We start from the raw sequence: 109869 nt of genomic DNA, 5'->3' as shown, positions 1-109869 counted from the left end.
CGCTATCTATTGCATGTTCAGCTAGTTTTTCTGATTCATAACATTGCATATTTATTTTAGTTTTGCAACACCCTCATATTGTAAGTTATGATAGATATATTCAAAAAATCGTTGATATAATTTCCTATACTATTAGCATTTTGGAGGAGCATCTTTTTATGTATTTTTAAACATTATAACGTTATATTTACTTCTCCCTTTTTTTGTGTTACGCTAAACGTGTGAAAGAGATATAAAATGAAACTTTAATGTAAGCGTATTCTTATGGCTTCTTATAGAAAAGGGTGGAAATACAATGACAGAACGATTCGTACTACGTAATGTGAAACGTGTGAACGGGGAAGAGATTGACATTGTAATTGAAAATAACAAAATCGCACAGGTGACGAAAGCTGGTGCTGGCGAGGGTGGAAAGGTTCTTGATTACTCTGGTACTTACGTATCGAGTGGCTGGATTGATTTGCATGTTCACGCTTTTCCAGAGTTTGATCCGTATGGCGATGAGGTAGATGAAATTGGCGTTAAGCAAGGGGTAACGACAATTGTTGATGCGGGTAGTTGCGGTGCTGATCGCATTGCAGATTTAGTAAAAAGTAGAGAGCAGGCAAAGACAAATTTATTTGCCTTTTTAAATATTTCTCGCATCGGTTTGAAACGAATTGATGAATTATCCAATATGGAATGGATAGATAAAGAGAAAGCGATAGAAGCAGTAGAAAAGTATAAAGATGTAATCGTTGGGTTAAAGGCGAGAATGAGTAAAAGTGTCGTTTGTGATAGTGGAATTGAACCGCTGCATGTAGCGCGCGCTTTATCTCGAGAAACATCATTACCGATTATGGTACATATCGGTTCAGCGCCTCCACGTATAGAGGAAGTTGTACCTCTTTTAGAAAAAGATGATGTGATTACACATTATTTAAACGGGAAAGAAAATAATTTATTTGATGAAGAAGGGAAACCGCTACCTGTGTTGTTAGATGCGGTGAATCGCGGCGTGCATTTAGATGTTGGTCACGGTAATGCTAGCTTTTCTTTTAAAGTAGCAGAAGCGGCGAAGTGTCACGATATTGCCTTTAATACAATTAGTACGGATATTTACCGGAAGAATCGTATACATGGTCCAGTGTATAGTATGGCTCACGTTCTTTCGAAATTCCTTTACTTAGGTTATCCGCTAGAAGAAGTGATTGATGCGGTTACGAAAAATGCGGCAGAGTGGCTTAAGAAACCAGAGCTTGGCCGTATTCAAGAAGGCGATATTGCAAACTTAACTTTATTTACGGTTAAAGATGAGAAGGTTACGTTAATTGATTCAGAAGGGGATCAGCGCATTGCTGAAAGAAGGATTGATACGAAAGGGGTTGTAATTAATGGGTCATTCATTGAATGCTAAGTACGGATTAAAAAGAGTAATTAATGCGAGCGGTAGAATGAGTATTTTAGGTGTATCTGCTCCTACAGATACAGTAATGGATGCGATGAAACATGGTGGACAAAATTATGTGGAAATTGCTGATTTAGTAGATAAAGCAGGAGACCATATTGCGAGAATTCTAGATTCAGAGGCAGCGGTCGTTGTGAATTCAGCATCGAGCGGAATTGCGCTTTCTATCGCTGGTATCGTTACAGAAGGAAATCGCCGTAAAAGTGAAAGACTTCATCAAGAAGTAATCGCGAAAAACGAAGTGATTATGTTAAAAGGTCATAACGTTCAATACGGTGCTCCTGTTGAAACGATGATTTACTTAGGCGGCGGTAAACTTGTAGAAGTTGGCTATGCAAATGAAGGGAAAGCAGAGCATATTGAAGATGCAATTGGTGAAAATACAGCAGCGATTCTGTATGTGAAATCACATCATGCAGTGCAAAAAAATATGATTTCTGTTGAAGAAGCATGGGAAGTTGCGCAGCGAAATAACGTACCGCTTATCGTGGATGCAGCAGCTGAAGAAGACATTCAAAAATATGTGAAGTATTCAGATCTTGCTATTTATAGCGGTTCAAAGGCGATTGAAGGACCTACTTCTGGTATTGTTGGCGGGAAACGAAAATATATTGAGTGGCTGAAAGTGCAATTACATTGCATTGGAAGAAGTATGAAGGTTGGGAAAGAAACAACATTTGGCTTACTTCAAGCGCTTGATGAGTACGGAGTAAAAGAAGATAAGAGCGAGCAAGAAAAAGAATTGCTACAAGTACTTATGCCGCTAAAAGAATTAAATGGTGTAAATGTAACGATCGTTCAAGATGAAGCTGGAAGAGCAATCTTTAGAGCACGTATTCATATTAACGAAAAAGAGTTAAATAAATCGGCAAAAGACGTTGTGGCTGCATTACGCGACGGGGAAATTGCAATTTACACACGTGATTACGGAGTAAGACAAGGGTTCTTTGATATCGATCCACGTCCACTTCAAGGTGATGACATACATGTAATTGAAGAAAAAATGAGAGAAATTGTAGGGGGAAACTAAAATGACAAACATTCAAAAACGTTTTTATAAAGGCCGCGTAGCATTAAATGTATTGGCAAACAATATAGAAAATGCGAAAGATATTTTTGAAGCAGCAGAAGGTTATGTAGTAGTGGGAGTGTTATCAAAAGACTATCCAACAGTAGAAGAAGCTGTTACAGCTATGAAAGCATATGGAAAAGAAATTGATGACGCTGTATCAATCGGACTAGGCGCAGGAGATAATCGCCAAGCGGCAGTTGTGGCTGAAATTGCGAAGCATTATCCTGGTAGCCATATTAACCAAGTGTTTCCTTCAGTTGGAGCGACACGTGCAAATCTTGGCGAAAAAGATAGCTGGATTAATAGTTTAGTATCGCCAACAGGAAAAGTAGGTTACGTAAATATTTCTACTGGCCCAATTAGTGCGGCTGGAGAAGAAAAAGCAATCGTTCCAATTAAAACAGCGATTGCACTTGTACGTGATATGGGCGGAAATTCATTGAAGTACTTCCCGATGAAAGGGCTAGCCCATGAAGAAGAATATCGCGCAGTTGCGAAAGCTTGTGCGGAAGAAGGATTCGCATTAGAGCCAACAGGCGGAATTGATAAAGAAAACTTCGAAACAATTGTACGTATTGCGCTTGAGGCAAATGTAGAGCAAGTTATCCCGCACGTGTACTCTTCTATTATTGATAAAGAAACTGGTAACACGAAAGTAGAAGATGTGCGTGAATTATTAGCAGTCGTGAAAAAGCTAGTTGATCAATATGCGTAAGAAAATTGCAGCGTTCGGCGAAGTAATGATGCGCCTGCAAGTACCTGGATATGAATTGTTGTCGCAAGCTAACACGTTAAATTACTCATTTTCAGGTACAGGTGTGAACGTTGTAGCGGCACTTTCTCACTTAGGGCATGAAGGGCTTCTTATTTCAACTTTACCGGAAAATTCGGTTGGAGATGCGGCTGTATCTTACATTCAAAAGTTAGGGATTCAAACTTCTCTTGTTTCAGGAGGCGGTAAATATGTAGGTATGTATTTTTTAGAAAATGGATTCGGTGCACGTGCAAGCCGCGTTACATATTCGAATCGATTAGAAAGTAGCTTCAATACGGCATCTGAAGAGATGTACCAATTTGAAGAAATTGCTAAGGAGATTGATATCGTTCATTTTTGCGGTATTACACTTGCGATGAATGATACTGTACGCCATCATATGAAGTCTTTAGCGAGAGCAGTTAAAGAAAACGGAGGAACCGTCGTTTTTGATTGCAATTATCGTCCATCACTTTGGGGAGAAGACGGATATGAACAGGCAAAACCGCATTATGAAGAAATGCTGGGGCTTGCTGATATCGTTATGATGAACGAAAAAGATGCGATGTTCGTTCTTGGAATGAAAACAGAAGAGACGGAGCGAGAAGCGCAGCTGCTGGATCTTATTCCAAAGGTAGCTGAAACGTATCATATCGCTACAATCGCTGGTACTCATCGCTCTATTAACAGTGATAATACACATTCGCTTCGCGGGTTTATATGTAAAGATGGTTCGTTAACTTTTGCAAAAACACTTACGTTTTCTGTATATGATAGAATAGGTGCTGGAGATGCTTATACGAGCGGAATTATTCATGGCGAGATAAAAGAGCTTGCACCAGAGAAAGCTGTTTCATTTGCGTCAGCAGCTGGAATGCTAGCACATACAATCGTCGGTGATACGCCAATGTCATCAGAGAAAGATATACTTCGGGCGATGACGGCATCAGTAGGTGATGTAGAAAGGTAGTGGGTGTAACAGTGAACGTAACGAGGAAAAAAGGACCATTATATTTACAAATAAAAAATATTATTCGTGATCGAATATTGCATGGCGTATATGCGATTCATACGAATATTCCTTCAGAACCGCAATTAGAAGAAGAGTTCAAAGTTAGTAAGATTACAGTGCGTAATGCGATTAAAGAACTCGCTCAAGAAGGATATTTGGAAAAGAAGAGCGGCAAAGGAACGAAAGTGATTCGTAATACTTCTGCGACAAAACTGTCAAAGGGTAAGAAATTTACAGAAGTGTTAGTGGAAGAAGGATATAAAGTACAAAAGAAATTATTAAAAGCAGAAATCGTTCATAATGAGGAAGGAACAGTGCCGTTTCGATTATTCGGTAAAGAGAGTTTTCGTATCGAGCGCCTATATATGTTAAATGATACGCCGTATATTCATTATACGCACTATTTCTCAGCTCGAATGGCGAGTACAGATTTATCGGACTTTGATTTACAATCGCTTTACGATTTAGTTGAGGACCGAGGTATACATTTAGAAAACTTCAGAGATGAATTCGCGGTTGGGCTTGCACCTAATTTCGTTGCAGAAGCGCTAGGTGAAAAAGAGGGAACAGCGTTATTAAAACGTATGCGCTATTCTTATGATGAAGTTGGCGAAGTAATTGAATATAGCGAAGGCTACTACAATACAGAAATGCAGCATTATGTAGTGAATTATGACGTATAAAAAAGAGGGGATGTCCCCTCTTTTTTTATAAAGTAAAACTTTAATTAGTGGAGGAGGGCATCACCCACTAATTATTAGCCCACACCAATCGGGATAAAAGTAAGGAGAATGAGAGATGGATATATACTTATTAATCGTCACGTTACTTGCGATCACAATTGTTATTTTAGGGGTATCATGGTGGAAATGGCATGCATTTATTAGTTTAACAGTTGCGAGTTTGTTTTTAGCTATTATGTCTGGACTGAACTTAACGAAAATAGTGGCTGCCTATGAAACTGGTGTTGGTAGTGTACTAGGTCATTTAGTTGGTATTTTGGCACTTGGAACTATACTCGGGAAAATGATGTCTGATTCAGGAGCAGGCATGCAAGTTGCAGATTTCTTTATTCGATTTTTCGGCGTAAAAAAATTACCTTGGGCTATGTTATTTGCAGGTTTTGTTATAGGGATTCCCGTCTTTTTTGAAGTAGGGATTGTTATTTTATTACCACTTGTAATTTCAATTCGAAAAACAACGAAGCAAAACATATTATTAATTGCTTTACCTGTTATTGCGGGATTATCTATCGTACATGGGCTAGTACCTCCGCATCCAGGTGCCATGACTGCAATCGGTATTTATAACGCGAACTTAGGAAAGGTACTTTTATATTCATTAATTATCGCGTTACCGACGGCTATTATAGCAGGCCCAATATTTGCAAAGTGGGTACATAAGAGGGTTATACCTGAAAATGAACCGGAGCTTGTTCGAGTTACGACAGTATCAACTGATTTGCCAAGTCGTAAAGTTTCATTCTTTATTATTTTATTACCAGTTGTATTGATGATTTTATCAGTAGTTGCACCATATATTTCATTACCGAAAAAATTAACTGAATTTTTCGTGTTTATAGGAAGTCCAGTAATCGCCTTACTTATTTCATGTTTCGCAGCATTTTATTTACTTGGTATCAAACAAGGTATTAATAAAAAGATGATTAAAAAATTAACAGATGAAAGTTTATTGCCTGTCGGTTCTATTATTTTAATAATTGGTGCAGGCGGTGGATTTAAACAAATATTAATTGAAAGCGGCGTTGGAACAGCTATTGCACAAATGGCAGAACATATTTCGTTATCACCAATCGTATTAGCTTTCATGGTAGCTGGTTTAATTCGAATTGCAACAGGTTCAGCTACAGTAGCATTAACGACAGCAGCAGGGATTGTTTCACCAGTTATTCAGCACATGTCTGGTGTGAATTTAGAGCTTCTCGTTATTGCAACCGGTGCAGGTTCATTAATGTTTTCTCACGTAAATGATGCAGGGTTCTGGCTTGTAAAAGAGTATTTAGGTTTGACGGTGAAGGAAACGTTTAAAACGTGGACGGTACTCGAGACATTGTTATCATTTATTGCATTCGGTTTTGCCCTTTTGTTGAATATGTTTCTTTAGGAGAGGAGGTCAGATTTAAACGAATAAACCCTACAGAGAAATTACATTTCCTCTGTAGGGTTTATTCGTTTTTTGTGCTTTCTATTACTTAATGGAACGGACATACTGATCTTCTCCATCGTCTTTGACAAAGACTCCTAGCTCATTCAAATCTTTGCGTAAATGCTTCTTTTTTTTCGAGTTTCCTTCTCGAAGGGCATTTCGTCTTTCATACAAAATAGTATTTATGCTTTTATTAAATCGCTCATCCTCTAATTTCCATAAGCTATACTCATGTTTATAAGGATCTTGTTCCACCCAGGGGAAGCCGTGCATTAAGAAAGTATCTTTAATTTTGCTTGGGTTAATGTCAGATGTTTCACGTAACCATTCTCGCTCTTCTTGATCAATGATAACCACTTGACGCTTATCTACAAAAACGGCTTTTACATTTGATCTGGTGATTTGTTTCTTTTGATCGTCCTTATTCACGTGAATGCTTTCCGAAGTAATGTTCATCTTTAAAGCGTCACTATAAATAATTAAAGAAAATAAAATTCCTGCAAAAACACCAATTAGCATGAGGATAATAGGAAGCCAGAAGGGGTTAATAAAATTTAAAAGTTCTATAATTTTTGAATCAGAAAAGAGAGGAATCCTTTTTATAATCTCTATTAATTTAGGTGAAAAATATCCAATAATGCCTAAAAGGATTGGGCTTACTATAGCAAGTAATTTTTCTAAAAAACCTAATCCAATGACAGATGCCTTTTTCATGTGTAGTTCATCCTTTCATATATATTTTTTTAATCAAGGCATATTTAAACAGTGAGTTTCTTCACCATTTTTATGAGCTCATCTGAGTAATTTTCTATGGATATAGATGAATTTGCCTTCAGCATTCTTTCTTCGATTGCTCCTAAAATAAATGAAGCTAATGTGTCGGTTTGGAAAGAATCGGAAAACACGCCATTTTGTTGACCAGTCTTCAAAATATCTAATAACATCGTTCTAAGAGCATCCTCCTCTTCGTCGTCTTCGATTCTGTAATAAGGAACGTTCTCTTCATTTCTTGCATTAAAGACAATCTCAATTAAGGCAATATTATTTTTGTAATGAGTTTCTTGATAAGCCAAGTGTGCTTCAATAAAAGCCTCTAGTTTATTTATTTCAGATTGAGCTAATAGTACTCGATTACTAATAAATTCATGTTGTTTGGCAACTAAAAATTGTAATGTGCGATTCATAAGGTAAAGCTTATCGTTAAAATGATAAGAAATAAGTCCGGTGCTAATCTTAGCTTTTTTTGCTACCTTCGTTAAGCTTAAGTTGTTATATCCAACCTCTTCTAATGTATCAATACATGCAAGAATAATTTGTTCACGCCTAGCCTCTGCAATAAAAGAATCAGTCACGCTATCCAACTCCTAATTTATATGATTTAAATGTATAATCAAAAAATTGATTGATCGTTCAATTAAATATTAGTAAGAAATTAAGAGTATGTCAAATGTTTTATGCTTACATCTGGATAAGGCTCATTCGCTTTTTAATAAAGCCCAATTCCTAAAACAAGCCCGTTTTTAGGTAAGCCAAGCTTCCTATTCGCCCTGAAAACATAATATAAATGGAATCCCCTCATTTAGAGCAAGGTGAACTTGTTATGAATGATACTAAAGGAGGAATAGGGTAATGAGCGAAAAGTGTGAACACAGACATGATGATTGTAACCGCAGACATGGTTGCGGAGGCGGTTTTGCGCTTCTAATCGTATTGTTTATTTTATTAATTATCATCGGTGCTAGCTGCTTCGGCGGAGGCGGCGGTTGTGGCTATGGTGGTTATGGCGGTTATGCTGGCGGCTACGGCGGATATTGCTGCTAATTATTAAAAACTATTGAAAATAGCCTTGTGCATATTGCACAAGGCTATTTTATTCATATTTTTATATGCTGTGATAATTTATTAATGTACAGAGAACGGATTAAGAAGAAGAAAATGATCTCGATAATCCCGAAAAAGGTGAGTACGATACATGTCTCTTTTAATAAGGAGAAAGAAAACATGCTTTGTAAAAACTTAACCGCAAATAATGTGTGAACACCAGCAACGATGTAAGGAACGAAAAATAAAATTCCTAATTGAATCGTTGCAGAGCGAAACATTTCTGATTCAGTTAAGCCAAGCTTTGTAATCGTAATATACTTTTGTCTTTCAGTTGTTAAGTCATTATACATACGGAAATATAAAACACTAGCTGCTCCGATAAAGAAAATAAAGCCGAGAAATGCCCAAATAAAGAATTGAGCGACTGCATTTCCTTTACTATGAACGAGTTCATCCGTAGCTGTATAAATATAAAATGGTTTAATGAAATTTTCTTCATTTTTATGTGCTTCATACAAAATTTCTGCATCATGATCTAAGCTTTTTAATATATTTTTTGTTGGGACAATTGCATTTTCCCAATTTTCCACGAAGTAGTTATAGACTGTAATTGTTTCAATATGAGGAATCATATTTTCAATTACTTCATCTTGCATCACAATTAAGTGAGGTAATGCAAAGGGAGGCTCAATTCCTCTATTAATAAAACCTTTAATTTGAAATTCCTTTTTATTAGAGCCAAGTGTAATTGTGTTCTGCTTCGCAAATGGGTTAGACACTAGATTTAATAACGCTGGTGAATAGCGAGAAATATTATAAACTTGTGAAGAATCGAGAGTGATTTTTGGTCTGTTTAATTGCTGTGCTATTGCGTTATAATCACTCATTTTCATAATGGCAATTGATTCTTTTGAAGCTGTATCTTTTAAAACGGTAAACTTATATTTGTCATATTGAAAATTAGCATTTGTAAGTTCAGTTTCAATCGTAGTAATATGCTTTTGTTCAAATGCATTAACACCTTCTGATGTATAGGTGAATGGTATTGGATATCGTTCTAGTATGGGTGCTTTCGTATTATTGTTTGCAGCAAATAACCCGATAATAATTGTAAATGCAAGTGCAGATAGCATAGAAACAATAAAGAGTACATTAATATTACTGCGTGTACGAGAAACTAAATCTGAAATCCATAACATATTTATTTGTTTTAAGTAAAACTTTCTTCGTTTCTTTAAAATATAGATAAAGAGAAGAAATGTTTGTGAAAAAAATAAATACGTCCCAATCACTACAAGCGGTAAAATAGATAGCATAATTAAGAATACAGATCCATTTTGTGCATTTTTTTCCGTTATGTAGCCTTGCGGATAACCGGCAATATAATAACATAGTCCTAAACAAGTTAAAGCAAATAGTGAAATGAGTATAGATGGTTTTTTTTCGCTCTTCTCTTTGTTAACACCCTTAATAAGCTTCGTTGTTTTTCGAGTACGAATAAACATTGGTGTAAATGTAGAAACGATTAAAAATAAAATGATAAACGTTACGGTTGTAACGATAATCGCTTCTGTTGGCCAATATAAATAGAGACCTTTCGCGTTTGTTAATTTCGAAGTGACTAATAAGAAAAAGTTAGAAAATACAAGTCCACCTTGAATGCCGATAAAGATGGATAATATCCCAATTATCATGTTTTCGGTAAATAACAATCTTTTTAATTGTCTCTGTGAGATGCCAAGAATAGTGAGTATCCCGAATTGCTGCTTCCGCACATTTAAAAATGTTCCAATTGAATATAAGAGAAAGAAGAACGAGAACATAACAATCACAAGCTGTGCTGTACTAGCTAAATTCATTAGAGGATCACGTTCTTGAAAGCTTTGTACACTCTGTAAGCGTGGATGATACGCGTATACAGTAAATGAAAAGAAAACCATGATAGAAAACGCACTACTTACAAAGTAGGCGAAATATGCTTTTGAATTACGTGAGACATTTTTAAATGCGAATTGCCAAAACGTCATCCACGTCTTCCTCCTAATAAGGCTAGAACATCTAATATTTCTTGATAAAACTTCTCGCGATATAATCCGCGGTGCAGTTCATTGTAAAGCTCTCCATCTTTAATGAAAATAACACGGTTACAATAACTTGCTGCAAACGGATCGTGCGTAACCATTAAAATCGTTGCATCTTCTTCTTTGTTTAATTTCGTAAATAACTCCATTACATCAATAGCGGCTTTTGAATCCAGGTTCCCTGTCGGTTCATCGGCTAGTAAGAGAGAAGGGTGATGAATAACAGCACGTGCTACTGCAGTACGCTGTGCTTGTCCTCCAGAAACTTCAAAAATACGTTTGTCCAAAATATGATCAATTCCAAGCTTTTTTGAAATGTTATCAAGCTTTTCATCCATTTCTTTTAATGGAACATTATCTAATGTTAAAGGTAGTACGATATTTTCACCGATTGTTAGTGTATCTAGTAGGTTAAAGTTTTGGAAAACAAATCCTAACTCTTGGCGGCGGAAAATAGCTAACTTCTCTCTACGAAATGTGTGTGGTTTTTTTCCGTTAATAACGACGTCACCAGAAGTAGGAGAATCAATTGTAGAAATAACGTTTAAAAATGTAGATTTCCCGCTACCAGATGGACCCATAATGGCAACGAATTCCCCTTTATCTACGTGTAAATTTATATTTTTTAAAGCAGTATGAGGGACTTTTCCCTCATATACTTTTGAGACGTTTTTTATGTGTAATACTTCTTCCATAGTAATCACCTTTCTACTTTTAAAACTTAATATGTTGTGATAATTTTTGCATATAAAAGGAACGAATTAAAAGGAAAAATAAAATTTCAACTGTTCCAAAAATCAACAGTACGACTGTAATCTCAGCGAAGAACGAGAGATGTAAAACTTCTTGTAGCATCTTTGTCGCAAACATCGTATGGATTGACGCCATGATGTAAGGCACGAAGAAAAGAATCGCAAGCTGAATTGTCGCTGAACGTTTCATTTCAGTTTCAGTTAAGCCAATTTTCGTAATCGTTATATATTTTTCTTGCTCATTTGTTAAATCTGTATACATTCGGAAGTAAAGAACACTACCAGCACCGATAAAGAAGATAACACCTAAGAAAGTACCAATTAAGAAGAACGAAGCGACATTTAGTTTTGTCTTATATAGGGAATCGCTCGCTTCACTTGCATGGAAAGGTGGATGCTCTGCTTGAATTGCTGCATTATCGTTATCAATTTTTGTTATAAACGATGAACCGATATTATGTGCTTTTTCCCAATCTGTAACTTTGAAGTTATATACACTCATTTGTTTGGAAACTGTGGATAAGGATTCTACATTTTCATCAGATAGTATGAGTAATTGGTATATTAAGCTGTTTGGGAATGGGCTATAACTTTTATATTCTTTCACTTGTAGTTGTAAATTGTTTTGAGTAAGTGTAAGAGTATTTTTCTTTTCTTCATTGTGAAGTGTTCCAATAACTTGATCATCTAAGTCTTTCATAAGAATATAAGATTCATTCTTATTTACCGTGAGTTTTTCCCAATTTAATGCTTTAGCAAGTACATTATAGTCACTTTGTTTAATTGCGTAATAGAGCTGCGTGTTATCTTCAGCTGAAGATACCTCATATATATCCGTTTTAAATTTTGTATAAGTAAAGTGCTCTTCATTAAATTTCTGCTCTAACCAGTTTAAATGTTCATCAGCTAATGTATTTTCAGTATGCGATAAATACGTAAACGGGAAAGGGTTCTGTCTAATTGCATCAAACTTTGTAAATTTCCCAAAACCGTATAAGAATGTAATCATTGTAAAAGCGAGTGTTGATAGCATCGCTACAATAAAGAGCATGTTAATGTTTGTCCGAATGCGCGCTGCTAAATCCGAAATCCAAAGCATATTAATTCGTTTCATATAAAACGTTCTTCGCGTTTTTAAAATACGAATAAGTAAAAAACTAATTTGTGAAAAGAAAAAGTATGTTCCAGCTGCAATAAGCGATGGGATGACAAATATACTAGAGACGGCATATAAAAGCCCAATGATGTCACCTAGCGACATAAAATACAACGGATTTGCGGCTAACGCATATCCACATATTAAACACGTCGCACCAAATAGAGAGATGAGCACGGATGCTTTTCTTTCTTTTTGTTGTGTTCCTTCTTTTAAAAGACGTACGGCTTTTCTCGTACGAATGAGCATCGGTGTAAAAGATGATACGAGAATGAAGAGCCCAAGAAAGATGATGATAGTTAAAACGATAGCACTTGTAGGCGGATATAAATATAAACCAGGTACGTGTGTAATTTTGGCGGTAACTAATAAAAAGAACTGTGAAAAGACAACTCTAAGTTGAATGCCAAAAAATATAGAAAGAGCACCAATTAACATATTTTCTATAAATATGAGTCGCTTTAATTGTTTTTGAGATATGCCAAGTACTGTTAAAATCCCGAACTGTTTTTTTCGTACTTTTAAAAAGGTCCCGATTGAATACAGTAAAAAGAAAAATGAAAAGAACACAATGACAACTTCTGAAATTGTCATTAATATGTTCAGAGAATAATTCACGTCTGTCATATGCAATTTAGGATGAAATAAATAAACTGCAAATGAGAAAAAGATTGCAATGGAGAACGCACTGCTTACAAAATAGGCGAAATAAGCTCTGGCGTTCCGCGTCACGTTTTTAAATGCAAACTGCCAAAATGTCATTCACCTGAACCTCCTGATAGGGTGAAGATGAGAAGAGCATAAGAAATACTCTTTTCATCAAGTTTGTTTTAAATATTTTGTCCACTCGTGTATTGTGATAATTTTTGCATATAAAGTGAACGAATGAATATGAAAAATACAATTTCAACGAATCCAAAAATAATAAGAACGGCTGAAACCTCTTTGAACAGAGATAAACCAATTACATCTTGTAGCATTTTTGTTGCGAACATTGTATGAATGGATGCCATAATGTACGGAATGAAAAATAAAATACTAAGTTGAATGGTTGCAGATCGTTTCATCTCTGTATCTGTTACACCGATTTTAGAAATCGTTATATATTTCTCTTGTTCGTTCGTCAAATCCGTATACATTCTAAAGTAAAGAACGCTACCAGCTCCAATGAAGAAAATAACTCCTAAAAATGTCCCAATTAGGAAAAATGCAGCACTGCCTGATGTTATTTTGTATAACGATCCTGCTGATTCAAAGGAACGAATAAGAGGTCCTTCATACTGGGATTTATTTCGATCTTTTTGCACTTTTTCTATAAAATTATCAGCAATTTCATATGTCTGTTCCCAGTTTTGAATTTTGTAATTGTATGCTGATATATGCTTTACGGTGCTAGGTAAGTTATTTACGATAACATCAGGCAAAACTATCGTTTGATATGAAAAGCCAGATGGAATTGCATTCACATGCTCATAGCCTTTCACTCGTAATTTCGTATTTGTACTAGAGAGTGTAATGTAATCTCTTTTGTAGCTTTGCTCAAATTCGTTGAATATGGTGTTATAAGATGTCCCTGTTAGCACATATGCTTCGTTATCATCCATAAATAGTTGTTTCATTCGTAAAGAATCTGCAAGTTTGTTATAGTCACTTTGCTTAATTGCGTATACGTCATTATAAATAGCTATATCTTTATCTTCTTTTAGTGGTGTTTCATATATATCAGCTTTTATTTTTTGATAGGGGAAATGCTCTTTTTGTAATTGTTGCTCAAGCCAATTTAAATGCTCTGTAACAAAAGGGTTCGCATCATAAGAAAAATAAGAAATTGGAAAAGGAGAAGTTCTATTCACCTCTAGCTTAATAAATTTCCCGAATCCATATAGAAACGTAATCATTGTGAAAGCAATTGTAGATAGCATCGCTACAATAAACAGCATATTAATATTCGTTCGAATACGGCTTGCTAAATCCGAAATCCAAAGCATATTAATCCGTTTCATATAAAACTTCCTTCTTTTCTTTAAAATATAAATAAGTAAGAAACTAATTTGTGAAAAGAAGAAATATGTTCCAATTGTAACAAGCGTTGGGATAACGAAAATACTTGAAACCATATATATAACACCGATTTGCGGGCTTACTGATACGAAATATTTAGGATTTCCAGCGAACGCATAACCACCAAATAAACAAATCGCACCAAATAATGAAACAAGTATGGATGGTTTTCTTTCTTTTTGTTTTCCACCATTTGTTTTTAAAAGGTGTACTGCTTTTTTTGTACGAATAAGCATTGGTGTGAATGCAGATACAATGATAAAAAGACTAAGGAAAACAATGGTTGTTAAAATAAACGCGTTAGTAGGCCCGTATAAATATATTCCTGGAACATGCGTAAGTTTGGCTGTTACTAATAAGAAAAATTGAGAAAAAACAACTCCAAACTGCATGCCGAAAAAGATAGATAAAATCCCGATTAACATATTCTCCATAAAAATAAGACGATGTAATTGTTTTCTCGATATTCCTAAAATGGTCAAAATACCAAATTGTTTTTTTCTAACTTTTAAAAAAGTACCAATGGAATATAGTAAAAAGAAGAAAGAGAAAAATACAATTACTACTTCTGAAAATATCATTAATGCTGAAATTTCATAGGTCATGTCAAAGTTTTGTAATTTCGGATGGAATAAGTAAACAGCAAACGAAAAGAACACAGCAATGGAAAAGGAGCTACTTACAAAGTAAGCAAAATAAGCTCTTGAGTTGCGCGTGACGTTTTTAAATGCAAATTGCCAAAATGTCATAGATTATACCTCCGGCTAGAAGATATAGAAGTAATTGTATTGCAAAAAATGTATGAGAGTGAGTTCTCATACATTTTGCTTGCATATGTTACGATCATGCTTCGGTCACCTTCTCCGTATGTTCTGCTTGATTATTTGCAGCGTTGTGGAAGATGATTTTAATCGTCGTTCCTTTACCAACTTCAGAATCTAGTTTGACAGAGTGACCTAAATAATCACAAATTTTACTTACAATATAAAGTCCCATACCAGTAGATTCTCCGAATGCGCGACCGTTTTTCCCAGTGTAAAATGGTTCAAATACTCTTCGAATATCTTCTTGCGGAATACCAACACCTTCATCGCGAACTTCTAAAATAATATCTTTTCCGTTTCGGTAAGCAGATAAGAATACTTTCTTTCCGCGTTCCCCAGAGTAACGAACAGCATTTGTCATTAACTGATAGATGATAAATTTTAGCCATTTCGCATCAGAAGCAACTTTTAAATCAGAATGGACTTCTAAAACAGGGAAGACACCATTACGAATGAATAGTTCTTTTAATCCGTTAATATTTTTTGTTACCGTATCTTTTAATGAAATCGTCTCGACATGGAAATCTTCATGGAAGTTATTTAACCTAGCCATGTATAAAGCCATATCAAGTCCTTGGTTTAGACGCTCTAATTCTTTTTTAAACTTTGGAATTAAATGCTCGTCTTCCATTTCTAGCACCATAAGCTGCATAACAGAAACAGGTGTCTTCATTTGATGTACCCAATGGTTAATGAATAATTGATGTTCTTGTTGTTTTACTTCATACGATTGTAGTTCTTTTTGGAAGAGGCGGTACTGCGTACGCACGAGTTCATTGACACCGTGAGGCATCGGAGCAGTCGCTCTTTCAATAAACGCATCTTCCATTTTTTCTGGTTGCTCACTTAATCTATGGTACATTCTACGATTGCGAACGTAACGGTAAGCGAGGAAACAAATAAATAAATATAAACTTAAAACGACGAAGTAAAATTTATTGTTTTGAAATCCATCTACTGCATCATAAAGAACGAAAATGATACCGAAGTTTAAAACGTACAGTAGGAAAAATGCAAAATGATCACGTAAAAATAGCTTCATGCTTATTCACTCCAAGTTGCGTTAAAGCGATATCCAAGTCCACGTACTGTTTCAATAGAGTTCTCAATGCCAAGCTCATTAAACTTTTTACGAAGACGCGTAATGTTTACGTTTAATGTATTTTCTTCAACGAAGCTCTCGTCATCCCAAAGCGCAGCTAATAAATCTTCACGGCTCGCTGTACGAGGGAATTTAGATAATAACATTTCAGCTAAAATAGCTTCTTTCTTCGTTAAAAGAACTTGTTCAGATCCGAAGTGAATTTCAGGACGTTCTGGGAATAGTTTTAAACCTTCTACTTCAACGATACGTTCAGAAATATTTGGTGCATAATCACCGTAAATACGACGTAATTGTCCTTTAATTTTCGCCATTACAACATCGTAGTGGAACGGTTTTGTAATGTAATCATCCGCACCGCTTTCAATTGCCATAATTTGTTCCATCTCACCAGCACGAGCTGAAATGAAAATAATTGGACAAGTAGATTCATGACGAATTTGACGGCACCAGTAGAAACCATCGAATTTCGGTAAGTTTACATCAAGTAAAACAAGATGTGGTTTCACAGCGTTAAACGATTCCATAATATCATCGAAATTCTCCGCTACCACAGCCTCATAACCGTACTTCTGAATGTGAGATTGCAGTAATGATGAAATATTTGGATCGTCTTCAACGATTAAAATTTTATACATATGTATATTCCTCCTCAAAAAAACAATTGTAGCTATAGTGTATCATGTGTTTCAAGTCTTTTCATTATGTTGAAAGATAAGCTAGTAAACAGTATAGGTTAAAAGTGAGAAAAGTAAAAAGGGCGCTGGATACAATTGACAAATAACGGTAATCATTTTAACATTTAGATAAATATCTAAATGTCTAATTATCGAAAGGAAGAAAGACATTGAATCAAGCATTCAAAGCATTAGCAGATCCAACAAGGCGAAAAATTTTAGACTTATTAAAAGAAGGTGATCTAACCGCTGGTGAGATTGCTGAACATTTTAATATGACAAAACCCAGTATTTCACACCACTTAAGCGCACTTAAAAATGCTGAACTTATTCAAGATGAAAAGAAAGGGCAATTCGTTGTGTACTCTTTAAATACAACGGTCTTTCAAGATTTATTGACTTGGGTGTTTACATTTACGAATAAGGGGGAAGAGGGGAAATGAAAAAGCATCTTTTTGCAATCTTATTAATTGTTATAACTTGTTTAGCTTGGGCGTTTGCTTGGCCACATTTACCGGATACAATTGCAACGCATTGGAGCGGCGGTAAAGTAGATGGATATTCTTCTAAATCGTATGGAATGCTTTCTATGGTTGGAATTATGATTGTTTTATATATTTTTCTAAACGTGTTACCAAAGATTGATCCAAAGAAAGCGAACTACGAGAAGTTTTCTAAAGCTTTTATGATGATGAATAACGGGATACTACTGCTACTATTTGTAGGGAATATAGATATTATTACAAGTGGATTAGGATACAATTTATTCATTAATCGCGTGCCGGAATTATTAGTGGGTATTTTATTTATAGTCATCGGAAACTATTTACCACAATGTAAACCAAACTACTTTGTAGGTATAAAAACACCGTGGACATTAAGTAACGAAGAAGTGTGGAGAAAAACGCACCGTTTTAGCGGAAAGGTGTTTGTTGCATTGGGGATCATTATGATTTTAAGTGTTTTTGCACCAGTGGCGTGGAAATCTTTCGTAATGGTTGGAATTATTATTGGTGCAGTAGGATTAACGATGGGATATTCTTATGTTGCTTATAAAAAAGAAATAGGGGCCTAATAAAAAATTATGGGGGAGAGAGGATGAAAAGACACGTATTACCATGGAGTTTAATTATTGGCATTGCAATTGGATGGTATATTGTATGGCCATATTTACCAGAACAAATTCCACGCCATTATAATGCAGCAGGAGTAGTAGATGGATATTTTTCTAAAATAGAAGCAAGTTCATTCTCGATAGGTAGTATGGTAGTGCTCTATATGATATGGCTAGTTTTTGGATTCATAAAAGATAAGTCTACACAGCAATCCAAAGTTCTTTCAGCGATTAATTATGCCATTCTCTTTATCGGATTTGGATGTAACATATTTGCACTATTAGCAGCGTCTAATTATATTGCATCGGGCTCAATTGCATTTAATTTTGGACTTGGAACATTGTTTCTTGTACTAGGTAATTACATGCAACAAACGAAGCCGAACGGGTTAGTAGGCATTCGAATGGACTGGACATTAGAAAATCCTGTAGTTTGGAGAAAAACACATAGATTTGCTTCGAGGGTATTTGTAATAGGTTCACTTTGTATATATGCCGGGGCTTTGCTTCCAGATCCATTTAATATTTTTATGGGGATTGGAATCATATTAATATGTATTATCGTATCAACAATAAAGTCATATAGTATTTATAAAGAAGAGTTGAAAATGTAAATAAAGCTGCTTTTCCTTTTAGGGAAGAGCAGCTTTGTTTTTTTATCACTTCTTCAAAACCGGTATCCAAATTTCACTTTTAAAGTTTGGAGAAGATATGTCTTTCTGTTCATTCCACAATACTTCCGGTCCTTCCGCTAGTTCATAGTTCGAAGAAGGGAACCATTCAGAATAAATGCGCCCCCATACATTTTGTAGTGCATCAGGAAATGGACCGACAGCTTCGAATATAGCCCATGTTGAAGCTGCGACTTCAAGTTGCGCGAATTGCTCTGGATAATCCTTTGTTGTGGCTACTCCAATATAGTGATCAAGTTCTCCTTTTTCCTCCATTCTTCCTTCAGAAAAATTAGTAGAAGCACTAATAATTCCATTAGGTTCAATGTTTGAAAGGGACTTTAATGTTTGAATAGACTCTGGGTTTAAACTTTTCCACATAGAAGCAATTTCTTCATTTACACCGTTAAAAACGATTGGTACTCGTTTTGTAATACCTATAATTCGAAAGGGCTCTTTTTCTTCAATTCGATAGTTCATTTCATTTCCTCCTAGAATGGATAATTGGAAGGTCATTGGTGAATAAGCCTTCAAAGAATGGCTACTATTTCGGGCCTCTGAAGGTGTTATACCGTGCAAGTTTTGAAATGCACGAGCGAATGAATCTGGTGAGTTGTATCCATATTTTATAGCGATATCAATGACTTTTACATTGTTGTTTTTTAGTTCAAAGGCAGCGAGAGTAAGACGTCTACAGCGAATATATTCTGATAGTGATATGCCAGCTAAAAAAGAAAACATTCTCTTGAAATGATATTCGGAGCAGTAAGCTATTTTTGCGACTTCTTTAAAATCAATTTCATGTGTAAGGTTGTTTTCGATATACTGCATTGCAGCATTCATATTTTTAAGTGAATCCATATTATGACCTCCTCTGTACATAGAATAGCAGGAACGAAATAGCTCCATCCGACATTTCGTGCACAACTTTGTAGGTGCATTTTTTACCTTACAAAATTGTAATGTTCCTGTAAGGAGAATGAATGGATGGTATGATATCCCAATGTTATAGTAACAAAGTACTTTAATTCATTACGTTAACTTTTTGATTTCTTTACTTATGTGCCTTACATAACTGTCATGTTTGTGTAAGAAACATCGATAGTGGCAAGAGTAGAGAGTGTATATAGTTGAAAATAGAGAATAGATGAAATGAGGGATGTCGAGATGAAAACAGTGCTAGAAGCAAAAAATATTGAAAAAGTATATGACACGGGTGGTAATAAATTTGCAGCGTTAAAAGGTATTAACTTACAAGTAAAAGAAGGTGAGTTCGTTGGAATTATGGGACCTTCTGGTTCTGGTAAGACGACTCTACTAAACGTTCTTTCTACAATTGATAATGCGACGAACGGTGAAATTTTAATTGATGGAAAAGATATCGTAAAAATGAATGACGATAAGTTAGCGTTATTCCGCCGCGATCATTTAGGTTTCATTTTCCAAGATTATAACTTATTAGATACGTTAACGGTGAAAGAGAATATCGCTTTACCACTTGCGTTATCAAAGGTGAAAGCGAGTGAGATTGATCGCCGCGTTCTTGAAATCTCAAAGAAATTCGGTATTGATCATATTTTAAGTCAGTTCCCATATCAAGTATCTGGTGGACAGAAGCAGCGCTGCGCAGCATCACGTGCGATTGTTACGAATCCAAGTATGATTTTCGGAGACGAGCCAACTGGAGCGCTTGATTCTAAATCTGCAACAGATTTACTTGAAAGTATGAAGTCGTTAAACGAATATGATAACTCAACAATTTTAATGGTAACGCATGATGCATTTGCAGCAAGTTATTGTAAACGAGTTATTTTCATTAAAGATGGTGAACTATATAAAGAATTGCACCGCGGTGAATCGACGCGTAAACAGTTCTTCCAAAAAATTGTTGACGTAATGTCTTCTATTTCTGGAGGTATGGCTGATGACCTTATCTAGCATTGCCCTCCGCAACATACAGCGGAACTTTAAAGACTACTTTGTATATTTCGCATCTATGATTTTTAGTATCGTTATTTATTTTACATTTAAAGCACTGCAATATAATTCACAAATGGAAAAAGCAGCAGAAGCTTCAAAAAAAATTAGCGGAGCGTTCCAAGTTTCCAGTGTGATGCTTATCATTTTCGTAGCAGTGTTTATTATATATTCGAACGGATTTTTTACACGTAAACGTAAAAAAGAAGTTGGCTTATATTCGTTATTAGGTATCCGTAAAAGACAAATTGGTAAAATGCTCTTTTATGAAAATATGTTAATGGGATTAATGTCTTTAATTATCGGTATTGCGATTGGTAGTGTTCTTTCAAAATTATTCCTTGAACTGCTAGTAAGCATGATGGGATTAAATTTAAACGTTCATTTTGAAGTGCCGATGGCTGCCATTATTGATACAGCACTTATTTTCTTTGTGATCATTTTATATACATCACTTCAAGGATATCGTTTAATTTATCGCTTTAAGCTAATTGAACTTTTCCGCGCAGAACGTGAAGGAGAAGCAATGCCAAAAGGATCTGTCATTATGGCATTAATTTCAGTTGTCTTAATCGGTTCAGGTTATTTCTTAGCATTAATGTTCATGAAGGCAGTTAAATATGCAGACTTTATGGCAGTTGCACTTTATATTTTACTGGCAACAGTATTAGGTACGTACTTACTATTTATGTTCTTTACAGTATTTGTATTGAAACGTGCAAGAACGAATAAATCATCGTTTTATAACGGTATGAATATGGTAACGACGTCACAGCTACTATATCGTATTAAAGGAAATGCAAAGTCACTTGCTACAATTTCTATTTTAAGCGCGGTAACATTAACAGCGGTTGGTACGTCAGCTACGATGTATTACAACACATTTACGCAATCAAAAGCAGTAGCACCATATAGCTATTCTTATGAGAAGAAAGATGCAGAATTAGATAAGAAAGTAAATGCGATTTTTGCAGAAGAGAAGAAAAATCACCCGATCCAAGAGCAATTTGAAATTGAGACAGTTCCTGTAAAAGGGAAGTTTGAAGGAGATAAAGTTGATTTCATCTTTAATATGAACTACAGTATCTCAGAGAAATATCAATTTATGTCTCAATCTGAATTTAATAAGCTTGCTAAGAAAATCGACGCAGAAACAGTGAATGTAGCTGCTGATGAAGCATTTATATATGATAGTTCGTATATTGAAGGACATGAGTTTAGTCCACAATATAAAGGAAACAAAGCAGTATTCCAAATTGGGAACGAAACGAAGCAGTTAAAAATCCAAGGTGCAAATGACGTTGCGATTACAAATTTAGGTGAATTAGTTGTTGTCGTTTCAGATGAAATGTATGAACAAGCGAAACAAGCATTTGGAACACGTATTGTAAAAAATATTGATGTGAAAGATGAGAAAAACAGTAAAGTGTTAACGGAAAAATTAACAAAAGTGATGCCAGCTGGTGAATCAGAAATGGTGTTATCATTTAGAGATTTCTATACTGGTTTCCATATGGGGCTTGAAGGAACAGGATTAATGATGTTTATTGGAATGTTCTTAGGGCTTGTATTCTTACTAGCAACAGGTTCTATCATTTACTTTAAACAATTAACAGAAGCAAATGCTGATCGTGAGCGTTATGTTGTACTTCACAAAATAGGGGTCACAAAACAAGAAATGAAAAAAGCTATTGCAAAACAAGTAAGCTTTATCTTTGCGATTCCGTTAGTAATCGGAATCCTGCACAGCTTGTTTGCATTAAAAGGTTTAGGGAACATACTACCATTTGAAATTATGATTCCGCTTCTCATTAGTATTGGAGTATACGGCGCGATTTATATTGGATATTACTTCTTAACGGTTCGTTCTTATTATAAGATCGTGAGTGCGAAGTAATAAGGGGCAGCTATCGCTACACGCGATAGCTGTTTTTTTTATTCTTCATAAAATCTTAAGAAACTTCCTCAATTTTTATTAAGAAACGATAGTTATACTTAGACACAAGTTAAAAACTATCGAACGAATGAGGAGAGGTTTACATGCAGCTCATTACATTTTTACATGAATTTATAAAGCATCCAAAACATACTGGTGCAATTGCGCCAAGTTCAAAAATATTAGCAAAGAAAATGGTCGATGTAATTGATTTTATTTAATAAAGCGAAATGTATTGTAGAGTTAGGGCCTGGCACAGGGGTTTTTACGAAAGAGATTATGAAGAGAAAAAAGAAGGAAACAATATTTCTTCTTATTGAAATTAATGAAGTATTTTTCAAAGAATTAAAAAGAAAGTTTAAAGATGAGCAGAATGTCATTGTTGTACACGGTTCAGCTGAAAATATAAAGAAGTATATGGAGGAGCTCAATATAGAATGCATTGATTACGTTTTATCAGGGTTGCCTTTCACTTCTTTACCAGAAGAAGTTTCAAAGCGCATTTTAAATAATGCGATGGAAGCGATACATGAGAATGGTGAATTCATTACATTTCAATATTCACTTGTGAAAAAAGGGTTTATACAGCATTTCTTCCCTGAAATTACACTAGAAAAAGTATGGCTCAATTTCCCGCCAGCCTACGTCTTTAGTTGCAAAAAAGAACTAAGGAGAGCGTATGCATAATGGAATTACATGAATTATTATCCTATATCGAGCAATACGGTTATTGGGCATTATTTTTCTGTTTATGGTTAGGTATTATCGGTATGCCAATTCCAGATGAAATGATTGTTATGAGTGGTGGTTTCGTATCTTCAGTAGGTATATTAAGTGTTGTTCCTTCATTTGTATTAACATATTTAGGTGTTGTATCAGGGCTTTCTTTAGGATATATATTAGGGAAGGTATTTGGCACGAAGGTACTCCATAAATTGATGAAAAAGAAAAAAGCGAAGTATTTAATAAAATCACAAGAAATGGTTGATAAATACGGACAGTACGCGTTAGTTACAAGCTATTTCATACCAGTTGTAAGACATATCGTGCCGTATTTAGTTGGAATGAATAACATGTCATTTAAGACGTATGCTTTGTATTCTTATACGACAGGATTTGTTTGGACACTCGTTTACTTTGTGCTAGGTTCTTTATTTGGACAACATATTGAAAGAATTGTAGCAGTTGCGATAGAGTATGGTTTGTATTTTGGCGGAAGTATTGTATTGATTGTGAGTGTGTTTTATTTATATAGACAAAAAAGAAATACAGTGATGAGTAAATAAAGGAGGCGAAAGCCTCCTTTTATTATTAATATGGATTCATTTATTGAAGTTCGGATGCAAAGCCCTGTTACATTAAGAAAAAGTTAAGAAACCGTACGAGTTTTTATTAAGAAATACGCCCTATACTTAGAAATGTCATAAATAAAAACATAATGAAAGGCGGAATATAGATGAAAAGATTTATTTTGGGAGCAATGATTGTTATCGTCGCAGGAGCGGCATATTTATTAAGTGGGAGTAAGCTATTAGATCAGATGAACCCATTCCTTGATATAGAGAATCATTACGCAATTATTGATAATGATGGAAAAGAGTTAGGCGGAAATAAAGGCCGTGAATATAAGGTGAAAGCTTACGATAAGGATGGGAAAGAAAAAGAAGTAACGATTGATGGAGTAGGTGAATTACAAAAAGGTTCGTACTGGCATGTGCTTACAAGAGGAAAGTTTTTACATGATAAAGTGCAAGTAACGATAGATAAAATTCCTGACGGTGCGAAGGGAAAATTAGGATTGTAAGTATAAACCCGATTCTTGATGAGAGAATCGGGTTTGTTATTTTATGGTAAAATAGAGAGGGAGGAGTGAGAGTGATGCTACTCATTGTTAGTCTCATATTAATTGGGATTATGTGTAGTATGAGGATAGTATCTTTACATATGATAGAACGCCAAAAAATAGAAGAACGATATGTATATTGTCCAAAATGTGATACGAAAATTAGAAAAGGGAATTCTGCTCCTTTTTGTTCGAAATGTAATTTAATATTTTAACTATATTAAATCCAAAATCAATTCTTATGATTTTGGATTTTTCTTTTTAAGAAAATATTAAGAAACCCCATCACTATTTGTTAAGAAAATGTATCTATACTGAATTCTGTTGCTTAAAGAGAACAGCAAGAATCATAACAGGAGGTACAAATAGGTGAAAACAATGTTAGAGGCGAAAGGAATTTCGAAAATATATGATACAGGTGGGAATACGTTTGAAGCGTTGAAAGATATTCATTTGCAGGTGAAAGAAGGAGAGTTTGTCGGTATTATGGGACCATCTGGTTCTGGTAAGACGACACTTTTGAATGTACTTTCTACCATTGATACAGCTTCGAAGGGTGAGATCTTAATTGATGGAAAAGATATTGTGAAGATGAATGATGATGAATTGGCGTTATTCCGACGTAATCATTTAGGGTTTATTTTTCAAGATTATAACTTATTAGATACGTTAACAGTACGAGAAAATATCGCTTTGCCGCTGGCCTTATCCAAAGTGAAGGCGAAAGAAGTAGAAGCTCGCGTTGAGGAAATTGCGAAGAAGTTTGGAATAAATCATATTTTAAATCAATATCCGTATGAAGCGTCAGGTGGGCAAAAACAACGATGTGCAGCATCAAGAGCGATTGTAACAAATCCAAGTATGATTTTTGGAGATGAGCCAACGGGTGCGCTTGATTCGAAGTCAGCGACAGATTTATTAGAAAGTATGAAGACATTAAATGAAAAAGATCGTGTAACGATTTTAATGGTAACGCATGATGCATTTGCAGCAAGTTATTGTAAACGCGTTGTATTTATTAAAGACGGAAAGTTGTATAAAGAATTACATCGTAAAGAGATGACACGTAAACAGTTCTTCCAACAAATTATTGATATGATGTCTTCAATTTCTGGAGGTGCTACAAATGAGCTTGTCTAGCATCGCGCTTCGGAATATAAAACGGAATTTTAAAGATTATTTTATATACTTTGCTTCCATGATTTTTAGCATCGTCATTTATTTTACGTTTAAGGCGCTGCAATACAATTCACAAATAAGCGAAGCTGGAGATAATATTGGACGAGGATTCCAGCTTGCGAGTGTAATGCTCATTATTTTCGTTGCGATATTTATTATATATTCGAATGGTTTCTTTACACGAAAGCGTAAGAAAGAAATAGGTCTTTATTCTTTACTTGGTATTCGAAAAAAAGAAATAGGTAAAATGCTTTTTTATGAAAATATGTTAATGGGTTTATCATCGTTAGTAATCGGAATTGTAATTGGTAGTTTACTTTCAAAAGGATTCCTAAAGCTACTTTTAAATATGTTAGAGCTACATGTAAATGTTCATTTTGAAGTGCCAATTGGAGCGATTATAGATACAGCAGTTATTTTTTGTTTCATTATTTTATATACATCATTTAAAGGATACCGTGTTATTTATCAATTTAAGTTAATCGAGCTATTCCGTGCAGATAACGAAGGCGAAGTCATGCCAAAAGGTTCAAAAATAATGGCTATCATTTCTTTATTATTAATTGGTTCGGGTTATTTCTTGTCAGTAACGGCTATTAAAAATGTGAGCAGCGATAAATTTATGCCACTTGCACTTTATATTTTATTGGCCACGGTACTTGGAACGTATTTATTATTTAAATTCTTTACTGTTTTTGTATTAAAAAGAGTGCGAAATAAAAAATCTTCATTTTATAACGGAATGAAAATTGTAACGACATCTCAGTTACTATACCGCATTAAAGGAAATGCAAAATCGTTAGCAACAATTGCAGTATTAAGCGCAGTAACGTTAACGGCAGTTGGCACTTCTGTAACAATGTATTACAACACATATATGCAAGCAAAAAAATATAAGCCAGTTAGTTATTCATATGAAAAGGCAGATATGGAATTGGATCGTAAAGTGAGTGAGATTTTAAAAGAAGGAAAGAATGAAGTCATTCATCAATATGAGTTAGAGACGGTAAAAGTGATAGGTGAATACGGGGATGATATTTCAAATAAAGATGGTTTACATTCAAGAACAACTGAAATTATCGCACAGTCATCATTTAATAAAATTGCAAAATATTTAAATGAAGAAACCGTTTCTTTAAAAAACAACGAATTGTATGCATTTGATGGTATGTACAGTGAAGGTAAGAGGGATAGCGGCGTATATAAAAATCGAAAAGCTATATTTCAAATTGGAGAAGTAGCACCAGTACAAGTGAAAGATGTACAAGCAAAAAACATTACAAACTTATATGAACTTCTAGTTGTCGTTCCGGATGAAGTGTATGAGCAAGCGAAGAAGACAATTGGAGCTCATACTGTGAAAAATATTGATGTGAAAGATGAAAGAAATAGTAAAGTATTAACAGAAAAACTAAAGAAATTAATACCGGAAGAAGATACAGAAGGTAAAGAACAATTCAGTGATTTCTATACTATTTTCCGTGATGGTATTGAAATATCAGGTTTAATGATGTTTAGTGGTATGTTCTTAGGGCTTGTATTTTTGCTCGCAACAGGGTCTATTATTTATTTCAAACAATTAACAGAAGCACATGCAGATCGTGAGCGTTACAGCGTTCTTCGAAAACTAGGTGTCACGAAAAAAGAAATGAAAAAAGCGATCGCAAAACAAATGAGATTTATTTTCTTCATTCCTTTAGTAGTTGGTATATTACACACTTTATTTGCGCTAACAGGATTAGCGACAGTACTTCCGTATGAAATTGCATTTCCGTTACTAATTAGCATCGGTGTGTATAGTGTTATTTATATTGGTTATTATTTGTTGACGGTTCGTTCTTATTTTAGGATTGTTAGTAAATAAAAATGGTAATAAGGTCTTTCGTTTTTATTAGTTAAAATTAGGTGTGCATAACTAGGGTTTGATAAGGGTAATTTGAAACAGAAAAGAGATGGCAAAACCATCTCTTTTCTGTTTCAATGTTCTACGCTATTATCTATTTTCTTTCGATTCACATATAGGAAATACATCTTGTAGATAAGGAGAAAGATAATCCTTTATTTTAATAATTAAAGTGGAGAAAAGTAGGAATTAGAGCTTTTGTAATAAACGCTCGCTACTATTCATATCATTTTTGCATAATGGACATTTTGGTTCTTCTTCTAATGAAAAATTTTTACGCATCCATCCAAGGCAGTCTTCTGCCGTACATTCCCATACAGCTATTGCTTCGGGATCTTCTACAGGCTTATCATTTTTTCTCCAATACATGTGATCGCTCCTCTAAAGTGAAAAGTTTTTTTAAAAAATAAAAAGGTTGTTAACGTTTTTTGTTAACAACCTTTTACTTATTAATTATACTGTATTTTTCGCAAAAATACGAAGTTTAGTAATTATTAAAGTATAATAAAGTGTTGATTATACAACCGCAGGATTATAAATCATCGTAAAGTGTCCTGGTAATAATTCAATGTGACAAGGTGTATGAAGCGAGCTTTCTCCATCTGTATCTACTTCTTTTTCTTCTTTCGTTTCAATATGAATGGATTTCGCTTTTACGTGGAAGATGTCATTTTCATTTGAGTCTTCAAATAGTTTCTTTCCGATGTAATCTTTAAATGCTTGAATACCTGTTGATTTGACTACGAAAATATCAAGTGTTCCATCATCACATTTTACGTTCGGAATAAAGGATGGAATACCACCAAGATATTCACCATTTCCAACCATGACAAGGACAGCTTCGTCTTCATATACTTGTCCGTCATAAGTAATTTTTACCGGGAATGTTTCAGCATTTTTTACAGTTCGAATTGTGCTTAAATAGTAACCGATTTTACCAAGCTTTGCTTTTTCTTCTGCATCGATATTGTTTGATACTTCAGATACGAGTCCAATGCCCCAGAAGTTTAAGAAATGTTGTTCATTTGCTTTTGCAACGTCAACTGGTTTTACGTGTTCCTTTGTGATAAGTTTTGCTGCTTCTGCAATGTTTTGCGGAACACCAAGTGTGCGAGAGAAGTCATTGCAAGTTCCACCTGGAATGATTGCAAGTGTAGGTCTAGTTTCGAGAGGTGCTAAGCCATTTGTGCATTCAAATACTGTTCCATCACCACCAAAGACGATAATTAAATCTACTTTACTAGCAAACTCTTGGCAATATTTTGTTGCATCACCTTGTTTTTTCGTATGAAGGATATGTAGATCAGGAAAAGCTGCGGCAAGAGGTGGTACGATTTTCGTTAAATTTGTATGTAAGTCACCTTGACCAGCTTTCGGATTTACGATGAGGAGTACTTTTTCAAATTTTTTCTTTGTCATATTTCATCTCTCCCTGTAGTTTGTAAATGGAAAGAAAGGAGCTGTTCCCATGTATTTTAGAACAGCTTCTCCCTATTAATTGGGTGCTAACATTGTCAGTTATTGTCGGTAAGTCGATATATTTAAAAAATCGCCGATATAATTTGAGTTACGGTCGATATATTTTGAAAATCGCCGATATACATTTTATGTACCATTTTATGTACTATCGATTTTTTAAGTTATACGATTATTCCGTTACAACTGAAGCAATGAATGGTAAGTTACGATATTTTTCCGCACAGTCGATACCGTATCCAACGATGAATTCGTCTGGAATTTGGAAGCCAACATACTCAGCTGTTAAGTCTACTTTACGACGTTCTGGCTTATCAAGTAATGTACAGAACTTGAGTGCCTTTGGTTTATGCATAAAGAAGTGGTCTTTTAGAAAATGAAGTGTTAAACCAGAATCGATAATATCTTCTACAACAATTACGTTTTTCCCAGTAATGTTTACGTCGATATCTTTTAGTAGTTTCACTTTTCCTGTTGTTTCTGTTTGATTTCCGTAGCTAGATGCAGAAATAAAGTCAATTGTTACATCATTTTTGATGTGACGAATTAAATCAGCAGCAAATACGAATGAACCTTTTAATACTGCGATAACTACGATTTCTTCTCCTTCAAAATCACGTTCGATTTGAAGTGCTAATTCTTTAACTTTTGCTTGTAATTGTTCTTCAGAAATTAAAGTGTCTTTTATTTTAATATTCATTGTAATCCTCCTACAGTGTAAAACTTGCGAACATTTCGACTGTAAAGGATAGAATAGAAAAAGTCAAAGGAGATAGTAATTTTTTACAAAGATAACGCCAAAATCATCTGATGATATGATATACTAAGTGTATTAAGAAAACGCTTCCATAAAGGGTGAATATGATGAAGAAGAAACAGTACACAAGTGTAACATTTATAAAAGCATTACTTTTAACAATTGTTCTTGGCCTGTTGGCTTACGTAATTGATGTACCTGCGATTCGTATTTCATTAATTGGAATGACTTTAGTGTTAGGAGCAATTTCGCACGGTATGATGTCGCAGCTAAAAGAAGCTGGACTTGATGATATGAGAGATCATATAGATAAAAAGTAAGAAACCTTCATTATATAGAGTGAAGGTTTTTTTGTTTCTTACAAAAATGTAAGGTAGTTGTAAGGCAAATCGATAGTTGCATAATAGCATTTTGGATAAACTATGGGTGTAAGGTAAAAGGCAAGCATATTTTAGGTAAATTAAGTTTTAGGCACTCTATATGTGAAAAAGGAGTAGGAGGGCATGGAGAAACGTTGGACGACCTTTTCTTTTTTAGCGACTAGTAACACCGTAATGCTAGATGGAAAAATGGATTTTTTGCACTTGTTTGATCGTGAAGATGATCATTCTTCTTCTAAATTTACAATGAAATGGAATAAATGGAGCGAGAGTTGTAGGTTTGAAGAAGAGACCCCTAACGAAGAGCAAAAGATTATTTTAACAAACCCTATTAAAGCGTGGGTTGTTCAACGTCGTAAGTGTAACGTCAAAAATCACTTCAAGAAAACTGAGCCGAGACAATTAGTTATCGCTCCGGCCCGTTCTACTTCCAAATCACGCGAAAGTAACATGTAAATAATTGAGACACACACCCGAAAAAACATCGTACATATTGCGATGTTTTTTTCTTTTTCTACAATGAAATCTTTAAATGAAATATATTTCATCTGCATCTTATATTTATATCTCTTGCTTATTCTAGTAATACATCCGATGCGAGTTGATGTGAATAAAATATAAGGAGAGAATGAAAATGAAAAAGAGACTATTACCAATTTGTGCAATGGCACTTTTAGCAGTAGGATATTCTTCAGTAGCGAGTGCAGATACTGGAACAGTAACAAAGGAAGAAGCGCAAGTGCAACAAGATAAAGCTAAAAAAGAAGAAGCAATTAAGGAACAGCAAAAAAGTGAAGTAGAGAAAAAGCAAGCGACACAAGTACAAGAAAAAAATGATATGGCTAAAAAAGAAGAAGCAATAAAAGCTGAGAAAAAAAGTGAAGAAGAGAAAAAGAGAATAGCGCAAGAACAGTTAAAAAACGATATGGCCAAAAAAGAAGCAGCGATAAAAGCCGAGCAAAAGAATGAAGTAGCTAAAAAAGAAGAAGCAAAGCCAGTTGTACAAGGTGAAAAATTACCAAATACAGCATCAAATAATGTAGCAATGATGGGATTAAGTGCATGTCTTGTAGCGGTAGGTACATTATTTGGTTTGAATCGTCGCAATAAGATTAAAGCGTAAATAAAATATTTTCCTATAAAGAATAGGATAATTTCATATATTAAAAATGGTAGGTTACTCCTACCATTTTTGGCATGGAGGAATGAAGAATGAAGTTACTCAATTATATCGGTATCATATTGATGGCTATAGGGCTATTCATGGGATCCTATTATGCTGTGGAATGGTATAAAGGAAGAAGCTCTGCCGGGCAATTAACGGCAGAAGAAATAAAGAGTCTTAAAAATATACAATATACTCAACTTTCTCGTGAAACACCTGTAACTTCTCAAGTGCCTTCTTCTCAAACAGAACATAAAGAAGGAGAAAAGGTAGCGATGTTAAACATACCAAAAATAAAGAAGAAGTTTTCTATATATTGGGGAGCGGATGATACGACTTTGAAAAAAGGAGTGGGTATGTTCGTTAGTAATTTAACGACAACCCCATCTGGAGGGGGACATACTGTACTGAGTGGACATCGAGATACTGTATTTACAGATTTAGGGGAGTTGAAAGAAAAGGATACCCTTGTTTTAGAGTATGATAATAAAACGTACACATATGAAATTCAAAAAACATGGATTACTCATGCGGATGATCGTACTGTTATTATAAAAAAAGAAGAACCGATATTAACACTGACAACTTGTTACCCATTTGATTATATAGGGGATGCACCAGATAGATATATTATCGAGGCGAAGTTAACTGGCAGTTATTCAAAATGAAATTATAGTTTTTGAAAGCAGGAGGGGGATATATCAGTTATGTCAAAAAACATTTTAATTGTTGAAGATGAAGACATATTACGTGAAATATTAAAAGATTATTTTTTAAGTGAACAATATGTAGTGTTTGAAGCGAGGGACGGGAAAGAGGCTTTAGTTGTATTTGAAGAAGAAGAGGTTGATTTGGTTATTTTAGATATTATGTTGCCAGAACTCGATGGATGGTCTGTTTGCCGAAGAATTAGGAAGACGTCTGAGGTGCCTATTATTATGCTGACGGCGCGCGTAGATGAAGACGATACGTTACTTGGTTTTGAACTTGGGGCAAATGACTATGTGACGAAGCCGTATAGTCCGCCAATTTTATTAGCAAGAGCGAAAAGGTTGTTAGAAAGCAGAAAAGTGACAAAGCAACTTTTAGAGAATGAAGATGATACATTATCAATCCACGATATTCACGTTCATTTTCCGTCGCGCACTGTTACGGTAAATCGAACTGATATTAATTTAACGCATACAGAATTTGAAATATTAGCGTATTTCATGAAAAATCAAGGAATCGTTTTAACGCGAGAACAACTCATTTCAAGAATTTGGGGATATGAATTTGCTGGCGATGATCGAACGGTTAATAGTCATATTCGTAATTTAAGAAATAAATTAGGAGAGAAAGCAAAGTATATTACAACTGTAGTACGAACTGGTTATAAATTTGAGGGGAATATATGAGAAAAGGAATTGTACTAAAATTATTTACTCTTACAACAGCATTATGTATGTTGATTTTAGCGACGATATTTATTGGACAAACGATATTTTTTAAACAATATTATGCGAATCGAAAAGTGGAAGATATTAAAGTAAATTTAAATTCCTTTGAGAAGAATTATTTAAACTACACAGGAAACGTAGAAGGAATTCAGAAACTTGAGCAAGACTTTTTAAGAGAAAATAATACGTGGATTACGACATTAGATAACAACGGGAATTTAAAACATGCAGATGATTTTTATTTTGAAGTAACGATAGATCGTAGGCAACAAAAGAGCTTTGGACAACAAATATTCAAAATTCCTTTATACAATCTCGTCAATATAGAAGAGATTGATAATAAATCATCAGATCAGTTTCTAGGCCAAGGAATTTATTTTTCTGGAGTGAAAAAAGGAGATAGTTTTATTCCATTCTCTTTCTCGTTATCTAAGCAGAATTTAAGTGGATCTAATAAACCGTTAGAAAAAGCATTTAAGGAGAAAATGAGTAAATTAGATGAGGAGAAAAAGAAAGCAGCTGAGGAACAAGTAAGTAAGGAAAAGAAGCCTGCTGTTCAGGAGCAAGCTGCCCAAGAACCAGATGCTTACATAGGTGGGTTTGTTACAAAAGTACAGTTTCCAGATGTAAAAGGTCCTGTGAATCCAATTTATAAAAATACTTTATTTTTGGATAGTATAAAAGAATTTCAAACGGATGTATTACTAAAAGAGAGTAATCAAATAGAGTATTCAACAAAGACAATGGACTATGAAAAGAATGATATAAAATATAAATTATTAATGAAACCAATAAAAGAAAAAGATGGATCAGTAACATATATTTATGCGATGGCTTCTTTACAGCCCGTAGATGAAGCTGTACAAATGGTGCAAGATTATTACATCTATATCATTGCATTTGTAGTCGTTCTTATTTTTTTAGCTTCGTTTTATTATTCAAAACAAATTGCAAAACCATTATTAAAAATAAATGATACGACGAAGAAAATAGCACAATTAGATTTTACAGAAAAAATACCCATTACTTCAAAAGATGAAATTGGAGATTTATCGAAAAATATTAATGTGCTATCAAATAAACTCCATTCGCATATTGGGCAGTTAGAAGAAGATATTGAAAAGGAAAGAAAGTTAGAAAAGACGCGAAAAGAATTCATTTCTGGTGTTTCACATGAATTAAAAACACCGCTAAGTATTATGAAAAGCTGTATTTCTATTTTAAAAGACGGGGTAGCTGAGCATAAAAAGGATTATTATTTTCAGGCGATGGAGAGAGAAGTAGACAAAATGGATACGTTAATTTTGGATATGCTTGAGTTAGCTAAATTTGAATCTGGTACATATAAAATGAAAAAGGATTCGTTTTATATTGATACAGTAATTGAAGACATATGTGAACATCTATCTGTGGAAATAGAGAAAAAAGAGCTTCGTGTTCATAAAAATATATGTTCATTTGAAGTGATTGCAAATCAAGGCCGGATTGAACAAGTCATCGTGAATTTCATTACGAATGCCATACGTTATACACCAAATAAAGAAGATATTATTATTTCTACAATAGATGAGAAGGATCGTATAAAAGTGTGCATTGAAAATAAAGGTACTCACATTGAAGAAGAACAATTAGATAAAATTTGGGATCGTTTTTATCGAGTGGATACAGCTCGTCAGCGTTCACAAGGTGGGACGGGGCTTGGGCTTGCCATTTCAAAGAATATTTTAGAACTACATGATACTGAATATGGGGCAGGAAATACAGAAGATGGTGTGTTATTTTATTTCTATTTACCGAAAAAAGCGTAGAAAATATGATCTACGTTTTTTTAAATTATTTTCATATTATCTTTACCTAATCTTTATTTTTAATCAGTATAATTTGTTTAGAATATGAGGTTATGTAAGGAGTCGATGAACCGTGCATAGCAATTGGCTAAGTATAATGGTATTTATTTTCTTTTGCGCATTTATTGTATTTTTAATTGATATTACGATATGAAAAAAGAGCGCTCATTAAGCGCCCTTTTTTTGTGTATTCATTTGATAAGCACTGATGCTTTTGAATAAGCGTGGTGAAGTGATAAATAAAAATATAAGTAAAACGGTACATAGAATATAGGAACCAATCATTGTACTACCGTTAAATATTAAAGAATATAGGAAAGCCGATTGGCCTTTTGGTGCATATTGTCCCCAGAAAATGATACCAGCGATAAAGTGACAGAAGTAACGAGCTAGACTACCGATAAAAGTAGCGACGATAATGTATCCAATTACTTTCTTTCCTTGGTTTGGTTTTGATGAAGGTTTGTCTTTACGGCTACCTAAATTTGATTGTTCTTCGCTATTTTCATTTGACGCTAAAAGCGCCTTTTGAATTGGACGATAGAATAAACCAGCAAATCCAATGAATGCGAAAGCAACAAAGTATTCAATTAATACTTGAATTGGTGTGACGATAATGGCATCGCCTACGACAATTTGTAATAATCCCCAAATTAAGCCTCCTAAGAAAGCCATTTTGAAGCCCCAGCGGTATGCGATAATAAAAATAGGAATCATAGCAAATGAAATGGAACCGCCTGTTGCTGATATTTTGATTGAAAGTGGTAAAATGTCGATGACCAAGGCGAAGGCTGCAAGAATAGCAGATTCGATCATCGCTTGTAAATTGGTGTTACGCATGTTGTCTCCCCCTAAATCCAAGTTGTACAAAAAAGAATAGATATCATAGGAGGATACGAAATACGTAAATAAAAATGAGGTATGTATTTCGGACGTTTGCACAATCCCTGCGTTAGCATTAACTAACAGGTTCGAAGGGTCGGAACGAAGTGTTCCCTCTCAGCGACATGGCTCCCCCAGTGATAACGAGATTCTTTATTTGCTATTGTTTATTGTAAGCGAAATGGATGAGAATGGCAAACAAATGCTGTATGACAATAATTGAAATAGAATTGTAGCGAAATGTTAATAAATATGAAGCAAAAGGGTATAGTACAAGAGAAATTGGGTGTGGTATAATTTTTTTGAAAATAATTATCATTCTCTTCTGAGGGGGAAGGTTATGAGCTTAGTAGATATTAAAATTGGAGAGAAAGTGTTAGTAAAAAGTATTCAGTCTTTAGATCAGCTATTAAAGCGTAGACTAGCTGCTTTCGGTCTTGCGGAAGGAAGCGAACTTCGCTTGAAACAGAAAGCGATGTTCAAAGGTCCTTGTACATTGGAGTGTCGTGGACAGTTAATTAGTATTCGTCATTGTGACGCGAAAATGATAAAGGTGGAATTAGCGTGAATAAGGTAGCTTTGCTAGGGAATCCGAATACAGGGAAGACATCATTATTTAATGCACTTACTGGTTCTTATGAATACGTAGGAAACTGGAGCGGTGTAACAGTAGAAAAAAAGGTTGGTAAATTAAAAGATAGACAAGGAACATTAATTGATTTACCAGGTGTGTATGATTTAAATCCAGTTTCACGTGATGAAGGTGTTGTAACAAACTTTCTATTAACAGAAGAATTTAATCATATGTTAAATATCGTAGATTCTTCGCAGTTTGAGAGAAATATGCATTTAACGTTGCAATTACTTGAATTTGGTAAGCCGGTCTCAATTGGTTTAAATATGGTTGATGTGGCGAAGCAAAGAGGAATTGTCATTGATGTAAAACGATTATCAGAACTATTAGGTGTAACAGTCGTTCCTGTCGTTGCAAGAAGTGGAAAAGGTTGTGAAGAACTACTTGCGACTCTTAAAGAAAATGACAAAAAGGAGAAAAAGCCATTCCTTATTTCATATGGTGTACAAATGGATGAAGGAATTGGAGAAGTAATTGCTCTTTTAGAGACAGCGAATTATGAGCATCCGAGATGGTTAGCACTTCAATTTTTAAGCAATAACGAAGTAGTAGAAAAAGAAATGAAAGCATTACCAATTTATAAGGAACTCATAGCCATTCGATCTCGCTTAGAAGGAAAACTTGATTGTACGTTAGAAGAGCACATTTACAAAACTCGTGAAGCGTATATTGAAAAGTTAAAAACAAATGTTATGAAGCATGAGAAAGAAGGAAAAATTCCTTTTTCAGAAAAAATTGATAGATTAATTACACATAAAATTTTAGGACTTCCAATCTTTTTAGCAGTTATGTTTTTTATTTTTCAGGTTACGTTTACGTGGATTGGTACACCTTTATCGGATATGTTAGATGAGTTTTTTGGTGGTCAGCTTACGGATTGGGTGACGGCTGGACTTACAAGTATTGGAGCTTCTGATTTTATTCAAGCACTCGTTACAGAAGGTATTATTGCCGGTGTTGGTGCTGTATTAGTATTCGTACCACAAATCTTTGCACTATTCTTTTTCATTTCATTATTAGAAGACTCAGGATATATGGCGCGAATTGCAGTTGTTATGGATAGAATTATGGAGTTCTTTGGCTTAAACGGTAAAGCTTTTATTCCGATGATTATTGGTTTTGGATGTAACGTTCCAGGTATTATGGCAGCGAGAACGATTGAACAGGAGAAAGAGCGCTTACTTACAATTTTAGTAACACCGTTTATGTCTTGTTCAGCACGATTACCTGTATATGCATTATTTGCGGGCGTATTCTTCCCTAATAGTCAGGCGACTGTTGTATTTTCTTTATATGTCGCAGGTATTGTTCTGGCATTACTCGTTACAAAAATTATGTCTCTTACGATTTTGAAAGCAGAAAAATCTATTTTCGTAATTGAACTACCGCCTTATCGTGTGCCACAAGCGAAAACGTTATGGCTGAGCACGTGGGAGAAAGGAAAGGGATTTGTTCGTAAAGCTGGTACATTCATCTTTGGTGGTTCGGTTGTTATTTGGTTATTAAACTATGCAGGTCCATCAGGATTTGGCGTTGATATGGGAGATAGCTACTTAGCGATGATTGGTGGATTTATCGCACCATTATTTGCACCGCTCGGCTTTGGAACGTGGCAAGCTGCGGCATCCCTTTTAACAGGATTTTTAGCGAAAGAAGTTGTCGTTTCTACAATGGCAATTATTTATGCGGTTAAAGAAGATGTGCTTGGAAATGTAATGGGAGCACATTATACAGCATTATCAGCTTATGCATTTATGTTCTTTATTTTATTATATGTTCCGTGTTTAGCGACCGTAGCTGTTATTAAACGTGAAACAGGATCAGCGAAATGGACGATTTTTTCAGTCGTTTATCCACTCGTAGTTGCTTATGTATTAACGCTCATTATATACCAAGTTGGATCCTTACTCGGATTCTAGAAGGAGATGTATTGTGATGATGGTCAATATTATAATTGGAGCTATCATTTTTGGTTATGCAGCATACACGTTAGTTAATTTTGTAAAGAGAAGTAAAAAAGGAAAATGCGCAGCATGTTCTTTAAATAAGTCATGTCAGTCGAATACTTGTAGTCCGGATATGGAACAAGTTGCTCATAAATAGAAAAAAGCTTTGCGAATTTCGCAAAGCTTTTTTGTTTTACTTTTTAATTTTTACAAGTTGAGAAGCTTCTACGCCTTTGTAACCAGGGAATTCTTTACTCGGGTCTTTATCAAATTTTAATACACCTACAGATTTTTCATCACCTTTTACATTGCTGTAAGTTGCGTCATCAACAATCGCATACATATCTGTATATGCACGGCCACTTCCGATAATTGTGTTGCCTTCATATTTTAATCTCGCTCCGTCAAGTGTAGCATTTTCTACTTTCTCTTTTGCGAATAATACACCTTGTTCTGTTGTTACAGCTGGTAATTTATCAAGTGGTTTCGTGTTGTCTTTTTCATCAACTTTGCTAAGTAACTCTTTTTTCACTAGTTCTTCACCAGTTTTCTTATCCATTACAAGAACTTTTTTACCATCTAATGTTGTCATTTTCATTTTATAGAAGTCTTTTTCTTTCACTTCTTTTTTGTTTTTATCTGTAATTTGTTGAACTTGTTCTTCTGAGCCGTACAGTACAAAACCGTTCGCTTTCTCTCCTAATAAAGAACAACCTGATAATGCTCCAAATGAAATTGCTGCTGCTAATCCGATTCCTACTAATTTTTTCATGATGATTTCTCCTTTTATATGTTTTATAGTAAATACATTTTTGTATTAGTTCCGAAATGATGAGAAGCTTGTTTGCTGCTTCTGGTATTAGTGTATAAGAAATATGGAAACGTAACTATCGAGTTAGCTTACAGTAACATTACACTTATGTAATTTAGTGAAAGTGCGCAAAAGTAAGTTAATTTCAAAGAGGGATAATGAGAATATATTAGAAATACAATATTGTATATAGAATGTCATATTATAATGGATGTATTTTGGAAATAACATGTAAGGACATATTAGTTTTGTTATAATAAACACATAGCCTGTAAAATGAATATTCTTTACTGTAAAGGGAGATTTTTCAGTTTTCCAAGTAGTGAATTTGAAATATGAGGTATATCATAGGAGGAATTTAAATGTCTGTATTTAAACGATTAAGAGATTTAACAATGTCAAATGTGTATTCGTTAATTGAAAAAGCGGAAGATCCAGTTAAGATGACTGATCAATATTTACGTGATATGCAAGCGGATGTACAAGAAGCAGAGAAAAGTGTAGCGGCTCAAATCGCGCTTGAGAAGAAATTCAAAATATTATTTGAAGAGCAAGAAGCACTTGTGAAAAAACGTGAAGAGCAAGCTCATATGGCTGTTCAAGCTAATAACTTAGATCTTGCGCGTCGTGCTCTTGAAGAAAAACAAAACGCAGAACAAAAGATGAATGAGTATAAAGCAAGCTATGAGCAAAACAAAGCTGCTGCTGATAATCTGCGCCTTAAGCTAGAAGAAATGCGCAAGCAATTAAATGAGCTGAAAAATAAACGTGAAACACTTGTAGCACGTGTAAATGCAGCGAAAGCACAGAAAAATATTAATCAGGCGATGTCTGGATTTGATTCAAATTCAGCAAAAGCTGGTTTAAGCCGTATGGAAGAGAAAGCTCTTCAATTAGAGGCTGAAGCGGAAGCAAGCGGTGAAGTTTATAAGAAAGAAAAGTCATTAGATGATGAATTCGCAAGCTTAAACAAAAATTCTGCTGTTGACGATGAATTAGCTCGTATTATGAAGCAGTATGAGAAATAATATAGAATAGAGACAAATGAACCGACATGTCTAAATATATTCATGTCGGTTTTCTATTATATTTTAGAGGAGGTTTTGCAATGACATGGATGAATGTAGTTGCCATGCTTGTATGGACTGGAGCGAGTGCAGTACTTTTATTTGCAATTATGTGGGTTGATTCAATTTTTACAAAATACAATGATTTAAAAGAAATCAAAAATGGGAATACAGCTGTAACAACTCGTTTTATTATGAAATTATTTGCACAGGGGTACATTTTATCCCAATCGATAACGAAAGCAAATGATTTATGGCAAGCGCTACTTGCATCAGCAGTTTCTTTCGTTATTTTATTAGTGGTAGAAATGTTTATCGAATTTGTGTTAAAGAAAATGTCTGGCTTAGATTTAGAAGAAGGTACGAAAGAAGGCAGCGTTGCACATGCGATGTTAGCTGGATCATTACATATTGTTGGTGCACTAATTTTAGGTGCTTGTTTATAAAGAGAAAAGGAGGGGTAGATCATGAGTTTATTTAAACGAATTAAAAATATAATGAAAAGCCCAGAGCCACCGAAGCCGGAAAAGAGTCTTTTAACGTTAGCTCCTGGTGATATGATTGAAGTTTCATTAGTCATGTACGAATTAACTGGGAAAACGAGTATGCATTCTCGCAAGGAAATTGTTTTAACACTGCAAGACGGGAAAGACATTCGTTATTTAAAAATTGAAGATCGTGAAAATACGTATTACAAATTATATACACCAATTGATGGTCGCTTAGATTCAATTGAGGAAATTCCGACGACAATTGAAATGGATGATACTGAGTATCATATGGAAGAACAATATAACGGACGTGTTGTTGTGATGGGGAAAACACCATTCTCCGCTTCAGAGGAACAGTACGTATGGGAATTCCAATCAGATAATCGAAAATTATTGCGTATTGAATGGCAAAATGGTCGCACAATGATGTATGAGGGAGAAGCAATCATTCCTGCTGATGTACAAATTATAAGAGCAACGTAAGGGGGCGTAATCATGTCAAACCGATTGTTTACCATGATTAAATCGTTTGTGATCCCTATACTTGCTATCGTTATATTACTTGTTGTTGCTGGTTATGCCTTATCAGGTTGTCAAGGCGGGCAGACAAAGTCGATTCAAGACCGTTATCCGCTTGAGTCTGTCGCAAAGGAAGGTAAACAAGAATCTTACGTGTATAGGGCCGCCAATCGGTCAGTTCCTGAAGTCGCGAAGGAACTTATAGCCGAAAGGAAACCGAAACAAGCATCTAAAGAAGACGAAAATCAAATGTTTCTCGTTTATTCGGATAAAATGTATAACCTTCAAAAGGATAAAGAGAAACCATCCGATACGTTAATTGAAGTAAGTAATGAGGAATTTGTCCGTCAAAACTACCAACCGTCCTTCTTGCAAGGATATATTATGGGTAGCATATTAAACGATATATTCGGTTCACGAAAATCATCATACGGTGATTATCAAGGATATAACGACAGACAAAATCATAAACCAGTCATTCCAGAGAGACCACCTACGAAAGAAGAAAAGAAAACCCCACCTCCAATTACGAAGGAAGGGAAAGGGTCTATCATTAAGCGAGGCGATAATGTAGATTCGAAACCATCAGTAGGTGATAAGGGAAGTATTACTGAAAAAGGAAGTAATACGACGCCTCCACCTTCTACTGGAAGCAAAGGTACAATTACAAAAACACCAGGTGGTTCGAGTGGATCAGATGTGAAGCCGAAATCATCTATTAAAACTCCGCCAAAGAATACATCACCCCCGAAAACGAGGGTCGGTGGTTCAGGGAAAATTACGAAGAGAAGATAGTGTAGAGACCGAAAAGTGTAAATTGCTTTTTGGTCTTTTTGTGGAAATTAATTCCTTATAACTGGTACAATTGAAGTATAAGGAGGGGATAGTATGACTACGTATAAAAGATTTAGTGTAATTATGTTCCTTGTATTATTCCTCAGCTTGTTTATTAGCACGACAATGAAATTTCATTTTGTAGTAGGTATTCTATGGATATTGTGTACATGCACTTTATTGTTGTATATCCCGCTGCGTTTTCAACATGAAGTGACGGCTTTTCAAAAGTATGTAGCGTGGATTAAACGTGGGAGTCGGTGGGGCGAGTAAAAATATATCTACTTACTGAAAAAAACTGACAACGATAGCAACTTAATAATAAAAAGAGGGTGTGCCAAATTGTTGGCACACCCTCTTTTTCATAACGATTAATGAATATCGCGTTTCTTGAAATTACCGCCTTTTACTTCTGCTACGTCATAAACGGTAATAAAGGCATTAGGATCGATTTCATTAATAAGTTCTTTCATTTTACTTTCTTCTAAACGGTTAATTACGCAAGAAATTTCTTTGAATTTCTCTCTTGAATAACCACCGTATACTTCGTTATATGTTGCACTTCTGCCTAAACGATCGCGAATTGTTTCTACCATTAATTCAGGCTCTTTTGTGATAATATTAAATGCTTTTGAACCACTTAAACCAACTTCAACGATATGAATCACTTTCGAAGCAATAAAGTAAGCAATTGCCGAAAGGATAGCTCCTTGAAGACCGAATACCGTTGATACGAAAATAAATACGAACATGTTTAAGAATAAAATAAGGTCACTCGTTCCAAATGGTAACTTACGAGAAAGCAATACAGCAAGCATATCGATTCCATCTAATGCCCCACCGTTACGTAATGCTAGTCCCATACCAAAACCGATAATAATACCACCAACAACTGTAACTAATAATGTATCGCCTTCAATAATAGCTGGTATTCCGTGCATGACAACGGTACCTATTGCTAATGAAGCAATCCCGATAATAGAATAAATCGCAAAGCTTTTACCGATTTGCTTATATCCTAACCAAACGAAAGGAATGTTAATAACTGCGATTAGAGCTCCTAATGGCAATCCAAATAATCTTGAACTAACGATACTTAAACCAGTCACACCACCATCTGATACGTTATTTGGAATTAATACTGCTTCTAATCCGTACGCTGTGATAAATGCCCCAATAATAATCATCAAAGCTTTCGAAGCAATTTTTAGCTTATTGGGCTTGTTTTTGATACTTTTCTCCATATAATTTCCTCGTTTCAAACTAGTTTCTTGTTTGTTACATAATTTACACCTAAATTTTATTTTAACATTTAATTTGAAAAATTTCTCCTTTAATGGATGTATGCAGGGAATATTATGACCATATTATCTTTAAAATATTTTTGAAATAAGTATAAGAAATCCCATCCTTTCAAAGGATGGGGTGCTATTAAGAAAATATAAAACTAAGTACTGATACGAATACAGCGAAGCCTACAATAGTTCCACATATTTTCATATGGCGCTTACGTCCCATTACGACAATCGCAACATATTCACGGATCATTGCGTTAGGCCAGTAATAAAATGCAGTTTTTGATCCAATACCTTGGCTGTTAAGACCAGCTTGTCTTGCATATATACCAGCACGGAAAAGGTGGAAATTATTCGTTGTAAAAATACTTTTATATTTACCTTCTGGTTTTAAAGAATCCATAATTTCTTTAGAGAACAGCATATTTTGATATGTGTTTACAGAGCGATTTTCCTGGACTGTATGTTCAAGAGGAATTCCTTTTTCAACAGCGTAACTTTGCATCGCTTCCGCTTCTGGAAGACCTTCATCTGGACCTTGTCCACCAGAAAAAATAATTGTTGGTGGTGTATTCACAGCGGCTTGTTTCCAATAGAAGTCGATCGCTTTATTAATGCGGCTTGCAAGTAAAGGTGGTACTTTATCATTAATTAAGCCGCTACCAAGAACGATGATGAAATCTTGATTACGTCTTGGTCTGTTGAATTGGTATAAAAAATATGCGCTTAAGAAGTTAGATAAGTGTATAAAGAAATAGAAGCTTATAAGAGAAATAGCTGCAAAAATAGGCTCTAAATGCGATGAGACCAAACTTGCTGGGTTTATAATAGGGAGTAACATAAAGAATAACATCCCTAAAGCAGCAAGGAGTGTTAAACAGTTGGTGAACCGTCTTCCTTCTCGCTTCATTAAAATTCTAGCATTAAGAAATAGCCCAAACATTAAAGCAATAATACCGAAAGGAAGCATAATAAGAAGTGCTAAAATAGGTAAAATTATAATATAGCGTAGGACATCACTACTTGAATTCACAGATATAATCACACAAAAAAGAAGGAAAAAACAGACAAAGGCATTAAATAAAAAGCCGTTTATTATTTTTCGCGGATCTTTTAAATAGGAAATAAGAAAAATAATAAATAGTATAAGAGGAATAATTCCGAAATACATCATAAATATAGTACACCTCAATTTGTATAAGAATTTGACATACTTTTTATATTACATGATTTTATAAGTAAAAATGAAAGAAAAAATGATTTTGAATTTTCTCAATAAAATATATAGATACGTATGTTACAATATATTCAAAGCGATATATTAAAAGTAAAATGGTTGAAAAGGCACTCAGTAGAGTGCTTTTTCTTTTTGTATGCAATTGTGCATATTATATTTTTTTTCAAATGAAGAGGATTACAATATAAGTTGTAGACAGACTTTATAAAGCAGAATTTCATACAAACATTTCCCTCTACTTTTTGTATCTAACAATCGTATAACAATAAATAATTCTGTTTTATAGTGTCTGTTTTTGAAAGGTGGCTTCTTTGAAGGCACCTTTTTTTATTAGTATAGATAGTTTTCACTGTTAGCATAGTGTAAACTATCTATACTAAACATTAGCAATCTTCCGTATAAATATTATCAATTTACTATATATTCCAGTGGTGTTAACCTACATATGAAAGGCTTTCTTTTTCAAAATATTACCCCTAATAAAATTTTGAAGAAGTCAACTGTCTCCAAACTTGTCTTTATGCTTAAAGAAAAAGCACTCAAATTGAGTGCTTTTTCTTATTGAAACATGCTATTTTTCTAGGCGATTTTCATAAAATAAAAGTAAAGAAATGAAAGTGGGTGACAAAATGCCAGCAGTTGTGGAAGGTGTTATTATTGAAAACTGCAATGGAACAATTAATGTAGGTGACAAGTATAACGTACAGCCGATTGAAAAGACGAAGGCTTATAATGGATCGGGATCATCAAATACAGGAATGAAAGTACAAACGTTTAGCGGGATTAGTACGGCGGATGTAAGGGATAATGATGCATATGATCAAGTTATTCAATCAACGTTATAATTTTAAAATGCAAAATTGAATAAAGTAACATGTTTGTTGTATGTTACACTTTAGCTGTGAGCTGTTAATGATTCTTCTGTAGTATAGTTGTTAGATTAGAAATATAACATCTTATCGAAAATCATACGTACAAGAAAGACACTTCAAACGAAGTGTCTTTTTCACTTTAGTGATACCCTTTAGCAGAGTCTTTATGAATTTTATTTTTAAAGATACTGTAGCTCCAAAGTTGATATCCAATAACGATTGGTACCATGGCCATTGCAACGAAGAACATAATTTTTAAGTTTAATTGACTACCAGCTGCGTTGTATAACGTTGTACTGTATGCATCGTTAATACGAGATGGTAACATTCTTGGGAACATACCTGCAAAGCCAGTTGTCATAAACATTGCGATTGTTAGGCAAACGAATGTAAATGCAAGGCCAATTTTATGTTTGTACACCATAATTAGTGCGAGTACACTCATTAGCATTGCAAGTACTGGAAGAATGAATAGTACCGGATATTCCGTAAAGTTTTGGAATAAGTTTGTTCGATTAGCAGTTGCTACATAGAAGATAGCTAAAATAATAGCTGCTGCCATTGAAAATGGTCTTGCGATTTTATAAGCACGGTCGGATACTTCACCAGTCGTTTTAATCATGACCCAAAGGGCACCGGATACGACAAATATAGCAGTGAAGAACAACCCTCCTAAAATACCGTAATGGTTTAGTAAGCTAAGTAAATTTCCTTCATAACCATTTTTTCCGATTTGTAGTCCGTAATAAAGATTAGCGAACGTAACACCGAATAGGAAAGCAATTAAAAAACTGCCAATTGCAAATGCCCATTTACAAGTTTTTTGCCAAATCGGTGAATCATCTTTATGCATGAATTCCAGTCCAGCGGCACGAGCAAACAGTGCAAGTAATACTAAGAATAACGGTGTATATAGATAACTAAACATATTTGCATATGTGACTGGGAAGGCAGCAAATGTTGCGCCACCAGCTGTAATTAACCACACTTCATTACCGCCCCAGAATGGGCCAATTGCTTCTTGTAATTGATTTCGTTCTTGTCGATCTTTCGTAACGAAAGGAAAGATCATTCCGTTACCAAGTGCATACCCGTCAAGGATGAAGTAAACTGTCCAAATCACGCCCCATAAACCGAACCAGATGATTGCAAGCATATCATGAGACATGGGCCACGCCTCCCTCAGTAGCAGGATCTTCTAATGCTGCAGGTCCTTTTTTCGCGAACTTCAGCATTAAGTATACGTCTGCGATTAAAAGTAAAGTGTAGAACAAAATTAAACTAATTAATGAGAACCAAATTTGTGGAACAGATATAGGTGATACAGATTCTGCGGTACGCATTAGTTTATATACTGTCCAAGGTTGACGCCCTACTTCAGCGACAATCCAGCCAGCATTAATCGCAATGTATGGAAGTAAGACAGACCATATTGTGATTTTTAAATAACGTTTTGAGTTCTCTAGTTTTCCTTTTCGGTTTAAATAGAAGCCATACCAAGTTAATGCCATAAAGAACATACCAAGTGCAACCATTAAGCGGAAGCTATAATACACGAGGTTAACATTTGGACGTTCATCTTTTGGAATATCTTTTAAACCAACAATTTCGCCATCAAATGAGTTTGTATAGAAGAAGCTTCCGAGTTTTGGAATCGTAAGGAATTCAAAGTTTCTCTCATTTTTCACATCAGGAATTTGAACAATTGAGAAGCCTTGTCCTTTTCCAGTTTCCCAAACTGCTTCCATCGCAGCTCCTTTTGCTGGTTGATATTTAGCTGCTGATACACCAGATTGATGTCCCATAAACGGTGTAATTGTTGCGGCGAATAAGCCTAACATTAAACCAAACTTAAATGATTTTTTGAAGAATTCCACTTCATTTTTACGTAATAAGTGATAGGCACTAATTGCCATAACGAAGAAAGCACCTACGATATAACAACCAATGACAGTATGGAAGAACATATTCCAAGCATATGGATTTGTAACGAGTGCCCAGAAATCATTTAATTCAGCGCGGCCATTACGTACTACGTAGCCAACAGGGTTTTGCATAAAGCCATTTGCTGTAATAATCCAAAGGGCGGAAATATTTGTCCCAAGTGCAACCATCCACATACAGAAGGCACGGAACTTTGGTGAAATTTTGTCTTTACCGAATAACCATATTCCCATGAAAGTAGATTCTAAGAAGAAGGCAACGAGTGCTTCGATTGCGAGAGGTGATCCGAAAATATCTCCCATATATTTGGAGTACTCAGACCAGTTCGTTCCAAATTGGAATTCCATCGTAATCCCAGTTATAATCCCCATTACGAAGTTAATTGTAAATAATTTACCCCAGAAATTTGCCATTTTACGGTATGTTGGATTCAATGTGCGGGCGTATTGAGTTTCCATACATGCTACTAAAATGACAAGTCCGATTGTCAAAGGTACAAATAAAAAGTGATAAAAAATAGTAATTGCAAATTGAAAACGACTCAGTAACAGAACGTCGGACATAATAAATATTCACTCCTTTTTTACATTATCTACAATCAGTTTATAGTGAAAATACGTTTAAAGTATGTGAGACTTGTTACAAAGCTGTGTGTATATTTTGAAAGAATTATGTCGATTATCTGAAAATATCTTATTTTTACTATAAAGCGATATCCTTTTTGAGTTTTTCATATTTTGGTACACTATATAAGTAATGTAAATGAGAGAAAAGAGGGTTTTTTACTATGAAGTCATTAGAAGAGATTTTACAATACAATGAAAAATTTGTTGAAGAGAAAAGATACGAAGAGTATGAAACGGGAAAATTCCCGAATAAAAAAATGGTAATTATCTCTTGTATGGATACTCGTCTTGTTGAATTATTACCAAAAGCAATGAATATGCGTAACGGTGATGTGAAAATTATTAAAGTAGCAGGAGCTGTTATCTCACATCCATTCGGAAGTATTATGCGTAGTATTTTAGTTGCTGTATATGAACTTGGTGCTGATGAAGTTTGTGTAGTTGGTCACCACGATTGCGGTATGGCAAAAATTCAAGCAAGCAGTACAATTGAGAAGATGAAAGAGCGGGGTATAACAAATGAGAAATTAGATACACTCCGTTATTCTGGAATCGATTTAGAAAGATTCCTACAAGGGTTCTCTAGTGTAGAAGAAAGTGTAGAACATAGCGTATCGATACTTCGCAACCATCCATTACTTCCAGAAGAAGTACCTGTTCACGGTCTTGTTATAGATCCTGATACAGGAAAATTAGATTTAGTTGTGAATGGTTACGACAATTAAGAATTTACTTTGTCATCCTTTTTATCTGGGACAGGATCAAATCCTCCCGGGTGGAAAGGATGACATTTTAATATACGCTTACAAGTAAGCCAAAAGCCTTTGAGTGCACCATGTTTTTGAAACGCCTCTAATCCGTAATGAGAACAAGTTGGATAAAAGCGGCAAGTTGGTGGTGTCATCGGAGAAATGAACTTTTGATAAAAGCGTATAATCCCAATAAAAATCTGTTTCATAATGGTCTCCTTTTCAGCATAGTCTTAAAGTATTATAGCACGACGGTACATAATACTTTACTAATGTGCATTTCCGTTATATCATATTGGATATAACGGAATTAAATTAAAAGCGGGAGAGATGTTGTATGCCATCAGTAGAAAGCTTTGAATTAGATCATACGATTGTAAAGGCACCTTATGTAAGACATTGCGGAGTTCACAATGTAGGTAGTGACGGTATTGTAAATAAATTTGATATTCGTTTTTGCCAACCGAATAAACAAGCAATGAAACCAGATGTTATTCATACGTTAGAACATTTATTAGCATTTAATTTACGTAAATATATTGATCGTTATCCGCATTTTGATATTATCGATATTTCACCGATGGGCTGCCAAACAGGATATTATCTTGTAGTAAGCGGAACACCGACAGTACGAGAAATCATTGATTTATTAGAACTAACATTAAAAGATGCGGTTCAAATTACAGAAATTCCAGCTGCAAATGAAACACAATGTGGTCAAGCGAAGCTTCACGACTTAGAAGGAGCACAACGCTTAATGAACTTCTGGTTAAGCCAAGATAAAGATGAACTTGAGAAAGTGTTTGGATAAGAAGAAAAACTGCCTGTGAAAGGGCAGTTTTTTTATTGTGCTAAGAGCAACCATACTCTTCTTTTTTATGAAAATATATTACATACTCCAACATATAAAACAAAGGCAGAACAGAGAAAATAAACAAATGCTTTCGTTTTTTGCTGCTTCTTTATTTCATCGATTCCAAAAAGGATACACATAATACTTAAAAGGATAAACACGTAAGGTAAAAGAATAGTGAAGTTTGCAAAGAAGCTAAATAGGACGAGAGAAAGAGCGATAGTGGCGATTATAATTTGAATGTTTTTTAACATGGAATCCCCCTTAAGTAGAAAGAAATAGTTACTGAGAGAAAATAATTATAAATGCTAAATTGGTCAAAATTTCATTCTACATATAACGAAAGTAGTTTGATATTAAAAAGAAGAATATGAGACTGGAAACGAAAAAATACGGGATACTCATTGATTTTCGTCCGGATTTCAATTCATTAATTCCTAGAAGAATAAAGAAACAACTGAGAATAAATTGTACGTATGGGAGAAGTGAAAAATTATCGGTAACATGGATATAAGTGCTTAGAATGAGTAAGAGAAGCATGAGAAATGCTAAAAACTCCGTAATATAGTTAGAGTTAGCATTGTATAGCCTCCTTTAGACCATTTATCGGAATATTTCTGTGAAACCAATAAATAAAGCAGCGGCTCCTGCTAGTAGAGCGAGCACACTACCTCCTGTTTGCCTTTTTAATATTTCCTCTAAACTTATGGTGAGGGCCATAACTCCTAAAGAGATAAACATATACGGCATTATTTCTCTATTACTAGTAAAAAATCCATAGATTGCTATAGATAAAGCAATAAGTGATAAAGTAATCCGTACTCCTTTTAGCATGCATGTACCTCCTTTTATTTGATATAGCTAATGATGAGAACAATCCAAATGAAAGCACCGGCAATAATACAAATAAATCCCGTTGCTGCCTCCTTTTTCTTTATTTGTTCAAATGCGATGAGAAACATTAAAGCCCCTAATAGAAATTGTGAAAGAGGTAAAAAATTATTTTGACCTGTATATAATCCAATTGCCGACATAACGATCACAGTGAGTGCTACTATGATGCGAAGTATACGAAGCATATTAGGAATTCTCCTTATTCTTTTTTGTATAAGGATTGTCTTCTAGTTTATCGACGGAATGTTTATAAGCATAGCCTTTATTAATTGTCATGACGGAGAGTAAGAGGATGATTAGGACGATGATAATACCGATAATTAATATTTTGAACATAAAATCCCTCCTTTTCTTTATTTTACATAATTTTGTAATTGATGAAAACAATAGAAAATAAAAGGATGAAAGAAGGGTGTTACATGGAGACGAAAAAAACATATTATATATCAATAGGAAATGGTCAAATTTCACAAGTGAAGACGGCGGATACGTATAATTTTGAGATTTCCGCAAATGATGAGGAAATTACGGAATTAAGAGAGCACTTTGATCAAGCATATGTAGAAGATTTAGGGTCATTTGTACGCTCCCACGTTCCATTTGTTGAGTATCATCACGATTCAAATAATGACCGATATGATGAACAACTACAAAAAGCATATAAAATGATTTACGATTTAGGAAATCATGAGACGAAAGAATTAGTCGCGCAAATGGGAATAATCAATGGATTGTAATTGGATAATATTATGCAGAAAAGCGAGAATATGCTACAATTTGTGGTAGGAAAAACTTGTAACCATCAATAGGGGAGTAATGGCATGTACAAATTTAAAGATTATTACCACAACACTGTACAATTATCGTTTGAACGTTATCCATTTTCTCCTGAGCCAAAGCATGTTTGGGTTGTATGCCGGTACGGGGATCAATGGTTATTAACGCATCATTTACGTCGCGGTCTTGAATTTCCAGGTGGTAAAGTAGAACTAGGGGAAACACCGGAAGAAGCGGCAGTTCGAGAGGTTCATGAAGAAACCGGCGGCATAGTTTCTGATTTAACTTACTTAGGACAATACAAAGTATCTGGAAAAGACAAAATAATCATTAAAAACATTTATTTTGCAACAATTAGTGCGGTAGAAGAACATACGCATTACGAAGAAACGAAAGGGTCTGTTTTATTAAAAGACATTCCTGACAACATTAAAACGAATAGAAAATTTAGCTTTATAATGCGTGATGACGTATTAGCGCGTACGATGAAACATATAGAAGAAATCGGCTGTTTTACGAAGTAAAGTGGCCGGTTTCTTTTTTTGTATGTAAGAATAAATGTAAATATATCTTTACATTTTAGGAGGGGGAAGATGGATAAAAGAAAAGAAACGACTGTTACTGTTTCGATGGTTAAATTAAACTTTTCTTTATTTTTTATAATAATTGCTTTGTTGTTTGGAATTGGTTATTTGCATATATTTCTTTCAGGTGGGGTTCAAGTTGAAGTTACATTATTAACGATGTTTCTTTTTATTATCGCAATGATTGTTCTCGTTTGTATTCATGAAGCGATACATTTAATTGGTTTTCGCTATATCGGAGGTGTTCCGTGGAGTGAACTAAAATGGGGCGTTAATTGGAAATTAGGTGTTGCATATGCTCATTCTAAACAGGCGGTTACAGTAAAGCAAATGAAGAAAGTGTTAATGCTTCCGTTTTTACCAACTGGAATTTTGCCAATTGTATTGGGATTAGCTATGAATCTGGAGCCACTCTCATTTTTAGGAATTCTACTAACAGCAGGTTGTATCGGTGACATTGCCTTATATCAAAAAGTTTCAAAGTTTCCAGATGATGCGCTAGTAAAAGATCATCCGAGTAAACCACAGTTTACAGTGTATGAATAATAAGAGGAGGCTTTTTTGAACAACGCCTCCTCTTATTATTTTTATTTTTTTTCGGTAAATCGATCTATTGTGAAAATCATTGATGTAATTTAATTACTATTATTGTGTTTTTATCTCCACCTCTAAAAACGAAAGCACCTCCAACAAATCATCTACGATACGTGAATGCTTAAAATTCCCCCAAAACGAATCTTTTTTCCAAACACCAAGAATCCCTACTTGTTCAGAACCAAGCACATCGTTTTCTGGATGATCTCCAACATAAAGACATTCTTCTGCCTTCACATCTAGTCTTTGCAAAGCACGTTCGAAAATTTCAGGGTGAGGTTTTTTAATTCCTTCAGCTTCTGAAACGAGAATGGTGTTTGTATACGTATGTATATGTAGTGCTCGAAGGTTGCTCATCTGAAATTCAGTAAAACCATTTGTGATAATACCAATTTTAATGTTTCGCTGTTTTAACTGTTGAAGTAGTTCATGCGTGTTTTTGAAAGGAATACAATGATGTTGGAAGTTTGTAATATAGTCGTGTAGCAGTTGCTCTTGCGTTAAAGTAGTAATGTTGTATTCGGAAAGGAGAGTAGCATATACTTTATCCTTCCACGTATAGCCATTATTATCGAGTTCAAGAAATCGAGAACAATACTCTGATTTCTCTATACTCATCAAATGTGAGGAGAAGCGATTATATTGCTCACAAATAAATTGTTCTAAAGATTGGCGCCGATCTAATAGTGTTCCATCTAAGTCGAATAAGATTGCACGAATCATGAGAAGCCTCCTTGCAGTTTTTATAATTAATTATCGCATATTCGTAAAAAAATGATTATGATATTTTGTAGAATGGAATAATGGGGGATTGTATGAAGAAATTGTATGGCAAGTTAGTGTGTTGTATTATAGCAAGCAGTTTAGTTGCAGGATGCGATAGTGCTATCGAGGTTACGAAAGAAAAAGAAATTTGTAAAACAGAAGAAGAGTGCACGCAAATAGGAGATAAAACATTACAAAAAGTATATAAAAAGATAGAGGGACTTTCAGAACTTGAAAAAGTAGAAGATTATGACATAGAAGAGTATGAAAGTGTGAATATGAAAGAGGCGGAACAGAAAAAAGAAGAGGATGACAATTATTTCTTTTTAGCTTCTTATTATATCGATGGTGATGAAATTGTAGATCCTTATTTTGAGAAATTGGATCGTAAGAGATTGAATAAAGCTTTTGCAGATGACGAAGTAGCAAAAGATGATTTGTTAAGTCAGCGACAAGATAGAGAGTATCATGAAACGTTATGGGACATGTATCGCACTCTCATTCCAGTGAAATATCGTGAGAATATAACAGGGTTTGATCTAATAACGGATGGTTATGATGGCGTTGTTGCTCATGTCATGCCAAGTATGGATGACCCGAGAGATTGGTTGCTTAGTTTAGACGTGCTCGATTCTGGGGTGAATATAGATGAAGTGATGAAAACATTAATTCATGAAACGGCTCACGTATTAACGATTGGGCATAAACAAGTACCAGTGGATAGGAAATATTTAGAGGCGTTTGATGAAGAGAAAGACATTTCATCATATCGAAATAAATGTAAAACGGTGTTCTTGAAAAATGGATGTGCGAGAAAAACTTCGTATATTAACCAATTTTATAATGAATTTTGGAAACCAATTGAGCAAGAGTGGACAGAAAAGAAAGTAGAAGAAAGTGAAGAGGCACAAATTAAATTTTATAAAGAAAAGCATGATGAGTTTGTATCGTTGTATGGAACAACAAATGTAACGGAAGATATCGCAGATACATTTACAGCGTTCATTTTACAAGATTCAAAAAAAGTGAAAGAAGGAACAGAGTTAAAATATAAGAAAATTGCTTTCTTCTATCAGTTCCCTGAGCTTGTAAAAATGAGAGCGGAAGTGCTGTCAGGATTATATGATGTTTCGAAAACGATAGAACAACAAAGTGGAGACTAATGTAAGTTATGTGTTCGATATAGTTTCGTTAAAGTAAAGCGTGAAGAATTTTTAATTCTTTGCGTTTTTTTATGTTAATAAAATTGAAAATTCTGTATTTTTATTTAAAAGAAGAAGGAACTGGAGGTATAAAATAGAATTAGTATAAAAACGTCACAATTTAGACACAATTATAATGCGCGTGTTGTAGGGACTATAAGTTTACTCTCGAGGAGGTAATGAAACGTATGAAAACGATTCTTGCTGTTGCTGGTCTCATTTGGGTAATGTCTCACGGTTTTCCGATTTTTGAAGGGGAGCAAATTCGTAGTGCTTTGAATGAAAAGTTTAATGATTATCATGTGATAGATCGAAAAGATAATGTCGTTACAGTACGTGTGAAAGACTGTTTCCATACAGTTACGGTTGCGGATGGAAACATTACAAATGAAACGAAAATGTGTGATAAAAGGTAAAAGAAAGAAGCTGACTATAGCGTACTGTTTTGAGTCAGCTTCTTTTTCTTTTTCCAATTAGAATTTTTTCAAATGCCTCAACAAATACATACATAAGAGTTGCAAGAACACATGTGAGTAGTACGCTAAGTAAGACGAGTGTGAAGTTAAAGACTTGGAATCCGTAGCTAATTAAGTAGCCAAGTCCTTGTTTGGAAACGAGAAGTTCTCCGAAAATAACACCGACCCAGGATAAACCAACGTTTACTTTTAACGTTGAGATAATTGCTGGAAAGGATGCAGGGAGAACGACTTGCTTATAACATTGCCATTTATTTGCGCCAAATGTGTCCATCACTTTTATATAGTTAGAATCGACTTCTTGAAATGCACTGTAAATAACGAGAATGGTAATGATGATGGAAATGATTACTCCCATTGCGATAGAAGATGAAATGTTTGGACCGAAAATAACGATGATGATTGGACCTAGTGCAACTTTTGGCATTGCATTTAGGACGACGAGATAAGGATCAAGTACGCGGGCTAGAAGTGGCATCCACCAAAGGAACGTGGCAATAATAGCACCAAGTACTGTTCCGAGAATGAAGCCTACTCCTGTTTCTAGCAATGTCGTCCATATGTGGACCCAAAGTGAACCGTCGATCCATTTCGTTAAGAAGAGATCCCAAATACTCGAAGGAGAGCTAAAGAGTAAAGGATCAATCCATTCTTTTTTGCTAGCTATTTCCCATAGTGCAAAGAAAAGAATAAGTAGTAAAAGTTGTAGCGAGCGAGCAATCCAAGCACGCCTGCGTTCTTTCTTTCGAAATTGTTCATGTAGTTGTTTTATATTATCCAAGTCGTTCCAGCTCCTTCCATATATCTTGAAAGAGGGCTGGGAAATCGTAGTGATGGCGTGCTTCTAACGGTGATAAAGAACGGATACTTTCCGGGACGATAAAGGTTTTTGCGATTTTTCCGGGATTCGCTTGCAGTAAATAAATACGATCACTCATCGCGATCGCTTCTTCAATATCATGAGTAACAAGTAGTGATGTTTTCTTATATTTATTTAGTAAGTTGAAAACGAGTTCTTCTAGTTTTAACTTCGTTTGATAATCGAGTGCGGAGAATGGTTCATCTAGTAATAAAATTTTCGGATCAGTCGCTAATGTTCGAACGAGAGCGGCACGTTGACGCATACCGCCGGATAGTTCACGAGGATATTGTTCTTCTACACCATGCAGACCGACTTGTTTTAAAAGGTTTAAAGTATGTTCTTTCATCTGCTCATCATAAATCTTTCGAATATGAAGTCCAAGCATAATATTTTCTTCAATCGTTTTCCAAGGGAATAAGTAATCTTGTTGCAACATATATCCCATAGATGATGTTTTCGTTGTAATCGGTTCACCATCTAAAAAGACGATACCGTCAATTGGATCAAGTAGTCCAGCAATGATTGAGAGGAGCGTTGTTTTACCGCAACCACTTGGACCGAGTATAGAAATAAATTCGCCTTCTTCCACTTGTAAGCTCATATCTTCGAGAATAAGTTTGGCATTTTCTTTTGCAAAAAAACAGTGAGAAACGTTACGTATTTGCAAAAAACTCATACACTTCGCCTCTATTTCTTAATAACGCTTTCGGCAATTTTTGTATTGACGAGCGCTTCATGTGGGACTTCTTTTTGTAATTCACCAGCGTCTTTCATAATAGTTTGGAGCTGTTTCCATTCTTCTGCATCTAATAGTGGATTTGTCGCATAAGAATGTTGCTTTTTATACCGTTCAATTACTTTTACTGTAATGTCTTTTGAAGTGTCTTTAAATAGCGGGGAAACAGTATCAGCAATCTCTTCTGGACTATGTGTATCAACCCATTGCTGTGCTTTATAGAGAGCACGTGTGAACTTTTCAGCTGCAGCTTTATCTTTCTTTAAGAAACTTTCTTTTGCCATGAACGTTGTATAAGGAACAGTACCAGATTCATTTCCGAATGAAGCGACGATATAACCTTTACCTTCTTTCTCAAGTATACTTGCAGTCGGTTCAAAGAGCTGTACAAACTCTCCAGTACCAGATGCGAAGGCATTTGCAATATTAGCAAATTCGATATTTTGAATTAAGTTCGTATCTTTGCGAGGATCAATGCCATTTTTCTTTAAAACGTATTCCCCAACCATTTGCGGCATGCCGCCTTTACGCTGTCCTAAAAATGTAACACCTTTTACGTCATTCCAATTAAAAGAGTCTAGTTTTTTACGTGAAACTAAAAATGTCCCATCTGTTTGTGTAAGCTGTGCAAAGTTAATGACAGGGTTTTTCGCTCCTTGTTGATGAACGTAAATAGACGTTTCAGAACCGACGAGAGCGATATCAATTCCGCCAGATAATAGGGCGGTCATCGTTTTATCGCCACCAGCTGTTGTTTGTAGGTCAATATTTAGTCCCTCATCTTTAAAAAATCCTTTTTCAATCCCAACATATAATGGGGCATAGAAGAGAGAATGGGTAACTTCGCCGACGCGAATGTTTTGAGTTTGTTCTTTCGTACCTTCTTTTTTACTACTACAAGCAGCAAAAGTAAAAACAGCTAGTAACATGATGCAAAAAATCGCGATTAATTTTTTCACTATATAACACCTCCTAGAAGTCACTCTACAAGCATGATATGTAGGTAATCGCCCATATGTGAGTGTAGATAGCAGGAATTTTTTTGGTGGTAAAGAAGTACAAATATAAGGGGTGATAAAATGGAGTACGAATACGATGATAGCGTACATTTACATCTTGATTATTTCGGGACAGAATGTGATATGGAATCGATTGCTTATAAGAGAAAGAATGAAGACGTATGGGATGTGTATTTTAATTTTGGAGTATACGGTATTCAGAAAGACGATGTAGAGTTAGGGAGATTTATGGACGAATATGCTGGTCATTACGTTTTTTCTGTACATGCTCGCGATCTTAGCTGGGAATTTGGAAGTGCCCAGTTTGAAGAGTGGGTTTTGAAAAATCGGATAGTAGAAAAAACGCTACAAAAATAGGAGGAATTTTGTGATTGGATTTCTCATCTTATTATTTATTTTTGTGGCCGGATTTTTTATCATGCAAATGCTTATTTACCGATTTGCAAAGAAAAACATCCATAAATATACAAAAATAAAATGGTTTCATATGTGGCTACATATGAATATGAAAAAAGGTCCGAGATTAGATTTTTTTGATTTTGTAATTATAGTACTCGTATGTATCGTATGGAAAATATGGCTGCTTCCTTTTATATAATACACATGCTAATCATGTTCTCTTTTATCATAAAATAACGAAAAGAGCCTGTCTTGTGGCAGGTTCTTTTCGTTATAGTAATAGTTGTGAAAAACTTACATTTATACATAAAACAGTGAGTGGTGTTGTGAAAGATATTTTGACAAATACAGAAACACATACATACAGAATTAAAGTGTGGGGAATAAGAAAGAGGTCGTCCAACGGTGGACGACCTCTTTCTTATTATGCTTGGTTAGTGCGGAAGAATGGAAGTTTCTGCACAATGTGAATTAATCCGTATGCAAGAATTAAGCACATAAGAGGATTAATGAAAAATCCATAGCGATTAATTGCTAAGAATAAGTTTGAGAAGATAATGTAAATAATAGAACTTGCTACTAGCATCATAACGCGTTTATGTTTAAATGAATTTAGCATGAAGCAGAAGCTGCTCAAGAATGTACCGGTGATAAACACTCTATGACATAGTTGCATAAAGTTGTGAATACGGTATTGGTCTACAGCAGGAGCTGTTTTGAATAATTCAATTGTTTTACCGACAGTGAACCAAGAGAACCAATAAGTGAAGTCCGTCTTAAATCCGTTCTTGATTAATTCTTTTGCGTATGCACCTTTGTCATCTAAGCCTTTAGCTCTCATTTCATTTACTATATTTTCATATCCAATTTTATTAAATGGATCTGCACCGGCAATTAGTGGATCTGCACCTTGGGTTGAGAATAAAATAAATTGGTTGAGTGCTAAGTAGTTACGAACAACCCATGCGCCAATAATAAAGAAAGGTCCGATAAACCATAACAATCCGATTCGAATGGAGTCTTTAAATCCATATGTAAATAACACAACAAGAACAGGAATGAGCATCATTGGAGCTGGATTTGGACGGAACATAAGTAAAATTGAAACGACAATTCCAAACCATATATGGAATTTCACTTTATTGTATTTCCATGCGAGAACAAATACATATACACATAACGCCAATAAGAATATGGATGGAACTTCTGTTAGCAATGTACGGAAGTATGTATAGTTACTTGGATAAATAGCATATAAAATACTTGCAACAATTCCATAAATGTTTTTTTCGAACAATTCTTTTCCTATTAAGAATACTAATAGCACTGTACAAAGATTCATGATCATGTTAATAACAGTTGCTACGTAATAGTAAGGAATTGATGTAATATCAGAAATAATCATAGCGCCAGCTAATAGTAATGGCTGACCTGGTGTAATATATGCATTTTTTCCTGGAACTTCACTAGGTTCTAAATACACATAACCAAATACACCATGTTTTAATAGTTGTTCAGCTGTTAACGAATAGTTAAAGGCATCATTTGCACCATATGTTACTTTGACTAACTCTCCATCTAATCCTGGCTGTTTTACTAAACAAAAAACGTGCAACAGGAAAGAAAGCGCCAAAATTACATATACCGCTTTAGGCAAACTCTTAAACTTAGTAAGCAAAAATGAGCAACTCCTTTTTTATTAATTCTTTCGTATTTTTATTGGAAATCTTTAATAGTATTAAGGATTTCCAAAACATAGTTATTATATCATAAAGTGGAATGCTGAAATTAAGTTTTTCAAGAATGAGTAATTTGTATGCCACAATTTAACTGTTGATTAAGGGAATATTAAGACAATACATTTATGATAGAAACAAGTATGCAGACGAAATATGTAATATATGTTATTTTAATAGAAATAGTTCTTTCGATGCGGGGGAAATTAAGACATAGAAACGAGGGAATGAATTGAAGTATGGTTCTACACTTTTTCATCTTCCAAAAAGAAATATATTAATTTCTAGCATTATAAGTAGTAGGGTGACTTTATTAGTAATAACTATGCTGTTTATGATTTTAAAGGTTTTTAATTTAGACATGATGAAAGATCATTTAAATCAAAAGCTTGTTTTAAGTGTTATGATGATTTTCATATGGGGCATAACGTTTTATATTACGCATTTCAATAAAAAAGAGATGTCTATACTTAGAGCATCCCTGCGAGTGCATTTTATATTACTTTTACTAGCTCATACAGTAGCGTTATTTTATATTGTCATGCAAGTTAATATGAGTTTCATAGAGGCAATGAATTGGATTTACTTTTATAATATGCAGTTTATATTAAGTTTTGTAGTAATTTATGCAATATATATTCTTGTATATAATTTAATAGGTAAGGTTTTTCTAAGTATGGTTTTAACGAGCTGTACGTTAGTCATTTTAGGTATTGTGAATTATTTAAAGCTTATTTTCAGAGGCGATCCGTTATATCCTTCTGATTTCACACAAATTACGCATATGCAATCTGTTATACCGATGGTGATGGACTATTTTAGCTGGAGCTATATTTTTGTCATTATCTTAAGTATCGTAGCTTGTATTGTTGCAGGGATATATATGAGAAGCAATATTCAAAATGTAAAGATTCATCTAGGAATAAGAGCCTTATTAGTAGTAGGATCTATTTTTGTTCTATATGCGTACGGTAATTTTGCGAATACATTTATGAATAAAGTATTTCAAAAATCAGGTGTAGATTTTGTTTTGTGGAATCAAAATGAGAACTATGCTTCAAATGGTTTTGTACTAGGGTTTATTAGCAATTTAGATACAACAGTTATGGAAAAACCAAAAAATTATTCTAAAGAAAATATGCTTCAAATAGCAAACGATATAAAAAAACAATATAGTGGAAATATAGGGAATGAAAAGAAAAAAGAGAAACCGAATATTATTTTTGTAATGAGTGAATCGTTTTGGGATCCGACGAAAGTAACTAACCTTTCTTTTAGTGAAGATCCTGTACCAAATTTACATCATTATATAGAAAACTTTCCTGGTGGACAAACTATTTCTCCTACATTTGGGGGAAATACGGCGAACGTTGAATTTGAGGCATTAACGAGTTATTCGATGAGTTTGTTAAAGCCAGGTTCTATACCATATCAGCAGGTCATTACAAATAAGAAAGAAATTCCATCAATCCCTACGGCGTTGAAAAAAGAAGGTTATTATACAAGTGCAATTCATTCATTTGGTCGCACATTCTTTAAACGTGACGATGTATATAAGGTGTTAGGATTTGATAAGTTTAATGCAGAGGACACGATGGAAAATGTGGATATTGATGGAGATTATATTAGTGATTTAGCGATGAGTAAAGAGATAATTGCTGAGTTAGAGGAGCAAAAACAGCCAACATTTATTCATGCAGTTACGATGCAAAATCATTTTCCATTTACAGAAGGCCGATTTGGTGAAAACCTAATAGAAATTAGCGGTCTAGAAAATGAAGAATCAAAGGGAGAATTAGAGACGTATACAGAAGGCTTAAGACGTTCAGATGAGGCCCTTCAATATTTAATAGAGCAACTAGATAATTTAGATAGACCTACATTATTAGTATTCTTTGGAGATCATCTTCCATCATTAGGAACAAATAAATCTTTTTATAAAGAAAATGGGTATATAACGAATGAAAAAACACCGAGCGAACGTTTAGCGATGGCGCAAACTCCGTTATTAATGTATGCAAACTTTGATATGCCAAATGATAATTTAGGTTTAGTAAGCCCAATTCATTTTTCTAATCTTATTTTTGATTATGCAGGATTAAATAAATCCTTATTTTATCAATTTTTGTCGGAACTTTACAAGGAAATACCAGTGCTTAGAGATGAATTAAAAGTTGATAAAAATGGAGAAGTAATCAATGATTTAACAAAGAAACAAAAAGAAATGTTAGAGCAATATAAAATGCTTCAATATGATTTACTCGTTGGAAATCAATATAGTAAAGATATCCTCTTTAAATAAAAGAAACAAAAAGAACTTGTATAACGATACAAGTTCTTTTTTCATAGTATTTAACGGGGTAACCAGACAAGCTGGGTTTAGGGAGTATTACTTGTACATTTAGTATATATGAAAATATAATCGTTTTATTTGTGTATTTGTGAGAAATGTGTGAATTTTATGTTTTATAAAAAACGATTATGTTAACGTTCATTCTTATATTGCAGTTGTTATGTCTGTAAAAATTTTATCAGTTCTTTATTTAATTCATCCGCTTGATCGATTGGTGAACCATGACCACTATTTGTAAGAGCATGTAACTGAGAATTTTTAATTCGTTGTTGCGTAAGCTCAGCACTTTTGTAAGGAATTAGTTGATCGTGAACGCCGTGGAAGATTTTTGTTGGGACGTTAATTTTATTTAAATCTTTCGTTACATCTTCATTTGCAGCTGCTTGTAAAATTTTGATAAGGGCATAAGAAGCGGACTGCATACCGAGATAAGAAAACCATTCAAGGGTTGCAGCTCCTAAGTTTCTATTGAAAAAGGATAAAGATACATCATTTAAAAATTTTGGTAAATTAGCATACATTTGATTAATGAGAGCATCTGCTTGTTCTTTCGGTACACCGTAAGGGGACTCTTGATTTTTAACGAAAGAGGGGGAGACAGCGTCAATTAATGCGAGCTTAGAAATGCGGCGCCCATTATAGCGAGACATATAGCGAATAGAAAGAGCACCACCAACTGAGAAACCGACTAACGTAGCGTTCTCTACTTGAAGTGCTTCCAGAACAATTGCGATATCATCGGCTAATCGATCATACGTGTAACCAGTCCATGGCTTATCAGATTGTCCATTCCCTCGTATATCCATGGCGATACAGCGAAAGCCATGCTCTGGTAAAACATTGAGTTGATATTGATACATTTGATGATTTAAAGGCCATCCATGAACGAAGAAAACAGTCTTACTACCTGGACCAGGATTAACGTCTTGCACAAAAATATGCACATCTTTCTCGACAGTAACAAACATAAGTGTCCCCCTATTTTATGAATATGCTCTATCCCAAAAGCGTTGTTTTGTCATAGCTTTAATAAATTCATTTGCTAGCCGCGTAGGGTCTTGTTCTATTAAAACACCAGGCTTTCCTTCGATATTTAAAGATTGAATAATAGAAGAGCCGTTTTGGAGGGAGCCAATCGGCTTAAAGTGATTATATGATTCTACGACAAATGAACTTGCTTTGTTAAGAAAATGATCATCCATCTTTCCGCCGATAAGAAGTAATCCATCGTAAAGGAGTGGTGAGCCTGTTAAGAAAGTATCATTTACTTCCCATTGTCCATTTGGCGTTCCCTGCACTATGCCTAATCGTTCGGAAACGATCACTGGTTGAAGACCTACTTGTTTGAACTGATTTATTATATATTGTGCGCTTGGCCCATCATATCCATTTGCAACAATGACACCTACTCGTAATGTATTAGGGCTAAAGGTCGTATTTGCCATACTTAGTGCTGGAGATGATTTTGTAACGTTGGATTCTTGCACATTTGGGACTTTTGCTCCGAGAGCTTCTGCAACTAAAGTAGCCAATTCTGTACTAATATGTCCAATCATATCAACGACTTGTTGGCGGACAGATTTACTTTTGACTTTTCCTAATTCAAAGGAGAAAGCCTGCATAATGTGGATTTTTTCGACGTGACTCATACTATTCCAAAATAAACGAGCTTGAGAGAAGTGGTCTTTGAAGCTAGCGGCAGTTTCCCTTGTTTTATGACCAGATACAGTAGAAGGATATGTAACGAATCCCCCCTTTGTTCCAGGTACAGTATAAGGAGAATTATTTGCTAAGGAATTGTTATGGTAGGCAACTTTTCCTTTGTCGATTATATATTTAGACGCACCATCTCTTTGGTTGTTATGAAATGGGCATATTGGACGGTTAATCGGTAGTTCTTGATAATTTGTACCAACGCGTGCTAATTGTGTGTCTGTATAAGAAAAGAGTCTACCTTGTAAGAGAGGGTCATTGGTAAAGTCAATACCACGGACGATACTTCCAGGGTGTAGTGCCACTTGTTCAGTTTCAGCAAATACATTATCTACATTGCGATTTAAGGTCATTTTCCCAATGATTTTAACGGGGAAATCTTCTTCAGGCCAAATTTTCGTTGCATCTAATATATCGAAGTCGTATTTAAATTCGTCCTCTTCTTCTAAAATTTGAATGCCAAGTTCGTACTCAGGATAGTTTCCAGCATTAATATTTTCCCACAAATCACGGCGATGGTAATCTGGGTCAGCACCACCTAGTTTTTGTGCTTCATCCCAAATTAACGAATGAACGCCAAGCTTTGGCTTCCAGTGGAATTTCACGAATCGTGACTTTCCATTTTTATTAACTAGACGAAATGTATGAACGCCAAATCCTTGCATCATTCGAAAGCTTCTTGGAATTGCACGATCGGACATAATCCACATCATCATTGCAGCTGATTCTTGATTGTTGGCGATGAAGTCCCAAAAAGTATCATGTGCTGTTTGACCCTGTGGAATTTCATTATGTGGCTCTGGTTTAAGGGCGTGAATAAGATCAGGAAATTTAATGCCATCTTGAATAAAGAAAATGGGAATATTATTTCCTACTAAATCAAAATTTCCTTCTTCTGTATAAAATTTAACGGCGAATCCTCTTACATCTCGATTCGTTTCATTTGCTCCTTTTGATCCAGCTACTTCAGAGAAACGAATAAAAAGCGGTGTTTTTTTTGAAGGGTCTTGTAGAAAGTGGGTCATTGTTAGCTCTTCTAAAGATTCATATAACTCAAAAATGCCATGTGCTCCGTATCCTCGTGCGTGAACGACTCGTTCTGGAATTCGTTCACGGTCAAAGTGAGAAAGTTTTTCTCGCATAAGGAAATCTTCTAGAAGGGTAGGGCCACGATCACTGGCAGTTAAAGAGTTTTCATCATTTGAAATTTTAACACCTGTATTTGTTGTCATCTCCTTTCCTTCATTTTCACGCGTGAAAGATTGGAGTTGTTCTGTCTTTTTATTTTTTTTGCCGTCCATAAAAACACCTCCCATAATATACGTATTATTGTTTATGTTTTTTATGCTTGTATATAGCATGAAGATGTTGCGTCGTTGGGATGATTTTCCTCAAATGTTCGATTTATCTTTGTTTGTCTATGAAAATCATTTATTATAATAAATGGTATTCTTCGAGATATTATTTTGAAGGGGTGTTGAAGTGAAAGAAAGTTTTCTATCATATAAAGAAGAAGAAAAGAATGCAAAAATCCTTTTATGGGTGTTATATGTCATTGTTATTGTATATCAAATTTTCTATGCAATCGTATTAGACGATAAATCAATAATGGATAAGGGATACAAAATAGTATGGCAAGTTATTTGCGGAGTAGCAATACTGTGCGTGAATATATATTTAATGAAAAAAGAGAAGGCAAAACTTGTTAAATATGCATGGATATTTGCATACATAGGGATAGAAATCGCTAATATATTTTCATATATTTTTTATAATAAGGCGGCGTTTGATGCGACAAATATAATAGAAATTATTCTCATTTTCTTTGTACCCATATTTTTAAATAAAAAATTCTATGTGTTTTTACTTTCCTCTATTGTAGGAAAATATTTAATTTATTTATTTGTATTAGAGGAAGTAAAAGCATTTATGTTCCTTATTATGTGTACACTTATGTTAATAGCTGCATATATCATTTTAAACCGATTTTTACAATATCTTTCAGCTGTAAAGGAAAGTATAGCGATTGCTAGTGAATCACAGAAATTAGCAGTAATCGGAAAAATGGCAGCGACGGTTGGACATGAAATTAAAAATCCACTCGCTTCATTAAAAGGATTTACGCAATTACAACGAGAGAAGCATGAAGAGGATCCTACTTATAAACGTATGATTTTTGAAATAGAAAATATGAATAATATGATAAGCGAGTTAATGGAAGTTGCTACATGCAAACCTTCTATTTATAAGAAACATGATGTAGGAAAAATTGTATTACAAGTAATAACAAGTCTTCGCGAAAAAATGAATGAATTAAACGTGCAGTTTATTTCGAATGTGGAAGAAAAAACAATAGAAGTTGAATGTGATGAACGAAAAATAAGAGGAGTCTTTTTATATACGATAAAAAATGCTTTAGAGGCAATGGAACAAGATGGCATATTACATGTAAGATTAGAAAATAAAGGGAAAGAGTATGTAATGATCAGCGTGATTGATAATGGTCATGGTATTAAGCAAGAAAACTTAATTCGTGTTACAGAGGCCTTTTATACAACGAAACAAGATAAAATTGGTCTGGGACTTACGGTAGCGAATCGAATTGTCGCCGAGCACCTTGGTGAGCTGCATATTTCAAGTGAAAGAGATACTGGAACGAGAATAGACATCATTCTCCCAAAGAAGTGTAGAAATACTGAAATCCAAGTGGAAGAAAAGCTAGGAGTTACCATATGAATAAAGGCTATATATTTAAAAACGAAGAAATAAAGGCGCTGAAAGCATTTTTAAGTTTATTTTTCATTATATTTTTTGTATATGATCTTGCCTATGAATTTATCGTACCGTTAATCGGTGGAGAGCAAGAAGGTGTAGGAGAGTTTGAAGATGGTTTAGGTTTATGGCTTTACTTTTTGATGGTAGTATTGTTTTGCGTTGGGATATACTTTATGAAATGGAAGAATGCTTTTGCGGTAAAGTATATTATTCTAATTGGCTATAATGTATTAGATTTTATCCATAACATTATGATTTATTATGGTAGCGATGCAGAATTTGACGGTGGAAATATAGTAGAAGGATTTTTTATTTTGTTTGCACCAATCTTTGTGAATAAAAGATATTTCTGGTTAGTTCCAGCGATACTTGTCGGAAAGTATGCTCTTACAGGAATCATTATTCAATCTTCTCTCGTTTTAATCCCAATGGCATTATATAGCGTATTTACTATCATATGTTGGATTATATTTTTGAGGGTTCAGTCTTATGTTCGTACGCTTGAGATGATGGACAAAGAAATAAAACAGACAGAAAAACTAGCAGCTGTTGGAAAGATGGCAACGGTTATTGGTTATAAGATTAGAAGACCTTTAGCAAACTTAAAAAAACTTGTGAATAAACAAGCAGACAAGCATCCAGAGGATAAAATCTATAGTGATATTATGAAACAAGAAGTAGATCGGATTCATATAATTGCTACAGAACTTAGTGGATTTGAGAAATCTAAATCACTAGAATCAGAAACTCATAACATACAAGAAATTATCTCTTATGTTATTCGAGTTATGGAAAAGCCTGCTTTAAAACAAGGAGTCTACATACAAGGTATTTACAGTAAAGACTTACCATCAATTTCATGTGATGAAAAACGATTAAAACAGGTCTTTTTTAATTTAATTAAAAATGCAATTGAAGCAATGTCAGTTGGCGGAACAATTACGATTAAAGTTACTGTAAAAGATGGAATCATCATTCAAGTGAAAGATGAGGGATGCGGCATTCCGAAAGATAAAATTCCAAAGTTAAATGAAGCCTTTTATACAACGAAAGAAACAGGAACTGGTCTAGGTTTAGTAGTTACAGAAAAAATTATTAAAGACCACGATGGTAAAATGAGTTTTGAAAGTGAAGTTGGGATTGGAACGACGGTTGAGGTTATGTTACCACTGCATTAAATAGAAAAAACATCACTTCCAAATAAGTGATGTTTTTCTATTTTATCTTGCTATTTATGGATAGTAAAAATCTCATTTTATCGATAAAGAATGTATGATGTATTTCTAAGATCAAAATGTTTTTTTAAGTTTTTATTATGGATTTTCCAGTGGAAAATTTAGACTATAAAAATTAATTGTTTTTTTCTAAAAAAACTATTTTCTTTTTTGGGTTTTAATGGTATATTCAAAACACGATAAATAAATACCTATTTTTGGCACACTATTCGAAAGGATAGGTCGCAAAGCTAAGAGTCTAAAGTAATGAAAATTACTATGATAGTCTGGTTGCAGTTTGGATTTTCACACATAGTTGTATGTATGAAAATCGAAGAGGCAACCGGATTTTTTATTGTCTCAAAAAGAAAAAATAAATGGGCACACTGTTCGAAAGGATAGGTCGCAAAGCTAAGAGTCTAAGGTAATGAAAATTACTATGATAGTCTGGTTGCAGTTTGGATTTTCACACATGTTGTGATGTATGAAAATCGAAAAGGCAACCAGGCTTTTTATTTTCTAGGAATACACATTATGATTGTAAATTTAGCTGAATAATAAATTTAATGTTCGAAATATTCGGTTCATAAGAAGTGAGGGAGGGAAGTACATTGCAAAATCAAATAGGTAAATTTGGGCGTATACTTCTCGCTGGAGGAATATTATTTACGCAAGTTGGTGTGCTAGATTACTCTGCAACGAAAGTTTATGCGGTTACAAACGACGAGCAAGGACGTTTTATCGTTCATATGGATAAACAAGAAATAAAAGTTGATGAAAATGTAGTATTAAAGATTACAAATACAAATAAACAAGATGCTAATATCGAGCTGAAATTATCTAATGAACAGCTGTTCAATGAAGCAGAAACGAAAAAAATGAACGAAAACAATAAAGCGATTCAAAACATTTCAGTAACAGAAGATCACATTGTAAAAATTGAAAAGAATGAACAAAGTAATTTTATCGGTGACGTATATGTAGTCATTCAAATGAAAAAGCTGGAGAGTACAAATTTGAACCGATAGTGAAGTTTGAAGGGAATGAAAAGAAAATTGAATCTCCTTCTCTACATGTTGTAGAGAAAAAAGAGGCTTTAAATGTAGCTATTTCTGATGAAAATCCAAAGGCTTCAGAGGAAGTTATGAAAAAAGAAATAAGTGAAAAAGTGAAAGTATCGGAAGAAAATAAAAAACAAGAAATAAATTCTACTAATGCTGAAGTTCCAAAAGAAACGAAGACTTTAGCGAAAGAAAAGGTTAATGAAGAACTCGTATCAAAGGAAAATGAATTAAAAGAGAGCAATAAGGTAAACGAAAATAATCAGGAATTACCTGCTATTCAAGCTGAGAAGGTATTAAAGAGCCAATCTCTACTAGCTGCTAGTCCTGTTACAAGTATTCTTAAATATCCAAATGTAAAGGTAATAAATAATAGAACAGGTGAAGGGCCTTCTATCTCGGGTAAATATGCTTTTAGATTTGTTTGGAGCCCACAAGTAACATATGAGGTAAAGGGTAGTAGGAATGACAGAACTGGTCAAAGTCAATATACATTTAGAAATTCAAATAGAGAACAGTACGTATTAGTAAAAAAAGCTGGTGAATATCAAGGGAAATGGATTGATGTCCGTATTAATATTCACTCTATGACAGCTTCATCTGTAGATGTTAAAACACCAATAACTAAAGGTGATGCAAAAAACTTTTTACAATTATATGGGAACGGAAGGTCAGGACAAACTTATAATGCTTCCTTTGAATTTTATGAACATGGAACAAGTAAAAAAGTACCATTAACGGCAATGTGGAATTTCAAAAGGATAAATAGTTATAAAAATGTAACGTTACGTAATGATGGTAGTCATTTAACGAATTTATACGTGTATGATACGAGTTCAATTAGGTATCAAGACAAAGGGAATAATAAAATCGAGTTTTCTGGAACAGCAGGTCCAGTAGCTACTCCAGAAGCAGATATGACAATTACATTTGATAATTTAACAGAATTACCGCTAGAAGTTAGATTAAATGCTTCAGGTGTTAATGTATCATACGACCAATTAGCGATTGCACAAATTGAAATTCCAGCTCCAAGTGTAATAGGAGATATTGTGGAAGATAATTCCCGTCAACTTTCTTATAAGGTATATCAAAATATGCCTGCTCAATCGAAAGAGATTCACTATGCGAAATCTTTTGTATTAGAAAGTGAAGTGAATAAGGATTTTACTGTGAATGATGTTTCCATTCAAGATGTGGAGAGTGGAGATGATGTAAGTAGCTTCTTTGATATTAGCAGGACAAACAATAAAGTCACTGCGGTTGCGAAAGTAAATGCGCTAAAAACAGAAGAATTCAACGGGAAAATTTATGAAATGACAATTACAGGTTCTCCTGTAAAAGGTGCTAATGTAATGAAATATTATAAAGATGGTTATCTTGAAATACCGGTGTCAGCTAAAAATTATTTAGATGGCGATAAGAATGGACAAGATAGTAATCGAGATGGAATCGTAAAAATAAGGTATAAAGGTATTCCAACTGGGAAACCAGTCCCACAAAAAGTAGTGCAAGGAACAGATTTAACAAAAATGGATATTTCTAAATTTGTGACAGATTTATCTGTAGATACGAATTTGGATGTAGATAAACCAATATCAGTAGTGAAGTTAATCAATATTCCAGATACCAAAACAATAGGGAATCATACTGTAACGGTTGTAATTGAAACGAAGCAAGGTGTACAAGCGGAGATTCAAGTGCCGGTTACTGTCGTTGATGGGACTTTAAAGTTAGTAGACGTACCAAAAGAAATTACATTTGGAGATTTAACAATTCCATCGAAAACAACGACATACGCACCGAAGACGATTTCAAATCCTTTAAAGGTAACCGATGATCGTGTTAAAAAGCAAAAATGGAGTGTATATGTAAAGGAAATCACACCATTAACTTCAGCGCAAAATGACACATTGACAGGAGCATTGATTTACAAACGAAATGGAAAGGATACACCTTTAAGTACCTCTAGTATAGAAGCATTCTCGTATATTTCTAAAAACGATGAGGAGGTTTCACTAAATTGGAAGGAAAACGAAGGAATTCATTTACAAGTAAAACCAGGGCCGAATGTCAAAGCAAATACTAAATATGCTGGACAGCTAGAATGGACATTAACCGATGCTCCTCTCTAAAAACATATGAAATATATAAATTTTAGAAAGGAGAGAGTAATGAAAAAAATAGTTGGTATTATCGTTTCCACAGTTATATGTGTGCCGTTTCTTATGGCAAATGTAGTAACGGCTACAAGTACGAATTCAAAAGCGGGTATTACATTTTCGAATAGCTATACACCAAATACATCAACTGATCCGACAAAGATAAATACAAAAAAAGAGACAGTTGATAAAAATAAAAATGGAGATAAATATTTACCGAAAACAGGAGGCCAGACACGGGATTTCAAACAATATATAGGATTGTTTTCGATTGTTTTATCTTATATGTATTCAAAAGAATTAGGAGAAAGCAAGTGTATTCAAAATAAAAAATAGATGAAAACAGAGAAAAGGGGAAGGTACATATGAAACTAGCAAAATTAGCATTAATCGGTGCAGTATCATTAACATCAGTTGCAGCAGTAGGAACTTCAGCATTTGCGGAAGAGAAAGCAAATATGAAATCAAAAACAGATGTAACGTTTATTGAAGATACAAGCACAACAGATCCAAACAATCCAGAAAATCCAAATGAAAAAGTTACACCAGAGAACCCTGGTGACCATGAAATAGGAACAAAAGGTCCATTAAGTATTAACTACGTTTCTAACTTACACTTCGGCGAGCAAGTTATCTCTGGTAATGATCAAACGTACTTTGCAAAATTGGATAAAGTGAAACAAGGGAGCAAAACAGTTGAAGTACCTAACTTCGTATCTGTAACAGATAACCGTGGTACAAATGCAGGATGGAAATTGAAAGTAAAGCAAAATGCACAATTTAAAAGTGGTAATAGTGAGTTAACAAATGCAGCTTTAAGCTTAAGTAACCCAGCTGTAAATTCTGTAACTGATGCACAATATGCACCTACAACATTTAAAAATAAAGTAACGCTAGCTCCAGGTGGAGATGCGGTGGAAATTACTACTGCCGCAAAGAATAAAGGTATGGGTGATTGGACGACTGCATTCGGTAAAGGAACAGAACAAGGTAAAAAGAGTGTGAGCTTATTCGTACCAGGTACGACAGCGAAAGAAAAAGGTGCGAAATATTCAGCTGAGTTAACTTGGACTTTAGAAGATACACCAAACTAAGCTTATACAAGATTGAAAATTAAGAATGACTGAATTTTAAAAATGATCATAAAGGGGTATAAAACTATGAAACTAGCAAAAATAGCATTAATTGGAGCGGTAACATTATCATCAGTATCAGTAGGAACGTCTGCATTTGCAGCTGAGAAAGATGGCGGGAAATTAGACTCAAAAGCATTCATTAAATTCGAGAAAAATACAGATAAAATTGATGTTGTTAATCCAGAGAATCCAGATGAAACTGTAGATCCAGTTGATCCAGATAAAAAAGGTACAGATGGTCCACTAAGTATTGATTATGTATCTAACTTCAACTTTAAAACACAAAAAGCATCAGGGAATAACGAAATCTACTTTGCAGAATTAGATAAAGTAAAGAAAAAAGTAGACGGTTCTGTAATTGACGTGCCGAACTACGTTCAAGTAACAGATAATCGTGGTACAAATGCTGGATGGCATTTAACAGTAAAACAAAATGGTCAATTCAAAACTGCAGATGATAAAGCGTTGGATGGCGCGGCATTAACATTAAAAAATTCAGCTTTGAAATCAAATGCAGGTAGCGACGCACCAACAGCAGAACAATCTATCACATTAAATCCAAGTGGTGCAGCATCTGATTTAATCGATGCAAAAGAAAACCAAGGTATGGGTACATGGGTAAATACGTTTGGTAAAGATGCAACAGAAGCGAAACAAAGCGTAGAGTTATCTGTACCAGGTAAAACGAAAAAAGAACAAACACAATACACAACTTCACTAACTTGGGAACTAACAGACGCTCCTATGTAAGTAAGAGGAATTTTAAGATAAAAGAGGAAAATGAGAAGAGATAAGGGAATGGCTTTAACCTTGTCTCTTTCTTGTCTATAAAATGGATATGAAGGGGATTACATAAGAGATGGTAAAAAAACTATTTACTAGCTTACTATTAATTACATTCTTCATGGTAAACGCTTTTTCAGTATATGCAGCTGAAATGAAATTCGCTGTGACAGCAGTTATACCAGAAAATCAAATTGATAAAAATCAAACGTATTTTGATTTGAAAATGCAACCTGGACAAAAGCAAACAATTCAAGTCCAAATGAAAAATGATACGAATAAAGAAGTTGTGGTAGAATCGTTTGCTAATACAGCAATTACGAATAGCAATGGTATTACAGATTATAGTACAGTAGAACCAAAAACGGATTCTACTTTGAAATATCCGTTTTCTAAAATTGCTAAAATGCCAAAAGAAACGAAAGTCCCAGCTAACAGCATAGTGACAGTTGATATAAACCTAGAAATGCCAAATGAGTCGTTTGATGGTGTTATTTTAGGTGGTTTATACTTTAAAGAAAAAGAAGATGAGAATGCAAAGAAAAAAGATGAAGGTGTGCAGATTGAAAATAAATATGCATACGCAATTGGTGTTGTTTTAAAAGAAACAGATGCTGAAGTAAAACCAGACATGAAATTAAACGAAGTAAAGCCAACACAAATTAACGGGCGTAACGTTGTTACTACAAATTTACAAAACGTAAAGCCAGCAATGTTAAAAAATTTAAGTGTTGATGCAAAGATATATAAAGAAAAAGGTACAGACATTTTATTTGAAGCGAAAAAAGAAAATTTAAGAATGGCGCCAAACTCAAACTTTGATTACGCTATTAGCTGGGAAAACAAAGCATTTGATCCAGGAACGTACCGAGTAGAAGTGAAAGCCACTGATGGCAATCAAAAATGGGAATGGACGAAGAAATTTACAATTGAAGGAAAGACAGCTGATAAGTTAAATGATACAGCGGTAGAAGCGAAAAAAGACTACACACTATATTACATTATCGGCGGAGTACTACTGTTAATTATATTATTAGTTCTTGTATTCTTCTTAGGTAGACGTTCTAAAAAAGAGGACGATAACGAAAAATAATATATTGATAGTGTAAAAAGAAATTAATGGATGTTTTACTACGAAAAATATATAATGGCTTTGTCTGTTATTTGTTGTAGTTCATTTATATTTCTATTTGTTGACCCGAATCTCGGGTCTTTTTTTATGAAATGAATTGCTATATGTTAGTAATTAGAAAAACAGAATATACAGCACTTGCAGTATGAATATAAAGAGCGGTTGTATCCTCTCACAAAAATAGGTTTCCAGCTGTAATACTGATAGCACCAGTAAAGTCGGTGCTACCAGTAGGTTCATTTTTCGGCACAACGAAAGCATTTACGTAGGTACATGTGCTTTCTCATTTATCTATTTTTCTGTGGTCGGTTGTATTGTGTATATAAATTAAAAAAATGATAGTGTTAGAGCCACCATTTCTCCTGCGGAAGCAAAATAACATCCACATCAAAATTCTCTTTAAACCAATCATACATCAATGTCTCTTTCACTAAATATTCAGAGGCAGAGTGTGACACCCCAATTAGAGACATACTCGTTTCTTTTACATAATCCATAATGAGAGAGTATTTATGTCGGCCGTAATCATTGTCGATATGGCAATGGATTTCTCCTGTAATATATGCTTCAGCACCTTTTTCTTCTGCTTCCTTCATTAAAGATACAACATCGCCACATCCAGCGATAATTGCGATTTTTTTGATGGAATCATGTCGTTTCCCTTCGAAGTCTGTGTAAGGAATCTGGAAGAGTTGTTTTAGATGTTTTTGGAGTGCTTCTGTTGATGTTTCATCTATTTCACAAATAAGGCCAACTGGTTCTTGTTCTGGACCTCCATATGCAAAGTGGTCCACTACAGTAGCGTTTAATGCTTTTGCAATTGAAATACTCGTTCCATGTGTTTGATGAAAATCCATTGGTACGTGACATGTATATATAGAAAGTTGTTTTTCTTTTATTTCTTGCAAATATTTTTCAGGGATTGGTATGAAACCGCGGCCTGATCTTCCAATTGGATCACCACACTCCATTACAAGGGGATGGTGCATAAAGAGTAAATCACCAGGTGTGGATTGTGAAATGAATGTTTCAAGAATGTCATTTGTAGGGAATACAGCTAAAAATACTTTGTTTACATTTTCAGATCCGTGCATCATAAGGCCGTTAAATAAATCTACAAAATTTGCTTCGAAAAATTGTTGCCAAGGAAATTTGATAGGATCATATACGGCTGGGATAAATCGACTAAAGGCACTATCTTTTCCGTATTTTTCAATTTGGAATAAGTGATCGAGTGATTGCTCTATTTTTTTTAAGGCTGGCATGTTTAATAATCCTCCTTAAGATGATTCTTGCTTTATGAGTTGTTTGTATTCTTCGTAGCAAAATAAGAAGCGGATAGGAAACAAATAAAACCTAGAATCCAGCCAATAGAAGGAGAATAGGGAAGTACATGCTGTAATAGCATTCCGCTAGAAATGAAGAAACTACTAAATAGACCTAATAACATAGGATATCGTTGTAGTTTGAACACAGATAGTAAACATCCTTTCTCCTGCATGAACTACTCATAAAAGCTCGATTGCTGAAACTTTATCACATACATTGTATATTAGTCTTAATTTTCTGTATATAACTTTTAAGAAAAATGGTGATACAATATATGAATGATAAGAGAAGAGAGGATGAAGATTAACATATGTACGTTACTGTAACAGAAGCAGCATATAAAAAGATTATGGATACGATTCCAAGTGAAGCGAAATATATAAAGTTATTTTACGATAATGAGGGTTGCGGTTGTGTCATGAGTGGAATCATCGATTTAGTAGCTGTAGCAGAAAAAGATGAGCGCGATGTGGATATTGAATCAAGCACAATGAATTTTATCGCTGATCGTACAAAGCTTGTATTTATGGACGATAAGTTAACGGTTGATTGGCATGAAGGTGGAGGAACTTTTCAGTTGAAGAGCCCAAGCCAGTTTTATAATCCAAATATGAAATTACACGTTCGAGTATAGTAAAGGAAATGTGAGTCCAAAATGTATTTTGGATTCACATTTTTTTATTTTATAAGGCGCTATTATTGTCGATTTTTGTTGATAAGTCGATATATTGAAAAAATCGCCGATATAATTTCATTTACCAAAACGTCCCAATAGTAAAAAGGTTTTTTCACATAATGAAATGTACATGTGATTGAATTTTCTGTATAATCTTATTTGCGGAGGGGATACGCATGAGAAGATGGGGAATTGAGTTATTAATTTTAAGTGTTGTTATTATTTGGGGGATTAACTATACGATTGCAAAGTATGGATTTTTAGAATTTACAGCAATTGAATTTACTGCACTTCGTATGATGGCGGCGGCACCGCTCCTGTTACTTCTTACCTTTTTTATTGAAAAATCGGTTTATATGGAGCGAAAGGATATACCTAGATTAATCATCGTTAGCGTTGTAGGTATTGTACTGTATCAAACGTTATTTATGGAAACTGTCAAATATACATCCGCTACAAATGCCTCTTTACTCATTTCTATTTCACCTATTTTTACAACTGTATTTGCGATTTTTCTGAAACAAGAAAATTTTTCTTCTCGAAAGTTAATCGGTTCTATGATTGCTTTTGTTGGTGCAGCATTAGTTTTAGTAGCAGGACATTCACTTACTAGTTCTTTTTATGGCAATGGAATTGGACTTATTACATCAATATGCTGGGGGCTTTATCCTGTTTTAGCAGGACCATTAATTAAAAAATATTCAGCATTACGTGTTACAGCATGGTCTGCATTAGTGGGTGCGATTCCGCTATTATTGTTAAGTGGTCCGCATGTGTTTGTCATGCCATTTCACATTACTCACGGAATGACACTATTTGCTTTACTATATTCTATTTTCTTTGTCACAGTATTTGGTCTAGTAATGTGGTATGTTGGTGTTCAAAAAATTGGGGCGTCACATACGAATGTATATATGTATATAACGCCGCTTGTAGCTGTTTTATTTGCAGCTGTCTGGGCAAATGAATATGTATCGTTTCAACAAATCATCGGTGGAATTATCATTTTTGTCGGTCTATGGTTTGTGAAATCGGAGAAAGTAAAAGTTCATTCTATTGCAGGGGAACCTATATCAAAATAGGAAAACAGATCACCTATGATCTGCTTTCCTATTTTTTTATTTTTGGTAAGAAGATGAGAAATAAGATAGCAGTAATAAGTGGAATTAAGTTTAAAAATGGAATACGGAAGAGTGTAATAAGAATAATACCTGGAAGAAGAACACCGAGGACAGCGTAAAAAATGCTATGGTTTTTCGTGTACCAATACAATGAAAGTCCGATAAGTGCAGGGATAATGAGGTGAATGAGAGCCATTAAAAAATAAATCATTAGACGCCCCCTTTATTTGTGTGCTTATTACATCATATCCGTATGTTCATAGATTGATATCATTTTTTTCATAAATGGACGAAAAAAGTTTGAAAAACCGTCACAAAATATGAGAATATGATGTTTGAAATCTTGTATAATATTATTTTCTAAAAGCATTTAAACAACATAAACATACTGTTTATGTTGTTTTTAATTTGAGTGAAATGGATGTAAGGAATATGGATTTGAAAGAAATTTTTTTTTGGATAGATAAGAACGAATGAAGAGAGGTACAGCATGATTAGTATGTCACTAAGATCATTTAAAATCCAATCGTATTATATACTAGGTATTTTGTTACTAGGTTGGATGTTAACACCGTTTTCAGCACACTTTTTAGGCGCTGGAATTGGGCTTATTGTAAGTATGTATTGCGTTTGGCTTCTAGGGAGAAGAATTGAGAAGCTTGGAGATAGTATTGTAAAGAAGACGAAAGCACCGACACTCGGTATGTTTAACCGTTTTGCAGCTGCCATTTTGGGTGCTATTATTATGTACGAAATTGAGCACCACATGGTTATGTGGGCATTTGCAGTAGGGATTATGGGTGGTTATTTCTTAATCGTTGTGAATTTAGGATACTATAGCATGAAAGATGAGAAAGAACTAACAAAGAGCTAAAAGAGATAAAAAGATAAAAGACTTCTTTTTAGATGGAATAGATGATCCAGCCACGAATAGAAGCGGTCAGGGCCTTTTTTAACCCCATATGATGTGAAACCCGAGAGATGTAGCGAGTAGGGATATAATGTATATATTCGAAGCTGTAATTTTATAATCTAGGTCACAGATGAAGAGATTAGCATTTCACTTTATATAAGATATAGAAAGAAGCTTACGTTTTCACGTAAGCTTCTTTTTTATGTAAGTGTGTGTAACCGTTAAGCCGCATTGGGTTTTGTCGGTGAGTACGCGAAACTTTACGGTTACAAGACACTTATTCATATGAGTAAAGGGTTATTCCAACAGAAAGTTTTAATTTAAGCGATTGGACCGCCTAAGTTAATAATATCTTCAGAAACGCTTTCGAACTTTTTGAAGTTCTCTTTGAATTCATTTGCAAGCTCGATTGCTTTTGCTTTGTAAGCAGCTTTATCAGCCCAAGTTTGTTCAGGCATTAACACTTCGTCAGGTACACCTGGTACGTGAAGTGGAACTTCAAGACCGAAGATATCATGTTTAGCTGTTTCAGTTTTTGCAAGTTCGCCGTTTAATGCTGCTTGAATCATTGCACGAGTATAACCTAAGTTCATACGTTTACCAACGCCGTATTCGCCGCCAGTCCAGCCAGTGTTTACTAGGAATACTTTCGCATCGTGTTTCTCGATTTTTTCACCAAGCATTTCAGCGTAGCGAGATGCATCAAGTGGTAAGAATGGTGAACCGAAGCAAGTTGAGAATGTAGCTTGCGGAGATGTAACGCCGCGCTCTGTTCCTGCTAGTTTACTAGTGTAACCACTTAAGAAATGATACATAGCTTGCTCTTTTGATAACTTACTGATTGGAGGCAATACGCCAGATGCATCAGCAGTTAAGAAAATAATTGTATTTGGGTGTCCAGCAACACTTGGCAGTACGATATTGTCGATCGCATGCATAGGGTATGCAGCACGAGTATTTTCTGTTAAAGTAGTATCGTTGTAGTCTGCGATACGCGTTTGGTCATTAATGATAACGTTTTCTAAAACAGATCCAAATTTGATTGCATCGAAAATTTGTGGTTCTTTTTCGTGAGAAAGGTTTACACATTTTGCATAGCAACCACCTTCAATATTGAATACACCGTTATCAGACCAACCATGCTCATCATCACCGATTAATTTACGGTTTGGATCAGCAGATAATGTTGTTTTACCTGTTCCAGATAAACCGAAGAATAGTGCTACGTCGCCTTCTTCACCTACGTTTGCAGAGCAATGCATAGAAAGGATATCTTGTTCAGGTAATAAGAAGTTCATAATAGAGAAGATTGATTTTTTCATTTCTCCAGCGTATTCTGTACCACCAATTAGTACGATACGTTTTTCGAATGAAACCATAATGAATGCTTCAGAGTTTGTACCGTCAACAGCTGGATCAGCTTTGAAATTCGGTGCAGAAACAATTGTGAACTCTGATTCATGAGTTGTTAATTCTTCTTCAGTTGGACGAATGAATAATTGATGTACAAATAAATTGTGCCATGCATATTCGTTAATAACTTGAATTGGTAGGCGGTAATTGCGGTCAGCGCCTGCAAATCCTTTGAAGACGAATAACTCTTCTTTTTCTTTTAAGTATTCTAAAACTTTAGTATATAATTTATTAAAATGTTCTTCAGAAATCGGTTGGTTCACAGCTCCCCAAGCAATTTTGTCAGCAACCGATGCTTCTTTCACAATAAATTTATCTTTAGGAGAACGTCCTGTATATTTTCCAGTTGAAGCAGAAACGGCACCAGTCGAAGTTAATTTCCCTTCATTTCGCATTAATACTTTTTCCACTAATTGCGGAACACTTAGTGGAATCTGTGCATTGCTTCCGTTCAATAATTCGTGTAAACCAATTTGGACATTCACAGTACTCATATTTATATACCATCCTTTTCATTTAATGAAATATTTCTCGTAATCCCCAACAAGAGTATAACACAATTATATAAATAATGTATACTATTTATTTCTTTTTGTTTGTGTGAATGCATTATTTCCCTATTAATATTTCATTTCAGGCGTATTGAGAAAAACTTTCAGGAAAATGTGAATATTAATTGACAAATGAATATCATTTCTTTAGTATAGGTTGGGACGGATACTCTCTTATCCCGAGCTGGCGGAGGGACAGGCCCGATGAAGCCCAGCAACCTCACTTGTATTGATAAATGCAGGTGAATAGGTGCTAAAACCTGTGCGAGGCTACAGGTCTCGAACGATAAGAGCGAAGGGCAAAAAGCAGTATGCAAGTAGCAAATTAAACCTTTCCTCTATGTAAAGTAGGAAAGGTTTTTCTGTATGCTTGTGTGGGAGAATAAATGTATGTCGCAGTTTGTGGCAAATTAAGGATGAGTTCCGTACAATATATACAATTACTGTAGGGAGGTTTACCACATGACAAAAAAACGTCATCTGTTCACATCTGAGTCTGTAACTGAAGGACATCCAGATAAAATTTGTGACCAAATTTCTGATTCAATTTTAGATGCGATCTTATCAAAAGACGCAAATGCACGTGTAGCTTGTGAAACAACTGTAACAACTGGTTTAGTATTGGTAGCGGGGGAAATTACGACTTCTACTTACGTAGATATTCCAAAAATCGTTCGTGAAACAATTCAAGGCATTGGTTACACACGCGCAAAATACGGATTCGATGCAGAAACTTGTGCTGTTTTAACATCTATCGATGAGCAGTCTGCTGACATCGCTATGGGTGTTGACCAAGCGCTAGAAGCACGCGAAGGTCAAATGACTGACGCTGAGATTGAGGCAATTGGTGCAGGAGACCAAGGTTTAATGTTTGGTTTCGCATGTAATGAAACACAAGAGTTAATGCCACTTCCAATCTCGCTTGCTCACAAATTAGCTCGCCGTTTAACTGAAGTACGTAAAGATGATACATTATCATACTTACGTCCAGATGGAAAAACGCAAGTTACAGTTGAGTATGATGAAAATGGTAAACCAGTACGTGTTGATACTATCGTAATTTCTACACAACATCACCCAGATGTTACATGGGAAGAAATCGATCGCGACTTAAAAGAGCACGTAATTAAAGCTGTAGTACCAGCAGAATTAATGGATGGAGAAACAAAATTCTTCATTAATCCAACTGGCCGCTTTGTAATTGGTGGACCACAAGGTGATGCTGGTTTAACAGGACGTAAAATCATCGTTGATACTTACGGTGGATACGCTCGCCATGGCGGCGGTGCATTCTCTGGTAAAGATGCAACAAAAGTTGACCGTTCTGCAGCATATGCAGCTCGTTATGTTGCGAAAAACATCGTAGCAGCTGGTCTTGCTGACAAAGCAGAAGTACAACTTGCATACGCAATCGGTGTAGCACAACCAGTATCAATTTCAGTTGATACATTCGGCACAGGTAAAGTATCTGAAGACGTACTAGTAGAACTAGTTCGTAACAACTTCGATCTTCGCCCAGCTGGTATTATTAAAATGCTAGACTTACGTCGCCCAATTTACAAACAAACAGCAGCTTACGGCCACTTCGGACGTACTGATGTAGATCTTTCATGGGAACGTACAGACAAAGCTGCAGCTTTAAAAGAGCAAGCTGGTCTATAATATATGAAAAAAAGCTTTGCGCGGTGAGCGCAAAGCTTTTTTTATTTCGTTTTACTTACAATTTGAATGCATGATTTGCAATATACTTCGCCTTCTAGCTCAATATACTTTTTCGTATTAGTCATGCCTTTTCATACGTTTGTATTTCCTTTTTACATGATTTACAAAGGGTGGGTTTCTACTGGAACATATGCAATCAACCTTTCATTTGACGTGCTTTACCTGCGCAAAAGGCACTGCTTAGTAAAAATAGTGTCGCGAATATAATGCTTACTAATGTAGCGTATGGAATTGCACCTTTTAAGGAAAAGCCGACAGTGATTGAAGCGATGAATAAGAGGATGAATGTTGTTGTTAATTTTTTATAAAGTTCCATACCATGTAGACCTCCAATTTATTTTTTAGTACAAGTTTTAAAATTGAATTCTATTATGTAGAAAATATAAAGAGTAGCTAAAGATGTGTAGTCTAGGAGTATAAGAAAGTGCACTTTCCTTTTTGTGGGTTAGTATACTTATATTGTATCATGGCGCATTATTGGCTTCATACATAATTGTGTAAAGATATGTATGATAAAATGAAGAAAAGTCTTTAAGAAAGGAAAGATAAAAAATGAGTGTAACTGAACATAAAAAACAAGCTCCAAAAGAAGTGCGTTGCAAGATTGTTACGATTTCCGATACACGTACGGAAGAAACGGATAAGAGCGGACAACTATTACATGAATTGTTAAAAGAAGCGGGCCATACAGTAACTTCTTATGAAATTGTAAAAGATGATAAAGAAAGTATTCAGCAAGCAGTGTTAGCTGGTTATCATAAGGAAGATGTAGATGTTGTATTAACAAATGGCGGTACTGGTATTACGAAGCGTGATGTAACAATTGAAGCAGTGTCAGCTCTATTAGATAAAGAGATTGTCGGGTTTGGTGAGCTGTTCCGCATGATTAGTTATTTAGAAGATATCGGAAGCAGTGCAATGTTAAGTAGAGCGATTGGCGGTACAATTGGACGCAAAGTAGTTTTCTCGATGCCAGGGTCGAGCGGAGCGGTTCGTCTTGCGATGAATAAATTAATTTTACCGGAATTAGGCCATATTACATTTGAGCTGCATCGCCAATGAGTAAGTGGGTTGGAATTGTATTAGCGGGCGGTATGTCGAGTAGATTCGGTGAGCCAAAAGCGTTAGCGAGCTGGCAAGATAGTACTTTTATTGAGCATATTTTGAAAGAGATGACGAGTGTGCTCCAAGAAGTTGTAGTCATCAGTCATTCTGATATAAAAGAGCGAGTAGAGCAATTCGTACAAGTTCCTGTTATAGAAGATATTCCGCACTATAAAGGAAATGGGCCGCTTGCCGGCATTGTATCAGGAATGGAATACATAGAAGCAGATTGGTACGCTATTATGCCTTGCGATGCGCCAAATGTTTCGCATGAATGGTTTACCATTTTACTGGAGCAAACGAGCAATGAATATGATGCGGTTGTACCTATTATTAATGGAAGAAAACAGCCGCTACTTGCAGCGTATCATAACCGCGTGAAAGAAAAGATTTATGCTTTACTTCAGGAAGAAAAAAGAAGTATGGGGCAGCTTTTATCACAATGTAATGTGAAGTATGTTTCTGGAGAAGATGTACAAGTGAATGCGGGTTGTTTTATAAATGTAAATACGAAAGAAGAATATGTGCAGGCTCAAAAAGACCTTTCAAATGAATGAAAGGTTTTTTGATATACAGAATTGGGGAACAATTGCTGTATAAAGGTATGTGAGTAAGTTGATTTTAAGGGGAATTCTTAAAATCATTATACAGCAAAAACACTGTATAACCATATATTAATTTTTATGGGTTTTTATTACAAGTCTGTTTAGTTATGTTTATTTTTGCTATAATGAATATGGAAATAAATGATATTTCACCTTATGTATCATTCATTCAACTAAAATTTACAAGTGTGTAATAAACTCCCTTCGTTTTTTGAAGGGAGTTTTTCTGTTCAAGCAAGTAACTCTGATGTGGTATGCTGAAGGACTTCTTCATACTGGTTAAGTAAGCCGCGAAAGATCTCATCCCAGCTTTTTGATTTCGCAAAAGATGAAGCTGCTATTCCCATCTGCTCAAGTTTTTCTTCATTTTGTAATAAAAAATAAATGGATGATAGAAATGCATCTTCATTTTTAGGCGGACAAAGAACTCCCGTTTTTCCATCTGTAATAATATTTTTAACCCCGCCACTATTTGCACCAATAACAGGTGTACCGCATGCGAGTGATTCAAGTACGACATTTCCGAATGTTTCAGTAGCTGATGGAAACACCATTATGTTAGAACAAGCATATGCTTCAGCTAAATCTGCACTTTGTAAATAGCCAGTAAAAGTGATATTTGTTTTCGGAACAGCTTCACGTAAACTTGTTGCAAGAGGACCGTCTCCTGCGATGAGCCAATGAATGTCGTTTCGAGTATGTGCTGTTTTAACGATAAGGTGTTGTAGCGTATCAATATCTTTTTCAGGAGCAATTCGTCCAACGTAGGAAAGGACATATTTCGCTGTAATATTATATTTTTTTCGGAATAGGTCTGTATTGTAAGCAGGATGAAAGAGTGTGCAATCTACACCACGTCCCCATATAGAGAGGGTCTGAAAGCCTTTGTTTTTTAATTGATGTAATGTTTCAAAGGAAGGTACAAAATTTTTTTGCATATGACTATGAAACCATTTTAAATAGTTCCACAGCATATTGGAGAGAAATTCAATTTTGTAATAGCGTAAATACGCATCGAAATCAGTATGATAAGAACCGACAACTGGGATGTTTAATTTTTTTGCATAATACAATCCACAAAGTCCCATGTTGAAAGGTGTGGCAATGTGAATAATGTCAGGTTTAAAGGAAAGTAGTTCCCGTTTAATGCGCGGAGTAGGAAAAGAAAAACGACATTCTGGATATAATATTGTTAACGGGATACTTCTCATCTTATTCACATTCGCTACAAAATTATCTTCAGCTGTATGCTGAGGGGCGAAAACAGAATAGGCGATCTGTTCTTTCTGAAAATATCGTGTTAATCGCTCTAACGTTTTCGCAACCCCGTTAACTTGTGGCGTAAAAGTATCGGTAAAAATGGCGACTCTCATCATATCACTCCTTTATGTGAAAATTGGGATGAATTGATAAAAAGAGATGATGCCAGAGCAAGTGCCAAGGCACATACCGACGAATACATCTGACGGATAGTGAAGTCCTAAATAAATACGTGAAATACCGACGCATAATGCTAACGGTAATAGGAAAGCAAGTAAGCTTGGATTATAGCAAATAAATGGAATGAAGACAGAGAAAACGGCTGTTGTATGACCAGACGGGAAAGAGTGGTCTTTTAATGGATGGACTGGATATTTCGCATCCTGAATTGTTAAATACGGACGTTTTCGTGGATACCACCTTTTTAATATTTGTACAGGAATATGGCTAATTGCTAAAGAAATAGCAGCAGCGATTGCTGCTTGGTGTAAAGTCCCTTTTGCAAAAATTAAAAAGAAAAGTGTAAGTGCAATGGAGAAAGTAGCACCACCGATATGGGTAATATTGCTGAAAAAGATATTTAACGTTTTTTGATCAAAGTAGCGATTAATTCCTTTAAAAATGTAACATTCTATTTTATATAATCCACTGACCTTCATGAAAATTCTCCTCCCTCGTTTACATATATATGGAGATATTAGCTTTTATTTTAATAAGATTTTGTTGAGGGAGTAATAATGTTTTGTAAAGAAAAAGTTAGTTTTTATATAAAAAAAGCTGCCAGTATTATGGCAGCAGTAAAATCATTTTTGTAGTGATTTATAATATTGACCTTTTTCAACATACTGCGTACGAATACGCTCCATATCTTTACGGTCTTCTTCTGTTAATTCACGAATGACTTTCGCGGGGCGACCGAAAGCTAACGTGTTTGGTGGAATTTTCTTTCCTTGTGAAACGAGGCTTCCAGCGCCGATAAAAGCTCCTTCGCCAATTTCAGCACCATCTAATATAATGGATCCCATTCCAATTAAAGCATCCTTTTTAATATGACAGCTATGTAAAATAACTTGATGTCCAACTGTAACATCATCTTCTAAAATAAGAGGATACTGAGGGCTTTGGTGGAGTGTACATTGGTCTTGTACATTTACTCGGTCTCCAATTATTGTTGATGACACATCACCACGGATGACTGTATTAAACCAAATACTTGATTCCTCGCCAACGGAAACGTCGCCTGTAATCGTAACATAGTCAGCGATAAAAGCACTACTCGCAATTTTCGGATTTTTTTCTTTGTAAGGATATATCATGTAAAGTCTTCCTTTCCTAGAGACTAGTTTTAGTGTATCAAATTATGAGAAAGAGTGAAATGGAGGAGGTCCGTATGTGGAATTATGAAGCAGAGGAAGCAAAAGCTGTCATTGTTATCGTGCACGGCGCAATGGAATATCACGGACGTTACGAAGCCGTTGCGGAAATGTGGAATCACATCGGCTACCACGTCGTGATGGGGGACCTTCCGTCACATGGAACGACTTCAAGAAATAGAGGACATATTGATTCATTTGATGAATACATAGAGGAAGTCAAATTATGGGTGAAAGAAGCAAGAAAGTATAGATTACCTATTTTTCTATTCGGTCATAGTATGGGTGGTCTTATCGTCATTCGTATGATGCAAGAAACGAAGAGAGAAGATGTAGAGGGTATTATTTTGAGTTCGCCTTGTTTAGGGGTAGTGACTGGACCCTCTGCTCCGCTTCAATTTGCTTCAAAAATATTAAATGTTGTGGCTCCAAAATTGCAATTTGCAACGAATCTTACGGTGGAAATGTCAACACGTAACCATGAAGTGAGAGATGCAATGGAGAATGATTCATTGTTCTTGCGCAAAGTATCAGTACGTTGGTATAGTGAATTGATTAAGTCTATCGAAATTGCTCATAAAAAAATAGACGATTTTCCAGACGTTCCGCTCTTGCTAATGCAAGCATGTGAGGATAAACTTGTAGATAAAACACGTGTCCGCATGTGGTTTGATAATGTTAAAATAGGTGATAAGGCATATAAAGAATGGCCGAATTGTTATCACGAGTTATTAAATGAGTATGAGCGTGATGAAATTTTGAATTATATTCAGTCATTTACTGAAATACATGTCAATAATATAGTAAAAACAAACAAATAAATCATTATTTGTACATTTAATAGAGGAGATGAAGGAAGAAGTGAACGTACCGAGTAATCCCATAACGCTCATGGCGAAAGTATACCGTGATGTGTTTCCGGTTGTACACCATGAGCTAGCGATGTGGAAAGAGCGTGCCTACCATATTCCGAATGATGAGCTTCATAGTCAGGCAATCGCAAGTATTGAGCATAAAACGTTTCATTGTGAGGGTGGTGGCATTTTATCACTGCTAGCAAATGAACACCGAGAGGAATGTATTCGTTTTATCGTAGCGTATCAAACAATCAGTGACTATCTAGATAATTTATGTGATCGCAGTACATCACTTGATCCGAATGATTTTGCCGCGCTACATGAATCAATGTTAATGGCACTATCACCTGAAGTGGAAGGTGGCGGTAATTATTATCGTTACCGTGATGATCAAGATGATGGTGGTTATTTAGATGAACTTGTTGAAACGTGCCAAGATGTTTTAAAGAAAACGAAGCACTATGACAAAATTGCTCCTGTTCTTCATGAACTTGCTTGTTATTATTGTGATTTACAAATTCATAAACACGTGAAGTTAGAAGAAAGAGAACCGCGCCTGAAAAATTGGTTTGAAGCACATAAAGAAAACTTACCTGAGATGAGCTGGTTTGAATTTTCAGCATGTGCCGGTTCTACACTTGGAATTTTCTGCCTTGTAGCATATGCATTTCATGATGAATTACATGATGAAGATATTGCGAAAATTAGACAAGGATACTTTCCTTACGTACAAGGACTTCACATTTTACTTGATTATTTCATCGATCAAGAAGAAGACCGCATAGGCGGGGATTTGAATTTCTGTAGTTATTATGAAAACGAGCAAGCTATATTAGATCGTATGAAACACTTTGTAGAAGAAGCAGAGAAGAGCATTGGTGATTTGCCTCATGCGAAGTTTCATCGTCTCATAAGCCGAGGGTTACTTGGTATTTATTTATCAGATCAAAAAGTATCAGCACAAAAGAATATGCACAAAATGGCACGGCGCATTGTAAAGTACGGAGGCCTCACTTCACGATTCTTCTATTGGAACGGGAAGATGTACCGAAAAAAAACAGCGCAGTGATGAAGAAAACCACTCATGTAGAGTGGTTTTTTGTTATAATATGGTAAAGTTGGTGGTGGAAATGAAGCGATTGTTTCAAAAGCTATATGACAATATTGAAGTAACATTACTTGTGCTACATTCCATTTCATTTGTAACTGGAATGTATATGATGATGAATAGGCCAAGTGGTCCTACTGTGATGGATTACGTGCCACAAGTAATAATTGGCGCAATTATTATAGTAGATATTGTCTTTTTAATAAGTGGTAGAAAAAAAGAAAATAGTAAATAAAAAAGCATTTGTACACGATGGTACAAATGCTTTTTATTTATGATCGTATTTTTAAAAATACATATATAAGAAGTTCAATTGCAAAAATAACTAAAACAGATAGTCCGAATAAAGGCATGACAGCGCCTAATATAACCATCATGATAAAGAAAACGAATATACTTTTCTTATCTCTTTGCTTTGGAGGTGCTGCTAATTTTCCTTTTGGCTTTCTTGCTAACCACATTTTTACTCCGTAATAAATAAGAAGTAATAGAGATAATGTCGTTAGTAAGCATAATATTTTATTTGGCCATCCGAATAAATGTCCTTCATGAAGCGGGATACCGTAAGTGAACCATTGTGCAAGTAATCCATAATCACGGTAGTCCGTTTTTGAAATGAGTTCCCCGCTATATTGATCAAAGTAAGCTGTTATCTCTTCACTTGGTGCAACGTGCATCCCTGTAATACCAGAACCGCTCGATTTCGAAACAGTGAATACACCTTTCGGATCAGCTGGTAGTGAAATAACATATGGCTTCTTTATTTCAATTCCTTTTTGTAATTCATCGACAGAAATTGCTTTCGGTTCATTTGAATTCGATTCAGGAGGAGCTTCTTTTCTTGTTGCCCACGGCAGTTCTTTTACCTTTGATTCAGGCGGAGCCATGTACAATTTTGGATATCCGAGTGATTCATTTGACGATGCGATTTTATAAATTTGGTTCCCCATAAATCCTGACCATGGCAATCCAGATGCGATTAGCAGAAAGAGAGGAATTGTAAATATAATACCGATAATAGAATGACGTCTTTTTGCTTTTTCTCGCTTATTGGATGATGGTGTGTTTTTAAATTGGCGTATACTCATGTACAATCCGGTTACAATTAAAAAGATTGTCCAGCATGCTGCAAGTTCTACAGTATAGTTGACGACAGTGCCACCAACTAAAAGAGAACTATGTAATTCCCTCATTATATTGGCAAACGTTTCACTTGCATTTTGATCCCCAACAATTTGATTATTACTATCTAAATACACATATTTTTGTTGCCCAGTATACTCATTTGCAATGGTAAGTCTCGTATTATAATCCCCATTAAACTCACTAATTTTCGCCACGCTATAATGTGGATATTTTTTCTCTGTTAAGGAAATAGAATCAGACATCGAAATAGATTCTGTTTGAGCACTCTTCCCAAAATATAAATCTTTATAGATGAAATCTTCAACTTCCTCCCGAAATAAATACCCAATTCCACTCAGTGACAACGTAATAAGAAGCGGCGTAATAAAAAGCCCAGCATAAAAATGCCAACGCCAAAAAATGTAATGAAGCGAACGATTTTGTTTCATACTTTCAGTTCCCCTAACCTTCCCTATATGAATAACTACTTATTTAATATAGCGAGATTAAGTGTGATTACTTTGAAAGAATTGTGAAGAAAGTTAAAAGTTTTTAGGGGTTTCAACAAACATAAAACACATTTCAAAAGGAAGGTGTTCAATGTTTATAAATGTTTCTTCTTATTTGATAAATACATTTCAACAACCGCCTCAGCAAGACATTGAGCGGAATCAACAAAATCCTCATTTGCCACTACATTCAAATCGGTACATGCGATAATAGCGGTATCAACTTCATCTTTCAATTGTAAAACGAGCGCATTCCACAATTCGCGAGCTTCTTCAACCTCCCCAGATTTAATATAAGTAATGATTTGATTAATCATTTCCTGCCATTTTTCATGATGAATATACTCTATATTACGTTTTGCAATCCCGTTTTGGTAAATCCCAGCTTGAACAGTTGCTTCTGTTGCGAGAAGAGCGACTTTTTTTGTATTTTCAGGAATTGCTTGTAACGTTTCATCGACTATATTTAAAATCGGGATAGAAAGCGAACGCTGTAATTCTTCAAAATAAAGATGCGCTGTATTGCACGGCATAGCGATAAAGTCTACGCCAGTACTTTCAAGTTTTTGTGCCCCTTCAATAATCGCTTTTTTCATCGTCTCGTGATCAATAGGACGATCCATGTAAAACGGTGTTGGGCACGAATAAATCATCATATGAGGAAAGTCCATATCATGCTTTGCTCCGTATATTGTTTGGCACTTTGCTACAACTGTATCGACGAATGGCCCAGTTGATTTTGGACCCATTCCTGCTAGTATTCTGATCATTGCTTCGTCTCCTTTAAGAATATTTATATCCATTATATAGGGAAATAAAAAAAGACGTGCAGTGAATGCACGTCTTTTTTTGTTATGTTTTGTCGAACAATCGATATATCCGAGAAATCGTTGATATATTGTAAGTTATGATAGATATATCGAAAAAATCGTTGATATATCCCGAGTTACGATAGATATAATTGAAAAATCGTTGATATATTATCGCTTCTCAATCGCCACAATAAATGGCGGGTTATTTTGTTGATTAATGAAGCCGTATCGCAGTACGTGTGCTTGTTTTTGGTCTAGTTCTTCAGCAAATGTAAGCACAGCGTCGCGTTCTACTTGTCCTTCTGGATGTCCGTGGTAAATAACAAGGACGATGATACCTTCAGGTGCCATTACTTCTAATAATTGTTCGATCGCTGAGATTGTTGAGTTCGGTTTTGTAACGATATGCTTGTCTCCGCCTGGAAGGTAACCTAAGTTGAAAATTGCGCCTGTTACTTTTCCTTTTGCATCTTCTGGTAATACGGATAGAAGTGTATCGTGACTATGGTGAACTAAAACAGTACGTTCGAAAAGTTCTTTTTCTTTTAGACGAGTTGTTGAGCTTTCAATTGCCTCTTTTTGAATATCAAATCCAAATACTTTTCCGTTATCTCCAACGATTTCAGCTAGGAAGCAAGTGTCATGCCCATTGCCGAGTGTTGCATCTACAGCGTAATCGCCTTCTTTTACTGCTGTTTGCAAGAGAGTGCGAGCAAACGGTAATACACGTTCTAATTTCATTTTTGTTTCTCCTCATTTGCATATTTTCCTTGCCAGCTTCCGCGGCGTACAAATTCTGCATCGATGGAATTTAATACTTCCCATTTATTTAAGCTCCACATTGGGCCAATCATTAAATCAGGTGGACCGTCACCTGTGATACGGTGCACAATTACGTCTTCTGGAATAATTTCAAGTTGGTCAACAACGAGACTTACGTAATCCTCAAGAGAAAGGAACTCGAGTTGTCCTTTTTCATATTGCTTCACCATTGGCGTTCCTTTTAATAAGTGAAGTAAGTGGATTTTAATTCCTTGTACGTCAAGCTTCGCTACTTCACGAGCTGTTTCCATCATCATGTCGTAATCTTCAAGTGGAAGGCCGTTAATAATATGAGAACAAACTCGAATGCCGTGCTTACGTAATTTATTTACACCTTCCACATAAGACGGATAATCGTGAGCGCGATTAATAAGATTTGCAGTACGTTCATGAACAGTCTGTAGTCCGAGTTCAACCCAAAGGTAAGTGCGTTTATTTAAGTCCGCTAAATATTCAACAACATCGTCCGGTAAACAATCTGGACGAGTCGCAATAGAAAGACCGACAACGTCTTTTTCTGCTAGAAGCGGTTCGAATTTTTCTTTTAACACTTCAAGTGGTGCATGTGTATTTGTGTACGCCTGGAAATAAGCGATACATTTTCCGTCTTTCCACTTTGAGCGCATTTTTTCTTTCATTTCATGATATTGCGTTATAACATCATCGCGGCGATCGCCAGCGAAGTCACCAGATCCAGCAGCACTGCAAAATGTACAACCGCCATAAGCAACTGTACCGTCACGGTTCGGGCAATCGAAGCCAGCATCTAATGAAACTTTAAAGATTTTTTCACCAAATTCATTTCGTAAATGATAATTCCATGTATGATAACGTTTATTGTCGTTTGTATATGGAAAAGGGTTTTGAACCTTCATTACTTTCCCTCCTAAGCCGAGTCAAAATGAAACAAAATCCATTATAACATACTCATAAGGTAGAGATGGAAGGGACACACTAAAGGAGAATTGAAGCAAGGAGGGACAATTATGGCAGAGCGTCAATCACTTGAATCGTATATTACACAAGCGGAACAAGCTGTGGAATATGCGAAAGAACAATTAGACCAAGGCATGAGACAAGAGCATTACAATACGATGGAGTATTCAGATGCGCAGTTAAAATTAGAACAAGCGTATAACGATTTACAAACGATGCAACAACATGCGAATGATGAGCAACGTGAGCAATTAAATAGAGCACGCATGGCAATTCGCCAACTGCAACATCAAATGATTATTAACCGCACTAAGAAGGAGTGAATGTAATGGCGAAACGTTCAGATCAAAATAATCCAGAGCAAAAAACACAAAATGGACATAACGCTGAGTTTTCGAATGAACTTGATCCCATTGTTCAAGTAAAACAGCGTAATAGTAAAAAAGGACAACCTCAAAAATCAAAACAATCAGAGTAAACCAGGTCGAAATATGACCTGGTTTTATTTTGCTATATGAAAATAATGTAAGATTCCTGTAAGGTTTGCCGATAGTTGTAATTGTCCTTTTCCAGTAGAGTAAGGGAGGATTAAATTTTGGACAAGGAGAAAGAAACAGTAAACAAAAACATAGACAAAAGTAGGCAAAGTAGTTATTCAAATCCAGGTCAGAAAGATGATTTAGAAAATCAGGTTGAGTTTCGCAAATACACGAGGGATAATTGTAGATGAAGTTATCAAAGATATTGGTAGCGGATTAAACTACAAAAGAAAACAGTGGAATAAACTGATTGACAGTTGTATGGAAAGAAACATTTCGACGATCATCATTGCACACAAAGATAGATTTGTACGTTTTGGATATGATTGGTTTGAAAAGTTTCTTCATAAAATGGAAGTGGAAATTATGATTGTTAACAATGAAAAACTATCTCCTCAAGAAGAACTTGTTCAGGATTTAATATCTATCATTCATGTATTTAGCTGTAGAATATATGGGTTGAGAAAATACAAAAAGAAAATGTCGGAGGATGGAGACTTATGAAAAGAGCATATTTAATAGAAATCAAATCGACAACTGAACAAATTAGTAAAATCCGTCAAACTATTGGGGTGTGTCGATATGTATATAACCTGTATATCTCTAAAAATAAAGAGGCATATGAGTCGGAGGGGAAATTTCTTAGTGGCTATGACTTTTCCAAATGGCTAAACAACATTCATACAAAAGAGTGTGACCAGTGGATTAAAGAAGTGTCGAGCAAAGCGGTAAAACAAGCGATTATGAATGGAGATAAAGCTTTTAAGCGATTTTTTAAAGGTTTATCTAAGTTTCCGCAATTTGTGGGTTAATCGTTTTACCGTTTTATAAAGCGAAAAAAGAAGTGAACCTAGTACTAGGACTTATTTTGACAATTGCCTTCAGTGTAATGGGAGTTAAAGAACTATTACCACTTGGCTTAATTTTATTAGGGCTTGCTGCAGGACAATATCGTGTATTTGAAAACCTTGCGCAAAATATAAAGAAAGTCGCTGTTTTTACAGGTATTATGTTTGTTTTAAGTGTCATAGCTGTATGGTATCAATATGGGCACGTTCCTGCTGAACCATTTATAAATATGATACTTGAGAATGAGGATGGAACAATGAATGCTGCAAGCCAATTTTTAAAAATTGGTGTTACAGTTGGACCGATTATTTCAGCTTTCTATGTTGGAGCATTAATTTTATTACTTCAATTAAAATCAGTTCAAACATTGTTAGCACCACTGAAGTATTATGGCCGAATGGCTTTAACGAATTATATTGGACAAACTGCAATGATTTTAATCGCAGGAAGTGTATTTAACTTTGCAGAAAACTTAACTTACATGCAGACGTTATATGTGTGTATTGCAATTTATGTAATTCAAATTGTATGTAGCGTAATTTGGATGAAAATCTTTAAAATGGGTCCATTAGAATGGATTTGGCGTGTTATTACGTACTGGACGGTAACACCTTTAAAGAAATAAAGAGAGAAGTAGGCTGTTCCTTTTGTGGAACAGCCTATTTTTATTTTCAGCTTTTGTAGTTGTGCCGATATATTTTGAAAATCGCTGATATAATTTCATTTGCCGACTCAATATGTCACTAATATTAAAAGTAGTAAAAGCCAAACTTACAAGCACACCTTTTTTATATTACAAAAGTGTAAGGTAAATGTAATGTTAACAAATAGCAGTTCACCTCCAAAAGGCGCAAAATAGGTAATGGAAAAACAAGCGTAGGAGGATATATATGACGAAACCAGTTGTAGACGTGAAAAACGTTCAAAAAGTGTACGGTAAAAAAGGTGAGAACCAATCACACGCGTTAAAAGGTGTGTCATTCTCAATTCAAGAGGGTGAGTTTGTTGGAATTATGGGACCATCTGGTTCTGGTAAAACGACATTATTAAATGTAATTTCAACGCTTGATAAAGCAACGGGCGGCGTTGTTGAAATTGCGGGTACGGATATTACGAAAATGAAGCAAGGTGAGCTTTCTGATTTCCGTTCACAAAAATTAGGATTCATCTTCCAAGACTTTAACTTATTAGAGAACTTATCTATTTATGAAAACATCGCACTTCCATTATCTCTTCAAGGTGTCGCGTCACGTAATATTGGACCGAAAGTAGAAAAAGTAGCGGATATGTTAGGGATTACAGAAATTCTTCAAAAGTATCCATCTGAAGTATCTGGTGGACAGAAACAACGTTCAGCAGCAGCACGTGCGTTAGTACATGAGCCTGCAATTATTTTAGGGGACGAGCCAACAGGAGCGCTTGATTCTAAAAATGCAACGAGTTTACTTGATGCGATGACAAACTTAAATAAAGATCAAGGCGTATCTATTATGATGGTTACACATGATCCGTATAGTGCAAGTTACTGTCAGCGCATTTTATTCATTCAAGATGGTGAGCTATATAAAGAAATTCACCGCGGCGGTACACGTGAAGAGTTTTATAAAGAAATTTTAGATGTGCTTGCGGACTTAGGTACACAAAAAGCGTAAGAAAGGAGGTTCTAGAGCATGTTATTCAAACTTTCCATGTCAGGGCTGAAAAGTAAGCTGAAAGATTATATCGTATTACTTGTCGGTCTTGTCATGTCTATCTCAATTTTTTATATGTTTCAAACGTTAGCGCTGAATAAAACGTTTATCGAATCTAACTCAGTTATTCAATCAATTGGATTTGTATTCCAAGCAGGTTCATTTTTACTCGCTATTATAACGTTCTTCTATATTTTATATGCGAACTCTTTCTTACTATCTCTTCGTCAAAAAGAGTTTGGTATGTATATGATGTTAGGAGCAAAAAAGCATAAAGTTACATTACTTATGTTTATTGAAACAATCGTATTAGGCGCTGCGTCTCTTGCGATTGGTATTATAGTTGGTGTAGGACTTGCAGAGGGTATCGGACAATTATTAATGAAACAATTAGAATTTGCTGGTGAAGGCTATAAATCGTTTTACCTTCCATCTATGACAGTTACTTGCATTTTCTTCTTTGCACTATTTGTATTATCAGCAATTATGAATAGTATTAAATTATCTCGTATTTCTGTATTGCAACTTGTACATGCAGATGCACAAACAGAACGTGTTGCAGTAAAAGGAAAAATGACAGGTTTAGTTGCATTCCTAGCGGTTATTTTATTAGGAATTGGCTATGCATCAATGATTTATATGGAAAAATTAAGAGAGATGGGAATCCTTATTGCATTAATTACAACAACAGCTGGTACTTACATGCTATTTGGATCACTTCTTCCAGTCATTATTAAAAAGTTAAAAAGTAATAAAAAGCGTAGTGAAAAAGGACTTAATGCTTTTACATTTGCACAATTAAATTTCCGTATTAATAGCTTAACGAAAGTACTTGCAACAGTAGCGATGTTAGTTGCTCTTGGAGCTGGTGCGATTTCAGGTGGTATGGCGTTTAAAAATAACGTTATCAAAACGGTTGATGGATTTGAAATTTATGATTCGATTGTTCATAATCCTACGGCTGAAGAGAAGAAAATTTTAGATGGTATATCATTCAAAAATAAATCTGAGTACCGTTATAAAGTAGACGACAAATATATTTATTATATAAAAGAAGATTTAGAGAAACATAAGCCATTTATTCGAGATGGTGTGGGTAAAGAAAGTTTCGGTAAATATAAAGAAGTTTCAGGAGAAGCTCCAGTAGGTACAGTAGCAGGAGTGAGATCAGAGCAAGATCAAAATGAAAAAGCAATGCCTGAAGAATGGGATGAGGTATTTAGAACAATCCAACCATATTATATATACCAAGATCGTGCTATTAAAATTGTGGATCAAAAAATGTACGATACTGTAAATGGTAAAGAGGGAATCGTATTTACTGGAAAAACAGACGATTTCGTAGCATACACAAAAGAATGGAAAAAAATTGACGAGTTGCAGCTAGTTAAATATAAAAATGTAAAAGCTGAGCAAATGAATAGTAAATATCAAGTGTATGACATGTTCTACGGTATTGCGAGTGGAACAGTATTTATGGGCTTCTTCCTTGGAATTGCTTTCTTAGCAATGATGGCAAGTTGTCTTATGTTTAAAATTCTTTCTGGTGCATCAAAAGATATTACGCGTTATCAAATGCTCCGTAAAATCGGTGTACGCCGTGAATTATTAACGAAATCAATTTATAAAGAGTTATTCTTAGTATTCTTATTCCCAGCAATTGTGGGTATCGCTCACGTATTAGTTGGTATGAATATTTTCGGATTTATTTTAGTCGATCCGTACTTCCGTATTTGGATACCAATCGTAATTTTCGTAGTTATTTACACGATTTATTACCTTATTACAGTTCAATTGTATAAAGGAATTGTTCTTCCGAAAGAAGATTAATAATAAAAACCGAGCAAAAACGCTCGGTTTTTATTATTTTCAGAAAAAACACTTTAATGTTACTGAAATATATAATATAATGTAAATAAGTAACGTAATATAAAAGTAGAAGTAGCTGTATAAGGAAAGGAGGAATCCAATCTGTAGAAAGAAGCTGAACTTTTATCCCCACATTTTTTTACCGCAACGTATTTATACAATCGTAAGTTTCCACATTGAAAGTTTTCAGAACCACCTGAGTATATTGTGAAAATAATGGATAACACATGGAAATCTCATAGCATGATAAGGTAAAATGGACAACATAATGAGAAAATTACCGTTCATAAGATGAGGAGAATACATGTATGGAAGTTGTAGAGGCATTAAAAGATATAAGCCAAATTGAGGCTATGAAAAAATATTTAAAAGAGCACTCCCAGCGAGATTATCTTTTATTTGTTATTGGAATTAACACAGGATTAAAAATTACAGAACTACTTAGTATGAAATTTGAAGATGTATTAAATGAAGACGGGACTGTTAAAGAGTTTTATACTCTTCCTGTGAAAGATGAAAAATTTAAACAAGATATTTATTTAAATACAAAAGTAAAAGAAGCGCTTTTAGATTACGTACAATCTATTGGCGTTAAAAGAGAAAATTACGTATTTCAATCTAATAAAACGCCAAATTCAATTACGCGCCAACAAGCGTATCGTGTAATTCATAATGCTGCAGAAGCAGTTGGAGTTGTTGGTAAGATCGGAACAAATTCAATGCGAAAAACGTTTGGATTTCATGCGTACAAAAGAGGGATAGCGATTGCGTTATTGCAAAAACATTTCCATCACGCGACTCCATCAGAGACGCTAAAGTATTTAGGCATCTCAAAGGATGAAACCTTTAAAACGGAGATTGATGTCGATTTATAAAAGCCGTAACTAAAAAAATTAGGAGGCGGAAAATATGAATATTAGAGAGAGTGAACTGCCGGGTATTGGATGTAAGTTTGAAGTGATTACAAAAGGTAATGAAAAGATGGTTATCGTTATTCATGATGATGGCCGAAGAGAAATGTACCATTTTGATGCTGATCATGAGGAGAGTATTTCAAGCGTCTCTCTTCGTGATTCCGAAGCGAGACAAATTGCAGCTATATTGGGCGGAATGGTATATAGGCCACAAGCTTTAGATACGATTGAAATGGCCTTTGAAGGATTATCAATTGAGTGGTTTAAGGTGGAAAATAATGCACCAGTCGTACAAAAAACAATTGGTAGTTTACATGTCCGAAACACATATAATGTAACGATCATTGCCATTTTGAAAAAGAATATGAAGAAGTTCTTTAATCCAGGCCCAGATTCTATCATTGAAGCTGGCGATATGCTCGTATTATCAGGCGAAAGACATGAAGTAAAAAGAATTATTAATGAGTTGCTTTCAGTAGGAGGGGATTCATAATCGATGGATACTTTAATCTTTGAAGTTGGGACTGCGTTAGTATTAGTCGCTTTTGCAGCTATTCTCGCTGCAAAGTTAAAGTTCTCGATTATTCCGTTTCTCATTATACTCGGTATGCTAGTGGGGCCACATGCGCCAGATTTAGGGCTTATCGATTTAAGATTTATTGAAAGCGGAGAAGTTATTTCCTTCCTCGGCCGTGTTGGCGTTATATTCCTCTTATTCTATTTAGGCTTAGAATTCTCAATTAAAAAATTAATTAAATCAGGAAAATCAATTGCTTTTGGGGGAACTGTTCATATATCGCTTAATTTTATATTAGGTTTACTTTACGGATATATAATGGGTTTCCCCTTATTAGAAACATTAATTATTGCTGGGATCATAACAATTTCATCGAGTGCAATTGTTGCGAAAGTAATTGTTGATTTAAGAAGATCTGGTAATAAAGAGACGGAGCTAATTTTAGGAATCATTATGTTTGATGATATCTTTTTAGCAGTATATTTATCAGTCGTTTCAGGATTAGTACTCGGAGGGGCAACGTCATTTGTAGGTGCTCTTACATCTATTTTAATCGCAGTAGGGTATATGCTACTATTCTTTGTAGTTGCTAGAAAAGCTACACGATTCTTAAATAAAATGTTAGATATTTCGTCCAATGAAATTTTCATTATCGTAATATTCGCTATTTTATTCTTTGTAGCAGGATTTTCAGAAACGATTCATGTCGCGGAGGCAATTGGAGCATTATTATTGGGGCTCGTCTTTTCTGAAACAGAGCATAGTGATCGAATTGAACAGCTCGTTGTTCCATTTCGTGATTTCTTTGGAGCTATATTCTTTTTCAGCTTCGGTTTAAGTATAGACCCATTTTCGCTTGGGGGAGCAGTGTGGTTGGCATTAGGAGCAGTTTTCATTACTCTTATCGGTAATTTTACTGCTGGAATGGTAGCGGGGCGTAAAGCTGGGTTATCGCATAAGGCTTCTACGAATATCGGTTTAACACTTGTATCACGCGGAGAATTTTCCATTATCGTCGCGAATATTGGAATTGCGGGCGGCTTAATGGCAACGATTAAACCATTCTCAGCTTTGTATGTTTTAATATTAGCATCGTTAGGACCTTTGTTAACGAAAGAATCTGGGAGAATATATTCCTTATTAGATAAAATATTTAAATGGAGCGCTAAAGAAAGTGCGAAGCGAGAAAAAGAAGTTGGATAGTATAAATAAGGGTAGACTGCATGAAAATTTCATGCAGTCTACCCTTTTATATATTGTTACTGTTGTCGCTTTTTGTCGGTAAGTTGATATATTTTAATAATCGCTGATATATTTCAAGTTGTGGTCGATATAATTGAAAAATCGCTGATCTATTTTGAGTTGCGGTCGACATATTTCCAAAATCGCTGATATATTTTCAAGCAGGGATAAATATAATTTCATTTACCGTCAAACCATTATCTGAATTTCATCAACTATTAATCAGTTGCCTTCCTATTTAAAAACGACTACAATTTTACTGTTATATATATGAACGAAAAAAATAGAATAGGAGGGGAAACTATGCCAAGGAAAGTATGGCTATTAGTAGCTGGGATGATTATTAATGTCACGGGTGCTTCTTTTTTATGGCCTTTTAATACAATTTATTTGCATGATCACCTAGGCAAATCTTTATCTGTGGCCGGAATGGTATTAATGATCAACTCGCTTACTGGTGTAATCGGAAACTTGCTCGGCGGTGTTTTATTTGATAAATGGGGCGGTTATAAATCAATTTTAGTAGGGATTGTCATTACACTTGTATCGATTTTAGGTCTTGTGTTCTTCCACGGTTGGCCGTTATATGTTGTGTGGCTAGCGTTAATCGGCTTCGGTTCTGGGATGGTCTTCCCATCGATGTACGCGATGGTTGGTACGGTTTGGCCAGAGGGCGGAAGACGAGCGTTTAATGCGATGTATGTTGGACAAAACGTTGGTATTGCGATTGGAACAGCGTGCGGTGGTTTAGTTGCTTCATATCGTTTTGATTATATTTTCTTAGCGAACTTTATTTTATACTTTGTTTTCTTCTTAATTGCTTTTATCGGATTCCGTGGTATGGAAGACAAGAAAGAGCCAGGAGTGCAAAAAGAAGTCGAAACGAAAAAAGGGTGGTCACTTACACCTGGATTTAAAGCACTTCTTATCGTGTGTGTAGCATATGCTTTATGCTGGGTTACATACGTACAGTGGCAAGGAGCGATTGCAACACATATGCAAGAATTGAATATTAGCCTTCGTCACTATAGTTTATTATGGACGATAAACGGAGCGATGATTGTTTGTGCGCAGCCACTTGTTAGTATGCTAATTCGTTGGATGAAGCGTTCTTTAAAACAGCAAATTATGATTGGAATCTTCATTTTTGCGGCGTCATTCATTGTGTTAAGTCAAGCGCAGCAATTTACGATGTTCCTCGTTGCGATGGTAACATTAACAATTGGTGAGCTATTTGTATGGCCTGCGGTTCCAACGATTGCAAATATACTTGCACCAAAAGATAAATTAGGGTTTTATCAAGGGGTCGTAAATAGTGCGGCGACTGTAGGGAAAATGTTCGGGCCGGTCGTTGGCGGAGCAATTGTGGATTTATACAATATGGAAGTATTGTTTATAGCAATCATGGTAATGCTTGTAGTAGCGCTTATAGCAACGAGTATTTATGATAAACGAGTAAAAGTAGAAGAAACAGTTGAAGAAAAAATTGCAGTTTAGTTTGACGGAACATGTTCACATGTTTTAGAATATATTTAAATAAAACAACCTTTAGAACAAGGGAGATAGCTCGGCTGTCTTAAGATGAATTCGTTAGTTATTAAGAGTAACGATTAACCGAGAAGTCCTCGCTTTAAGTAAGCTCTTAAGAGATACTAGGTGAAGGATAGTTCACTTAACTTATATGTGTAATAACAGTGAGAAGGAGTAGTAGTAATAGAAGCTGGTTTAGAGAGTTGACGGTCGGTGCAAGTCAATCCACGTTTCGTTATGAACTCGCCTTTGAGTTGCAGTTGTGAAACTAATAGTAGCAATTGCCGTTAATCCACGTTACGGATCTAAGCGAATGTATATTTTTACATTAATTTAGGGTGGTACCGCGGGAATCTATAACCTCTCGTCCCTTTCTAGGGATGAGAGGTTTTTTGTATTTTGGGCGGTGAAAATAAACAGAATTTCAAGGAGGGTATCTCATGAGCTTTAATCATCAAGAAATTGAGAAGAAGTGGCAAGGGTACTGGGAAGAGAATAAAACATTCCGTACGCCAGATGAGACAGAAAAACCAAAATTTTATGCACTAGATATGTTCCCATATCCATCAGGTGCAGGCTTACACGTAGGACATCCAGAAGGTTATACAGCGACAGATATTTTATCTCGTATGAAGCGTATGCAAGGGTATAACGTTCTTCATCCAATGGGATGGGATGCATTTGGTCTTCCAGCAGAGCAATATGCACTTGATACTGGAAACAGCCCAGCAGAATTTACAGAGCATAATATTAATACATTCCGTAATCAAATTAAATCATTAGGTTTCTCTTACGATTGGGACCGTGAAGTAAATACAACAGATCCAAACTACTATAAGTGGACACAATGGATCTTCCTGAAATTATTTGAAAAAGGTTTAGCTTACGTTGATGAAGTACCTGTAAACTGGTGCCCAGCACTTGGTACAGTACTTGCAAACGAAGAGATCATTGACGGTAAGAGTGAGCGCGGTGGACATCCAGTTGAGCGTCGTCCGATGAGACAGTGGATGTTAAAAATTACAGCTTACGGAGATCGCCTATTAGAAGATCTAGATGAGCTTGATTGGCCTGAAAGCTTAAAAGATATGCAACGTAACTGGATCGGTCGTTCTGAAGGTGCAGAAGTACACTTCAATATCGACGGTACAGACGAGAAGTTCACGGTGTTCACAACGCGCCCTGATACACTATTTGGTGCAACATACTGTGTACTTGCTCCGGAACATGCACTTGTTGCAGAAATTACAACAGCAGAACAAAAAGAAGCGGTAGAAGCTTACATTAACGCTGTAAAAATGAAGAGTGACCTAGAGCGTACAGAACTTGCGAAAGAGAAAACTGGTGTATTCACTGGTGCTTACGCAGTTAACCCAGTAAACGGTGAGAAATTACCAATCTGGATCGCTGACTATGTTCTTGCAACTTACGGAACAGGTGCTGTAATGGCAGTTCCAGCTCACGATGAGCGTGACTATGAATTCGCATCAGTATTTAATCTTCCAATGAAGGAAGTTGTAAAAGGCGGAGATATTACGAAAGAAGTGTACACAGGTGATGGTGCACACGTAAACTCAGCATTCCTTGATGGATTAAATAAAGAAGAAGCAATCGCAAAAATGATTGAATGGCTTGAAGCAACGAGCGCAGGAAATCAAAAAGTAACGTACCGTCTACGTGACTGGTTATTCAGCCGTCAACGTTACTGGGGTGAGCCAATTCCAGTAATTCACTGGGAAGATGGCACAATGACAGCTGTGAAAGAAGAAGAATTGCCATTAGTTCTTCCGAAAACAGAAAACATCCGTCCTTCAGGTACAGGTGAATCACCACTTGCTAACATTGACGAGTGGGTAAATGTTGTAGATCCTGAGACTGGTAAAAAAGGTCGTCGTGAAACAAATACAATGCCGCAATGGGCTGGTAGCTGTTGGTATTACCTACGTTACATCGATCCAAACAATAGCGAAGCACTTGTAGATCCTGAAAAAGTAAAACAATGGCTTCCAGTTGATATTTATATCGGCGGGGCGGAGCACGCTGTACTTCACTTACTATATGCTCGTTTCTGGCATAAAGTATTATACGATATCGGTGTAGTTCCAACGAAAGAACCGTTCCAACAATTATTCAACCAAGGTATGATTCTAGGTGAAAACAACGAGAAAATGAGTAAATCAAAAGGTAACGTTGTAAATCCTGATGATATCGTAGCAAGCCACGGTGCAGATACACTTCGTCTATACGAAATGTTCATGGGCCCATTAGATGCTTCAATCGCTTGGTCTGAAAATGGTCTTGACGGAGCTCGTCGTTTCCTAGACCGCGTATGGCGTCTATTCGTTCAAGATAACGGTGAATTAAGTGAGAAAATTACTGATGCACCAAATAAAGAACTTGAAAAAGCTTACCACCAAACAGTGAAGAAAGTAACAGAAGACTATGCAGAACTTCGCTTCAACACAGCGATTTCTCAAATGATGGTATTCATCAACGATGCATACAAAGCTGAAACACTTCCGAAAGAATATGTAGAAGGTTTCGTAAAAATGATTGCACCAGTTGCACCTCACATCGGGGAAGAGCTATGGAGCAAACTTGGATACAATGAAACAATCACATATGCAAGCTGGCCAACATTTGATGAGTCTAAACTTGTAGAAGATGAAGTTGAAATCGTTGTTCAAGTTATGGGTAAAGTTCGCGCAAAACTAACAATGAGTAAAGACGCATCAAAAGAAGAAATGGAACAACTTGCACTTGAAGCAATTCAAGACCAAATTGAAGGGAAAACAGTTCGTAAAGTAATTGTTGTTCCTGGAAAACTTGTTAACGTTGTTGCAAACTAATTTATTCTAAATGAAAGCTCAGAGTATGTATACTCTGAGCTTTTTTGTGTAAAAAATAATCTTTGGATCACTTTTATATAAGTTTTCAATTTATAAAAAATTTTACTTTAAAGACGTTTCGCATCTTTTCCTTTAATTTGTTTGTTGAGGAATTCTTATAAAGACAAACACCTATTCTTCACTAGGAAATATGATAAAAAAGGTAGGTAAAATTGAGTAGAAGAGGTGAAAGGAATGAAAGGGATCGACAATAATGCACCACATGGTTTCTTTGGGGGTGGATCGGATAGTTATGAACAAATGATGTTAATGGGAGGAGGACAACAAGGGTACGGTGGAATTCCGAGCTGGATGGGCGGAACACCTGGAGGTTTTTCTACATCAGTAGCTGGTGTACAAACTGGAATTCCAACATTAACAGGAGGATTTCCATCATCGGTAGCCGGAGTGCAAACTGGAATCCCGACATTTGTTGGCGGAGCAGCAGGAGGAGTATCAGTAGGCGTACCAACTGCATTTCCATCTTTCGTTGGAGGAGTACAGACAGGATTTCCTGTACCGGGAGTAGGTGTTGTAGCAGGAGGAGTAGGTGGATATCCGCAAGTAGTACACGGCCACCATGGACATCACCACCATCAAGGTCAACACGGCCACCATGGACATCACCACCATCAAGGTCAACATGGCCACCATGGACATCACCACCATCAAGGTCAACATGGCCACCATGGACATCACCACCATCAAGGTCAACATGGCCACCATGGACATCACCACCATCAAGGGCAACACGGTCACCAAGGCCATCATCACCAGCAAGGTCATCACCAACAACAAGTACATCACCACGGACACCACCACATTCATCCGCAAGCTGTTCTTTATCAAACGCATCAAGGCCAACATGGTCACCATGGTCAACATCATCATCAAGGTCAACATGGCCACCATGGTCATCAGGGGCAACAAGTACATCACCACCAAGGTCAACACCATCAACACAGTCAACACAGTCAACACAGTCAACACAGTCAACACAGTCAACACAGTCAACACGGTCAACACGGTCAACACGGTCATCAAGGCCACCAACAGCACCAACAATATCAGCAATATCAACAACAGCAACAATCTTCTCCTTGGACAGGTGGAATTGGAGCAGGAGGAGCAGGGGCAGCAGCAGGAGCAGCTAGTATTAGTGGAGCGGCAGGACACGCGGGGCACGTGGGTCATTAATGATTGGCAGAAAAAAGACATAATAAAAAACTGCTAGGAAATCCTAGCAGTTTTTTTCAGCTTCTTGACGCTGACGTTCAATTTCAGCACGAAGTTGCGGCTCTGGTGCCTGCCAGCCTTCTGGTTTTAGAATTTTGCCATCGCCTTCACGGAATCGAGGCTTCCCATCAGGGAATAGTTTTGCCATGTTGGCGTTGTTTACAATTTCGAATCCTTTATCTGGACGTACGCCCATTTCTGCAAACGTGCCGAATGCAAAGTAAATAAGGTCAATCAGTGCATCGTATTGATCTTCAACAGTCGTTGCCTCTAGAAATTCTTCTAGTTCTTCTTGCATAAAACTCGCACGGATTTTTGCACGCTCTTCTGTTAATTTTATTGGAGTATTTGTCACAGGATGTCCGAATACTTCATGCATTTTCGCAACAAGTTCGTATCCTTTATCTAAACCTTTTTCGTTTGTCATGTTGTTTCATCCTTTCTTACGTTATGCCGAAGTTTATTGTAACATAAGGTGATTATGAAATGAAAAGAACATCTTATGGAAATAAGATGTTCGCTCGTTATTCTTCTTTTTTTATTAAAAGGGATGAAATAAGATCGATGCCAAAAATACCGACCAGTAACATTGGTATAACGACAAGTAAATAACGTGTGAAGGAAACATTTTTTAAGTATGTATGAGCAAATAAAAAGACGCCGAGAAATAAAATACCATTTAAAATAGGCTTTACTAATTTTTTAGACATAAGCTCCCCCATAAATATCTTCTCTCTCTATTTAATAATAAAAAACTCCTCTCTCCGTTGTATCATGCTGGAGAGAGGAGTTCAATCATTTCTCATTCAATGACACCAGAATTTGTAATATTTACGGTGTATTTTATATGAACCGGAACATCTTTATACATTTGTCTCCATTCTTCTAATTTGAATGGGCGATAATGTTGCTTATACTTTGCACCTAGCCCGAGAGGATCGACGCCTAAAGATTTAAACTGCTTAATTAATTTGGAAGCCTGTATGTCCAATTGTTTTTGGACGTTTTTTTCAATGTTTTTTGTGTTCTTGTTATTTTCCAAGTTAATTGCTTTCGATAGTTCTTGAATACGTGCATCAAGATGAACATGAATGAAAAAAGAAGGCTTTCCGTTTTTAATTTTTATATCGTAAGTTGGAACAGAACGAATATTATTAATCATTACGTACGCAGAATCTGTTTTAAATTCATGTGAATCTAATTTATGTTTCTCTAATAGTCCTTTAAATATGAACATATCTTTTTCCGCAATTTTACCGATATATTTATCCTTTTTAAAAAGGCCAATTCCGGTAATTTTTATTTTATCACCATGCTTCTTTAGAATGGGAATATAGTAGTCTTTTCCTTCTTGGTAATAGCGAAATGCTCCTATATGTAGATTATCCGCTGGTAAAGGTCCGGTCTCCATGTTATGTTCTAGCAATTTTTTTATATAAATGGCAACGTTGTATGAAGTCGAATATTTGCCTTTTAAAAGTTCAGTACCATTCCCATCTAATAAAGCAGCATATAGAGCGTTCCCTATATTCACATCTCGAAGTAATGTATCGAATGAAGTAGACATTCCTTTTTTGGCAAGCCTTATTGTATATAGAGCGACACGCATTTGTCCGCTAGCAAATGGTTGAGAAGACTCTAAAGATGTGTCTGCTTTTACTTGTTTTACCGCATTTGCACTGCCTTCAAAAACTTGAACTTTATTTCCTTTTTTCTGAATGGGACAAACGAATGTCACTTTTACTTTATTATCTTTTGCGACATCAAAAACGCTTCCTTGAATAAGTTGTACATCATCGATAATATTTTTTTGTAAACATCCAGTTAGACTGAAGAATGTTATACAAGAAATAAGTATTAATTTACTTGTGCTTTTGATTTTTTCCATTTTCTTTTCACCCACACAATAATAAATAGGATTGGGATGTATACATAAATGAGCCAAAAACTAACTTTTGATACATTACTAATAAAGTTATTAATATCGTGTCTGTTTGTTAAAAGTTGCGAAACAATGAGAGTGATAAAGATAAAAGCAATTAAAACACCCCTTTGTTTTACACGGAATATTTCATGAGTTCCTCTCATTGACGCCCATAAAGGGAGGATAAAACTTGAAATAATAACGAGTGCATAGCCTGAAATTGCAATATATTCGAGTCTTTCTATAAATGGTAATTGAATGACTTGGGTCATAGAAAGTTGTGCCCATATTGTTTTTAACAATTGCTTCTCACTAAAAAATGCAAAGGCTAAAAGGGTACTAAATAGATATAGAAGATTTGAAAATAGTGCTCCAAGCTGAGCGTATTTATGAGATTGCATAGGCTTTTTCACAAATGGATACACCATGAGGTAAATCTCAAAACCGGTCATACTGTAGATTGACAGTTGAGCGGATTTTAAAATGTCTGAAAAAGAATGTGTGAATATAGGTAGTAAATTATCCCAATGTGAATATTTCAAAACGAATAAGCTTAGAAATAAATATCCTAATGTACCACCAACAGAGATGACGCAAATACCGGTAATGACACGAAATCCAGAAGAGATAATGTAATAGCTAACTAAGCATAAAAAGAGTGTTAACATAAAGGTGGAAGCGGTAGGAAACATCCATACTTGAATAATTTCAACATATGTTCGGATGACTGAAATACTAACGATTAAAAAATAAGCCATAAAGATGATGCTAATGCCATTTCCTAGCCATTTTCCAAATGTTTGCCGATGTAAATCAACTAAATTCCCATTTGTTTCTTTTAATAAGACATACATCATCCATATAATAATATGGATGAAAATTCCTGTGATTATAACTCCCATCCAGCCGTCGTATCCAGCGGCTTTTGCGATAATTCGAGCGAATCCGAGAACTCCAGCACCGAACTGTGCACCGTGAATTAAGAAGAAAACAAAGACAGGAGATATTTGATATTTTTCTTGAACTTTACTCATCGAATGCACCTCATTTCTTAATCATCAAAGTCTGATCTATGTTTTGTTGAAATTCCTTTCGCTGCTTTTTTTACATGCTGTGGCCTTGCTTGTACATCTCTTGTATCAATCATTGTTAAAGGAAAACGAATCCAAGAATCTTTAACAGATTGTTGTCTTGTTGGATAAAACAAAGCGTACGGCTTGCGTAAAGAAGTAAGCCTGAATAGATGAGTAAATAAGAAGATAAATCCAAGAGAAATCCCGAACAATCCGCCTATTTCTGCAAACATAAGAAAAGGAAAGCGTAGTAATCGAACAGCGTTACCCATTTTATAAATAGGTGTAATAAAGGAAGCAAGTGCTGATAAGGCAACGATAATTAATAAAATATTGCTCGTTAAACCAGCTTGTACAGATGCTTGCCCGATTACGATACCGCCTACAATACCGAGCGTTTGACCAACTTTCATTGGTAACCTTGCGCCGGCTTCTCTTAATAAATCAATTGCAAGTTCTAAAAAGAGCGCTTCAATTAAAGGTGGGAATGGTACTTGTGCCCTTGATAAAATCAAAGTTTCAAGTAAATCACTTGGAATAAGTTCATAATGATAATTTAAAACTGCAACGTATAACGGTGTAGCGCAAATTGAAAATAGAACGGCAATTAATCTTAAAATCCTTGAAAATGTAGCGTACATCCAGGAGACGTTATAGTCTTCTGGTGAAATGAAAAAATCGAAATAGGATACAGGTGTTAGTAAAACACTTGGAGAACCATCAACGAAAATAGCGATTTTTCCATCAATTAGTGCTTTTGTAACTCTATCAGTGCGTTCTGTATTGATATAGAGAGGGAAGATTGATTTTTCACCCATCAATTCTTGTATATAAGCACTATCATTAATTTGATCATACTCAAGAGCGCGTAATGATTCTTCTAGAAAATCTACATTATCTTTTTCAGCGAGGTTGTCTAAATACATCATGACAACTTTTGTTTTGGAAAACTCGCCGATAATCATTTCTTTTGTTTGTAAATCCAAAACAGGAAGACGTTTTCGAACTAAATTAATGTTTGTATCAATATCCTCTACGAAACCTTCTTGCGGACCAATAACAGTTGATTCGTTTAAAGGAGGGGTTGGCGCACGATAATTATCAATTGCAATGTTTGCAAGCATACATTTTTGATCTTGCTGATTTAATTGAATGATTGCATGCCCCTTTAAAACCATATCCTCAATTTTTTGTAAATCGTTCGTAATTGTAATGCCGCTCATCGGAATATGTTCTTTTAGTTGTTCTAGAGAAGCACAAGGTTTCTCTAAAAGAGTAGGCATTAAATATTTCTGTAATTTCTCTCCATCAAGTGAAGGGCGATAGTAAGAAATCCAATAAGGCATCGTTTCATCGTCAGATGTATGGTAATTAATAAAATCACTAGACTTTTTAAGTTTCTCTATTAAATCTTGTAGGGAATGAATACGGTCTTTTTCTGGTTTTGTAAAGTCATAAATACTATTACCTCCAGAGCTTTGTTGCTTACTTTGAGAAGGTTCATCTTGCTTAGTATTTTGTTTTTTATCTTGAGAAGAATCACCTTGCTTAGCGCTTTGTTGCTTATCCTGAGAGGAATCACCTTGCTTAGCGCTTTGTTGCTTATCCTGAGA

At 35.2% G+C, this 109869-nt stretch carries 113 protein-coding genes, 6 pseudogenes, 4 riboswitches and 1 other annotated feature; of the genes and pseudogenes, 72 read left to right on the top strand and 47 right to left on the bottom strand.

Annotated elements, in window-relative coordinates; translation table 11 throughout:
• Positions 1-295 precede the first annotated feature (295 nt).
• From ACQRBL_RS24295 to gntP, 6 genes are all read left to right on the top strand, one after another.
• Positions 296-1396 (top strand): amidohydrolase/deacetylase family metallohydrolase, encoded by a 1101-nt coding sequence (locus tag ACQRBL_RS24295; protein ID WP_023523248.1) that lies wholly within the window; start codon positions 296-298, stop codon positions 1394-1396.
• Positions 1374-2477 (top strand): DgaE family pyridoxal phosphate-dependent ammonia lyase, encoded by a 1104-nt coding sequence (locus ACQRBL_RS24290; protein ID WP_023523247.1) that lies wholly within the window; start codon positions 1374-1376, stop codon positions 2475-2477. The genes ACQRBL_RS24295 and ACQRBL_RS24290 overlap by 23 nt, the downstream gene beginning before the upstream one ends.
• Before the next feature lies 1 nt (position 2478).
• Positions 2479-3234, top strand: coding sequence for a 2-dehydro-3-deoxy-phosphogluconate aldolase (gene dagF, locus ACQRBL_RS24285; protein ID WP_000181907.1), 756 nt, complete (start codon positions 2479-2481; stop codon positions 3232-3234).
• A complete protein-coding gene (locus ACQRBL_RS24280) occupies positions 3227-4243 on the top strand; it encodes a sugar kinase (RefSeq protein WP_411995726.1) in 1017 nt (338 codons plus the stop codon). The genes dagF and ACQRBL_RS24280 overlap by 8 nt, the downstream gene beginning before the upstream one ends.
• Entirely contained in the window at positions 4243-4968 is a 726-nt protein-coding gene (locus ACQRBL_RS24275) for a GntR family transcriptional regulator (RefSeq protein WP_000539259.1), read from the top strand. Before ACQRBL_RS24280 ends, ACQRBL_RS24275 begins: the two co-directional genes overlap by 1 nt.
• Positions 4969-5083: 115 nt before the next feature.
• A complete protein-coding gene (gene gntP, locus ACQRBL_RS24270; RefSeq protein ID WP_000356187.1) occupies positions 5084-6409 on the top strand; it encodes a gluconate permease GntP in 1326 nt (441 codons plus the stop codon).
• Positions 6410-6493: 84 nt separating this feature from the next.
• Here the strand turns inward: gntP and ACQRBL_RS24265 are convergent, their stop codons facing one another.
• Together ACQRBL_RS24265 and ACQRBL_RS24260 are read right to left on the bottom strand one after the other, a co-directional pair.
• Positions 6494-7165 carry a YqeB family protein gene (locus ACQRBL_RS24265; RefSeq protein ID WP_000710352.1) on the bottom strand — a complete coding sequence of 224 codons (672 nt, stop codon included), beginning with the start codon at positions 7163-7165 and terminating at the stop codon, positions 6494-6496.
• A 44-nt stretch (positions 7166-7209) separates the two neighbouring features.
• Positions 7210-7803, bottom strand: a complete 594-nt coding sequence (locus tag ACQRBL_RS24260; protein ID WP_000132248.1) for a TetR/AcrR family transcriptional regulator — start codon at positions 7801-7803, stop codon at positions 7210-7212.
• 277 nt (positions 7804-8080) lie between these two features.
• On the opposite strand from ACQRBL_RS24260, the gene ACQRBL_RS24255 reads away from it, so the two are divergent.
• Positions 8081-8272 carry a YjcZ family sporulation protein gene (locus ACQRBL_RS24255; protein WP_001290392.1) on the top strand — a complete coding sequence of 64 codons (192 nt, stop codon included), beginning with the start codon at positions 8081-8083 and terminating at the stop codon, positions 8270-8272.
• 53 nt (positions 8273-8325) lie between these two features.
• Here ACQRBL_RS24255 and ACQRBL_RS24250 read toward each other — a convergent pair whose 3' ends face one another.
• The 6 genes from ACQRBL_RS24250 to ACQRBL_RS24225 all read right to left on the bottom strand — a co-directional run bounded on the left by ACQRBL_RS24250 (position 8326) and on the right by ACQRBL_RS24225 (position 16889).
• Positions 8326-10302: an FtsX-like permease family protein gene (locus ACQRBL_RS24250; RefSeq protein ID WP_000144950.1), complete on the bottom strand. Its 1977-nt coding sequence runs from the start codon at positions 10300-10302 to the stop codon at positions 8326-8328.
• Entirely contained in the window at positions 10299-11051 is a 753-nt protein-coding gene (locus tag ACQRBL_RS24245) for an ABC transporter ATP-binding protein (protein ID WP_000393250.1), read from the bottom strand. Before ACQRBL_RS24245 ends, ACQRBL_RS24250 begins: the two co-directional genes overlap by 4 nt.
• Before the next feature lie 19 nt (positions 11052-11070).
• Positions 11071-13026 (bottom strand): FtsX-like permease family protein, encoded by a 1956-nt coding sequence (locus ACQRBL_RS24240; RefSeq protein WP_411995727.1) that lies wholly within the window; start codon positions 13024-13026, stop codon positions 11071-11073.
• 68 nt (positions 13027-13094) lie between these two features.
• Complete coding sequence (locus tag ACQRBL_RS24235; protein WP_411995728.1) at positions 13095-15074, bottom strand: FtsX-like permease family protein; 1980 nt, start codon at positions 15072-15074, stop codon at positions 13095-13097.
• Positions 15075-15168: 94 nt separating this feature from the next.
• A complete protein-coding gene (locus tag ACQRBL_RS24230) occupies positions 15169-16191 on the bottom strand; it encodes a sensor histidine kinase (protein WP_000765341.1) in 1023 nt (340 codons plus the stop codon).
• A 2-nt stretch (positions 16192-16193) separates the two neighbouring features.
• Positions 16194-16889 (bottom strand): response regulator transcription factor, encoded by a 696-nt coding sequence (locus ACQRBL_RS24225; protein WP_000276738.1) that lies wholly within the window; start codon positions 16887-16889, stop codon positions 16194-16196.
• A gap of 209 nt (positions 16890-17098) precedes the next feature.
• Between ACQRBL_RS24225 and ACQRBL_RS24220 the strand changes: the two genes are divergently transcribed.
• From ACQRBL_RS24220 to ACQRBL_RS24210, 3 genes are read left to right on the top strand one after another with little or no spacing between them, the layout of a single operon-like run.
• On the top strand, positions 17099-17371 hold the full coding sequence (locus ACQRBL_RS24220) for an autorepressor SdpR family transcription factor (protein ID WP_001070531.1): 273 nt from the start codon (positions 17099-17101) through the stop codon (positions 17369-17371).
• Entirely contained in the window at positions 17368-18003 is a 636-nt protein-coding gene (locus ACQRBL_RS24215; protein WP_000716363.1) for an SdpI family protein, read from the top strand. The genes ACQRBL_RS24220 and ACQRBL_RS24215 overlap by 4 nt, the downstream gene beginning before the upstream one ends.
• 23 nt (positions 18004-18026) lie before the next feature.
• Positions 18027-18656 (top strand): SdpI family protein, encoded by a 630-nt coding sequence (locus tag ACQRBL_RS24210; protein WP_000820672.1) that lies wholly within the window; start codon positions 18027-18029, stop codon positions 18654-18656.
• Positions 18657-18701: 45 nt separating this feature from the next.
• On the opposite strand, the gene ACQRBL_RS24205 is transcribed toward ACQRBL_RS24210, so the two are convergent.
• Positions 18702-19574, bottom strand: coding sequence for an AraC family transcriptional regulator (locus tag ACQRBL_RS24205; protein WP_411995729.1), 873 nt, complete (start codon positions 19572-19574; stop codon positions 18702-18704).
• 306 nt (positions 19575-19880) lie between these two features.
• Between ACQRBL_RS24205 and ACQRBL_RS24200 the strand changes: the two genes are divergently transcribed.
• The 8 genes and pseudogenes from ACQRBL_RS24200 to ACQRBL_RS24165 all read left to right on the top strand — a co-directional run bounded on the left by ACQRBL_RS24200 (position 19881) and on the right by ACQRBL_RS24165 (position 27512).
• Complete coding sequence (locus ACQRBL_RS24200; RefSeq protein ID WP_000859655.1) at positions 19881-20651, top strand: ABC transporter ATP-binding protein; 771 nt, start codon at positions 19881-19883, stop codon at positions 20649-20651.
• Positions 20638-22587: an ABC transporter permease gene (locus ACQRBL_RS24195; protein WP_411995730.1), complete on the top strand. Its 1950-nt coding sequence runs from the start codon at positions 20638-20640 to the stop codon at positions 22585-22587. The genes ACQRBL_RS24200 and ACQRBL_RS24195 overlap by 14 nt, the downstream gene beginning before the upstream one ends.
• Before the next feature lie 143 nt (positions 22588-22730).
• Positions 22731-23313 (top strand): annotated as a pseudogene (locus ACQRBL_RS24190) (class I SAM-dependent methyltransferase).
• Positions 23313-23912 (top strand): DedA family protein, encoded by a 600-nt coding sequence (locus ACQRBL_RS24185; RefSeq protein WP_000418942.1) that lies wholly within the window; start codon positions 23313-23315, stop codon positions 23910-23912. Before ACQRBL_RS24190 ends, ACQRBL_RS24185 begins: the two are co-directional and overlap by 1 nt.
• A gap of 170 nt (positions 23913-24082) precedes the next feature.
• A complete protein-coding gene (locus ACQRBL_RS24180) occupies positions 24083-24430 on the top strand; it encodes a YxeA family protein (protein ID WP_000819383.1) in 348 nt (115 codons plus the stop codon).
• A gap of 74 nt (positions 24431-24504) precedes the next feature.
• Positions 24505-24684: a hypothetical protein gene (locus tag ACQRBL_RS24175; RefSeq protein WP_000924675.1), complete on the top strand. Its 180-nt coding sequence runs from the start codon at positions 24505-24507 to the stop codon at positions 24682-24684.
• A gap of 154 nt (positions 24685-24838) precedes the next feature.
• The gene (locus tag ACQRBL_RS24170) at positions 24839-25609 is read left to right on the top strand and encodes an ABC transporter ATP-binding protein (RefSeq protein ID WP_000855627.1); all 771 of its coding nucleotides are present in this window, start codon (positions 24839-24841) and stop codon (positions 25607-25609) included.
• Positions 25596-27512, top strand: a complete 1917-nt coding sequence (locus ACQRBL_RS24165; RefSeq protein WP_097920458.1) for an ABC transporter permease — start codon at positions 25596-25598, stop codon at positions 27510-27512. Before ACQRBL_RS24170 ends, ACQRBL_RS24165 begins: the two co-directional genes overlap by 14 nt.
• 228 nt (positions 27513-27740) lie before the next feature.
• On the opposite strand, the gene ACQRBL_RS24160 is transcribed toward ACQRBL_RS24165, so the two are convergent.
• From ACQRBL_RS24160 to hpt, 3 genes are all read right to left on the bottom strand, one after another.
• Positions 27741-27920: a cold-inducible protein YdjO-related protein gene (locus ACQRBL_RS24160; RefSeq protein WP_000289925.1), complete on the bottom strand. Its 180-nt coding sequence runs from the start codon at positions 27918-27920 to the stop codon at positions 27741-27743.
• Between the two features lie 147 nt (positions 27921-28067).
• Positions 28068-28970, bottom strand: coding sequence for a diacylglycerol/lipid kinase family protein (locus tag ACQRBL_RS24155; protein WP_023523237.1), 903 nt, complete (start codon positions 28968-28970; stop codon positions 28068-28070).
• Between the two features lie 229 nt (positions 28971-29199).
• Positions 29200-29727 carry a hypoxanthine phosphoribosyltransferase gene (gene hpt / locus ACQRBL_RS24150; protein ID WP_001022028.1) on the bottom strand — a complete coding sequence of 176 codons (528 nt, stop codon included), beginning with the start codon at positions 29725-29727 and terminating at the stop codon, positions 29200-29202.
• A 161-nt stretch (positions 29728-29888) separates the two neighbouring features.
• Here hpt and ACQRBL_RS24145 point away from each other — a divergent pair, with 161 nt between their 5' ends.
• The 6 genes from ACQRBL_RS24145 to ACQRBL_RS24120 all read left to right on the top strand — a co-directional run bounded on the left by ACQRBL_RS24145 (position 29889) and on the right by ACQRBL_RS24120 (position 34576).
• Complete coding sequence (locus ACQRBL_RS24145; RefSeq protein ID WP_002001286.1) at positions 29889-30104, top strand: hypothetical protein; 216 nt, start codon at positions 29889-29891, stop codon at positions 30102-30104.
• Between the two features lie 183 nt (positions 30105-30287).
• Complete coding sequence (locus ACQRBL_RS24140) at positions 30288-30620, top strand: hypothetical protein (RefSeq protein WP_000415617.1); 333 nt, start codon at positions 30288-30290, stop codon at positions 30618-30620.
• Between the two features lie 178 nt (positions 30621-30798).
• Positions 30799-31287: an LPXTG cell wall anchor domain-containing protein gene (locus ACQRBL_RS24135; protein WP_000746706.1), complete on the top strand. Its 489-nt coding sequence runs from the start codon at positions 30799-30801 to the stop codon at positions 31285-31287.
• A gap of 89 nt (positions 31288-31376) precedes the next feature.
• Positions 31377-31997, top strand: coding sequence for a class D sortase (locus ACQRBL_RS24130; RefSeq protein WP_000771598.1), 621 nt, complete (start codon positions 31377-31379; stop codon positions 31995-31997).
• A 39-nt stretch (positions 31998-32036) separates the two neighbouring features.
• The gene (locus ACQRBL_RS24125; protein WP_000041862.1) at positions 32037-32726 is read left to right on the top strand and encodes a response regulator transcription factor; all 690 of its coding nucleotides are present in this window, start codon (positions 32037-32039) and stop codon (positions 32724-32726) included.
• Positions 32723-34576 carry a sensor histidine kinase gene (locus ACQRBL_RS24120; protein ID WP_001225360.1) on the top strand — a complete coding sequence of 618 codons (1854 nt, stop codon included), beginning with the start codon at positions 32723-32725 and terminating at the stop codon, positions 34574-34576. Before ACQRBL_RS24125 ends, ACQRBL_RS24120 begins: the two co-directional genes overlap by 4 nt.
• Before the next feature lie 207 nt (positions 34577-34783).
• Here ACQRBL_RS24120 and ACQRBL_RS24115 read toward each other — a convergent pair whose 3' ends face one another.
• A complete protein-coding gene (locus tag ACQRBL_RS24115; RefSeq protein WP_001246567.1) occupies positions 34784-35455 on the bottom strand; it encodes an energy-coupled thiamine transporter ThiT in 672 nt (223 codons plus the stop codon).
• Positions 35456-35541: 86 nt separating this feature from the next.
• Positions 35542-35643: riboswitch (TPP riboswitch) on the bottom strand.
• Positions 35644-35837: 194 nt separating this feature from the next.
• Here ACQRBL_RS24115 and ACQRBL_RS24110 point away from each other — a divergent pair.
• Genes ACQRBL_RS24110 through ACQRBL_RS24100 form a run of 3 tightly spaced genes read left to right on the top strand, consistent with a single transcriptional unit; the run spans position 35838 to position 38234 of the window.
• Entirely contained in the window at positions 35838-36065 is a 228-nt protein-coding gene (locus ACQRBL_RS24110; RefSeq protein WP_000060512.1) for a FeoA family protein, read from the top strand.
• Positions 36062-38050, top strand: coding sequence for a ferrous iron transport protein B (feoB, locus tag ACQRBL_RS24105; RefSeq protein ID WP_053563489.1), 1989 nt, complete (start codon positions 36062-36064; stop codon positions 38048-38050). Before ACQRBL_RS24110 ends, feoB begins: the two co-directional genes overlap by 4 nt.
• Before the next feature lie 16 nt (positions 38051-38066).
• On the top strand, positions 38067-38234 hold the full coding sequence (locus tag ACQRBL_RS24100; RefSeq protein ID WP_000989596.1) for a FeoB-associated Cys-rich membrane protein: 168 nt from the start codon (positions 38067-38069) through the stop codon (positions 38232-38234).
• Positions 38235-38270: 36 nt separating this feature from the next.
• Here ACQRBL_RS24100 and ACQRBL_RS24095 read toward each other — a convergent pair whose 3' ends face one another.
• Positions 38271-38849 (bottom strand): lipoprotein BA_5634 family protein, encoded by a 579-nt coding sequence (locus ACQRBL_RS24095; protein WP_000737470.1) that lies wholly within the window; start codon positions 38847-38849, stop codon positions 38271-38273.
• 401 nt (positions 38850-39250) lie between these two features.
• On the opposite strand from ACQRBL_RS24095, the gene ACQRBL_RS24090 reads away from it, so the two are divergent.
• The 5 genes from ACQRBL_RS24090 to ACQRBL_RS24070 all read left to right on the top strand — a co-directional run bounded on the left by ACQRBL_RS24090 (position 39251) and on the right by ACQRBL_RS24070 (position 42072).
• A complete protein-coding gene (locus tag ACQRBL_RS24090; protein ID WP_000110280.1) occupies positions 39251-39916 on the top strand; it encodes a PspA/IM30 family protein in 666 nt (221 codons plus the stop codon).
• An 80-nt stretch (positions 39917-39996) separates the two neighbouring features.
• Positions 39997-40401 (top strand): DUF350 domain-containing protein, encoded by a 405-nt coding sequence (locus ACQRBL_RS24085; protein ID WP_000220087.1) that lies wholly within the window; start codon positions 39997-39999, stop codon positions 40399-40401.
• Between the two features lie 21 nt (positions 40402-40422).
• Positions 40423-40929: a DUF4178 domain-containing protein gene (locus ACQRBL_RS24080; protein ID WP_000051755.1), complete on the top strand. Its 507-nt coding sequence runs from the start codon at positions 40423-40425 to the stop codon at positions 40927-40929.
• Positions 40930-40941: 12 nt separating this feature from the next.
• A complete protein-coding gene (locus ACQRBL_RS24075; RefSeq protein ID WP_000071182.1) occupies positions 40942-41760 on the top strand; it encodes a DUF4247 domain-containing protein in 819 nt (272 codons plus the stop codon).
• Between the two features lie 93 nt (positions 41761-41853).
• Positions 41854-42072 (top strand): hypothetical protein, encoded by a 219-nt coding sequence (locus ACQRBL_RS24070; protein WP_016123492.1) that lies wholly within the window; start codon positions 41854-41856, stop codon positions 42070-42072.
• 98 nt (positions 42073-42170) lie between these two features.
• On the opposite strand, the gene ACQRBL_RS24065 is transcribed toward ACQRBL_RS24070, so the two are convergent.
• Both ACQRBL_RS24065 and ACQRBL_RS24060 read right to left on the bottom strand, forming a co-directional pair.
• On the bottom strand, positions 42171-43043 hold the full coding sequence (locus ACQRBL_RS24065) for a YitT family protein (RefSeq protein WP_411995731.1): 873 nt from the start codon (positions 43041-43043) through the stop codon (positions 42171-42173).
• A 187-nt stretch (positions 43044-43230) separates the two neighbouring features.
• Positions 43231-44268 (bottom strand): YdcF family protein, encoded by a 1038-nt coding sequence (locus tag ACQRBL_RS24060; RefSeq protein ID WP_411995732.1) that lies wholly within the window; start codon positions 44266-44268, stop codon positions 43231-43233.
• A gap of 674 nt (positions 44269-44942) precedes the next feature.
• On the opposite strand from ACQRBL_RS24060, the gene ACQRBL_RS24055 reads away from it, so the two are divergent.
• Positions 44943-45176 (top strand): spore germination protein, encoded by a 234-nt coding sequence (locus ACQRBL_RS24055; protein ID WP_002062565.1) that lies wholly within the window; start codon positions 44943-44945, stop codon positions 45174-45176.
• Between the two features lie 166 nt (positions 45177-45342).
• On the opposite strand, the gene cydB is transcribed toward ACQRBL_RS24055, so the two are convergent.
• The gene (gene cydB, locus ACQRBL_RS24050; RefSeq protein WP_411995733.1) at positions 45343-46371 is read right to left on the bottom strand and encodes a cytochrome d ubiquinol oxidase subunit II; all 1029 of its coding nucleotides are present in this window, start codon (positions 46369-46371) and stop codon (positions 45343-45345) included.
• Positions 46361-47710 (bottom strand): cytochrome ubiquinol oxidase subunit I, encoded by a 1350-nt coding sequence (cydA, locus tag ACQRBL_RS24045; RefSeq protein WP_001286168.1) that lies wholly within the window; start codon positions 47708-47710, stop codon positions 46361-46363. Before cydA ends, cydB begins: the two co-directional genes overlap by 11 nt.
• Before the next feature lie 224 nt (positions 47711-47934).
• Between cydA and ACQRBL_RS24040 the strand changes: the two genes are divergently transcribed.
• Positions 47935-48498, top strand: coding sequence for a beta-class carbonic anhydrase (locus ACQRBL_RS24040; protein ID WP_000838173.1), 564 nt, complete (start codon positions 47935-47937; stop codon positions 48496-48498).
• On the opposite strand, the gene yidD is transcribed toward ACQRBL_RS24040, so the two are convergent.
• Positions 48495-48731: a membrane protein insertion efficiency factor YidD gene (gene yidD / locus ACQRBL_RS24035; RefSeq protein WP_000809334.1), complete on the bottom strand. Its 237-nt coding sequence runs from the start codon at positions 48729-48731 to the stop codon at positions 48495-48497. The genes ACQRBL_RS24040 and yidD overlap by 4 nt on opposite strands.
• A gap of 128 nt (positions 48732-48859) precedes the next feature.
• Here yidD and luxS point away from each other — a divergent pair, with 128 nt between their 5' ends.
• On the top strand, positions 48860-49333 hold the full coding sequence (gene luxS, locus ACQRBL_RS24030) for an S-ribosylhomocysteine lyase LuxS (RefSeq protein ID WP_001141371.1): 474 nt from the start codon (positions 48860-48862) through the stop codon (positions 49331-49333).
• Between the two features lie 65 nt (positions 49334-49398).
• Here the strand turns inward: luxS and ACQRBL_RS24025 are convergent, their stop codons facing one another.
• From ACQRBL_RS24025 to ytzI, 4 genes are all read right to left on the bottom strand, one after another.
• Positions 49399-49629 (bottom strand): YczI family protein, encoded by a 231-nt coding sequence (locus ACQRBL_RS24025; protein WP_078994630.1) that lies wholly within the window; start codon positions 49627-49629, stop codon positions 49399-49401.
• Positions 49630-49978: 349 nt separating this feature from the next.
• A complete protein-coding gene (locus ACQRBL_RS24020) occupies positions 49979-50209 on the bottom strand; it encodes a DUF3953 domain-containing protein (RefSeq protein ID WP_000912059.1) in 231 nt (76 codons plus the stop codon).
• 14 nt (positions 50210-50223) lie between these two features.
• Complete coding sequence (locus tag ACQRBL_RS24015; protein WP_000944455.1) at positions 50224-50454, bottom strand: DUF3953 domain-containing protein; 231 nt, start codon at positions 50452-50454, stop codon at positions 50224-50226.
• 1 nt (position 50455) lies between these two features.
• Complete coding sequence (gene ytzI / locus ACQRBL_RS24010; protein WP_063548871.1) at positions 50456-50605, bottom strand: YtzI protein; 150 nt, start codon at positions 50603-50605, stop codon at positions 50456-50458.
• Between the two features lie 83 nt (positions 50606-50688).
• Between ytzI and ACQRBL_RS24005 the strand changes: the two genes are divergently transcribed.
• The 3 genes from ACQRBL_RS24005 (at position 50689) to ACQRBL_RS23995 (ending at position 52176) form a co-directional block, all read left to right on the top strand.
• On the top strand, positions 50689-51006 hold the full coding sequence (locus ACQRBL_RS24005) for a hypothetical protein (RefSeq protein ID WP_000448409.1): 318 nt from the start codon (positions 50689-50691) through the stop codon (positions 51004-51006).
• Positions 51007-51090: 84 nt separating this feature from the next.
• The gene (mutTA, locus tag ACQRBL_RS24000; protein ID WP_000276385.1) at positions 51091-51570 is read left to right on the top strand and encodes an antimutator 8-oxo-(dGTP/GTP)ase; all 480 of its coding nucleotides are present in this window, start codon (positions 51091-51093) and stop codon (positions 51568-51570) included.
• A gap of 69 nt (positions 51571-51639) precedes the next feature.
• Positions 51640-52176, top strand: coding sequence for a DUF3267 domain-containing protein (locus tag ACQRBL_RS23995; protein WP_078994632.1), 537 nt, complete (start codon positions 51640-51642; stop codon positions 52174-52176).
• 99 nt (positions 52177-52275) lie between these two features.
• Here the strand turns inward: ACQRBL_RS23995 and ACQRBL_RS23990 are convergent, their stop codons facing one another.
• Positions 52276-52947: an HAD family hydrolase gene (locus ACQRBL_RS23990; protein WP_017674398.1), complete on the bottom strand. Its 672-nt coding sequence runs from the start codon at positions 52945-52947 to the stop codon at positions 52276-52278.
• A 92-nt stretch (positions 52948-53039) separates the two neighbouring features.
• Here ACQRBL_RS23990 and ACQRBL_RS23985 point away from each other — a divergent pair, with 92 nt between their 5' ends.
• Both ACQRBL_RS23985 and ACQRBL_RS23980 read left to right on the top strand, forming a co-directional pair.
• Complete coding sequence (locus ACQRBL_RS23985; protein WP_141538268.1) at positions 53040-54152, top strand: recombinase family protein; 1113 nt, start codon at positions 53040-53042, stop codon at positions 54150-54152.
• A 227-nt stretch (positions 54153-54379) separates the two neighbouring features.
• A complete protein-coding gene (locus ACQRBL_RS23980; protein ID WP_000849112.1) occupies positions 54380-54607 on the top strand; it encodes a hypothetical protein in 228 nt (75 codons plus the stop codon).
• Between the two features lie 34 nt (positions 54608-54641).
• Here the strand turns inward: ACQRBL_RS23980 and ACQRBL_RS23975 are convergent, their stop codons facing one another.
• Genes ACQRBL_RS23975 through ACQRBL_RS23965 form a run of 3 tightly spaced genes read right to left on the bottom strand, consistent with a single transcriptional unit; the run spans position 54642 to position 57224 of the window.
• Positions 54642-55448: an ABC transporter permease gene (locus ACQRBL_RS23975; protein ID WP_000368771.1), complete on the bottom strand. Its 807-nt coding sequence runs from the start codon at positions 55446-55448 to the stop codon at positions 54642-54644.
• Positions 55441-56205, bottom strand: coding sequence for an ABC transporter ATP-binding protein (locus ACQRBL_RS23970; RefSeq protein WP_000009022.1), 765 nt, complete (start codon positions 56203-56205; stop codon positions 55441-55443). The genes ACQRBL_RS23975 and ACQRBL_RS23970 overlap by 8 nt, the downstream gene beginning before the upstream one ends.
• A gap of 11 nt (positions 56206-56216) precedes the next feature.
• A complete protein-coding gene (locus ACQRBL_RS23965; RefSeq protein ID WP_023523227.1) occupies positions 56217-57224 on the bottom strand; it encodes an ABC transporter substrate-binding protein in 1008 nt (335 codons plus the stop codon).
• Between the two features lie 120 nt (positions 57225-57344).
• Between ACQRBL_RS23965 and ACQRBL_RS23960 the strand changes: the two genes are divergently transcribed.
• Positions 57345-57641 (top strand): DUF3986 family protein, encoded by a 297-nt coding sequence (locus ACQRBL_RS23960; RefSeq protein WP_000455579.1) that lies wholly within the window; start codon positions 57345-57347, stop codon positions 57639-57641.
• Positions 57642-57651: 10 nt separating this feature from the next.
• Positions 57652-57882, top strand: coding sequence for a hypothetical protein (locus tag ACQRBL_RS23955; protein ID WP_000578980.1), 231 nt, complete (start codon positions 57652-57654; stop codon positions 57880-57882).
• Positions 57883-58107: 225 nt separating this feature from the next.
• Here the strand turns inward: ACQRBL_RS23955 and ACQRBL_RS23950 are convergent, their stop codons facing one another.
• A complete protein-coding gene (locus ACQRBL_RS23950; protein ID WP_023523225.1) occupies positions 58108-59361 on the bottom strand; it encodes a glycosyltransferase family 39 protein in 1254 nt (417 codons plus the stop codon).
• A 290-nt stretch (positions 59362-59651) separates the two neighbouring features.
• On the opposite strand from ACQRBL_RS23950, the gene ACQRBL_RS23945 reads away from it, so the two are divergent.
• Positions 59652-61721, top strand: coding sequence for an LTA synthase family protein (locus ACQRBL_RS23945; RefSeq protein ID WP_411995734.1), 2070 nt, complete (start codon positions 59652-59654; stop codon positions 61719-61721).
• 209 nt (positions 61722-61930) lie between these two features.
• Here the strand turns inward: ACQRBL_RS23945 and ACQRBL_RS23940 are convergent, their stop codons facing one another.
• Together ACQRBL_RS23940 and ACQRBL_RS23935 are read right to left on the bottom strand one after the other, a co-directional pair.
• Entirely contained in the window at positions 61931-62740 is an 810-nt protein-coding gene (locus ACQRBL_RS23940; RefSeq protein WP_000498279.1) for an alpha/beta fold hydrolase, read from the bottom strand.
• Positions 62741-62755: 15 nt separating this feature from the next.
• Complete coding sequence (locus tag ACQRBL_RS23935; protein WP_097920460.1) at positions 62756-64786, bottom strand: catalase; 2031 nt, start codon at positions 64784-64786, stop codon at positions 62756-62758.
• Between the two features lie 181 nt (positions 64787-64967).
• Here ACQRBL_RS23935 and ACQRBL_RS23930 point away from each other — a divergent pair, with 181 nt between their 5' ends.
• From ACQRBL_RS23930 to ACQRBL_RS23900, 7 genes and pseudogenes are all read left to right on the top strand, one after another.
• Positions 64968-66221: an ATP-binding protein gene (locus ACQRBL_RS23930; protein ID WP_000664860.1), complete on the top strand. Its 1254-nt coding sequence runs from the start codon at positions 64968-64970 to the stop codon at positions 66219-66221.
• On the top strand, positions 66218-67438 hold the full coding sequence (locus ACQRBL_RS23925; protein ID WP_411995735.1) for an ATP-binding protein: 1221 nt from the start codon (positions 66218-66220) through the stop codon (positions 67436-67438). The genes ACQRBL_RS23930 and ACQRBL_RS23925 overlap by 4 nt, the downstream gene beginning before the upstream one ends.
• Positions 67439-67684: 246 nt before the next feature.
• A riboswitch (cyclic di-GMP riboswitch) is annotated at positions 67685-67773 on the top strand.
• Positions 67774-67844: 71 nt separating this feature from the next.
• Positions 67845-67933: riboswitch (cyclic di-GMP riboswitch) on the top strand.
• A 152-nt stretch (positions 67934-68085) separates the two neighbouring features.
• Positions 68086-70670 (top strand): annotated as a pseudogene (locus ACQRBL_RS23920) (WxL domain-containing protein).
• A 39-nt stretch (positions 70671-70709) separates the two neighbouring features.
• Positions 70710-71026: pseudogene (locus ACQRBL_RS23915) on the top strand (cell wall anchor protein).
• A gap of 36 nt (positions 71027-71062) precedes the next feature.
• The gene (locus tag ACQRBL_RS23910; RefSeq protein ID WP_000761531.1) at positions 71063-71791 is read left to right on the top strand and encodes a WxL domain-containing protein; all 729 of its coding nucleotides are present in this window, start codon (positions 71063-71065) and stop codon (positions 71789-71791) included.
• A gap of 66 nt (positions 71792-71857) precedes the next feature.
• Positions 71858-72583 carry a WxL domain-containing protein gene (locus tag ACQRBL_RS23905; RefSeq protein ID WP_000761506.1) on the top strand — a complete coding sequence of 242 codons (726 nt, stop codon included), beginning with the start codon at positions 71858-71860 and terminating at the stop codon, positions 72581-72583.
• A 109-nt stretch (positions 72584-72692) separates the two neighbouring features.
• Positions 72693-73709 carry a DUF916 and DUF3324 domain-containing protein gene (locus tag ACQRBL_RS23900; protein ID WP_097920377.1) on the top strand — a complete coding sequence of 339 codons (1017 nt, stop codon included), beginning with the start codon at positions 72693-72695 and terminating at the stop codon, positions 73707-73709.
• 383 nt (positions 73710-74092) lie between these two features.
• On the opposite strand, the gene ACQRBL_RS23895 is transcribed toward ACQRBL_RS23900, so the two are convergent.
• Positions 74093-75013: a Nif3-like dinuclear metal center hexameric protein gene (locus tag ACQRBL_RS23895; protein WP_411995736.1), complete on the bottom strand. Its 921-nt coding sequence runs from the start codon at positions 75011-75013 to the stop codon at positions 74093-74095.
• A gap of 32 nt (positions 75014-75045) precedes the next feature.
• A complete protein-coding gene (locus tag ACQRBL_RS23890; RefSeq protein WP_015406513.1) occupies positions 75046-75222 on the bottom strand; it encodes a hypothetical protein in 177 nt (58 codons plus the stop codon).
• A 165-nt stretch (positions 75223-75387) separates the two neighbouring features.
• Between ACQRBL_RS23890 and ACQRBL_RS23885 the strand changes: the two genes are divergently transcribed.
• Both ACQRBL_RS23885 and ACQRBL_RS23880 read left to right on the top strand, forming a co-directional pair.
• Positions 75388-75711 carry an iron-sulfur cluster biosynthesis family protein gene (locus ACQRBL_RS23885; RefSeq protein ID WP_000289570.1) on the top strand — a complete coding sequence of 108 codons (324 nt, stop codon included), beginning with the start codon at positions 75388-75390 and terminating at the stop codon, positions 75709-75711.
• A 218-nt stretch (positions 75712-75929) separates the two neighbouring features.
• Positions 75930-76835, top strand: coding sequence for a DMT family transporter (locus tag ACQRBL_RS23880; protein ID WP_411995737.1), 906 nt, complete (start codon positions 75930-75932; stop codon positions 76833-76835).
• 28 nt (positions 76836-76863) lie between these two features.
• Here the strand turns inward: ACQRBL_RS23880 and ACQRBL_RS23875 are convergent, their stop codons facing one another.
• Positions 76864-77085, bottom strand: a complete 222-nt coding sequence (locus tag ACQRBL_RS23875) for a hypothetical protein (RefSeq protein WP_000639042.1) — start codon at positions 77083-77085, stop codon at positions 76864-76866.
• A gap of 279 nt (positions 77086-77364) precedes the next feature.
• Between ACQRBL_RS23875 and ACQRBL_RS23870 the strand changes: the two genes are divergently transcribed.
• Positions 77365-77748 carry an ATP synthase subunit I gene (locus ACQRBL_RS23870; RefSeq protein WP_000624926.1) on the top strand — a complete coding sequence of 128 codons (384 nt, stop codon included), beginning with the start codon at positions 77365-77367 and terminating at the stop codon, positions 77746-77748.
• 359 nt (positions 77749-78107) lie between these two features.
• On the opposite strand, the gene pckA is transcribed toward ACQRBL_RS23870, so the two are convergent.
• Positions 78108-79694 (bottom strand): phosphoenolpyruvate carboxykinase (ATP), encoded by a 1587-nt coding sequence (pckA, locus tag ACQRBL_RS23865; RefSeq protein ID WP_411995738.1) that lies wholly within the window; start codon positions 79692-79694, stop codon positions 78108-78110.
• Positions 79695-79922: 228 nt separating this feature from the next.
• A riboswitch (SAM riboswitch) is annotated at positions 79923-80044 on the top strand.
• A gap of 169 nt (positions 80045-80213) precedes the next feature.
• Here pckA and metK point away from each other — a divergent pair.
• Positions 80214-81413, top strand: a complete 1200-nt coding sequence (gene metK / locus ACQRBL_RS23860) for a methionine adenosyltransferase (RefSeq protein ID WP_000163117.1) — start codon at positions 80214-80216, stop codon at positions 81411-81413.
• A gap of 196 nt (positions 81414-81609) precedes the next feature.
• Here metK and ACQRBL_RS23855 read toward each other — a convergent pair whose 3' ends face one another.
• Complete coding sequence (locus tag ACQRBL_RS23855; protein ID WP_000424797.1) at positions 81610-81789, bottom strand: hypothetical protein; 180 nt, start codon at positions 81787-81789, stop codon at positions 81610-81612.
• Between the two features lie 236 nt (positions 81790-82025).
• Between ACQRBL_RS23855 and ACQRBL_RS23850 the strand changes: the two genes are divergently transcribed.
• Together ACQRBL_RS23850 and ACQRBL_RS23845 are read left to right on the top strand one after the other, a co-directional pair.
• Entirely contained in the window at positions 82026-82535 is a 510-nt protein-coding gene (locus ACQRBL_RS23850; protein ID WP_000117130.1) for a MogA/MoaB family molybdenum cofactor biosynthesis protein, read from the top strand.
• A complete protein-coding gene (locus tag ACQRBL_RS23845) occupies positions 82532-83134 on the top strand; it encodes a molybdenum cofactor guanylyltransferase (RefSeq protein WP_411995739.1) in 603 nt (200 codons plus the stop codon). Before ACQRBL_RS23850 ends, ACQRBL_RS23845 begins: the two co-directional genes overlap by 4 nt.
• Before the next feature lie 278 nt (positions 83135-83412).
• On the opposite strand, the gene ACQRBL_RS23840 is transcribed toward ACQRBL_RS23845, so the two are convergent.
• The 3 genes from ACQRBL_RS23840 to ACQRBL_RS23830 all read right to left on the bottom strand — a co-directional run bounded on the left by ACQRBL_RS23840 (position 83413) and on the right by ACQRBL_RS23830 (position 85758).
• Positions 83413-84555, bottom strand: a complete 1143-nt coding sequence (locus tag ACQRBL_RS23840) for a glycosyltransferase family 4 protein (protein ID WP_411995740.1) — start codon at positions 84553-84555, stop codon at positions 83413-83415.
• A 12-nt stretch (positions 84556-84567) separates the two neighbouring features.
• Entirely contained in the window at positions 84568-85101 is a 534-nt protein-coding gene (locus tag ACQRBL_RS23835; RefSeq protein WP_097961157.1) for a phosphatase PAP2 family protein, read from the bottom strand.
• Between the two features lie 144 nt (positions 85102-85245).
• Complete coding sequence (locus tag ACQRBL_RS23830) at positions 85246-85758, bottom strand: gamma carbonic anhydrase family protein (protein ID WP_097961156.1); 513 nt, start codon at positions 85756-85758, stop codon at positions 85246-85248.
• Between the two features lie 74 nt (positions 85759-85832).
• On the opposite strand from ACQRBL_RS23830, the gene ACQRBL_RS23825 reads away from it, so the two are divergent.
• From ACQRBL_RS23825 to ACQRBL_RS23815, 3 genes are all read left to right on the top strand, one after another.
• Positions 85833-86636: an alpha/beta hydrolase gene (locus ACQRBL_RS23825; RefSeq protein WP_025118653.1), complete on the top strand. Its 804-nt coding sequence runs from the start codon at positions 85833-85835 to the stop codon at positions 86634-86636.
• 40 nt (positions 86637-86676) lie between these two features.
• Positions 86677-87741: a tetraprenyl-beta-curcumene synthase family protein gene (locus tag ACQRBL_RS23820; RefSeq protein WP_001102474.1), complete on the top strand. Its 1065-nt coding sequence runs from the start codon at positions 86677-86679 to the stop codon at positions 87739-87741.
• A 61-nt stretch (positions 87742-87802) separates the two neighbouring features.
• Positions 87803-88015, top strand: coding sequence for a hypothetical protein (locus ACQRBL_RS23815; protein ID WP_023523214.1), 213 nt, complete (start codon positions 87803-87805; stop codon positions 88013-88015).
• Positions 88016-88052: 37 nt separating this feature from the next.
• Here ACQRBL_RS23815 and ACQRBL_RS23810 read toward each other — a convergent pair whose 3' ends face one another.
• The 4 genes from ACQRBL_RS23810 to ACQRBL_RS23795 form a co-directional block, all read right to left on the bottom strand.
• Positions 88053-89354 (bottom strand): PepSY-associated TM helix domain-containing protein, encoded by a 1302-nt coding sequence (locus tag ACQRBL_RS23810; protein WP_000812669.1) that lies wholly within the window; start codon positions 89352-89354, stop codon positions 88053-88055.
• Between the two features lie 155 nt (positions 89355-89509).
• Positions 89510-90184: an aspartate/glutamate racemase family protein gene (locus ACQRBL_RS23805; protein WP_411995741.1), complete on the bottom strand. Its 675-nt coding sequence runs from the start codon at positions 90182-90184 to the stop codon at positions 89510-89512.
• 210 nt (positions 90185-90394) lie between these two features.
• The gene (locus tag ACQRBL_RS23800; RefSeq protein ID WP_063548832.1) at positions 90395-90967 is read right to left on the bottom strand and encodes a class I SAM-dependent methyltransferase; all 573 of its coding nucleotides are present in this window, start codon (positions 90965-90967) and stop codon (positions 90395-90397) included.
• Positions 90964-91923, bottom strand: a complete 960-nt coding sequence (locus ACQRBL_RS23795; protein ID WP_000868033.1) for a TIGR01212 family radical SAM protein — start codon at positions 91921-91923, stop codon at positions 90964-90966. Before ACQRBL_RS23795 ends, ACQRBL_RS23800 begins: the two co-directional genes overlap by 4 nt.
• Positions 91924-92034: 111 nt before the next feature.
• Between ACQRBL_RS23795 and ACQRBL_RS23790 the strand changes: the two genes are divergently transcribed.
• From ACQRBL_RS23790 to ACQRBL_RS23730, 13 genes and pseudogenes are all read left to right on the top strand, one after another.
• Entirely contained in the window at positions 92035-92307 is a 273-nt protein-coding gene (locus ACQRBL_RS23790) for a YtzC family protein (protein ID WP_411995742.1), read from the top strand.
• A 5-nt stretch (positions 92308-92312) separates the two neighbouring features.
• A complete protein-coding gene (locus tag ACQRBL_RS23785; RefSeq protein ID WP_001129340.1) occupies positions 92313-92462 on the top strand; it encodes a hypothetical protein in 150 nt (49 codons plus the stop codon).
• Positions 92463-92576: 114 nt separating this feature from the next.
• A pseudogene (locus ACQRBL_RS23780) lies at positions 92577-93027 on the top strand (IS607 family transposase); the annotation flags it as partial.
• Positions 93024-93326: pseudogene (locus ACQRBL_RS23775) on the top strand (helix-turn-helix domain-containing protein); the annotation flags it as partial. The pseudogenes ACQRBL_RS23780 and ACQRBL_RS23775, both read left to right, overlap by 4 nt.
• A pseudogene (locus ACQRBL_RS23770) lies at positions 93320-93997 on the top strand (DUF418 domain-containing protein); the annotation flags it as partial. The pseudogenes ACQRBL_RS23775 and ACQRBL_RS23770, both read left to right, overlap by 7 nt.
• 265 nt (positions 93998-94262) lie before the next feature.
• Positions 94263-95024: an ABC transporter ATP-binding protein gene (locus ACQRBL_RS23765; RefSeq protein WP_000165837.1), complete on the top strand. Its 762-nt coding sequence runs from the start codon at positions 94263-94265 to the stop codon at positions 95022-95024.
• Positions 95025-95042: 18 nt separating this feature from the next.
• Positions 95043-96893: an FtsX-like permease family protein gene (locus tag ACQRBL_RS23760; protein ID WP_000897806.1), complete on the top strand. Its 1851-nt coding sequence runs from the start codon at positions 95043-95045 to the stop codon at positions 96891-96893.
• A 347-nt stretch (positions 96894-97240) separates the two neighbouring features.
• Positions 97241-97807, top strand: coding sequence for a tyrosine-type recombinase/integrase (locus ACQRBL_RS23755; RefSeq protein WP_000454210.1), 567 nt, complete (start codon positions 97241-97243; stop codon positions 97805-97807).
• 34 nt (positions 97808-97841) lie between these two features.
• On the top strand, positions 97842-98339 hold the full coding sequence (locus ACQRBL_RS23750; protein WP_001026053.1) for a cation:proton antiporter regulatory subunit: 498 nt from the start codon (positions 97842-97844) through the stop codon (positions 98337-98339).
• Between the two features lie 3 nt (positions 98340-98342).
• Entirely contained in the window at positions 98343-99566 is a 1224-nt protein-coding gene (locus tag ACQRBL_RS23745; RefSeq protein ID WP_000380176.1) for a cation:proton antiporter, read from the top strand.
• Positions 99567-99908: 342 nt separating this feature from the next.
• Entirely contained in the window at positions 99909-101102 is a 1194-nt protein-coding gene (locus ACQRBL_RS23740; RefSeq protein WP_001137538.1) for an MDR family MFS transporter, read from the top strand.
• 188 nt (positions 101103-101290) lie between these two features.
• Positions 101291-101510: a binding site (T-box leader), on the top strand.
• A 65-nt stretch (positions 101511-101575) separates the two neighbouring features.
• Positions 101576-103984: a leucine--tRNA ligase gene (gene leuS, locus ACQRBL_RS23735; RefSeq protein ID WP_000009460.1), complete on the top strand. Its 2409-nt coding sequence runs from the start codon at positions 101576-101578 to the stop codon at positions 103982-103984.
• Positions 103985-104218: 234 nt separating this feature from the next.
• The gene (locus ACQRBL_RS23730) at positions 104219-105220 is read left to right on the top strand and encodes a hypothetical protein (RefSeq protein WP_411995743.1); all 1002 of its coding nucleotides are present in this window, start codon (positions 104219-104221) and stop codon (positions 105218-105220) included.
• A gap of 43 nt (positions 105221-105263) precedes the next feature.
• On the opposite strand, the gene ACQRBL_RS23725 is transcribed toward ACQRBL_RS23730, so the two are convergent.
• The 5 genes from ACQRBL_RS23725 to ACQRBL_RS23705 all read right to left on the bottom strand — a co-directional run.
• A complete protein-coding gene (locus ACQRBL_RS23725; protein ID WP_023523207.1) occupies positions 105264-105686 on the bottom strand; it encodes a haloacid dehalogenase in 423 nt (140 codons plus the stop codon).
• Positions 105687-105783: 97 nt separating this feature from the next.
• The gene (locus ACQRBL_RS23720; RefSeq protein ID WP_000038781.1) at positions 105784-105969 is read right to left on the bottom strand and encodes a hypothetical protein; all 186 of its coding nucleotides are present in this window, start codon (positions 105967-105969) and stop codon (positions 105784-105786) included.
• A 92-nt stretch (positions 105970-106061) separates the two neighbouring features.
• The gene (gene gerHC / locus ACQRBL_RS23715; protein WP_411995744.1) at positions 106062-107147 is read right to left on the bottom strand and encodes a spore germination protein GerHC; all 1086 of its coding nucleotides are present in this window, start codon (positions 107145-107147) and stop codon (positions 106062-106064) included.
• Positions 107117-108217 carry a spore germination protein gene (locus ACQRBL_RS23710; protein WP_000049082.1) on the bottom strand — a complete coding sequence of 367 codons (1101 nt, stop codon included), beginning with the start codon at positions 108215-108217 and terminating at the stop codon, positions 107117-107119. Before ACQRBL_RS23710 ends, gerHC begins: the two co-directional genes overlap by 31 nt.
• A gap of 17 nt (positions 108218-108234) precedes the next feature.
• Positions 108235-109869 (bottom strand): spore germination protein (locus ACQRBL_RS23705; RefSeq protein ID WP_142926172.1); only part of this gene is annotated, 1635 nt, incomplete at its 5' end.

It is taken from the genome of Bacillus sp. AF62 (assembly GCF_050312695.1).
GTDB lineage: Bacteria > Bacillota > Bacilli > Bacillales > Bacillaceae_G > Bacillus_A > Bacillus_A cereus.
This window is presented reverse-complemented; position numbering and strand designations above follow the sequence as displayed.

Coding starts and splice junctions, on each gene's coding strand:
- ACQRBL_RS23840 (WP_411995740.1), bottom strand. CDS start 84,555: ATGAGAGTCGCCATTTTTACCGATACTTTTACGCCACAAGTTAACGGG.
- ACQRBL_RS23880 (WP_411995737.1), top strand. CDS start 75,930: ATGAGAAGATGGGGAATTGAGTTATTAATTTTAAGTGTTGTTATTATT.
- ACQRBL_RS24160 (WP_000289925.1), bottom strand. CDS start 27,920: ATGTATTGGAGAAAAAATGATAAGCCTGTAGAAGATCCCGAAGCAATA.
- ACQRBL_RS24015 (WP_000944455.1), bottom strand. CDS start 50,454: ATGCTTCGTATACTTCGCATCATAGTAGCACTCACTGTGATCGTTATG.
- ACQRBL_RS23765 (WP_000165837.1), top strand. CDS start 94,263: ATGACGAAACCAGTTGTAGACGTGAAAAACGTTCAAAAAGTGTACGGT.
- leuS (WP_000009460.1), top strand. CDS start 101,576: ATGAGCTTTAATCATCAAGAAATTGAGAAGAAGTGGCAAGGGTACTGG.
- ACQRBL_RS24100 (WP_000989596.1), top strand. CDS start 38,067: ATGATGGTCAATATTATAATTGGAGCTATCATTTTTGGTTATGCAGCA.
- ytzI (WP_063548871.1), bottom strand. CDS start 50,605: ATGTTCAAAATATTAATTATCGGTATTATCATCGTCCTAATCATCCTC.
- mutTA (WP_000276385.1), top strand. CDS start 51,091: ATGTACAAATTTAAAGATTATTACCACAACACTGTACAATTATCGTTT.
- ACQRBL_RS23905 (WP_000761506.1), top strand. CDS start 71,858: ATGAAACTAGCAAAAATAGCATTAATTGGAGCGGTAACATTATCATCA.
- ACQRBL_RS23785 (WP_001129340.1), top strand. CDS start 92,313: ATGGCGAAACGTTCAGATCAAAATAATCCAGAGCAAAAAACACAAAAT.
- ACQRBL_RS24295 (WP_023523248.1), top strand. CDS start 296: ATGACAGAACGATTCGTACTACGTAATGTGAAACGTGTGAACGGGGAA.
- ACQRBL_RS24140 (WP_000415617.1), top strand. CDS start 30,288: ATGGAGAAACGTTGGACGACCTTTTCTTTTTTAGCGACTAGTAACACC.
- ACQRBL_RS24155 (WP_023523237.1), bottom strand. CDS start 28,970: ATGACAAAGAAAAAATTTGAAAAAGTACTCCTCATCGTAAATCCGAAA.
- ACQRBL_RS23830 (WP_097961156.1), bottom strand. CDS start 85,758: ATGATATATCCTTACAAAGAAAAAAATCCGAAAATTGCGAGTAGTGCT.
- hpt (WP_001022028.1), bottom strand. CDS start 29,727: ATGAATATTAAAATAAAAGACACTTTAATTTCTGAAGAACAATTACAA.
- ACQRBL_RS24065 (WP_411995731.1), bottom strand. CDS start 43,043: ATGGAGAAAAGTATCAAAAACAAGCCCAATAAGCTAAAAATTGCTTCG.
- ACQRBL_RS23720 (WP_000038781.1), bottom strand. CDS start 105,969: ATGTCTAAAAAATTAGTAAAGCCTATTTTAAATGGTATTTTATTTCTC.
- ACQRBL_RS23985 (WP_141538268.1), top strand. CDS start 53,040: ATGAAGAAATTGTATGGCAAGTTAGTGTGTTGTATTATAGCAAGCAGT.
- ACQRBL_RS24250 (WP_000144950.1), bottom strand. CDS start 10,302: ATGACGTTTTGGCAATTCGCATTTAAAAATGTCTCACGTAATTCAAAA.
- ACQRBL_RS24175 (WP_000924675.1), top strand. CDS start 24,505: ATGCTACTCATTGTTAGTCTCATATTAATTGGGATTATGTGTAGTATG.
- ACQRBL_RS24115 (WP_001246567.1), bottom strand. CDS start 35,455: ATGCGTAACACCAATTTACAAGCGATGATCGAATCTGCTATTCTTGCA.
- ACQRBL_RS23925 (WP_411995735.1), top strand. CDS start 66,218: ATGAATAAAGGCTATATATTTAAAAACGAAGAAATAAAGGCGCTGAAA.
- ACQRBL_RS23935 (WP_097920460.1), bottom strand. CDS start 64,786: ATGGACGGCAAAAAAAATAAAAAGACAGAACAACTCCAATCTTTCACG.
- ACQRBL_RS23875 (WP_000639042.1), bottom strand. CDS start 77,085: ATGATTTATTTTTTAATGGCTCTCATTCACCTCATTATCCCTGCACTT.
- ACQRBL_RS23855 (WP_000424797.1), bottom strand. CDS start 81,789: ATGGAACTTTATAAAAAATTAACAACAACATTCATCCTCTTATTCATC.
- ACQRBL_RS24135 (WP_000746706.1), top strand. CDS start 30,799: ATGAAAAAGAGACTATTACCAATTTGTGCAATGGCACTTTTAGCAGTA.
- ACQRBL_RS24215 (WP_000716363.1), top strand. CDS start 17,368: ATGAAAAAGCATCTTTTTGCAATCTTATTAATTGTTATAACTTGTTTA.
- ACQRBL_RS24110 (WP_000060512.1), top strand. CDS start 35,838: ATGAGCTTAGTAGATATTAAAATTGGAGAGAAAGTGTTAGTAAAAAGT.
- ACQRBL_RS23940 (WP_000498279.1), bottom strand. CDS start 62,740: ATGTTTGTTACTGTCGAGAAAGATGTGCATATTTTTGTGCAAGACGTT.
- ACQRBL_RS24125 (WP_000041862.1), top strand. CDS start 32,037: ATGTCAAAAAACATTTTAATTGTTGAAGATGAAGACATATTACGTGAA.
- ACQRBL_RS23795 (WP_000868033.1), bottom strand. CDS start 91,923: ATGAAGGTTCAAAACCCTTTTCCATATACAAACGACAATAAACGTTAT.
- yidD (WP_000809334.1), bottom strand. CDS start 48,731: ATGAAACAGATTTTTATTGGGATTATACGCTTTTATCAAAAGTTCATT.
- ACQRBL_RS24240 (WP_411995727.1), bottom strand. CDS start 13,026: ATGACATTTTGGCAGTTTGCATTTAAAAACGTGACGCGGAACGCCAGA.
- ACQRBL_RS24025 (WP_078994630.1), bottom strand. CDS start 49,629: ATGTTAAAAAACATTCAAATTATAATCGCCACTATCGCTCTTTCTCTC.
- ACQRBL_RS24130 (WP_000771598.1), top strand. CDS start 31,377: ATGAAGTTACTCAATTATATCGGTATCATATTGATGGCTATAGGGCTA.
- ACQRBL_RS24070 (WP_016123492.1), top strand. CDS start 41,854: ATGACTACGTATAAAAGATTTAGTGTAATTATGTTCCTTGTATTATTC.
- ACQRBL_RS24060 (WP_411995732.1), bottom strand. CDS start 44,268: ATGATGTATTTCGGAATTATTCCTCTTATACTATTTATTATTTTTCTT.
- ACQRBL_RS24280 (WP_411995726.1), top strand. CDS start 3,227: ATGCGTAAGAAAATTGCAGCGTTCGGCGAAGTAATGATGCGCCTGCAA.
- ACQRBL_RS23710 (WP_000049082.1), bottom strand. CDS start 108,217: ATGAGTAAAGTTCAAGAAAAATATCAAATATCTCCTGTCTTTGTTTTC.
- ACQRBL_RS24095 (WP_000737470.1), bottom strand. CDS start 38,849: ATGAAAAAATTAGTAGGAATCGGATTAGCAGCAGCAATTTCATTTGGA.
- metK (WP_000163117.1), top strand. CDS start 80,214: ATGACAAAAAAACGTCATCTGTTCACATCTGAGTCTGTAACTGAAGGA.
- ACQRBL_RS23850 (WP_000117130.1), top strand. CDS start 82,026: ATGAGTGTAACTGAACATAAAAAACAAGCTCCAAAAGAAGTGCGTTGC.
- ACQRBL_RS24290 (WP_023523247.1), top strand. CDS start 1,374: ATGGGTCATTCATTGAATGCTAAGTACGGATTAAAAAGAGTAATTAAT.
- ACQRBL_RS24120 (WP_001225360.1), top strand. CDS start 32,723: ATGAGAAAAGGAATTGTACTAAAATTATTTACTCTTACAACAGCATTA.
- ACQRBL_RS23800 (WP_063548832.1), bottom strand. CDS start 90,967: ATGAAATTAGAACGTGTATTACCGTTTGCTCGCACTCTCTTGCAAACA.
- ACQRBL_RS24200 (WP_000859655.1), top strand. CDS start 19,881: ATGAAAACAGTGCTAGAAGCAAAAAATATTGAAAAAGTATATGACACG.
- ACQRBL_RS23910 (WP_000761531.1), top strand. CDS start 71,063: ATGAAACTAGCAAAATTAGCATTAATCGGTGCAGTATCATTAACATCA.
- ACQRBL_RS23825 (WP_025118653.1), top strand. CDS start 85,833: ATGTGGAATTATGAAGCAGAGGAAGCAAAAGCTGTCATTGTTATCGTG.
- ACQRBL_RS24020 (WP_000912059.1), bottom strand. CDS start 50,209: ATGCTAAAAGGAGTACGGATTACTTTATCACTTATTGCTTTATCTATA.
- dagF (WP_000181907.1), top strand. CDS start 2,479: ATGACAAACATTCAAAAACGTTTTTATAAAGGCCGCGTAGCATTAAAT.
- ACQRBL_RS24055 (WP_002062565.1), top strand. CDS start 44,943: ATGAAAGTGGGTGACAAAATGCCAGCAGTTGTGGAAGGTGTTATTATT.
- ACQRBL_RS23760 (WP_000897806.1), top strand. CDS start 95,043: ATGTTATTCAAACTTTCCATGTCAGGGCTGAAAAGTAAGCTGAAAGAT.
- ACQRBL_RS24245 (WP_000393250.1), bottom strand. CDS start 11,051: ATGGAAGAAGTATTACACATAAAAAACGTCTCAAAAGTATATGAGGGA.
- ACQRBL_RS24265 (WP_000710352.1), bottom strand. CDS start 7,165: ATGAAAAAGGCATCTGTCATTGGATTAGGTTTTTTAGAAAAATTACTT.
- pckA (WP_411995738.1), bottom strand. CDS start 79,694: ATGAGTACTGTGAATGTCCAAATTGGTTTACACGAATTATTGAACGGA.
- cydA (WP_001286168.1), bottom strand. CDS start 47,710: ATGTCCGACGTTCTGTTACTGAGTCGTTTTCAATTTGCAATTACTATT.
- ACQRBL_RS24085 (WP_000220087.1), top strand. CDS start 39,997: ATGACATGGATGAATGTAGTTGCCATGCTTGTATGGACTGGAGCGAGT.
- ACQRBL_RS23835 (WP_097961157.1), bottom strand. CDS start 85,101: ATGAAGGTCAGTGGATTATATAAAATAGAATGTTACATTTTTAAAGGA.
- ACQRBL_RS23740 (WP_001137538.1), top strand. CDS start 99,909: ATGCCAAGGAAAGTATGGCTATTAGTAGCTGGGATGATTATTAATGTC.
- ACQRBL_RS23750 (WP_001026053.1), top strand. CDS start 97,842: ATGAATATTAGAGAGAGTGAACTGCCGGGTATTGGATGTAAGTTTGAA.
- ACQRBL_RS23970 (WP_000009022.1), bottom strand. CDS start 56,205: ATGAGTTTTTTGCAAATACGTAACGTTTCTCACTGTTTTTTTGCAAAA.
- ACQRBL_RS23900 (WP_097920377.1), top strand. CDS start 72,693: ATGGTAAAAAAACTATTTACTAGCTTACTATTAATTACATTCTTCATG.
- ACQRBL_RS23885 (WP_000289570.1), top strand. CDS start 75,388: ATGTACGTTACTGTAACAGAAGCAGCATATAAAAAGATTATGGATACG.
- ACQRBL_RS24075 (WP_000071182.1), top strand. CDS start 40,942: ATGTCAAACCGATTGTTTACCATGATTAAATCGTTTGTGATCCCTATA.
- ACQRBL_RS24195 (WP_411995730.1), top strand. CDS start 20,638: ATGACCTTATCTAGCATTGCCCTCCGCAACATACAGCGGAACTTTAAA.
- ACQRBL_RS23870 (WP_000624926.1), top strand. CDS start 77,365: ATGATTAGTATGTCACTAAGATCATTTAAAATCCAATCGTATTATATA.
- ACQRBL_RS23960 (WP_000455579.1), top strand. CDS start 57,345: ATGGAGTACGAATACGATGATAGCGTACATTTACATCTTGATTATTTC.
- ACQRBL_RS23990 (WP_017674398.1), bottom strand. CDS start 52,947: ATGATTCGTGCAATCTTATTCGACTTAGATGGAACACTATTAGATCGG.
- ACQRBL_RS24080 (WP_000051755.1), top strand. CDS start 40,423: ATGAGTTTATTTAAACGAATTAAAAATATAATGAAAAGCCCAGAGCCA.
- ACQRBL_RS24090 (WP_000110280.1), top strand. CDS start 39,251: ATGTCTGTATTTAAACGATTAAGAGATTTAACAATGTCAAATGTGTAT.
- ACQRBL_RS23895 (WP_411995736.1), bottom strand. CDS start 75,013: ATGCCAGCCTTAAAAAAAATAGAGCAATCACTCGATCACTTATTCCAA.
- ACQRBL_RS23745 (WP_000380176.1), top strand. CDS start 98,343: ATGGATACTTTAATCTTTGAAGTTGGGACTGCGTTAGTATTAGTCGCT.
- ACQRBL_RS23725 (WP_023523207.1), bottom strand. CDS start 105,686: ATGACAAACGAAAAAGGTTTAGATAAAGGATACGAACTTGTTGCGAAA.
- luxS (WP_001141371.1), top strand. CDS start 48,860: ATGCCATCAGTAGAAAGCTTTGAATTAGATCATACGATTGTAAAGGCA.
- ACQRBL_RS24230 (WP_000765341.1), bottom strand. CDS start 16,191: ATGAAGCTATTTTTACGTGATCATTTTGCATTTTTCCTACTGTACGTT.
- ACQRBL_RS24255 (WP_001290392.1), top strand. CDS start 8,081: ATGAGCGAAAAGTGTGAACACAGACATGATGATTGTAACCGCAGACAT.
- ACQRBL_RS23845 (WP_411995739.1), top strand. CDS start 82,532: ATGAGTAAGTGGGTTGGAATTGTATTAGCGGGCGGTATGTCGAGTAGA.
- ACQRBL_RS24205 (WP_411995729.1), bottom strand. CDS start 19,574: ATGGATTCACTTAAAAATATGAATGCTGCAATGCAGTATATCGAAAAC.
- ACQRBL_RS23755 (WP_000454210.1), top strand. CDS start 97,241: ATGGAAGTTGTAGAGGCATTAAAAGATATAAGCCAAATTGAGGCTATG.
- ACQRBL_RS24185 (WP_000418942.1), top strand. CDS start 23,313: ATGGAATTACATGAATTATTATCCTATATCGAGCAATACGGTTATTGG.
- ACQRBL_RS24210 (WP_000820672.1), top strand. CDS start 18,027: ATGAAAAGACACGTATTACCATGGAGTTTAATTATTGGCATTGCAATT.
- ACQRBL_RS24165 (WP_097920458.1), top strand. CDS start 25,596: ATGAGCTTGTCTAGCATCGCGCTTCGGAATATAAAACGGAATTTTAAA.
- ACQRBL_RS23790 (WP_411995742.1), top strand. CDS start 92,035: ATGGCAGAGCGTCAATCACTTGAATCGTATATTACACAAGCGGAACAA.
- ACQRBL_RS24040 (WP_000838173.1), top strand. CDS start 47,935: ATGAAGTCATTAGAAGAGATTTTACAATACAATGAAAAATTTGTTGAA.
- ACQRBL_RS23980 (WP_000849112.1), top strand. CDS start 54,380: ATGAAAACGATTCTTGCTGTTGCTGGTCTCATTTGGGTAATGTCTCAC.
- ACQRBL_RS23815 (WP_023523214.1), top strand. CDS start 87,803: ATGAAGCGATTGTTTCAAAAGCTATATGACAATATTGAAGTAACATTA.
- ACQRBL_RS24180 (WP_000819383.1), top strand. CDS start 24,083: ATGAAAAGATTTATTTTGGGAGCAATGATTGTTATCGTCGCAGGAGCG.
- ACQRBL_RS23730 (WP_411995743.1), top strand. CDS start 104,219: ATGAAAGGGATCGACAATAATGCACCACATGGTTTCTTTGGGGGTGGA.
- ACQRBL_RS23995 (WP_078994632.1), top strand. CDS start 51,640: ATGGATAAAAGAAAAGAAACGACTGTTACTGTTTCGATGGTTAAATTA.
- ACQRBL_RS24235 (WP_411995728.1), bottom strand. CDS start 15,074: ATGACATTTTGGCAATTTGCATTTAAAAACGTCACGCGCAACTCAAGA.
- ACQRBL_RS23805 (WP_411995741.1), bottom strand. CDS start 90,184: ATGATCAGAATACTAGCAGGAATGGGTCCAAAATCAACTGGGCCATTC.
- gntP (WP_000356187.1), top strand. CDS start 5,084: ATGGATATATACTTATTAATCGTCACGTTACTTGCGATCACAATTGTT.
- cydB (WP_411995733.1), bottom strand. CDS start 46,371: ATGTCTCATGATATGCTTGCAATCATCTGGTTCGGTTTATGGGGCGTG.
- ACQRBL_RS24005 (WP_000448409.1), top strand. CDS start 50,689: ATGGAGACGAAAAAAACATATTATATATCAATAGGAAATGGTCAAATT.
- ACQRBL_RS23810 (WP_000812669.1), bottom strand. CDS start 89,354: ATGAAACAAAATCGTTCGCTTCATTACATTTTTTGGCGTTGGCATTTT.
- gerHC (WP_411995744.1), bottom strand. CDS start 107,147: ATGGAAAAAATCAAAAGCACAAGTAAATTAATACTTATTTCTTGTATA.
- ACQRBL_RS24145 (WP_002001286.1), top strand. CDS start 29,889: ATGATGAAGAAGAAACAGTACACAAGTGTAACATTTATAAAAGCATTA.
- ACQRBL_RS24225 (WP_000276738.1), bottom strand. CDS start 16,889: ATGTATAAAATTTTAATCGTTGAAGACGATCCAAATATTTCATCATTA.